This is a genomic window from Vagococcus luciliae (assembly GCF_024637875.1).
Lineage (GTDB): Bacteria > Bacillota > Bacilli > Lactobacillales > Vagococcaceae > Vagococcus > Vagococcus luciliae.
Window position 1 is genome coordinate 894044 of sequence record NZ_CP102451.1, and the last position, 115343, is coordinate 1009386.

Below are 115343 nucleotides of genomic sequence, written 5' to 3' on the forward strand. Positions count from 1 at the left end.
TTTATCATGAAAAGGATGGTTGAATTCTGTGGAATCGTTTGAAAGACAGTGGTACGTATTACATACATATTCAGGTTATGAAAACAAAGTAAAAACAAATATTGAATCTCGTGCGCAAAGCATGGGGATGGAAGATTTTATTTTCCGTGTAGTTGTTCCTGAAGAAGAAGAAAGAGAAATCAAAAATGGTCAAGAGAAAGTAACAGCTAGAAAGACTTTCCCAGGCTATGTGTTAGTTGAAATGATTATGACTGATGAATCATGGTATATTGTACGTAATACACCAGGTGTAACAGGCTTTGTGGGGTCACATGGCGCTGGTAGTAAGCCTGCTCCATTATTACCAGAAGAAGTGACTCATATTTTAGGTAAAATAGGAATGAGCAAACGTGTCACAGATTTAGATGTTGAGCTAGGTGAAACCGTGACAATTACAGAAGGAGCATTTTCTGGTTTAACTGGAGAGATTACTGAAATCGATTTAGAAAAACAAAAATTAAAAGTAAATATTGATATGTTTGGTCGCGAAACAAGTACAGAATTAGACTTTGATCAAGTAGATAAATTGTAAAACCGATATGTTTATCGGTTTTTCTTTTAATAGTTTTTCCTAATAAAGAGGGATTTTTATGCGATTGAAAAAATGTATTGTTCCTATGTTATGTTTTTTGATACTGATTTTATCAGCATGTCAAGAAACAAAACAAGAAAAAACAGCAACAACAACAAAGACTGACGAAAAAGTAGAAAATAGCATAAATTATACAACAACGCCTACTCTTTTTATTCATGGTGCTGGTGGTGGAAGAAGTTCTTTAGGTTATATGATTAAACGATTTAACAATCAAAAAGTAGCCAGTAAATCTCTTGTTGTTATTGTGTCAAGTGATGGAAGCATTTCGACAGAAAATAAACTGAACTCTGAGCAGTTTTCTAATGATAATCCGATGATTCAAGTGTTGTTTAAAGACAATCGAAACAATGAATGGGAACAAGCTAGATGGATAAAATTAGTGTTAGAATTTTTACAACGAGAATACAATGTTAAAGAGGTGAATATCGTTGGTCATTCGATGGGGGGCATTAGTGGATTAAGGTATCTGTTGCAAGATAGCCAAACGACTGATTTACCTAAAGTTAATAAGTTAGTGGCAATCGGTTCACCATTTAATGAGTTTATTGATACGTTGGCAAATCAAACTTTAGATGAGTTGTTAACTGAAGGACCAAGTGAAAAAAGTGATAGGTATATTCTTTATGAGAATGAATTAAATGGCTTAGCTACAGATGTGAATATGTTATTAATAGCAGGGAAAATATCTGATGAAGAATTGAGTGACAGCGTTGTTCCGCTAAGTAGTGCTTTTTCTGTCAATAAAATGTTATTGGATCATGGCAATCAGGTAGAATATGTGTTGGTAGAAGGACATGGTGCTAACCATAGTGATCTTCATGAAAATCAAATAGTTGATGAAGTGGTAAGCCAATTTTTATGGGATAAAAAATAAAGTGTTGACATTTATCCGATAAATAGATAATATGAATAAAAGTTTTACATTTTATGCGAGTAGGGAATAAGAACTGCGTCTAAGAAAATCGATGGTTGCTGAAAATCGATCCAGCTTATTTATCTGAATTACACATAAAATGAATATAATTAAATAATAACTAAAGAGATGAAGATAGATGGACTATCTTTAAATTAAGGTGGTACCGCGAAAAAGTCGCCCTTATGTTTAAGTACATAAGGGCGACTTTTTTATAATAAAGGAGAATGGTCATGAGTTGTGGTGGAATGATACGATATCGTTTTATTTAATAAATAAACAATTTATTAAATGAAAAGGGGAATTATCATGCAAAAGAAGATTAGTTTATTAGAAGCAAGTATTGTATTATTAATTATTTTATGTTGTATTTCAATGGGAGTTATTGTATTTAAACTCTCACCAAATGTTGTGATTTTATTCGCGATAGCGTTGACTATTGGATATATGGTTATTAGGAAAATGCCATTAGAGTGGGTAAATGAAGGGATTGTCAGTGGTTTAAGACCAGGTATTATTCCAATTTTTATTTTTTTATTAGTTGGAGCATTAATTGCTGTTTGGATACAGGCAGGGATTATTCCTACAATTATGGTGATAGGGTTTAAGTTACTTAGTGTCAAGTGGTTTATCCCGTCTATTTTTCTTGTATGTGCGATAGTAGGTAGTGCAGTAGGTAGTGCCTTTACTGTCATGTCAACAATTGGTATTGCTTTTTTTGGTATAGGAGTTACATTAGGATTGAATCCTCCTTTAATCGTTGGAGCAATTGCGTCAGGAGCGATTTTTGGCGATAAGATGTCTCCCTTATCAGAGTCAACTAATTTGGCATCAGCAGTTGTAGAGGCAGATTTATTTGATCACATAAAAAATATGATGTGGTCTACTATTCCAGCTTTTTTAGTTTCGCTAGTCTTATTTACCGTCATTGGAAAATCAGATGCTACTGCAGAATTAACAAATGTTAAAGAAGTGACTCAAGTACTTGAAAAAAATTTCCATATATCTATGTGGTCACTTATTCCTATTTTATTGATGTTAATATGTGCTTGGAAAAAGTTACCAGCGATTATCACTATTTTATTAAATATTATCGTCGCAGTGATGATGATTGTAATCCAACAAGGAAATATTGATTTAGCTAATTTAGCGAGTGTCGTTGAGAACGGATTTGTATCAAAAACGGGTAATGAACAAGTGGATATGCTGTTAACTCGCGGTGGGATAAATAGTATGACGTTTACCGTATTATTAATTATTTTAACGCTATCTCTTGGTGGAATTTTGATGAAAATAGGGTTAGTGACAACAGTCATTGACTCATTAGCTAAACGTCTAACCTCACCAAGTCAATTGATTATTGTGAGTTTACTTTCTAGTATAGGTGTTAATATCTTTATTGGTGAACAGTTATTATCCGTTATTTTACCAGGTAATGCCTTTAAAGAAGTATACAAAAAAATGAATTTAAATCCAGTTGTTTTAAGTAGGACGTTAGAAGACGGTGGAACGGTCATTAATTACTTAATTCCATGGGGGATAGCGGGGAGTTTTGTCGCCAATACATTTGGTGTTTCAACAATGAGTTATTTGCCATTTGTATTTTTTAGTTTGTTATCACCTGTTTTTTCTGTTTTAAGTGCGTTAACTGGAATCGGAGTTAAGCACACAAAAAAAGTTGCCAATTAAGGCAACTTTTTTATATCTTAGTAAAGCATCTTATTAGTTAAAGCTTTAACGGGTTTATATAGCAGCGACACAATGATAATAGCGGCAATAGCATTAATCACTGTAATATATAAAGTTGAAAAACTAGCAAATGCAGAAACACCAAATGCATTTCCCATCAATAGTTGAACCACTAAATTTTTAAGAAATGTCATAGTAATCTTTGCAATTGCTGCAATTACCATAATAACAGGGATAAACCATGCTTTATTTTCATATTTTTCAAAATGGTGATAAGCAAATGTTAAAGCAGCTCCTACAACAAAACTTTCTAAAATAAAATAAGGTGCTTCAGCGGCAAATCCATTTAAAATATCAAAAATGGCAAACCCGATACCACCGGCTAATGAACCTTTGAAAAACCCGAGTGTTAAAACGGCTAATGAAAGAATTGGTAAGCCAAAGTGAAAGAAAGGATTCCCAACAAGAGCAGGTAAAGGAACACGTATGCTTGTTCCTACTACTGTCAATGCTGCAAATAATCCCATTAAAGTTGTTTCTTTTATACTCCATTTAGTACTTGTCATCATTTAAAATCATCTCCTATAATCATTCGATTTGTTGCTTCTTGAAACGCACCATGCCACACATAACCTGTGAAATCATTTAAATAAACGCCATATTTGATGGCACTTGTCACATATTTTTTGGCAAGTTTAACGCTTGTTTCCATATCTAATCCTTTGGCTATACCTGCTGTGATTGCTGCTGCAAATGAGCAGCCTGCACCATGATTAGTATTGGTCTCTAATTTATCTTCATGAATAAATAAAAATTGTTTTCCATCATAAAATAAATCAGTTGCACTATTTCCTTTAAAACGATCGCCACCCTTGATGATGACTGATTTTGCTCCAAGATTAAATATTTTTTTGGCTGCAAGAGTCATGTCTTCTTCTGTCTCAATTATTGGCATATCTGCTAAAATACTTGTTTCAACCAAATTTGGTGTGATGATATCAGCTAAGGGAATGAGTTTTGATATCATCGCTTTTACTAATTCAGGTTGTAGGACTTCTTTGTTAGTTTTGACAGCCATGACAGGATCTAGGACAACGTGAGATTGATTAACTTTTTTGATAGAGGCTTCTAGTAAATCAATCACTGGTAAGCTTCCAAGTAATCCAATCTTTAAAGCGTCCAGTGGACCACCAGAAAAAGCTGTCTCCAATTGTTTTTCTACAATCTCAATCGGGATAGGATAAATAGAAGGTGTTTTTGTTTTAGGACTAACAGTTAAAATGCTAGTAATGGTACTTAAACCAAATGTGCCATACTCTTCAAACGTTTTTAAGTCAGCTTGGATTCCTGCTCCACCTCCAGCATCAGATCCTGCGACTGTTAATATTTTTTTTACCATAAAATTTTGCTCCTTAGTGATGTTGTTCTAAAGTTTACCATGTTCATTAAAAAAAACTACATCCAGTTTAAAAAAACTGGACCCATCCAATTTATGATATACTAAAATCAAGAGGTGATTTTATGGAAATAAAAATCAACAAATCATCCCACACCCCTTTATATCGACAAATTATGAATCAATTAATTAATCAAATTAGTGATGGGATTTTATATGAAGGTTATCGTTTACCATCAGAAAGAACATTAGCGAATCAGCTACTTATTAATCGAAGTACAGTAGTTCGAGCATATGATGAATTAGAAGCACAAGGATTCGTGGAAAAAAAGGCAAGTAGTGGAACGTATATTTTGAGTCAATCTGGAGAAAAACAGGAAAATCATTTAAGACGGATAATTCAATACAATGACCTTAAATATCAAAAAAGTGAGTACGAACAGCAATTAGAAAAATTATTGTTGAATGATAAATACAGTGTATTGGATGGTTATACTGGAGAATTACCTTATAGTTTAATTCCAAATATTAGTTTACCTAATGTTAATTGGCAATCTTTTTTATCGGAAGAAGTATCTAATTTAGGGTATCTCCCATTAAGAAATAAGATTGCCCAATTAGTGTATGATATGTATTCGCATTATCCCAAATCACAAGAACTTATGTTAACTGCTGGAGGTCAACAAAGTTTGGTTCTATTGATTCAAGCTTTATTAAAGTCTGGGGATACGGTTGCTGTTGAAGATCCATCTTTTTTTAATGGGATATCTGTATTAAATGCCATGTCAATTAAGGTGATTAAGATTCCCGTTGACCAAGATGGAATGTGCGTATCAGATTTAGAAAAAGCTGTAAAAAAACAAAATATTCAACTTATTTTAACCAATCCAAACTTTCAAAATCCTACTGGTACAACGATGAGCCTAACACGTCGTAAAAAATTGATAGAATTGTGTCATATGTATCGTATCCCGATTATTGAAGATGATGTATTTGGTCAACTATCCTTTCATTCTCCCAATCAATATCCATTGTTAAAAGAGATGGCGCCACAATCTGTGATCTATATAGGCTCTTTGTCAAAAATATTGGGAAGTCGTATGCAATTAGGATGGATTGAAGCACCAAGCTATGTATTAGATGAAGTAGTTAAATTACGAGATGAGTATGAAACGCAACTAAATATTTTTCCACAAGTTATGGCATCTTTTGCATTAACTAATCCAAATTTTTCAAAAAAATTATCTCTTCTACAAGAAACACTTAAAAATCGAATGATTTATTTTGTTAATTTACTTCAAATGACTTTATCCAAAGACATTGACTTTACGTTACCAAAGGGTGGGTATTATATTTGGTTAACTTATAATAGGAGAATATTGACAAAAGAAGATTGGCTATTATTAATAGATAGCCATTTGGCAGTATTACCCAGTTTTACGATTACCAAAAGCAGTCAAAGTTGTCGCGTGAATATAGCAAGATTGGATAAGAAAAAAATGGATTTATTTGTATTGAAACTGAAAGAGATTGTTCTACAATGGAATAAACAAATACCAGAATGATGCACTTATTTCATAATAAATGTGTAAGAAAGTATATCTTACAGAAATTTTTTGTTTTTTATGATAAAATGGTATCAACTTAAGACGTGTAAAATTTATTGATAAAAATAATTCGCACAATAATTATGTAGGCAATTATTTTGTGACATTATCAATAAATATAGATCGTGAACAAGAAAAATAATGAAAGTAGCTATATGAATGAATTGGTATAGCATAATTGAGGTGGAAATTTAGTGAGTCAAGTAAAAATAGTTCCTCTTGGTGGAGTCAGAGAGAATGGAAAAAGTATTTATGTAGCAGAAATTGAAGAAGAAATCTTTGTTTTGGATTGTGGATTAAAGTATCCAGAAAATGAACAATTAGGAATTGATATGGTTATTCCTGATTTTTCATACTTAATTGAAAAAAAAGATAATATTGCTGGTATCTTCTTAAGTCATGGACATGCAGATGCTATTGGAGCATTACCCTATTTATTAGAAGAAGTTTCAGTTCCAGTATTTGGGTCAGAATTAACTGTTGAATTAGCAAAAATTAATGTGAAAAATTATCCAAATACAAAAGATTTTAATGATTTTCATGTAATAGATGAAAATACTATTATAGAGTTTGCTCAATCTGAAGTGAGTTTCTTTAGGACAACACATACTGTTCCAGATTCAATGGGGATTGTTTTGACAACTTCTGAAGGACAAATTGTGTATACAGGTGATTTTAAATTTGATCAAAGTGCTAGCCCAATGTATCAAACGGATTTTGCAAGATTAGCAGAAATTGGTAAAAAAGGAGTTTTAGCCTTATTAAGTGATTCGACAAATGCTGAAAGTAATATGTTGTCAGCTTCTGAAAATGAAGTGGCTGATGAAGTTGTGGATACCTTTAGATATTGGGAAGGAAGAATCATTGTTGCTAGTGTGGCTAGTAACTTACAACGTATCCAACAAGTATTTGATGCAGCTTATTTAAGTGAACGTTTTGTTGTGTTAACAGGCAAAGACGTTGAACAAATTGTTCAGACAGCCATTCGTTTAGGAAAATTAACCTTACCAAATGACGAATTAATTATTACAGAAAAACAAATGAAAAATAAAGAGCCTCATGAGCTAGTTATTTTAGAAACTGGTCGTATGGGTGAGCCGTTAAACACATTACAAAAAATGGCTAGTGGTCGCCATCGTTTTATTCGCATTGCTGAAGGAGACTTAATCTACATCACAACAACACCATCAACTGCTGTTGAAACAATGGTAGCCAAAACAGAAGATATGGTTTATCGTGCCGGTGGAACAGTACAAACTATTTCTGATACAGTAAAAGTGTCAGGTCATGCGAATCAAAATGATTTGAAACTAATGATGAATTTAATGAAACCTAAATTCTTTATCCCAATTCAAGGGGAATATCGTGTATTAGCAAAACATGCAGAGTTAGCTAATGAAGTAGGTATCCCATTTAAAAACATCTTTATTTTAGGTCGAGGAGATATTTTAGAATTTGAAAAAGGTCGTTTACGAATGACAGGTTCAATAGAAGTTGAAAATGTGTTAATTGATGGATTAGGAGTAGGAGATATTGGAAATATTGTCTTGAGAGATCGAAAAATCTTGTCAGAAGATGGTATTATTATTGCTGCTATTACAATTAATCGTCGTGAGAAAAAAATCATCTCACCAGCTAGAATTACGTCACGTGGATTTGTTTACATGAAATCAAGTAATAACTTGATGAAAGAAAGTGGCGACATTGTTGAGACAGTAGTTTTAGAAAATCTTGAAAAGCAGGATTTTGACTGGGGAATTCTAAAACAAGAAATCAGAGATCAACTGAGTCGTTATCTTTATGAACAAACGAAACGTCGACCAGTTATTTTGCCAGTTATTATGGAGTCAAGTCAGAAAAGAAAATAAATTAAGTACAACACGTCAAAACGTGAATTTACGTTTTGACGTGTTGTTTTATATCAGTTATTTATTTTCTGTTATAGGATTAAAATGTATTTTTAACGTGTTCTATGATAGAATATAAACATTACAAAAGGATTTGTATTAATACAGATTTTTTAAATTAATTATAACAAGAAGAAAGCAATAAGGTGACACATATGAGCATGACAAAACATGATCAAATATTAGCGCATATTGAGTCCTTGCCTGTAGGAGATAAAATTTCTGTTCGAGGCATTGCCAAAATGTTAAGTGTTAGTGAAGGAACGGCTTATCGTGCCATTAAAGAAGCAGAAAATGTGGGATTGGTATCCACTATACAGCGAGTTGGAACGATAAGAATTGAAACGAAAGCAAAAGAAAACATAAAAAATTTAACCTTTAAAGAAATTGTTAAAATTATCGATGGAGATGTATTAGCTGGGAAAAAAGGGTTAAAAAAACCATTAGATAAATTTATTATTGGAGCGATGACAGAAAAAAGCATGTTACGTTATATTACGCCAGGAGCTTTAATGATTGTTGGAGATAGAGAAGGTGTTCAGCGGTTAGCACTAAATAATGGTGCGGCTGTTCTGTTAACTGGTGGATTTGAAGTCAGTCAAAATATTATAGATTTAGCAGATGAAGTGAAAATGCCTATTTTACGTACATCTCATGATACTTTTACTGTTGGAACACTTATTAACCGTGCTATTAGCGACCAGATGATTAAAAAGGATATCGTGTTGGTAGAAGATATTCAAACGCCTGAAAGTGAAACACGTTATATGACAACGAAAGATACGGTGGAAGATTATTTTAAATTGGTTGAGAAAACTGGATACACACGTTTTCCTGTAGTAAATAAATCTAATCGTTTAGTGGGGATGGTAACAGCAAAAGATGTGTCTGATAAATCACTGACACAATCTATTGAAAAAGTTATGACGAAAGATCCACGACACGCTAAATCACATATGAGTGTAGCAAGTATCGGACATCAAATGATTTGGGATGGTTTGGAGATTATTCCTGTGGTGGAAGATGATTTAACGCTTGTCGGAATTATATCACGACAAGATGTGATGAGGACTGTTCAATTGGCACAAAAGCAACCACAAGCTGCACATAAATTGACGGATCATATTACTAACCAGATTGTGGAAAAAGAAATGCCTGAAAAAGGAGATGCTGTTTTTACATTTGTTGTCACACCACAGATGATTAATAATTTAGGGACGCTCTCTTTTGGTGTATTAAATCAAATTATTTCAAGTGTTGTTCGTTCAACTATGTTATCACGATACAATTTTCATTCGGTTATTGAGCAAAGTAGCTTATATTATTTCAAATTAATACAGATGGACAGTGAAATAGAAATAAGAACCCAAGTGATAGAAGTTGGTAGACGTTCAGGAAAAGTTGAAGTAAGTGTATATAAAGATAATATCGTTTCTGCAAAAGCAATTGCAGTTTGCCAGTTAATGGACCCAGTTTAGGAGGAAAAATATGACTATTAGTCAAGAAATTTTAAAAGAAATAAAACAATATGATACGATTATGATTCATCGTCATCAAAGTCCAGACCCAGATGCACTAGGCTCACAAGGTGGGTTAGGAGAAATATTAAAAGCAAGTTTTCCTAAGAAATCCATTTATTTAGTAGGTGGCCCTGTGAATGATTTAGACTACCTTGTCACGATGGATGATGTTAGTGATGAGATGTATCAAGATGCTTTAGTTATTGTGACAGATACAGCAAATGCTCCACGAATAAGTGGAGAGCAGTATTACTTAGGAAAAAAATTAATTAAAATAGATCACCATCCGGATGATGAGCCTTATGGTGATTTATCATGGGTAAACACACAAGCAAGTAGTACAAGTGAATTGATTTATGATTTTTATGAAGAAAACAAAGAAAATCTTGTTATGACAGATAATGCTGCGAGATTACTTTATGCAGGTATTATTGGAGATACTGGACGATTTTTATACCCTGGAACAACGTCCCATACATTATGGGTAGCTAGTCAATTACTAACATATGATTTTGATGCTGCAAGATTAAGTCGATATATGGACGAAGTAGATGAAAAAATTTCGCGTTTGTCAGGATACATCTACGAAAATATGGTTTCGGATGAAAATGGTGCAGCGATGGTGTTATTAACACAGGATGCATTGAAAGAGTTTGATGTAGTTGATTCGGAAACACCAGCTATTATTCCTTTACCAGGAAAGATTCGCGGGATTTTATCGTGGGCGATTTTTGTTGAGCAGCCTGAAGGATTTTTTAGAGTTCGTTTGAGAAGTAAAGGTCCTGTGATCAATGGTATTGCAAAGCGACATCATGGTGGTGGTCACCCATTGGCTAGTGGAGCAAATGCTAAGGATATGGATGAAGTAGAAGAAATATTTGAAGAAATCAAAACAATTGTTAGTGAATATAAAATATCATAAGTAAAAAAGCGTAAAAATAAGTCAATCTTATTTTTACGCTTTTGTATTATCCAATTATTTTTTCAGCAACTAATTGTTTTCCATAGTTGCCATTATAAGTATCAATCTGTTGGTATCCTTGCTTTTCCCAGAAACGAGCAGCACGTTTATCGTCTTCAATAAACGTTAAATGCATGATTTTAGTTCCTGTATCTGATACTGTTTTTTCTAAGGCATTATACAGTTCTTCAGCGAGTTTTGTACCTCTATATTCTTCTTCTAATACAAAGTAACCAAGTGTACCAATTTCTTTTTGAGGATAATCTTCTACCCAGTCAATGAATCCCATTAATCTGTCACGGTCAAATATCCCGTAGACATATTTTTGAGAAGGTAATACTTTGGGAGGTAGAGAAGTGAAGAATTCTTTTACTTGTTCATCTGTTGGATCAACGTTTACATAATCAGTAAAGTAGTCTTTTGTTCTTAATAAAAATTCTTTAAAGATAAACAAATCTGCTTCATTATTCCCATCAAGTAACCGAATATGAATTGATGGAAAATCAATTGTATTAAAATGTTTCATAAAATATATACCTCTTTCTATCTGTATGGAACAGTTATTACTACCTAAGAATAGCTTATATTATTAGTAAATAAAAGACATTCATGTAAAATATTTTAAAAACGTGTCAAAATCATTCTTTTATTGTGAAGTTAAAAAAAATACTTTGCGAAACGACAATAAGCAAGTATAATAAAACAGAACGTTTTTGCGTTACAAAAGAAACAATTTATTAAGAAAGAGAAGTGAGACTATTGGGACGTAAATGGGCTAATATCGTAGCTAAGAAAACAGCTAAAGATGCAAACAACAGTAAAGTTTATGCCAAATTTGGAATTGAAATTTATGCAGCAGCAAAATCAGGTGATCCAGACCCGCACTCTAATCAAAAACTTCGTTTCGTTATTGATCGCGCAAAAACATACAATGTTCCAAAACATATTATTGATCGTGCTATCGAAAAAGCAAAAGGATCTGGTGATGAAAACTATTCAGAATTACGTTATGAAGGATTTGGACCGAGCGGTTCAATGGTTATTGTTGATACATTAACAAATAATGTTAACCGTACAGCAGCAGACGTTCGTGCAGCGTTTGGTAAAAATGGTGGGAACATGGGGGTTTCTGGAGCAGTAGCCTATATGTTTGATAACACCGCTATTTTTGGTTTTAAAGGTGACGATGTTGATGAAATATTTGAGTATTTATTAGAAAAAGATATTGAAGTCAAAGATGTGTTTGAAGAAGAAGATCAGATTATTGTTTACGGAGAATCAAGTGATTTTCATGCGATTCAAGAAGCATTAAAAGAAAATGGCATTACTGAATTTTCAGTAGCTGAAATCCAAATGCTTGCTCAAAACGAAGTAGAATTATCAGAAGATGATTTAGCTCAATTTGAAAAAATGATTGATGCGTTAGATGAATTAGAAGATGTTCAACAAATCTTCCACAATGTAGACATGGATTAATAAAAAAGTCAGAAGAATTAAATTATTTCGGCTCTCCGTCAAATGATGTGGATGAGTAAAATTTAGTGAATTTAAGCAACGAAAGACAACAGGTTTTCGTTGCTTATTTATTTACCTTGAAAACTAAGTAAAATTCTATATTTATAGTTTTGGAAATTTCTATAGCCATAGGCTATTCGTTTGATTAGCTTAATTTTATTGATGGTCCCTTCTAATGGTCCGTTAGAAAATGGAAACTTGAAAGTATTATTAATTCTTGGAAGATGTTTTTTTAGTGTTCTGATAGATGTTTTCATTGGTTCAGAGATTAACTCATGACTTAATAATAGTAGATCTGAGAAAGCCTCAAAATCATTGTTTTTACTACAATATAATAAGTTTTGATAGAGTCCGTATGTCTCAGATAGTTCTTTGCTTAAGCTTAGTAAATAATCCATAATATCTGTTTCAGGTAAGATATTTTTAAATAATCGTTGATAACGATAGTCTTTATAATTTAATTCGTTAGAGTCTTTTAAAAATAGCTTCCAATATCTCTTTAGTTTTCTATAATTCTTTAGATCATTAAGGTTTGATGTCTTAAACTTATTCATTGTTCTAATTCTTGTAATATTTAATGAACGACTAATTAATTGAACTAAGTGAAATCGGTCAATAACCACTGAAGCATTTGGAAAAAGTTTATTAGCTAGTTTAAAATAGCCAGCATTCATATCAACAACGATCGTTGCGACTTTATTTCTTACTTTCAAAGGGTATTTTGAAAAGTGTTTTTCTAACGTAATCCTTTTATTATCTGGTAAAATATCAATAATTTTATGTGATAAGGAGTCTGAGTAGATAAAACTGTACTTACCTTGATTGTTTTTTACAGATGTAAACTCATCAAAACATAGGTGTTGAGGCAAGTCCGTAAATTTATTTGACAGTTCTTTCCCAAATAAATTAAGAATTCTACTGATTGTAGTAGTTGATACAAAATGTCTTTTAGATAAGTCTTTCAATGAGATAGCATCGGATAACTCCATGCCAATAGACTGTTTCACTCTGTTAGCAATAAAGCAGTGCTTATCAATTTCTAAAGATTCAGCTATAAAAGAGGTGTGACATTTACGACAAAGGAACCGTTGTTTCTTTAGTGATAGATAGGTTGGATAATGGGCAACACTTAGCCATTTTATTCGAGAAGAAATAAAACCATTTTTTACAATAGAATAGTTTTCATTCTTAATTCCACAACAAGGACAAGCCAAAGGCTTATAAGTAAGTGTTCCGCTATAGATTTTACTTCTAACTCCTTTTATCATTTTTTCTTCACAAAAAATAGAATCAAAATAAATGTTTGTGTCTTTCAAATCCAGCGACACTCGGATACAATGGTTGTGAGACATATGAATCTTCCTTTCTAAAATTTGGTTTGGTCACTTTAATTTTACCTGGAAAATTCGTATGTTTCTTTTTTATGTAAAAAAATAGATGCAGATGAATTTCTTCATCCACATCAAAAATTATACAGCCATTATTTCTTCTGACTTTTTTTGCGTCGACTCATATGTGATACCTCTTTAGAAGACTTATTCTGACTAGATTTAGGGATGATGTGTTCATCATTGTCTTTAACCCGTAATTCCAAAGTATAAGGTTCTTTGTAAATAATACCATCTTTTTCATAAGAACCACCATTAACAAAAACACCAAGTGGGATTAAAGAATCAGCGTCATCATTAATTTTAATAGTGGCAACTTCGGTTAAGTCTTTATAGCTACTTCCAATAAATAATTTCCCTTTTGATATTTTATAAAATGGAATTAACGTATAATCTTCTAGCTCGTAAGCATAGTCATTTAATTTTTTTGCTTGAATGTAATTTTTATCAAGTAGATTATGAACGACAGTATCGATGACTTGATCACTATTATCAATTAATGTTAAAGTAAGCAACTTACCTTGTATTTTAGGAGTTGTTGATGAGGTTTGGACAGTCTCATCAAACGTTGCATCTTCGGGCACGATATTTTCTATCAAGTTAGTGACGTCCCATTTAACTTTTTGATTTTTAAAATAATAGATAAAGTTTAAAACTATAAAATAAGCTAATACAATAAATACTAGTAAATATAAACTCATTCTTAAGTAATTTCCATTTTGAAAATATCCTTTAACAATTCGCAAAATATAAAGTGTCGGAAAAACACTCACAACTGTTAATATTTTGTTTTGTAGTCTTGGATTAATATTTAAATAATTTAAAAATTTAGTAATATTGCTTAAAATTAAGGTTAGTATTGCATCCATCTAATTATTTCCCCCAGTGACTGTTTTATTTTCATTTGTTTTAGGAGAAACTTGTTTTGTTTGAACATCTGGTGTTACAGTTTCTTCTGTTTTTTCAATATCATTTTGATTGTGCACTGATTCCTGAACATCAGAAGAAGGAGTGGTATTTTCAACAGAAGATTGTTCATCTTGCGTTTGATTTTCCTTAGTTTCTTTGCTATTTTTCGTTTTATTTTGCTTTTCAGATGTTGAGCTATCTGTTTGTTGAATAGAGCTATTGCTCGTTGTATCTGAATAGTTACTTTCTTTTGTTGTGTCTGTTTGATTTTGAGTTGTATGTGTTGTAGTTTGTGTTGTAGAAGTGTCTGTTTTTTTTGTTTTATAGTTACTTCCATCTACAACAGCAGTTGTTGCACTAATTCCCAAGGCAATACTAAAAATAGCAATAGGCTTCAAAAAAGGGGCAACAATTTTTTTATCTTTTGCCATACATGACTCTCCTTTCGTACTAAGTCATCATCCACTATCCTATCATAACAGATTTTTTTGTTTTTAAAAAAGTAAGTGATGCTTTTCTAATATATTTAAACTATTTTTAATAAGAGTAGTCTTATTGATAACAGTCATATTTGACATTTTTTTACAAAATATGTTAGTATTTTTATACAGTGAAGATTACGTTAAGTGTAGGAACCATCTGAAAGGATGATTCCTACACTTTTTTTTGCTGATTTTTAAGTTGAGAAAAGAGGAAAAAAGATGAATGAAGAAAAAAGATTACCAATGAATAAAAAAGAAGGTATTCTATATGGCATAGTGATTTGTGGTATTACCGCAACGAGCATGTGCTTTTATAATCTATATTTAGCATTTGGAGCAATCAATCAAGACATGTTAGTGACTTTTGCTAAAAGTTTGCCACTATTTTTTGTAATTGCCATGTTACTAGAAAATTTTATTGTCCGTCATTTTGCAGATAGTCTGGTGAAAAAGTTTAGTGATCCGGCAGATAGTTTTAATGCCACACTATTGTTTACGATTTTATTTACAGTAGTAGGGATGTCTTTTTTGATGACGTTTATTGGGGATGTTATTGGACATGGTTTAGTAGTAAATAGCTCAACGTTTAGCCGTTTTGTTATGTCATGGCCAAGAAATTTTGGCGTGGTTTTGGCATTAGAATTATTAATTGCTCAACCAATTGCACGGAAAATTATGGTTGGCTTACATTCGAAAAAAGTAGAAGAGTGTGTTGAATACGATTAAATAGTAACTTTGGTGGAAACATCAAAGTTCTTTTTTTATGCTATAACTTTTAAAATTAGTGTCTAGCAATAGGAGGAAGTAAGATGAGTAAACCAAAACGATTAAAACGTGGAGATAAAGTTGCAATTATCAGTTTATCAAAAGGATTATTAGGAGAAAAGTTTGTTGAACACAATTTGATTTTTGGCAAAAAAAGATTAGAGGAATATGGATTAGAAGTTATCTTTATGCCTCACGCTTTAAAAGGAATAGAGTATGTTGCTAAACACCCTGAAAAACGAGCAGAGGATTTGATTCACGCTTTTGAAGATGACTCTATTAAAGGAATTATTTGTACAATTGGTGGTGACGATACTTACCGAACGATACCTTACTTGATGGAAAGCGAAAGATTTAAACAACTTGTCAAAGGAAAACCTAAATTATTTACTGGTTTTTCTGATAGTACTATTAATCATTTAATGTTTTATAGGCTTGGATTAACGACGTATTATGGGATGTCTTTTATTCCAGATTTAGGTGAAATTAGTGATAGCATGTTGGCTTGTACGGAAACTTATTTCACTTCTTATCTAGAAAGTAGTGAATCATACAAAGTAATTAAATCAAGTAATGTTTAGTATGAAGAACGAATGGACTTTTCTAAAAACGCACTAGGACAAGAACGAGTGAGCCATCTCGAGATAAAAGGGTATGAATTACTACAAGGCAAGTGGGTATTTGAAGGAGAGTTACTTGGTGGATGCATAGATAGCCTATACGATATGTTGACACCATTTACACATAGTGATGAGCCAGAAATAATTGAGAAATACCAAATCTTTCCAACTATAGAAGAGTGGCGAGATAAACTTTTATTTATCGAAACATCTGAAGTGAAACCATCACCAGAGATAGTTGAAAAAATGCTTGTTTGCCTAAAAGATAAAGGAATATTTGATGTGATTAGTGGAATAATTGTCGGAAAACCACAGGATGAAGTGTTTTATGAAGAATACAAACAGTCTTTAATAAAGGTAATTGATAATAAAGAGTTACTAATAGTTTACAATGTTAATTTTGGACATGCGACGCCACGATGTGTTTTGCCATATGGAATTCGTGTGCGAGTTGATAGTGAGAAACAAGAAATCAGATTGTTAGAATCAGCGTTTATGTAAGAGGAAGGTCGATGAAGAGATTCGCTCAAAAATAAAAGATTATTTAGACAAAAAAAGCAGTGATTTGTGATGTCGGTCAAACAAATATCACTTTACAAGCTGGTGCTATGCAGTGGACAGTTGGAGATGTCAGTGCAACAACTGGTGTAAAAGGTGTAGACGATTTTTTAGTAAAACTGTTCGAAGTGCTGTAACGAAATAATCTGCGATTAAGCCTGAATATACAGGTAAAGGGTAAAGGATTACTAGTGCTTGAACCAACATATAAATATATTATATTACTTGATGTATCACAGTGGGATAATTGATGATGGCTTATTCTTAGCCTGTGACTCAGGATTAAAACATAAAGCAATTATGCGTTCAAATATTTCGTCTGCTGTTGCAGGAAACGAAGGATTGTTTAATTTAAATATAAAAGGTAGTGGGGTTCTTTTTTTGGAATCTCCAACACCTTATGAAGAACTGATTGAAATTGAATTATAAGATGATGTATTAAAAGTAGATGGTAATATGGCGATTGCTTGGAGCGGCTCATTAGACTTTACGGTTGAGCGTTCTGGAAAAAGTTTGATGGGGTCAGCTGTTTCAGGTGAGGGACTTGTTAATGTTTACCAAGGCAGTGGCAAAGTACTACTCGCGCCAGTAGGGTAAAAGTAAAAGGAAAGCAGCTAATTCAAGCTTTCCTTTTTGATACACAATTGATTCCTATTTGAATAGTATAAAAACGTTATCTATTAAATATGTTATGATAAAAAGGTATGAATAATTATTTGGGGGATTACGTAATGAACAAATACATTGGATTATTTATTGTTGTTATTTTCGGTACTTTATTAGGTGGGTGTAATGATTCTAAAAAACAAGAAGACACGGATACTACTGAGCCTAAAGTAAGCGAGGTTAAAAAGCAACAAACAATCAATTCTACAAAAGAAATTAATGTAAAAAAAATAATTTGGGATAGTGAAAAAGAATCACAATTAAAATCATTTGTAAACGGTTGGGGAAAAGAGATGAATCAAGACTACACATTTTATGAGTCAAATGATGAATTAAAATGGAATAACCTAGTCATTTCAGCACGTAATTTAGAAAAAAATAAAACGATTGATTTAAATGGTAAAAAACAGTCCATATCTATTTTTTCTTCTAAAGATGAGGAAAACGTGCTAAATATTGTTGCGATTGCCTCAGACGAAGAGGACAACAATGTAGATAATCACCATCTTTATTTTTTCTCTTTGTTAAATGACAAACCACTTGTGTTGATTGTCTCTGAAAAATCAACATCTTCGAATATTATAGCTTCAGAGACTAAAAATAATGAGTTGAAAAGTGGATTTACTAATATTATAGAGCAAACAAATGAGGAATCCAATAAAACGGATACTTCAATATCAAAATTTGATACGTTATCTAATGATATAAAAGCATTACTATTAACGGAAGCTGTGGATGACAGATTGGAAACACGTTTTGATGAATTAAATCAACCAGATGCGATGTTTTTAAATTATTATATTGAGGATAATTATATCTATTTATTTTTTACTAGTGGAGTAGGTACTGGCCATCCTATATATTTATTAGAAGATGAGGGAAGTACTATAAAACCATTACAAACTGTGTCAAGGGTATCTTATGATGAATATAAAGAATTTCCACCAAAGTCTATAAATTTAGATAAAGAAATTTTATTTGAAAAATATAATGCTAATCCAGAAAAGTATGATTTGGCCGTGACAAATTTTAAAGTAGGATCAACAATTAATGAAAAAGCAGTCTTTGAAGATATGGTTAAAAGAATAGGTATAAAAAATAAAGTTGAAAAAGAAGAAGTCGTGACATCATCTACAAAGCCGTCAGCTGAGGAAATTTATCGTTACTATAAAGATTATATCGTGTATGATGCAGGAATTAATAGTGAAGTTTTACAGCAACGAATGGAAATGAAAGGAGTAGACGAAAATGGTTTTCCCATCATTGCTCATGTTGTTCACGGATCAGAAATCAATATTTCGATGGATGGTGATGTGATTAACTATAATGTTTATTCTATTGGTGGAGCAAATGATGATGGAACACCTGCCAAAAGTCATTTATTCGATGCTTTCTATAATTATAAAACAGGTGAACATGGTGTAAAATAAATAATTTTTATCATATTAACAAAATAAAAAAACACATGAAATAAAATATATATTTCGTGTGTTTTTATTCTACTAAAGTGCTGCATCACCTGTTTCTTTTGTTCGAATACGTATAGCATTTTCAACATGATAAATGAATATTTTTCCATCTCCAACTTCACCTGTTTGACAAATATCAATAATGAGGTTTGTCACTGTATCTAATAGTTCATCAGATACAACCATATTGATTTCTAACTTTGGAACTAAGGTCGTTAAAATCTCTTGGCCACGAACATATTCTTTCCATCCTAACTGATGCCCATAACCAAGTACTTGGGAAACGGTCATACCTTTGATTCCAACTTTTTTATATAGAGCCTCTTGTAAATCATTTAATTTTTCTTGTCTGATGATTGCTTCGATTTTTTTCATTTTTGCACCGTCTTTCCATTAATATTATTTTAGTTATCCATACCAAAGAAAGTAGGGTATGCCGTTTCATCATGTTCTGTCACATCTAAACCTTGAATTTCATCTCTTTCAGATACACGAATAGGCATGAATACGTTGATAATTTTGATAATAATAAAGCTAACAAGCCCAGCAAATAATAATGTGATTAAAATACTTATCAGTTGAGCGATAAATAAATTTAATCCACCATATAGCAAACCATTCACACCACCAATTGATTTTTCTGCAAAAATCCCTGTGGCGATTCCACCGACGCCATGACATCCAAATGCATCCAGAGCATCGTCAATTTCTAATTTACGCTTAATGATTCCAATAGAAATATAACAAACTGGACTAACTAAGAAGCCGATGATTAGGGCACTCCATAGTGGTACAAAACCAGCACCGGGAGTTATGGCAACAAGTCCTACGATAGCGCCCGTAGAAGCACCAACAATGGTTGGTTTACCAATCATTGTTTTTTCAATTAACATCCACGATAACATTGCAATTGCAGCAGCTGAATGGGTAACAAGTAATGCGTGAATAGCTAATTTATTTGCACCTAGTGCACTGCCAGAATTAAAACCAAACCATCCAAACCAAAGTAGTCCTGCTCCTAAAACAATAGCCAGTACCAGTCCTGTTATACCTGAACTAATATGAACGACATTTCCTCCACTAAAAGACAAACTATAACTCAGTATAATCCATAATATGGAAGATAGTCCTAGAGAAAAAATAACCATCATCATGGTGTTGATAATATTTTTTCTTCTAGAAAATCCGCCGTAAAAGAATGCTAAACCTGGAGTCATCAAGAAAACTAGTGAAGAACAAATTATTATAAATCCAGTATCTCCTTTATTTATATGATCATCCTTTCTTTTTTTATATAAAGATATAAAAAAGGGTTATGAATAAAGTGTTTTTGGGTGAAATAAAAGAAACCACATGAGACGTAATACCTCATGTGGTTTCTTTTATTTCAATATTCCTCTTTTAAAAAAACTTACATCATACCGCCCATCATTGATGGATCCATTCCACCAGGCATTCCTGGAGCTTCTGGTTCTGGTTTGTCAGCAATAACCCCTTCAGTAGTTAAGATTAATGCAGAAACACTTGCAGCATTTTGTAAAGCAGAACGAGATACTTTAGTTGGGTCTACGATACCAGCTTCAATCATGTTTACCCAAGTATCATCTTTTGCATTGTATCCAACGCCAGTATCAGCTTGTTTTAACTTATCAACAACAACTGAACCTTCCATACCAGCATTTTCAGCAATTTGGCGAACTGGTTCTTCTAAGGCACGAACAACGATGTTGACACCAGTTTTTTCATCACCAGTTACATCAAGTTCAGCTACTTTTGGTAATACATTAACAAATGCCGTACCACCACCAGCAACAATCCCTTCTTCAACAGCTGCACGAGTTGCGTTTAACGCATCTTCAATACGTAATTTCAATTCTTTTAATTCTGTTTCAGTCGCAGCACCAACTTTAATAACAGCAACACCACCAGCTAACTTAGCTAAGCGTTCTTGTAGTTTTTCACGATCAAAGTCTGATGTTGTTTCAGCGATTTGAGAACGAATTAATGATACTCGGTTTTCAATGTCTTTTTTATCGCCATTTCCTTCAACAATTGTTGTGTTATCTTTGTCGATAACCACTTTGCTTGCAGAACCTAATGCATCAATTGTTGTGTCTTTCAAGTCTAATCCTAAATCTTCTGTGATAACAGTTGCGCCAGTTAAAGCGGCAATGTCTTGTAACATTTCTTTACGTCGGTCACCAAAACCAGGAGCTTTAACAGCTGCTACGTTGAATGTACCACGGATTTTATTTAATACTAATGTTGGTAAAGCTTCACCATCAACATCATCAGCAATGATTAATAATGGTTTGCCTTGTTGTAAGATTTGTTCTAATAAAGGTAAAATATCTTGAATGTTAGAGATTTTTTTATCTGTAATTAAGATATATGGATTTTCTAAAACAGCTTCCATTTTATCATTGTCAGTTACCATGTATTGAGATAGGTAACCACGGTCAAATTGCATCCCTTCAACAACGTCTAATTCAGTTTCAATCCCTTTAGATTCTTCAATCGTGATAACGCCATCGTTACCAACTTTTTCCATTGCTTCAGAGATTAATTCACCAATTTTTTCACTACCAGAAGAAACAGCAGCTACTTGTGCGATTGATTCTTTAGAGTCAATTTTTTTAGAAATAGCATGTAATTCTTCTACAGCTTTTTTAGTCGCTAATTCAATCCCACGACGAATACCGATTGGGTTTGCACCAGCAGTTACATTTTTAAGTCCTTCACGAACGATTGCTTGGGTTAAAACAGTTGCAGTCGTTGTTCCATCACCTGCAATATCGTTTGTTTTAGAAGCTACTTCAGCTACTAATTGAGCACCCATATTTTCAAAACGATCTTCAAGTTCAACTTCTTTAGCGATCGTCACACCATCATTTGTAATTAATGGAGAACCAAATGATTTATCTAAAACAACGTTACGTCCTTTAGGTCCTAATGTTACTTTTACAATATTTGCTAATGTGTCCACACCACGTACCATTGAGCTACGTGCATCTTCAGAGAATTTAATATCTTTTGTCATTTATTGTTCACCTCATTATTTATTTTTTATTCTACGATTGCAATGATATCTTTGTCGTGTAGTACTAAGTAATCTTCACCAGAGTCTGTTACTTCTTGTCCGGCGTATTTTTCGAATAGGACAGTTTGTCCAACGCTTACAGATACGGATAATTTTGTCCCATTTTCTAAAGTACGACCATCACCAATAGCAACGACCTCACCTGTTTGAGATTTTTCTTTTGAAGCTGATGTTAAAACTAATCCACTGGCAGTTTTTTCTTCTGCTTCTTTCACTTTAATAACGACACGATCTCCTAATGGTTTTAACAATGTGTATCCCTCCATAATGTTTATAATTTTAGCACTCTTTATCTTTGAGTGCTAATCACATCTTTTATAATACAGATAAATGTTTTTTTTTGCAAGTATTTTGATACAATAAGTAAAGAGATAAAATGATAGTAGGTGATACATAACATGTCAATCAACAAAAATATGCTGTATACAAGTTTTCTTTACTTATTTTTATTAAATAGAACACTTCTTTTTTCATTAAATAATGTTGTAACTATTTTTTTATACACAATGATTCTAATGTTCATACTAATAATTTATGTGAAAACTAATAAAGAACAATCATTAAACCATTCAGGCACATCATTAAAAAAATTAGTTACTTTAATAGTGATTGGTTTAATATTGAGCTTTTTTACTCAAATATTTATTATTTTTTTGACAACTTATTTTTTTCCTAATTTAATATTAGTAAATAATAGGCCTGTAAATCTATCATGGAGTTTTATTATGATAACGATTTTCTTTAATCCTATCATAGAGGAGCTAGTATTTCGTTTTAGTTTTGTCAATTGGATTGGACAAAAATTACCGATTTGGGTGGGAATTGTGATAAGCTCACTGATTTTTATGTTAATGCATATAAATGGAAATCTATTTATTTATTTTTGTTTAGGAATAATTTTTTCTGGTTTATATAAGATTAGTGGTACGATTATGACACCTATCATGGTTCATATTTTACTAAATGGTATTATATTGTTTGCCACTTAAAAAAGCTTAACGAAAAATTTTCGTTAAGCTTTTTGATTAGTCTTCTTTATAATTAGATAAGAAGTAGATTAAAGTTTGCATTTCATTTGTTAAATCCACATTTTGGATTTGTACATCTTTTGGAACGTTGATTCTAATAGGAGTAAAATTCATAATTCCTTTAATTCCAGCTTCAACTAAACGGTCAGCATTTTCTTGTGCATGTGCTGGTGGGACAGTTAAAATAGCAACATCAATGTGTTGTGCACGAATTTGCTCAACCATATCATTAGCATCATAGACAGGAACACCATCAAGTATGCGACCAACAATATCAGGTTTAACATCAAATGCAGCACTAATGCGAATACTATCACTTTGATGGAAACGATAGTTTAGTAAAGCATGTCCTAAATTACCAACACCAACAAGAGCCACATTAGTTAAACGATCTTCATTCAGTGTTTTTGCAAAAAAGGTCATTAAACTTTCAACATCATAGCCATAACCACGTTTACCTAATTCTCCAAAATATGAAAAGTCGCGGCGAATCGTCGCGCTATCTACTTTAACGGCTTCGCTTAATTCAGTTGATGAAACCTTCTTCTTGCCTGAATCAAATAAAAATTTTAAATAACGATAATACAAAGGTAACCTTTTTGCTGTTGCCTTTGGAATAGTTGTGTCTTTCATAATAACTCCCTCACTTTTTTATCTTAAACCCTCATTGTTATAAAGTTCACGTTAATAGAATACCTTTACTACAGTATAAAAGCAATTTTTACGCCTGTATTTGAGTAACTATGAGCGATAAATATACCAAACTTTCTATTAAAATTATGATAAACTATTTTTAGAAGTTAAAAGATGGAGGAAGTTATGATTTTATTACAAGCTAACAACGTCTCTCGATTATTTGGAGATGATGTACTATTTGAAAATATACAATTAGATGTTCAAGATAAAAGTAGAATTGCTTTAGTTGGACGGAATGGAGCAGGAAAATCAACGTTACTAAAAATATTAGCAGGAATTGAAGAACCTGATACAGGGTTAATCACAAAATCAAAAGAGCTAACAATAGGTTACTTGGATCAACATACAGGTCTTGAATCAGATAAAACGATTTGGGAAGAAATGCTCATTGTTTTTGATTATGTACAAGAAATGGAAAAAAAATTGCGACGATTGGAAAAAGATATTGCCAATCCAAATATCCATGATAATGAAGAGTCTTATCAACAAGTGCTAAAAGATTACGATAAACTACAACATGAGTTTAATGAATTGAATGGTTATGGCTATAAGTCAGAAATTAAATCTGTCCTACATGGATTTCGTTTTGATGAAAGCTATTTTGATGTGCCAATTCAAAATCTATCAGGTGGTCAAAAAACTCGTTTAGCTTTAGCTCGTTTATTATTGGAAAAACCTAATCTACTTATTTTAGATGAGCCGACAAACCATTTAGACATTGATACATTAAATTGGTTAGAAGGGTATTTACAAGGCTATCGTGGAGCTATTTTGATGGTTTCTCATGACCGATATTTTTTAGATAAGATTGTGAATGAAGTTTATGATATTAGTAGACGGAAAATAACACACTATAAAGGAAATTATTCGACATTTTTAGAAAGAAAAGCAGAACGATTAGAGCAAGAAGAAAAAGAATACGAAAAACAACAAGACAAAATAGCAAAGTTAGAAGACTTTGTAGCAAGAAATATCGTTCGCGCTTCTACAACAAAGCGAGCCCAGAGTAGGCGAAAGCAACTAGAAAAAATGGAGAAATTAGAAAAACCTCTAGGTGATGAAAAATCAGCTCATTTTCTTTTTAAAACAAATCGTCCGTCTGGTAGAGACGTTTTAACTCTTAATAATGTTGCTGTGGGATATGAACCATTGATTTTAAGCGAACCAATTAATTTAGCACTACGTAAGCAAGAAGCAATCGCCTTAGTTGGTCCAAATGGAGTGGGAAAATCAACGCTATTAAAAAGTATCATTGGAGATATCCCATTTGTAAAAGGAGTAGCTGAAATTGGTTATAAAGTTGATATAGGATACTACGATCAAGAGCAAGGGAAATTAAGTGGTAATCAAAGTGTATTGGAAGAGTTGTGGAGAGAACACCCAACCGTACCAGAAAAAGATATCAGAACACTTTTAGGTAGTTTTTTATTTTCTGGGGAAGATGTGAAAAAGACAATTAATTTATTAAGTGGGGGAGAAAAAGCCCGTGTCGCATTAGCCAAATTAGCGATGCAAAAGGATAATTTCTTAATTCTCGATGAGCCAACTAATCATTTGGATATCGATAGTAAAGAAGTACTAGAAAATGCGTTAATTGAGTATGATGGAACTTTATTATTCGTTTCTCATGATCGCTATTTTATTAATCGTATCGCAACAGGAGTGTTGGAATTATCAGAAGATGGCAGTACTTATTATCATGGTAATTATGATTATTATGTAGAGAAAAAAGCAGAAGAAGAGGAACGACAAGCGTTATTAAATGACACGCAAAATGTTGAAGATAATAAAGTGACTAAAGATAAATTAAGCTACGAAGAATCAAAAGAGCGACAAAAAGAACAACGTAAATTGGAGCGATTAGTCGATTCATTGGAAGTTGAGTTGCAAGAAGCAGAAGAAAAAATAGAGTCTATCCAAAAAGAGATGGAACAACCAGAAATTTTAGAGGATCATGAAAAACTCTTAGAGTTAGATAAAGAATTACAAGAAGTATATGCTAAACAAGAAACACTATTAGAAACGTGGGAGAAGGCTTCATTGGAATTAGAGTCATTTTAAAAAAGCAACTAATCATTTTTTTGATTAGTTGCTTTTTAGTGACTATTTTTTTCGAAGTTGGTTTATTTGAGAATATAAATCTCCAGTTGTTTTAATATTTTTTAATTTTGTTTTATCAATGTTAGCTTTTTTACTTAGTTTTGTTATATCATCGTCGTTGGCAACTTCATCCACATTGATTGATTTTATATTGGTTACTGTTCCGTCTTCCATACTTGGAATTTCAATAATATCATCATTAATCAATTCAGCAACGTCTTGATGAGCTTTAGAGTCAGTATCAATACCAACGATTTTCCAATTATTCAGCAACTTACCTTCATAGACACCATTTTTTTCTTCTTTAATATATCGAGCAGATAATTCACGAATACGACCTTCAACTTCACCAAAAGCATCAGGAGAAAAGGTTGAGTATACTTGATTGAATTTTCTACCAGCTAAAGGACCTTCTTCTGAAGTTAAGAAATTCATTCGATATTGATTCATTCCAATTTTCAAAGGCTCATTTAAATCAATAAGGGTGTCATCAAGTCGTCTTAAATTAGTAATACGTTCACCAGCTGGTTGTGATAAATCAATGTCGTATTTCACATTGTAAAAACGATCGTTTGTATTGTATTTACTGATTCTTCTTTTTGGATTAAAACTAATGGTTACATCACCTGGTTGGCTTTGATTGTAGTAATTAGCTCCCCATTCCATGTAGTCTTTTAAGTCTTTTCCGGTAATATCAAAAACTGTCACTTCGCCATCAGTAAATTGATAGTTTCTAGCAATATCTTTTTTCTTAATGTCACCGATATCTAATGACGGTGTATCAGTATCGATTTGGAAAGCCACAACATCAGCATTTTTACTATAATGAAGCATTACTTCACCAAAGAAGTTAACTAAAGGTGTTTCTTCTATTTGAGCATTTGAAATCCCTTTAATATCGTTTTTAGGAACTAAGTCCATTCCAGTTAATTGACCAACAACAGTATTCGCGACTTTACGAGCTTTTTCATGAGATGATTTTAATAAATCATTGATTTCTTTATCTTCTTCATATTTAGCAACTTCAATCGCTGATCCTTTTTTATTTTTTACTTTGTAGCCATCTTTTGTTTTGTCTAATGTTAAATCAACGCGTGAGACAAATCGACCATATTTATCAGGTTCCACAATTAAGACATTATTAATGTATTCCTCTTCTACTAATTTATGCATATGTCCGGCAAAAACCACATCTAATTCAGGAATGGCTTCAGCCATATCCGCAACACCAGTGTTATGTACATCATTTTCATTATCTAATCCCATATGTACTACACCAACTAAAACATCGACTTTACTTTTTAACTCTTTTACAACGTTAATCGTTTCTTTGACTGGGTCTGTTAGTTTTTTTCCATCAAAAATTGTAGTATCTTTTTTAAATTCCGCAACCATTGGAGTGGTCATTCCAATAAAACCAACTTTAACCCCATCTTTTTCAATAACCTTGTAAGAATCAAAATAAGGTTGATCATTATCTAATTTGACATTACCTGCTAGGACTGCTCCATCAAATTGGTCAGTGATGTTGTCTAAAACATCAAAACCATAATCAAATTCATGATTTCCCATAGTCCAAACATCGTACTTAAGAGCTTTTAGTACGGTTGTTGCGGGGTGATTATCATCGTTTTTAAAAATTTCAGCTGAGTTGTCTTGAATTAAATCCCCGGCATCAACAAGTAGAGTATTCTTATTTTTATCTCTAACTTCTTTTACGATAGTTCCAATTTGAGAAAAACTACCGATTTTATTTTCGACATCTGTTGTATAATCCCAAGCCATGTACCGACCGTGAATATCAGATGTTCCTAAAATGGTTAATTCTTTTTGTTCTGACTCTTTTTTCTTAGAAGAGTTTTCATGTGTTTTAGTTGTACAACCAACTAACCCGACAATCCCTAATAATGTGATTGTTGCTAATTTAACTTTTTTCATAATCTGTTGTATATCACCTTTATTTGATATACTTCCCCTTTCGATTTTTGACGACATTTATGTATCCCCTTACAAAAACTAACATAGCTGTTTATAAATAACAATATCAAAAGATAAAGTGTTATATTTTTAGTATATTTGATATAACATAGTTGAATTATAAAAAAACCAAAGTGCGTATAAGCGTACTTTGGTTTTGGTGTTTAGTCTTTTTTACGTCTCTCATAGCGATTAAATAAAAGTAGGGCAATTAGTGAGAATAATACAGGTCCGGCAATTTGCCATAAAGTGTCTCCCCACACTGGGCCACCTTTTCTAAATAAAGGTTCAATAATGGTAAAAATATTAGCAAAACCAATAACAGACATCACGACAATTGTACTTACCATATATTGTGTTTTGGTTTTGAAAATATTGATTGAATGATTAATATCTGATTTTTGTTTAAATGCTGGAAAAGCACCCGTTAAAAATAGATAAGGAATCGTCATAGAGACGTTTACCATTAAGGTTAACACATTATAGAATGATTGAGCATCTTTTCCACCAAATGATACTAAAGCCAAGATAAGAACCACAATCACACATTGAATCCACATAGCAAAAGCTGGCATGCCTTTATCGTTTTCTCTGACCATTTTTTCAGGCCAAAGACCTTTTGGTGTTCCTTCAATAATGGTTTTTAGTGGCGAATAGATTAACGTAAAGAATGCGCCTAGGTAAGCTAAAAACATGGATAGACCAGTAAATCTTGCGAAAGCATGACCAATAGCTAAGGCAGTATCTGTGGATAAATTAATTGCTCGTCCTAATTCAAATCCTAGATTATTCATTAAGACATAAGTTATATTACCAAGATTCACATTATCTCCGCTTAAAACAGAATTCCAGTTTGTTGACACACCCCATAAAAGAATCGTTAATGCATACCCAATAGAGATGATAATCGCTGAAAGAATAACTCCTTTAGGAAAATTTTTCTCAGCATTTTCTGTTTTATCTACTAATCCACCAACAGCTTCCAATCCACCATAAGCAAAAATAGCAAATACTAAAAATGAAATAATGGCTAGTGGAGAATTAAATCCTGGATTAGGTGAATCAATAAAACTTTTCATACCTTCGATTGGTTGAGCAACTTGTCCTTTGTTAAAGACTAAAATAATCAAGCTGACAACAATCAATACAACGTTTAAAAATGTGACAGCAATCCCACCAACAGAGGTGATTTTAGTGATTTTATCCAAACCTCTTGCGGCAAAAAATGTTACGACAATGATAAATAAAATAGCTAACAACCCGATTGTTTGAGTTGAATCGAGACCAAATAAACTCCAATAATTGGTATGATCTGAACCTGAGTAAGTAGTTGATAGCGTAATGAATACTTTAGTCGATACATTAACCATCCAAATGATATAAGAGGTGTACCACATAAATGTCCCGATGAACGCATATTTTGGTCCAACAGATTTTTCCATCCAAGTGTACATTCCACCGCTTTCATGCTTGAAAGTAGACCCATATTCAGCCATCATGAGTGCATAGGGTATAAAGAAGAAGAGTGCAGCTAAAATATACCAAATGATTGCACCATATCCCATACGGTAAAAAGCGACCGGAGCATTACCAAACCCGAATACTGAGGTAAAAATCATTAAGATTAAACCAAATAGGGTTACCTTTTTTGTTGCTTTTGTCATAAAAATCCTCCTTAATTTAAAATACTTTATTATAACCCATAGTTATAGTATCAAACATTCTAAGAATAGATTAAAAGAACTAAGTAAAATGTTAGCAAATTTACTTAGTTCTTTTAATATGTTTATTAAATTCTTACTTTGTTGTTAGCCTATTCTTACTAAAAATAATCTATTATCTTATTTTTCTTTTAAATTCTCATTCTATCAATAGCTTTTCTCATTTCTTCTTTTGCTTCATCGTCAGTTTCTTTGTTAAAGTGTTCGATTAAAAAGTCAAGAATTGCTTGATTACTCGGGTCAATCATACTAAGTGACCAGGCAGCTGTTCCTCTTATGACAGGACGAGGGTCATTTTCTACACAGCTTAATAGATTAGGGATACTTGTTTTGTCTCTCACATTTGCTAAAGCAATAATCGCATTTCGTTGGATTGGTTTTTTCCCACGCCAAGATCCGGCAAGGTAACCAAAGCGTTCTTTAAATTCACGATTGGAGATTGTTAATATCGGTTTTAGTAAAGGTGTCACGACTTCAGGGTCTGGTTCCATTTCTTCATGAAAATGAAAATTTTTCCCTTTATTAAAAGGACAGACTTCTTGGCAAATATCACATCCATAAATAATTGACCGAATTTTTGGTCGGTATTCTTCAGGCATGAATCCTTTTGTTTGTGTTTGATAGGATAAACATTTTTGAGCATTCATCCTACCATCTCCTAGTAAAGCAGAAGTGGGACATTGATCGATGCATTTGGTACACTCGCCACATTGATTTTCAATTGGCATGTCTGGTTCAAATGGAATATTTGTAATGATTTCACCTAAATAAACATAGGACCCAAACTCTTCTGTGATTAATAATCCGTTTTTTCCAATAAAACCAAGTCCTGCTCTTTGTGCAACAACAACGTCTATTAATTCACCAGTATCGACCATTGGTTTAAATGTTACGTTTAAGTTTTGAGATGCTTCTTTTTTGATAAAGTCGATTAGTTTATTCAGTCTGTCTTTTAAAATATCGTGGTAATCAATCCCCCAAGATGCTCGAGCAAATTTTCCACGTTTTTCACCTCGGACAGATTTTAAGCGGTTATTCATTCGTGTTGGGTATGCTAGAGCAATCGAAATAATAGACTGTGGTTGATCAAAAATTAATTCTGGAAAAAGGCGCTCATCAATGTTTCCATGTTCAAAGCCTGTTGTATGATGGTTTTCTTTTTGTTCGATGAGACTATCTTTTAAATGATCAAATGGTTCAGCAGTAGTAAACCCAATCTTATCAATGCCAATTTCTTTGCTTGCTTCAATTATTTTTTGTTTTAATAAGTGAGTATCCAACACATTATCCCTCCAATTTGATTCTTTACTAAGTATCAAACAAACCTTTTTATATTTCAAGCTTTTTTCTGCTATTTGCGAATGTAGTTTATAAGAGGTGAGGATATGCTTATTGCAATCAATGAAAAAGAAGACATGATTATGAGTCATGATGCAAATAAAAAAGAAACGTATTATTGTCCAAGTTGTCATAGTGAAGTGATGTTAAAAAAAGGTGAGATTAAGTACCCACATTTTGCACATAAAAAAACAACTGTTTGTCAGACAGCTACTGAAAATGAGTCTTTTGAGCATGTAGTAGGAAAACTACTTATTGCTAAAAATTGTGAGATATTTGGTTCAGAGTACCAAATAGAAGCCTATTTACCAGAAATTAACCAACGAGCAGATGTATTGATTGATAAAACTCTGGCAATTGAATTTCAATGTAGTTCATTAAGTATTGAACGGTTAAAAGAAAGAACAACACATTATAAACAAAATGGTTACCAAGTTTTCTGGATTTTAGGTCAGAAGTTAGGACAGTTGACCAGTTTGACAGAATTGAAAAAACATTTTATTTATTTTGATAATGACAGAGGATATGTTGATTTTTGTTTGTTGATTGATAAAGAGATGTTAGTTATGACACATTATTTAGCCCATAATGGTAAAGATATGATTGTTCGAAAAAAAAGCTATTCGCTACAGGATTATAGCTTAAAAGAGTTGTTATTGAAACAGTGTGTGATCGCTAGTTACAGTGTTTTAAGTCCATTAAAAGAGGTGAGTCGAAGAAAAGATAGACTATCCAGGCGTTTATTGCAATCAGATAACTCATTAAGAGTGTTACAAGAATATCTATATCAACAATCGTATCATTTGTTGTATCTACCAGAAGTGGTGTATTTACCAAGTTTATATCATCCTTTCTTTAAAGAGACAGAGCTTGTAGTTCGTTTGATTATATTTAATGAATTAAAGCATCAAAAAAAGAGGTCTTATGTTGAATTAAAAGAAAGGATTATAAGTGAGATACCAAATGAAATGTTGGATGATTATGCTAATTTAGGAAAATATCAAGTCATAGATTATTGTTTATCTCTATATCTCCACTTTTTAAAAGAACTAACAGTCATTGAAGAAATATCTCAAAATGTATTTCATTTTAAAGAAGAGGAGGTATTGAATAACGCTCAATGGAAAAAATTCTTTAAAAAAAGAAGTGAAAGACTAACTCTTCCGTTAAAATATGATATGATTATTAAGTGATAATGAGAAAGGGGTTATTTAAAGATGAGTGAAACAAAACAATTACCAAATCGTTCGGAACTACCAGAGGAATTAACATGGGATTTAACACCTATTTTTGCATCAGATGATGCCTTTAACGATGCATTAGAGTCATTAACATTAGATTTAGAAAAAGCAAGCGAGTATCAAGGAACATTAAAAAATGGTGCAAAGGCTTTTCTATCAGCGATTGAATATGTCTTATCTATTCATCGTACGACAGAAAAAATTTATGTGTACTCACATTTAAAAAATGACCAAGATACAAGCAATGCGACTTACCAAGGAGTGTATGCCAAAGCTAGCACGATTGCAGCTAAAGCAGGGGAGGCTGTTTCATGGTTTGGTCCAGAAGTTTTAACATTATCAGATGAGACCATAGAGGCATATTTTAAAGAAGAATCTGGTTTAGAAATCTATCGTCATTTTATTAATCAAATTACAGCAGACAGAGCACATACTTTATCTGAAAAAGAAGAAGCGTTATTAGCTGGGGCAAGTGAGATATTCTCAGCATCAAGTCATACTTTTTCTATACTAAATAATGCTGATTTAGAATTTCCAATTGTGACAGATGAAGAAGGTGAAAAAGTTCAATTATCTTCAGGAATGTATGGTCAATTAATGGAAAGTACTAATCGCGAAGTCCGTAAAGAAGCGTTTGAAGGATTGTACAAAGTCTATAAACAATTTAGAAATACATTTGCCAGTACGTTATCTTCTCACGTGAAAAAACATAATTTCAATGCTCAAATTAGAAATTACAGTTCTGCCCGTGAAGCATCTTTAAGTGCTAATCATATTCCAGAATCAGTCTATGATACATTGTTAGATGTGGTACATAAAAATTTACCATTACTACATCGTTATGTTGCGTTACGTAAAAAATTATTAAATGTTAGTGAGTTGCATATGTATGATATGTATACACCAATATTAGGTGATGCCCCAATTCGTTACACTTATGATGAGGCAAAATTAAAATCACTTGAAGGATTGTCTCCATTAGGTGAAGAATACTTAGAAATCGTTCAAGAAGCGTATGGTGACCGTTGGATTGATGTGGTTGAAAACAAAGGTAAACGCAGTGGCGCTTATTCTTCAGGAAGTTATGACACAAAACCTTATATCTTATTAAACTGGCATGAAAGCTTAAATCATTTATTTACGCTAGTTCATGAAATGGGACACAGCGTGCATAGTTACTATACAAGAAAAAATCAGCCTTATGTGTATGGCGATTATTCAATCTTTTTAGCAGAAATTGCGTCAACAACTAATGAAAACTTACTAACAGATTATTTGTTAAAAACAGAAAAAGATCCGAAAGTTAAGGCCTTTATTTTAAATCATTATTTGGATGGTGTAAAAGGCACAATCTTTAGACAAACGCAATTTGCTGAATTTGAACATTTTATTCACACAGAAGATGCGAAAGGAACACCATTAACAAGTGATTATTTAAGTGAGTACTATGCTGATTTAAATGCGAAATACTATGGTGATTCGGTAGAACGCGATCCAGAAATCGCGTATGAATGGAGTCGTATTCCTCATTTCTACTATAATTATTATGTTTATCAATATGCAACAGGTTTTTCTGCTGCAACTGCTTTAGCGGATAAAATTATCCGTAAAGAAGATGGGGCTCTGGAAAATTACTTAACATTCTTGAAATCAGGAAGTAGTGATTATCCTATTGATGTCATGAAACGCGCGGGAGTAGACATGACGCAATCTGCCTATATTGAAGAAACAATGAAAGTCTTTGAAGCTCGTTTAGATGAGTTAGAAACGTTAATTGATTCATTTGAATAACATAAAAGGAATGCTCTAGCATGTAGGGCATTCCTTTTTTAGTATTCTAATAATTTTGCGCAATTTGTTTGTGTGTGTTCGACTTTTAATAATTGTTTAATTAAATCAGTTGAAGAAAAAGCATCAATTAACACACCAAAATTTCGTGTTGAGTCATAATTAAAGATGACAGCTTTGGCGAATCGATTGACCCCCATCTCATTTGCTATTTGTTGATCTATTTTAAAAAATTCTTTAATTATTTTAGATTGTCTATCTAATTTAAACGTCTCTTTATCAGCATTAATCTTAGTTAAAATCATATCAACTAATTCATCTGAATAGGCCATTTTTTCTTTTCCTACTAAATTTTGTAAATGAAATAAGAATTTTCTTCCCATCTTTTTTCCTTGTAGTTGTGCTGCTTTAACGTCCAAACAAGCAGAATAAACTGTTTCAATTAAGTGATTTCTAAAAACTAAATCGTTTGTAGGATAGTTATTATCAATCAAGTAATGGTGGATAATTAAAGGATTTAATATAGGAATTAATTTCAAATAGACTTTAGTCTCTTCGTTTTCGATGGCTTCTAAAAAGCGTTGCTCAGACAAAAGACAAAGTTCATCTAACGGATTAACAAATAAATAAATCTCTACCATTATGCCCCCCCTTATATAAGAAAACTGTTTTACTACTCACGTATAATGTAACAAAGATTCACAAAAAACAAAAGGGAAAAGTCTTTCATATCAATGTTTTAAAATCAACTTTGATATTCTATCATGCGTGCTATTTTTTTGCTAGCCGGACGCCTTTTTATCTCTTCTTTTATTAAAAAATCATTAAAAAATTGTTCTCCTTGTGAAGAATTAGTTACCTCCATTTCAAGTTCAAAATCAATCATCTTATCAAAATAGCTCTCATCAACGACTAGTAGAGTATTATTATTTAATTTCTTCTCACGTCTATTAGTTGTTAATGATCCAATCATATTTAACTCGTTTATAGGGATGTTAATTGATTCTAAATAACGAGCGACTTCTCCTTGTGCATAAATCCGCTTTTCTTTTATTAAATGAGTGATTTGCTCCTCAGTTAAATTATCGGTAATTTCTTGATAAGCATGTGTATTTTCAGTTGGGACTTTTAAGGTACATTCATGTTTTCCAGAACGTTTTCTAAGTCTTAAACCCATTGATAACTTTTTTAATTGTGTATTGGGTGTATCAAAATAACAATTTGTTTGAGAAAAAGCTGGCGTTGTTGGAAAATATTTCGTTATCAGTTGTTCAAATTCTATTTTAGTTAACATATTTTTAAATTCGATTTCTAGTTCTTTAGACACAATCTTCACCTCGTTGGTAGTGTAATGAATCCTTTATAAAAAAACAACTATAATGACTTATTTGTGAGCTAACTTTTTAAGAGCAATTATGTTAAAATATAGCATGTATGTTGATAATAAAGGTGGCGAATAGGATGGAAGAAAGAAATTGGCAATTATTTTTGGCACCATATGAGCAAGCAGTTTCAGAATTAAAAGTTAAACTTCGAAATATTCGAACACAGTATAAAGAAAATAATTTGCATACTCCAATTGAATTTGTAACAGGTCGTGTAAAGCCTAAAGATAGTATTTTAACGAAAGCAACATTACGTGGTATTGAGTTGGATAGATTAGAGGAAGATATGCAAGATATTGCGGGGCTCCGTGTAATGTGTCAGTTCGTTGAAGATATTTATGAAGTGGTGGCACTTCTTCGGAAACGAACAGACTTTAAAATTATTCAGGAAAGAGACTATATTACCAACAAAAAAGCAAGTGGATACAGATCTTATCATGTGGTAGTAGAATACCCTGTTCAACTTATTATGGGTGAAAAAAATATTTATGTTGAAATACAAATACGTACCTTAGCAATGAATTTTTGGGCAACGATTGAACATTCGCTTAATTACAAATATGATGGCGAATTTCCAGAAGAAATTAATAAGCGGTTAGAGCTAACAGCAGAAGCTGCCTACTTGTTAGATGAAGAAATGTCAAAAATACGTGATGAAATTCAAGAAGCCCAACATCTCTTTTCATATCGAGACTTGGATCGCTTGGAAAGATACGTCAATGAAAAGAGGGCAGATGATGATGAGAATTAGAGTCTATTCTAATCGTAAACCAATCTCAAGAAAAGTTACGCAAGAACTTTTGTCAAAGCTCCGAAATGCAGGGTTTATTTTAGATAAAAAAAATCCAGATGTTGTTATAACAATTGGAGGAGATGGCACGTTATTAAGTGCGTTTCATGCTTATGAAAGTCAATTAGATACTGTTAGGTTTATTGGTGTTCACACGGGACATCTAGGATTTTATACCGATTGGCGAGATTATGAGATAGATGAATTAGTTCGAAGTTTGAAAGAAGAAAAGCAAAATAGTGTGAGTTATCCATTGTTAGATGTTTGTTTAACTTATACGAATAATATGGCAAATCGACATTTTTTAGCACTTAATGAAGCGACGATTAAAAATGTGGAGCGAACCATGGTAGCAAATGTCTATATCAAAGATGAGTTGTTTGAATGCTACAGAGGAGATGGTTTATCTGTTTCAACGCCAACTGGTTCAACAGCGTATAGTAAAAGTTTGGGAGGCGCAGTTGTTCATCCACGAGTAAATACACTTCAATTAAATGAAATTGCCTCACTAAATAATCGAGTTTATCGTTCATTAGGTTCTCCGATGATTATTGCACCGGATGAATGGATTAAATTGGATATGAAAAAACGAGAAACATACAGTTTACACGTGGACAACTTGTCGTTAACTAATTCTAATATTAAACAAGTGACGTTTCGTTTGTCAGAAAAAAGAATTCATTTTGCCTTGTATCGGCATACCCATTTTTGGCGCCGTGTGAATAACGCCTTTATAGGGACTTCAAAAGAAAGTAGCGAGAGAATATGAGATTTAGTTGGACAGTAGATGAAGAAAAAACTACTTTAAAACGTTTTTTAAATAATAAAGGAGTATCAAGGCGACTTTTAGCTAAAATAAAGTTTCAAGGTGGGACACTTTTAGTTAATAAGCAAGTTAGAAATACAAAGTTTGAAGTCAAACTAGATGATGTCGTGACGATTATCATTCCAGATGAAGGGGAGCATGAAACGATGCTTCCTTTTGAATCTAAACTAGATATTGTGTATGAAGATGAGCATTTGCTAATAGTTAATAAACCAACAGAAGTGGCCTCTATTCCATCGCAATATCATAAAAATGGTACGATGGCTAATTACGTCAAATATTATTACAATCAACAACAATATGTTAATCGTATCATTCATGTCGTGACGCGCTTAGATAGAGATACAACAGGTTTGATGATGTTTGCAAAACATGGATTTGCCCATGCGATGATGGATAAGCAACTTCAATCAGGTGAATTGAAAAAATATTATCATGCATTAGTTGGTGGAGATTTGTCTCGTTTAAAAAAACATGAGACCATTGATTTACCAATTGGAAGAGACGAGACATCTATTATTAAACGTTGTATCATCGAAAATGGTCAACGTGCAGTTACGGAATATAAATTAGTTGAAATAAATCGCGATATTGCACACGTTGCTGTACAGTTGCATACAGGAAGGACACATCAAATTCGTGTCCATTTTTCAGCAATTGGTTGTCCTTTAATCGGTGATGAGTTATATGGTGGGGACTTAACAAAAGGATTGAATAGGCAAGCACTTCACTGTCAGAAGTTGGTTTTCCTACATCCATTCACAAGAGAGGAGTTAACATTTGAGTTGCCATTACCAAATGATATGGAAGAGTTGATAGAGTAAGGGGAGTCGTTGGTATGACAGAAATGTTAAACAAAGAAGAACAAGAAAAAGAATTATTGTCTCTTTTACAACGTCAAGATATGGAATTATTTAGGGAAAAATTCTTAGATTGGCATTTATATGAACAAGGACAATTTTATTTATCACTTGATAAAAAAGAACGACATTTAATGTATGCTTATCTTTCACCAAAAGAGATGGCAGATATGCTGGATGTGATTGAAGAAGACCATGAAGGATTGACTGACTATATTACAGAAATGTCACCGAATTATGTCGTGGCTATTTTAGAAAGTATGTACACCGATAATGCGGTGGATATTTTAAGTCAGCTAGAAGAAGAAACAGCGCGAAAATACCTAGACAGAATGAAACCTGAAACTTCTGTTAATATGAAAAAACTACTTCATTATGAGGATAAAACAGCTGGTTCAATCATGGCGACAGAATACGTATCCATCGTTGCTAATCAAACGGTACGTTCTGCTCTAACACTATTAAAGAAGAAAGCACAAGAAGCAGAAATTATTTATTATGTCTATGTGGTTAGTCTCAGTAATCAATTGGTGGGAGTTATTTCTTTAAGAGATTTAATTGTCAGTGACGATGATATGATGATTGAAGACATGATGGGTGAACGTGTAATTAGTGTGAGTGTAAATGAAGATCAAGAAGAAGTGGCAAAAATGATTCGTGATTATGACTTTCTTGCAATCCCAGTTGTTGATGATAACAATCACTTATTAGGGATTATTACCGTTGATGATATCATTGACGTTATTGATGATGAGGCAGCTAGTGATTATTCTGGACTAGCTGGTGTTGATGTTGAAGCGACCACTGAAAGCTCATTTCAAGCAGCTCTGAAGCGCTTGCCATGGCTTGTGACGTTGCTCTTTTTAGGAATGTCTACTGCCTCCTTAATCAGTCACTATGAAGTCTTGATTAGTGAAGCTAGCATTTTGGCCGTTTTTATATCTCTTATTACAGGAACAGCGGGGAATGCCGGAACACAATCTTTAGCTGTGGCAGTTAGAAAATTAGCAGTATCTGATGATAAAGAACTAAATTTTTTCTCGCTTGTGATGAGTGAAATTTTGACAGGGATTATTACTGGAGCTGTGACAGGGGTAGTTATTTTTTTAGTAGTTGGATTTTGGAAGCAAAATTTTCCACTTGGACTTGTTATCGGAATAGCCATGCTTTGTGCGATTACGATTGCTAACTTAGCAGGAAGCTTGATTCCTATTTTAATGGAGAAACTTGGTTTTGACCCTGCAGTTGCTAGTGGTCCGTTTATAACGACGTTGAGTGATTTGACTAGTGTGTTGATTTATTTTAATATTGCAGGTTTATTTATGCCTTTAATTATAGGTAGTGTATAATGAAAATAGAAATTTTAAGAAGTCATCATAAAATGGCTTCTTTTTTATCAGGATAATTAAAAAAAGGGGAAACGTCTATGTTGGTTGAACATCAAATAAATTCAAGGTTTGAATGGATTGAGACACATCATTTGTCATCAAGTGAAAAAAACATATTGAGAGAACAGTATCATCTACCAGAAGAAACGCTAGAATATGTAATGGATATCTACGAAAGAAGTAACTATATTACCGATACAGTTAATGATTTGGAATTAATCGTTATTCATGTTCCAACAAAACAACCAAAAGAGATTCGTTATGTATCTCGCCCAGTTAGTTTTTTAGTAAAGGGAAATAAGTTATTTTCTTTTAATGAGGGTGAGAGCATAGTAAGTTATGATGGGGTTAAAAATACGATTAACCAAGATATTAATTCAACACCAATGATATTTCTTTTCGAATTAATTCGAGAATTGATAGATCGATATTTGCCAATTTTAAGAGAAATATCAAAAGAGCGTCACCAAATGGATGATTTGTTGACTGAAAAGGTAAAAAATAAAGATTTAGTCCGTTTATCCTATTTACAACAAACATTAACATTTTTACTTAGTGCTTCAGAAAATAATTTAGAAATACTTGAACAAATAAAGCGTTCTAGATTGGGACAACGTTTTGACGAGCAAACCTTGGAACGTTTAGACGATGCGCTTATTGAAGCAAATCAAGTAGCCCATATGACAGAATTAGAATCAGATATTGTGGATCGTATTGCTCGTATTTTTGATAGTATTATGAATAATAATTTAAATGATACTATGAAATTTTTAACTGTTTGGTCTTTAGCGTTAGCTATTCCGACATTAATTACAGGTTTTTATGGAATGAACATTGACTTGCCACGTTTTCCTTCTGATTATGAATGGATATATGTGGTGATACTTTCTATTATTTTAATTATGTGGTTAATTATGTTTATTAATCATAAAAGAAAATAAAAAGAAAATAGTTTATCATGGTATTTTGACTCTTTGTTAAATAGGACGGATGAGTTAAATCCATAAGATGATGAATTTGAGAGTAATCTCAGATTTATCATCTTTTTTAGTTATTTAATTTTTATAAGACCGTTTATCAAGAAAATTCTTATTCTCATGTTGCTGAATGATTTGAATCCGTACGATACTCTTTTAAGGGTTTTTATATGAGTATTCTTAGCTTCAATTTTTCCATTGGAAAAATCATAAAGAAGGACATTGCGAATACCAGTTTCATATGCAAGTAAGTTTTCTAATTTACCTTTAAATAGCCTATCTAAGCTATTAGGTAAGTTTTTCAACAGTTCAAAAAATGAATCAGCATCTTTATTTCTAAAATGATACGTTAGTAATTGGAAGCTATCGCAGGCTTTTTTTAGATTTGGAGAGAATGAAAGTAGTCGATCAATCATCATTAATTCTGTTAAAAGTGGATATTTAGGAGAAGGAAAACTTCTCCATGTTTTGAATTCAGAAATAGAAATAGTTAGTTGATTTATTAAAAGAAATTTCCAATTTGTTTTTAGTTTATTAACCTCTGATTTTTTCTTTTGGCAAATCAATACCTTCATTTCTCGTACTCTAGATTCATTAAAAGCAGTGTTTAGATGCTTTATAACATGGAATCGATCAATGATAACATCAGCAGTAGGAAACACTTTTTTAGTTAATTGAAAATAGGCAGCGTTCATATCAGTGACAGTGACTAATAATTTTCCTTTCTTCCAGTGATGTACGATTAAAACAAACGGTTAGTTTATCTAATTTTTGACTTGGTAGCATGCGATCTAAATTCATCTACCATTAAAACGTCAAGAAAACTACGTAGTTTAAGTTGATGAGGTAGTTGGGTTTCAACAGACTTAAGCACTTTTAAAACAGTCGTTAATGAGACTTGACATAGCTTGGCAATCAATGTCACAGAGATTTTTTCGGTTAACAGTTCTAAGATTTTTAAGGTAGTGAACTTACTAAGATGACAATTTTTTTCAACAATTTAACATTGTGTTATCCAATGATGGAAACATTTTCTATAATCAAAACGTTGTTTCTTGAGCTTTAAAATAGTAGGTAGGTTTTGATAGGACAATAGGGGAATAAGTCCTTTCAATAATTAGAGTGTTCATTCCATTGATGTTAGCTTCCTATGTACTAATTAAATTTAAATTGTCATCTGTTATTCTTAGCATTTTTTTGATATGATTATCCATGACATGTCGTCTTTTCTATCTAATATTTTTGTTTGATACTTAAATTTCACTAGATAGACGACATGTTTTTAAATAAAATAAACTAAAAAGGACTGATGAATCAGATTTTGATTCATCAGTCCTTTAAATTATAGATTCACGTTTTTTAGTTTTTGTATGTATTTAAACCCACCTGCTATATGGGTAGTTTTAAAGAGCTTCTAGCGTGGTATTAAAAAAGCCTCCTAAGATGATAAGATAGATTTGGTTTCCTGACTACAAACTATCTTATTATCTTAGGAGGTAGGAGATTTCTTATGAAAATGGACAATCAAAGTTTATCACACACAATATGGAAATGTAATAATCACACAGTTTTTGAATCAAAATATAGAAGTCAAGTAATTTATCGAAAATCTAAACAAAGTATAGGAGAAATATTATGATATTTGTGTGAAAGAAAAGGCGTTGAAATCATTATATGTTCCTTGGCAACTAAATCTTTTAGAGAATAAAAAATAATTTGATTATTTTTACTCATATTTTGTTTTTTTAACATTGAAATCTGATATTTTCTCTATATTATTTTCTTTTTCAATTTAGTAATCTAAAGAATATGTTTAAAAAATTATCATACTTTTTTTGTAATAAATTAACACGATATACTTTACAAAAAAATAAAATTACATGAAATTTTTCAAATAAAAAAAATCTGATTTTATTGATTTAATAATGTTTTTTTAAAATCAATATATATTTTAAAAAAAAAAAGTTAATTAAAAATCCTTTTATTATAAAAAAAGTTATTAAGTATGAAAATAACTACTATATAAATTCAGACATATATTTTGTTTTTATTTTAATCGTTATTGTATTATATAATAGCGCTGACAATAAAATATTAGGAGGAAAAAGATTTGAATCACAAAGAGGGTTATAAAAAAAGGTACAAAATGTACAAATCAGGAAAATTTTGGGTAGTTGCAGGTCTTTTCTTTTTAGGTAGTGTAGTAATCAGTGATGTACATGTATATGCACAAGAATCAGAAATAACAACAGCGGAAGTAGTTACGGAAGTGATGGAAATTGGAGACCCTGTCACTGAAGAAGCGACATCAGCTAAAGAGCAATCTAGTGTATTAACTTTTGGAAAACAGGTTAGTACAGTTCAAAAAGTAGCACCTTTAACTAATGTTGAAGAGGAACACAAAAATGAAGTCAATGAGAATGTAGAATCAGTAGAGGCAGAGGATTTTATTTTAGTAGTAAATCCAATCAAAGATACTGATACAGTGATTACTGGAATTGCGAATAAAAATGCTTTAGTAACTGTAATGGATGAACAAGGAAATATTTTATGTGAAGGACGAGCGGATGAAGAAGGTAATTTCTTAATGTCTATGAATAGTTTATCCAAGCATTTTCAAATTAAAGTTAAATCCAACTCTAATGGTAACGAATCAATACAAGATGTCGTAGTAAATAAGGTTGAGGAAGTTACTGCTACAGAAAAAAGAATTGTCAAACAATCTAGAAGTGAGTCTTATAAAGAAAATATTACCTCTAAAAATAAATTGAATCCTAATCTTTTTGGAAGTAGAGTGTGAACCACAGAGCTTTGAAGATGTTAAATCGGTTTCTCTAAATACTAATAAAAATGCTGGGGTTTCTGTGCTACCTAATACCGATTTTGAAACGTTAGAAAATTGGATACACCGTAATCGAAATGGTTCGGGTCCTTACAGTGATGTTAGAAAATTTAAAGAAGCAGATCAAGATGGGTTTTATAGAGGAATTGATGAAAAAAATAAAGAAATGAATGTTGGTTATAGACCTAATAAGGATGGAAGTATTAGTATAAAGCATTATAATACGAGTAATATTTATACGTATAGTTTAATGTCTTTGAGTTCTCCTTTAGTAGAAGGAAACAGATATAAAATGATTTTTAGTACAAATTATCCTACTTCAAATAAAAATGTTAAAGTCAAATTTAGAATTGCAGAAGAAAGTAAAGTTTTAGATACCAAATATGGTGGTTTTAAGATAAAAGTAGATGGAAAAGGTGTATCATATACAGATGATTGGATTACGCCCAAAAATGGATTACATGAACTTGAATTTACTAGCAAAACTAATGAGAGTGTTTATATTGAAATTAGAACTAATGCTGCTTCAAGTGGTACAATAGACTTTTCAAATATAAGTTTTGTAGATATCACTCCACCAGGAAATCCTATTCTTAATCCTATAGAGGTTAATGATACAAAGATTACAGGAAAAGTATCTCAAAGTGATATGGAGCAAGGTGGGAGAACTGTTCTAGCGGGTGACATAGTAAATATTCTGAAAATAGAATCTGATGGCACAGAAACGCTTTTAGGAACAACTACAGTTAATGAAAATAGCGAGTGGAGTTATTCTCTAGAAAATCCAGCTAAATCTAATCAAGTATATAAAGTATATATTACTAATCCTAATTCTAAGATTGATAGTGAGAGTGTAACAAAACAAGTACCTTTTTCAGCGGACTCACACAAACCAGAGCTTAACCAACCTACTGAAGGTGACGAGTCAATCACAGGTAAAGGTCAACCAGGTGATAAGATTGTCATTACTGACAAAGATGGTAATGTGATCGGTGAAGGTAACGTGGGAGAAGACGGTAAGTTTGAAATTACTCCAACTCGCCCATTAGTACCAGGTGAGACAATCACAGCGACACCAAATACAGATGGCAAAGAAGGCACACCAAGTGACACAACAGTAGCTGAAAAACCATTTGACAAAGACTCACACAAACCAGAGCTTAACCAACCTACTGAAGGCGATCAAGTGGTAACCGGTACAGGGACACCAGGAGACGATATTAAGTTAACGGATAAAGATGGTAATGTGATCGGTGAAGGTAACGTGGGAGAAGACGGTAAGTTTGAAATTACCCCAACTCGCCCATTAGTACCAGGTGAGACAATCACAGCGACACCAAATACAGATGGCAAAGAAGGCACACCAAGTGACACAACAGTGGCTGAAAAACCATTTGACCAAGATGCACATAAATCAGAGGTTAACCAACCAACAGAAGGCGACGAGTCAATCACAGGTAAAGGTCAACCAGGTGACAAGATTGTCATCACAGATAAAGATGGTAACGTGATTGGTGAAGGAGAAGTGGGAGAAGATGGTAACTTCAATATCAAACCCGAACGTCCATTAGTACCAGGAGAAACAATCACAGCGACACCAAATACAGATGGCAAAGAAGGCACACCAAGTGACACAACAGTGGCTGAAAAACCATTTGACCAAGATGCACATAAACCAGAGGTTAACCAACCAACAGAAGGCGACGAGTCAATCACAGGTAAAGGTCAACCAGGTGACAAGATTGTCATCACAGACAAAGATGGTAACGTGATTGGTGAAGGAGAAGTGGGAGAAGATGGTAACTTCAATATCAAACCCGAACGTCCATTAGTACCAGGAGAAACAATCACTGCGACACCAAGTACAGATGGCAAAGAAGGCACACCAAGTGACACAAGAGTGGCTGAAAAACCATTTGACCAAGATGCACATAAACCAGAAATTAACCAACCAACAGAAGGCGACGAGTCAATCACAGGTAAAGGTCAACCAGGTGACAAGATTGTCATCACAGACAAAGATGGTAACGTGATTGGTGAAGGAGAAGTGGGAGAAGATGGTAAGTTTGAAATTACACCAACTCGCCCATTAGTACCAAACGAAGTAATCACTGCGACACCAAGTACAGATGGCAAAGAAGGCACACCAAGTGACACAAGAGTGGCTGAAAAACCATTTGACCAAGATGCACATAAACCAGAGGTTAACCAACCAACAGAAGGCGACGAGTCAATCACAGGTAAAGGTCAACCAGGTGACAAGATTGTCATCACAGACAAAGATGGTAACGTGATTGGTGAAGGAACAGTTGATAAAGATGGTAACTTCAATATCAAACCCGAACGTCCATTAGTACCAAACGAAGTAATCACTGCGACACCAAGTACAGATGGCAAAGAAGGCACACCAAGTGACACAAGAGTGGCTGAAAAACCATTTGACCAAGATGCACATAAACCAGAGGTTAACCAACCAACAGAAGGCGACGAGTCAATCACAGGTAAAGGTCAACCAGGTGACAAGATTGTCATCACAGACAAAGATGGTAACGTGATTGGTGAAGGAGAAGTGGGAGAAGATGGTAACTTCAATATCAAACCCGAACGTCCATTAGTACCAAACGAAGTAATCACTGCGACACCAAGTACAGATGGCAAAGAAGGCACACCAAGTGACACAAGAGTGGCTGAAAAACCATTTGACCAAGATGCACATAAACCAGAGGTTAACCAACCAACAGAAGGCGACGAGTCAATCACAGGTAAAGGTCAACCAGGTGACAAGATTGTCATCACAGACAAAGATGGTAACGTGATTGGTGAAGGAGAAGTGGGAGAAGATGGTAACTTCAATATCAAACCCGAACGTCCATTAGTACCAAACGAAGTAATCACTGCGACACCAAGTACAGATGGCAAAGAAGGCACACCAAGTGACACAACAGTGGCTGAAAAACCATTTGACCAAGATGCACATAAACCAGAGGTTAACCAACCAACAGAAGGCGACGAGTCAATCACAGGTAAAGGTCAACCAGGTGACAAGATTGTCATTACAGACAAAGATGGTAACGTGATTGGTGAAGGAGAAGTGGGAGAAGATGGTAACTTCAATATCAAACCCGAACGTCCATTAGTACCAAACGAAGTAATCACTGCGACACCAAGTACAGATGGCAAAGAAGGCACACCAAGTGACACAACAGTGGCTGAAAAACCATTTGATCAAGATGCACATAAACCAGAGGTTAACCAACCAACAGAAGGCGACGAGTCAATCACAGGTAAAGGTCAACCAGGTGACAAGATTGTCATCACAGACAAAGATGGTAACGTGATTGGTGAAGGAGAAGTGGGAGAAGATGGTAACTTCAATATCAAACCCGAACGTCCATTAGTACCAAACGAAGTAATCACTGCGACACCAAGTACAGATGGCAAAGAAGGCACACCAAGTGACACAACAGTGGCTGAAAAACCATTTGACCAAGATGCACATAAACCAGAGGTTAACCAACCAACAGAAGGCGACGAGTCAATCACAGGTAAAGGTCAACCAGGTGACAAGATTGTCATCACAGACAAAGATGGTAACGTGATTGGTGAAGGAGAAGTGGGAGAAGATGGTAACTTCAATATCAAACCCGAACGTCCATTAGTACCAAACGAAGTAATCACTGCGACACCAAGTACAGATGGCAAAGAAGGCACACCAAGTGACACAACAGTGGCTGAAAAACCATTTGACCAAGATGCACATAAACCAGAGGTTAACCAACCAACAGAAGGCGACGAGTCAATCACAGGTAAAGGTCAACCAGGTGACAAGATTGTCATTACAGACAAAGATGGTAACGTGATTGGTGAAGGAGAAGTGGGAGAAGATGGTAACTTCAATATCAAACCCGAACGTCCATTAGTACCAAACGAAGTAATCACTGCGACACCAAGTACAGATGGCAAAGAAGGCACACCAAGTGACACAACAGTGGCTGAAAAACCATTTGATCAAGATGCACATAAACCAGAGGTTAACCAACCAACAGAAGGCGACGAGTCAATCACAGGTAAAGGTCAACCAGGTGACAAGATTGTCATCACAGACAAAGATGGTAACGTGATTGGTGAAGGAGAAGTGGGAGAAGATGGTAAGTTTGAAATTACGCCAACTCGCCCATTAGTACCAAACGAAGTAATCACTGCGACACCAAGTACAGATGGCAAAGAAGGCACACCAAGTGACACAAGAGTGGCTGAAAAACCATTTGACCAAGATGCACATAAACCAGAGGTTAACCAACCAACAGAAGGCGACGAGTCAATCACAGGTAAAGGTCAACCAGGTGACAAGATTGTCATCACAGACAAAGATGGTAACGTGATTGGTGAAGGAGAAGTGGGAGAAGATGGTAACTTCAATATCAAACCCGAACGTCCATTAGTACCAAACGAAGTAATCACCGCGACACCAAGTACAGATGGCAAAGAAGGCACACCAAGTGACACAACAGTGGCTGAAAAACCATTTGACCAAGATGCACATAAACCAGAGGTTAACCAACCAACAGAAGGCGACGAGTCAATCACAGGTAAAGGTCAACCAGGTGACAAGATTGTCATTACAGACAAAGATGGTAACGTGATTGGTGAAGGAGAAGTGGGAGAAGATGGTAACTTCAATATCAAACCCGAACGTCCATTAGTACCAAACGAAGTAATCACTGCGACACCAAGTACAGATGGCAAAGAAGGCACACTAAGTGACACAACAGTGGCTGAAAAACCATTTGATCAAGATGCACATAAACCAGAGGTTAACCAACCAACAGAAGGCGACGAGTCAATCACAGGTAAAGGTCAACCAGGTGACAAGATTGTCATCACAGACAAAGATGGTAACGTGATTGGTGAAGGAGAAGTGGGAGAAGATGGTAAGTTTGAAATTACGCCAACTCGCCCATTAGTACCAAACGAAGTAATCACTGCGACACCAAGTACAGATGGCAAAGAAGGCACACCAAGTGACACAACAGTGGCTGAAAAACCATTTGATCAAGATGCACATAAACCAGAGGTTAACCAACCAACAGAAGGCGACGAGTCAATCACAGGTAAAGGTCAACCAGGTGACAAGATTGTCATCACAGACAAAGATGGTAACGTGATTGGTGAAGGAGAAGTGGGAGAAGATGGTAAGTTTGAAATTACACCAACTCGCCCATTAGTACCAAACGAAGTAATCACTGCGACACCAAGTACAGATGGCAAAGAAGGCACACCAAGTGACACAAGAGTGGCTGAAAAACCATTTGACCAAGATGCACATAAACCAGAGGTTAACCAACCAACAGAAGGCGACGAGTCAATCACAGGTAAAGGTCAACCAGGTGACAAGATTGTCATTACAGATAAAGATGGCAATGTGATTGGTGAAGGTAAAGTGGGAGAAGACGGAAAGTTTGAAATTACGCCAACTCGCCCATTAGTACCAGGTGAGCTGTTGATTGTTACACCATATACAAATGGTAAGGGTGGAACATCAACGAGTACAGTAGTGAAAAAATTCGATAAAGTTACACCAACTCAACGAGGAAATGGAAATAGTAATATAAATAAGGATACTTTTATTAGGAAAGATATTATACCAAGTATAAAGAATACGAGTAAGAAACAGACATTACCTCAGACAGGTAGTGGGACTTCTTCAGGCTTAATGTCATTAGGAACTATACTTTCAAGCTTATCTGGATTATTTATCTTCAGAAGAAATAGAAAATAAAAAAATATATAGCAAAAAGGAGGAGAAACTTGTTGTAGAAGGAAGTAGCTAAAATTATCAAACATGAGTTAAAAGGTTAATTTAGATATAAATATTTTTATGCTTGACAATTATTTTGTATCGTATTGATAGATTAAAGTGGCTCTTTGCCAAATAGGACGGATGAGTTAAATCCATAAGATGATGAATTTGAGAGTAATCTCAGATTTATCATCTTTTTTAGTTATTTAATTTTTATAAGACCGTTTATCAAGAAAATTCTTATTCTCATGTTGCTGAATGATTTGAATCCATTAGCGGAACTAGATTTTTTATCCTGTCTGTCTAAAAGATGGTGGTCAATACACTAGAAATATATTCTGAAAAGTTAGGATTTGATTATAAAATAGATGTGAATAATATTTATAACATTATGTTTAATCAGTGGATAGTCTTCTTTTTTTAAAAAAAAAGATAGTCAGTACCAGGATACATTAGAAATTACAGATAAAGAAGCAGCCTTTTTACTCTCGCGGATGGAACACTTCCAAATATTTTGCTTATAAGCTAATCCATTCATTAAACACGAGTAATACAAAAAAACGTTGAACCGTTTGTATGATCGTGTTAATCGTTGTAATTCTGTAAAACAATTAAGTCATATTTTGATGATTAGAACTAAGTATGAGCAGATGAGTTATTTAAACATATTAGATGGTAATAAATATCAAGAAGCAGCCCATGGAATTTATGATTTATATTTAAACCATTCATTAGATAGAAAAGTGCGGATGAAGAAAATGGAAAAACTATCTTTTTCAGTTGTGATTCTATTAATCCTTTTTTATAGACGAGATAATCAGATAGAGTGTAACTCTTGGAATGATATAGCGAACGATAATATAGAAGATGAGTTTCTAGAAGTATTGAAAAGTAAGTTTAAAGGATATTCTTTAGAAGAAATGAATCAGATGAACGATGTTTTCCATCAGATAAAACTACCAATGATTGATTTTTATTAATAAATGACAAACAAAAAAAGAGATGGTTTCCATCTCTTTTTTGTATAAAGATAATTGAAAATCTTATAGTAATTTGTTGTAGAATTCAACTACGTAAGATTCGTCAACTTCTTGTGGTAATTCATCACGTTCTGGTAAACGAGTAATGCTTCCTTCTAATTTTTCAGCATCAAAGCTTACAAATGAAGGGCGACCTAAAGTTGATTCAACAGCATCTTTAACGATTGTTAATTCTTTAGATTTTTCACGAATAGAAATAACTTGTCCAACAGACACTTCGTATGAAGGAATGTCAACACGTTTGCCATCTACTAAAACGTGACCGTGGTTAACTAATTGACGTGCTTGACGACGAGTTGTAGCTAAACCTAGACGGTATACAACGTTATCTAAACGTTGTTCTAAAAGGATCATGAAGTTAACACCGTGTTTACCTTCTTTGATTTTTCCAGCTCTCATGAAAAGGTTACGGAATTGACGTTCATTTAAACCATACATATGGCGTAATTTTTGTTTTTCAGTTAATTGCATACCATATTCTGATTTGTTTCTTCTTTGGTTTGGTCCGTGTTGTCCTGGTGCATATGGACGACGAGCCAATTCTTTACCAGTTCCTGATAAAGATACGCCTAAACGACGAGATAATTTCCAACTTGGTCCTGTATAACGAGACATTAAAAAATCCTCCAATATAATTTTATTTGGAGTAAAATAATTTCTTGAAAATATTAATAGACGCTTAGTTTATTCTTCAATCTTCACCTTTGCAGCCGCGGTTACACAATTGAACCCATACAGGCAAACAAACTAATTAACGTGCTACTTATTTTCTAGCTGCATTATTTTACACAAAATCCATTATACTTGATGGCTTTAGAAAAGACAAGAATAAATTAATAGTTTATAAAATTGTTTTTCATTAGAAATTTGACGTATTTTATCCATATTTTTATTAAACTTTTAGTAGATTTGAATGAAATTTTGATATATAGTATCTACTGTAAATAAAAGTTTGTTCAAAAAATAACAATGTTGTTACAGGAAGGAATAAGACAAATGGCACAACAATCGGAATTAATGACAAAATTAGATGCATCCATCGAAAAAAAAGAGGAATTAATTCAAAAACATTTTGGAAAATATGCGATGCGTTCTGTATTAGCGGCGTTATATTTAAGTTTGGGATCGGCTATTGCAATAGGATTAGGATTAAAATTTACTGACCCTGCTATGGGGAAAGTTTTATATGCCATGGCATTTGGTTTGGGGTTAGCATTAATTATATTTTTAAACGCAGAGTTAGGAACATCAAACATGATGTATATGACTGTTGCAACCTATCGAAAAAAATTAGCGCCTAGTAGAGCATTGAAAATATTGCTCGTTTGTGTACTCTTTAATTTGATTGGTGCGTTTGTTATAGCATATCTATTATCTCTTACAGGAGCCTTTAGAGGACTTCCATCAGATAATTTTTTAACTCATTTAGTTGAAGGAAAATTCCAAAAAGGAATAATGCAGACATTAGTTGAAGGTATTTTTGCTAATGTTATTGTCAATTTAGCAGTTCTAATGTCAATGAAGTTAAAAGATGATGTGGGTAGATTGTTTGGTATTATCTTAGTTATTTTTATTTTTACCTTCTTAGGATTTGAACACGTTATCGCCAATTTCATTTATTTTCCATTAGCTTATTTTTCATCAAGTGGAATGATTGCTGGGATGACAGTTGGCGCGGTGGCAACCAATATTATCTTCACTTTTATTGGGAATTTTATTGGTGGAGGGTTAGTCATAGGATTAACTTATGCGTGGTTAAATAAAGATGAGAGCGTTCATTATTTAGATTAAAAATAAAAAAGTTTGTCATACAATTTGTATGACAAACTTTTTTATTGAATAAAGATAACATCCTCAGGTGCATAGTTTGGATGATCTTCATTAATGTGATCATAGAACATAATACCATTTATATGATCAATTTCATGTTGCACAACAATCGCCATATAATTTTTCAAACGAATTTTATGTTGTTCACCAGTCATATCGTAATATGACACAGTAATACGAGCATTTCTGACAACATATCCTGGAACAGGACGATCAACAGATAAACAGCCTTCGCCTTCTTCAAGGGCAGCTTGTTGGACAGAATGACTTAAGATTTTTGGATTATACATGACAGTGCTTAATAGTGGTTCTGGATTTTCCTCTGATTGACCAGGAATTTCTATCGCAATAATGCGTTTTGAAATATTAAGTTGAGGAGCAGCAAGACCAACACCACCACGTAGTTGATACTTTTCGGCAAGTTCTGGATCTTGACTATTTTTAAGAAATTCTTGCATACGTTTTCCTAACTCGATATCCTCCTCAGACAAAGGTAAATCAACCTCTTTAGCCACTTCACGAAGGGTAGGATGCCCTTCACGGATAATATCATCCATTGTAATCATCAATATCCCTTCCTTTCTATCTAATTATAGTACTTTTCATTCTACCATAAAACAAAAATGATTAGAAATAAATTGCTAAAATCTATAATAAATGTTATTTATACTTATTTTATTTTGGTAATAGAATGATGAAAACTTTCATATTTTTCTAATAAAGTAAAACAGATATGTTATTATTCTAAAGGATTTATGTCTAATGAACAAATTAACGGGAGGCTATTTATTAAATGAGTAAGCAGCAGTTTGGCATGGTTGGATTAGGTGTTATGGGAAGAAATTTAGCATTAAATAGTGAAGGAAAAGGATATAGTGTATCAGTCTACAGTCACTTTTATAATGAAACGAAAGAATTCCTTGAGGCTTATCCTGAAAGAAATATTAAAGGGTTTGAATTAATTGAGTCATTTGTTCAATCAATTGAAAAACCTAGAAAAATTATGTTAATGGTAACTGCTGGAGAGATTACAGATAAAATGATAGAACAGTTGTTACCTCATTTAGAAAAAGAGGATATGTTGATTGATGGCGGTAACACACATTATGAAGACACACTTAGACGGAGTCGTTATTTAGAAACATATGGGATTAATTTTATTGGATCAGGTGTGTCTGGTGGAGAAGAAGGAGCACTTAATGGACCGTCACTGATGCCAGGAGGACAACGTGAAGCATATGAGTTAATTAAACCATTATTTGAAGATATTGCAGCAAAAGCACATGATGGCAAATCGTGTGTATCCTATATTGGGCCAGATGGTGCTGGGCATTTTGTTAAAATGGTTCATAATGGGATTGAGTATGGTGATATGCAATTAATTGCCGAAGTGTTTGATATTTTGACAAGAGGGCTTCATCTAAGTATTGAAGAAGTATCAGATATTTTTAGTATGTGGAATGAAGGCGAATTAAATAGCTATTTAATGAGTATTACTTCAGAATTATTGAAACGAAAAGATGACTTAGACACAGAAGATTATATTATCTCTAATATTTTAGATAAAGCAGGAAATAAAGGGACTGGGAAATGGACCAGTCAAAATGCACTAGATTTAGGAGTGCCATTACCATTAGTAACAGAAGCAGTATTTGCTAGATTTATGTCTGCTTTAAAAGAAGAAAGATGTGTCGCAAGTAAGTTGCTGAGTGGACCAACTACAACAATATCGTGTGATAAAAAAGAAATAATTGAAAAAATTAGACAGGCTCTTTATTTTAGTAAAATTATGAGTTATGCTCAAGGATTTTCTCAAATGATGACGGCAAGCAATGACTCTAATTGGCAATTGAACTATGGAGAAATTGCTCAAATTTTTAGAGAAGGATGCATTATCCGTGCACAATTCTTACAAAAAATTACGGATGCTTACACAAAGAATCCAACACTTAAAAATTTAATGTTAGATGATTACTTCTTAGATATTGTGACAAATTATCAAGAGGCAATTCGTGAGGTTGTGTCGTTAGCGATAAAACTTGGTATTCCTGCCCCAACTCTTTCATCAGCTATTGCGTATTATGATTCATATCGCTCAAAAGACTTACCAGCAAACATTATTCAAGCGCAAAGAGATTATTTTGGTGCACATACTTATGAGCGAAAAGATCGAGACGGAATATTTCATTATGATTGGTACAAAAAAGATAAATAAAACGAGAATTAAGTGTATGAAACAGTTGCTTTTATGCTAAAAATCATGTAAAGTACCATTGTGTGATAAATCGTCACATACCTATTACTTGGTACATCGAATCACCAACGATATACTCAGTTTTGGGAAAATAATATAGAAGAGGTGAAAGACATGGCAATTTCAAAAGAACGCAAGAACGAAATCATTAAAGAATACGCACGTCACGAAGGAGATACTGGTTCTCCAGAAGTACAAATCGCTGTTTTAACTGCAGAAATCAATGCATTAAACGAGCATGCACACGTGCATAAAAAAGACCACCATTCATACCGTGGATTAATGAAAAAAGTTGGTCACCGTCGTAACTTATTAGCTTACTTACGTAAAAATGATGTTCAACGTTACCGTGAATTAATCAAACGTTTAGGCTTACGTCGTTAATTAATTTAGCTAAGAATAAGAGGACAAGTGAGGTCGTTTTGATCTCGCTTTTCTTTTAATAAAAAACCGAGGATGAGCTGATTGTCTACTATGCAAATATGAGTTTTCTTAAATTTTTGAGATGATTGATATTTGTTTAGTAGTCTGTTCACCTCGAGTATGTAAAGGAGAAAAACAATGCATAGTGAAAAACGTGTATTTAAAACAACTTGGGGAGGCCGTCCATTATCAGTTGAAATTGGTCAATTAGCCAAACAAGCAAATGGAGCAGTTTTAGTAAGATATGGAGATACAGTTGTATTAAGTGTTGCAGTGGCTTCAAAACAAGCCAAAGATGTTGATTTTTTCCCATTAACAGTTAACTACGAAGAAAAAATGTATGCTGTTGGGAAAGTACCAGGAGGTTTCATTAAACGTGAAGGTCGTCCAAGTGAAGCGGCGACATTGACAGCTCGTTTGATTGATCGTCCAATTCGTCCAATGTTTGCTGAAGGATTTCGTAATGAAGTTCAAATAACTAACACAGTCATGAGTGTGGAACAAGATTGTTCACCTGAAATGGCAGCCATGTTAGGCTCATCTTTAGCTTTATGTGTATCTGATATTCCATTTAATGGTCCAATCGCTGGTGTTGAAGTTGGTTTTGTTGATGGGGAGTATGTGATTAACCCAACTGTTGAACAAGCTGAACAAACAACGATTGAATTATCAGTAGCAGGAACAAAAGATGCGATTAACATGGTTGAAAGTGGTGCAAGAGAAGTGTCTGAAGAAGATATGTTAGGTGCCCTTTTATTTGGTCATGACGAAATCAAACGCTTAGTTGCCTTCCAAGAAGAAATTGCCAAGGAAATTGGCAAAGAAAAAATGGAAATCGACTTATTACAAGTTGATGCTGAGTTAGAAAAAGAAATCAATGATACATATATGCCTCGTATGACACAAGCCATTCAAACAGAAGAAAAATTAGCTCGTGAAGACAACATTTCAGCTTTAAAAGATGAAGTAATCGCTGTTTATGAAGAAAAATTCGCTGAAGACGAAGAATCTGCTAAATGGATGAAAGAAGTACGTCAAATTTTAGAAGACATGGAAAAAAATGAAGTTCGTCGTCTGATTACAGTTGAAAAAGTTCGTCCTGATGGTCGTAAAATTGATGAAATTCGTCCGTTATCATCAGAAGTTGGTATTCTACCACGTGTTCATGGTTCTGGATTATTTACTCGTGGACAAACGCAAGCTTTATCAGTTTGTACATTAGCACCACTTGGCGAACATCAAATTATTGATGGTTTAGGTGTGGAAGAAAGCAAACGATTCATACATCATTATAACTTCCCACAATACTCAGTTGGTTCAACTGGACCAATGAGATCACCAGGTCGTCGTGAAATTGGACATGGTGCATTAGGTGAACGTGCGATGGCACAAGTTATTCCAAATGAACAAGATTTTCCATACATGATTCGTGTCGTTTCAGAAGTATTAGAATCAAATGGTTCTTCTTCTCAAGCAAGTATTTGTGCTGGAATCTTAGCTTTAATGGACGCTGGTGTACCGATTAAAGCACCTGTTGCTGGTATTGCAATGGGACTTGTAATGGATGGAGATAACTACACTATTTTAACAGATATTCAAGGTATGGAAGACCACTTAGGTGACATGGATTTTAAAGTTGCCGGAACAAAAGATGGTATTACAGCCTTACAAATGGATATTAAAATTGAAGGTATTACAGAAGCTATCTTAACAGAAGCTCTAGCTCAAGCGAAAAAAGCACGTATGGAAATTCTAGCTGAATTAACATCAACGATTGCTGAACCTCGTAAAGAGTTAAGTAAATATGCTCCTAAGATTGAAATGATTCAAATCAAACCTGAAAAAATTAAAGATGTTATCGGTAAAGGTGGCGAAACCATCAACAAAATTATCGAAGAAACTGACGTTAAAATTGATATTGATCAAGAAGGTAATGTAAGTATTGCTCATCAAGATCAAGAAAAAATTAATCGTGCGATTGAAATCATTAAAGACTTAGTTCGTGAAGTTGAAGTGGGACAAGTATACTTAGCTAAAGTTGTAAGAATTGAAAAATTCGGTGCTTTTGTTAACTTATTCAAAGGGAAAGATGCCTTAGTGCATATTTCTCAATTCTCGCATGAACGTGTGAATAAAGTAGAAGATGTGGTTAAATTAGGCGATGAAATTCTTGTGAAAGTGACAGAAATTGACCGTCAAGGACGCGTTAATGCTTCACGTAAAGCAATGATTGAAAAACCTAAAGAAGAGAAAAAAGAAGAAACAAAAGAAAAATCTGAATAAAATAAAAAATCACCCATTAGAGTTATCTAGTGGGTGATTTTTTATTCGTTAGATAGTTGAGGGATTTCTTCTAGCAAAGTCATAAAATAAAAATTTGTCCACACGATGTCTGCTGTCTGTATATTGAAATTGTTCTGCATTGGCTAAAAAGACGCGACTTTGAATGGAAACAATATTGGTATCTTGAGGATTTAAATCAAGGTATTGTTTTTCTTCTTGATTTAATTTCACTACGCGAATTTCTTTTTCCGCGAATGAAATTTGTAAATTTAAGTCTTTCTCAATGTATTTATAAATAGAGTCTTCACCGATTTCTTTTGTGAGAGTAGGAATAAATCGACATAAAAGATAGTCCGTATCTAAAATAATTTTTTGTTTATCAATCTCACGAGTTCGAATCATTTTCCATGCTTGCTCTCCTACAGAAAATCCAGTGAGTGATTCAAGTTCTTTGTCAATAATGATTTTTTCTAAGAAAATAACGTTTGTAATACTTTGATAACCATAAGCATTTTGCAATTCTTTATAGCTCGTTAATCCAGATATAGGAAATCTTAACTGTTCTCGTTTTAAAACAAGTGACCCTTTTCCATGTATTTTTTGAATATAACCGTTAGTCATAAGAAGATTTAATGCTTTTCTTATAGTGTCCCTGGATACTTTAAATTGCTTAACGTATTGATTTTCACTAGGTAAATAATCTCCAGGTAAAAATTCTCCTCTTAAAATGCTATTTTCTATTGATTGATAAATGATTTCGTATGCTTTCATTTCATTACCACCTCCCAATTAACTTGTATGAACAACTTTATTAAACAGTATAGAACAAAAAAATAAAAACGTTTTAAAAATGATAAAACTCTAATTAATTGTTATTTATTTTAATAACTTGTTAGTATTAATCTATACAAGTGTCTGTTTTTAATGTGTATATTATATATTATTAGATTTTTTATGACAAAATGATGTGAATTAGAATGATGGAAAATAAATAAAATGTGTTAGCGCTTTACAAAGTGGTGAGGAGGGTGTATATTTTATTTAGGATAACTTGTATGTACAAGCGAAAGGAGAAAGAAGATGGGAAAATTTAATCAAGATGCATTATTATTACTAGACTATGTTGGTGGTAAAGAAAATATTGCCGCAGTTACACATTGTGCCACACGTATGAGGTTTGTTTTAAACGATCCATCAAAAGCACAGGAAGATAAGATTGAAGATATTTCTTGTGTGAGAGGGATTTTTACAAATGCTGGACAATTCCAAGTCATTATTGGGAATGAAGTGCCAACATTTTATCAAGAATTTATGTCAGTATCAGGGATTCAAGGTGGAACAAAAGAAGAAATTAAATCAGCAGCAAAACAAAATCAAAACATGCTACAACGTGCAGTAACCGTTTTAGCAGAAATTTTTACGCCATTATTGCCAGCAATTATTGTTGGGGGATTAATTTTAGGTTTTAGAAATATTTTAGAAGCAGTACCAATGGGATTTTTGGATGGCAAAACGATTACTGAGTCATCTACTTTTTGGAATGGGGTGAATGGTTTCTTATGGTTACCAGGTGAAGCGATTTTCCATTTCTTACCAGTAGGAATTACATGGAGTATTGCTAAAAAAATGAAAGGAACTGAAATATTAGGGATTGTTTTAGGTATTACTTTAGTATCACCACAACTTTTAAATGCCTATGCAGTTAATTCAACAAGTGCAGCAGATATTGCAGCTAATTGGAGTTGGGATTTTGGTTTCTTTACAATGGATAAAATTGGGTATCAAGCACAAGTTATTCCAGCGATGTTAGCAGGTTTTATGTTAGTTTACTTAGAAAGATTTTTAAGAAAACACATACCAGAAGCTATTTCAATGATTTTTGTTCCATTCTTTGCACTATTACCGACTATTTTAGCAGCACATTTAATTTTAGGACCAATTGGTTGGAAAATAGGTTCAGCCATTTCAACAGTCGTTAATACAGGATTAACTTCTTCATTAAATTGGTTATTTGCAGCTGTGTTTGGTACATTTTATGCACCACTTGTTATTACGGGATTACATCATACAACCTTAGCAATTGATCAACAACTAGTAGCAGATTTTGGGTCAACTAATCTTTGGCCAATGATTTGTTTATCAAATATTGCTCAAGGAGCAGCTGTTTTAGCTGTTGTTTATGCTCATAGAGGAAATAAAAAAGAAGAACAAGTATCTGTTCCATCAGTTATTTCAGCTTGGTTAGGTGTAACAGAACCTGCGATGTTTGGGATTAATTTAAAATATATGTACCCATTTGTTGCGGCAATGATTGGTAGTGGAATTGCTGGTTTATTCGTGACATTATTTGGTGTTAGAGCCCTATCAATTGGAGTGGGGGGATTACCAGGTATTTTAGCGATTGTGCCAAAATATTACGGTGTATTCTTTATCGGAATGATCATCGCTGTTGCAGTCCCATTCGTCTTAACGTTGTTCTTTAGAAGAGCAGGAATATTCAACCAACTTGATAGAGTAGGAGAAGCGATTTCGCCAATAGATGAAAGTTTAAGTGGGCCGATTGCTTCTGAAGAAGTAATTAGTGAAGTCGTAACAGTTTATGCGCCATTGGTGGGAGATATGGCACCAATTACTGAATCAAAAGATCCAGTATTCTCACAAGGTACGATGGGACAAGGAGTTGTGATTGAACCAAGTGAAGGTCATGTTTATGCGCCAATGAACGGAACGATTAGTTTAGTCTTTCCAAGTAAACATGCCATTGGGATTACAGATGATCATGGAATTGACATGTTAATTCATGTGGGATTAGATACTGTCAATTTAAACGGTCAATATTTTGAAACACATGTCAAACAAGGTGATAGAGTGACTGTCGGTGATTTATTATTAGATTTTGATATTGAGGGAATTAAAGAATCAGGATTCTTAACCCAAACACAAATTGTGATTACAAATTCTGATAGTTATCAAGTAGATCCAATTATAAAAGATGGTTACGTAAATAAAGACACTAGTATTTTACAAGTAAAACCGATTTAGTAAAGGAAGTGGCATCATTGAGTTTTAAGGATAAAGTAATTTATCAAATTTATCCAAAATCATTTTATGATAAAAATGGTGATGGAGTGGGTGATTTACAAGGAATTATTGAAAAATTACCCTATCTAGAAACGTTAGGAATAGATATGATTTGGTTAAATCCTATTTATCCAAGTCCACAAAAGGATAATGGCTATGACATTTCCAATTATATTGCGATTGATCCTGTTTTTGGAACAGAAGATGATTTTAAAGAATTAGTAAAAAAAGCACGTGAACGAAATATAGAAATCATGCTTGATATGGTACTAAATCATGTTTCAATTGAGCATGAGTGGTTTAAAAAAGCAGTGAATGGAGATGCTTATTATCAAGATTTCTTTATATTAAGAAGTGAACCGACAAATTGGGAGTCAAAATTTGGTGGAAATGCGTGGTCGCGATTTGGTCAGACCGATGATTACTTTTTACACTTATATGATAAAACACAAGCTGATTTAAATTGGCGAAATCCAAATGTTAGAAAAGAATTATATAAAGTCGTTGATTTTTGGACAAATCTGGGTGTAAAAGGGTTACGATTTGATGTTATTAATGTTATTGGAAAAGATGATGTATTAAAAGATGCGACTGATATGATTGGAAAAGCTGAGTACACGGACAAACCAATTGCCCACACGTTTATTCATGAAATGAATCGTGAGACATTTGGAAAAGATCCATCAATCATTACAGTGGGCGAGATGAGTTCAACTACCATTGAAAATGGTATTTTATATACTGCCCCTGAAAGAGAAGAGTTAAGTATGATTTTTAATTTTCACCATTTGAAAGTTGATTATAAGGATGGAAAAAAATGGACTATCATGCCATATAATTTTAACGAACTAAAATCAACGCTTCATGAATGGGGAACAGGAATGAGTAAAGGCAATGGCTGGAATGCCCTGTTTTGGAATAATCATGATCAACCACGCGCTATTAATCGTTTTGTTGATTGGGAACATTATCGTGTACGTGGATCAAAAATGTTAGCGGCAGCGATTCATTTAAACCGGGGGACACCTTATGTTTATATGGGAGAAGAAATTGGTATGTTAGATCCTCAATTTGATAATTTGACTTCTTATCAAGATGTTGAAACCCATAATGCGTATACTCAGTTATTAGAAGATGGATTAAGTCATGATGAAGCCATCGAGGTTATTCAACATAAGTCTAGAGATAACTCTAGAACACCTATGCAGTGGGATAATACGGACTATGCTGGATTTAGCAAACAAGAGCCCTGGTTATCTATAGGTAAATATGATGATATTACAGTTGAAAATGAATTGAAAAATGGCAGTATCTTTTCCTTTTACCAACAACTGATTCAATTAAGGAAAGAATATCAGGTTATCTCAATGGGGAATTATGAACCATTTGAGGTTGAAAATAGTCGTATTTATGGATACATTCGTCGTTACGAAACGGATTCATTGCTTGTGCTAAATAATTTTTCTGATGCCCCAATTAACGTGACTATCCCAGATGAATTTCTTTCTGGAAATATTTTAATTAGTAATGTGGCATGTGAAACAATAGAAAAAGAGTTAGATATTCAGCCTTATCAATCTTTAGCGATATATGTACAAAAATAATAAAAACCAGTTACTTATAATAAAAGTAGCTGGTTTTTTGATTAAAAAAAGATAGATACTAACTTCATTAAGATAGGAAATGCTAAAAGATAAGCAAATAATGAATATGTTAATGAGGCATCTGTAAAACTGACATCTATTTGTTTTTCACCAGCTAGTATTGCCACAGTATTTGATACAGGAATACTAAATTGAATCAAATAAACTGCTCCCGCTATTTGGGGAAGATGAAAGAAAGTTGCTAGTAGTATGACTACTAATGGGGAAACGACAAAACGTCCTATTAAAATTCCAACAGTTTCTTTTGAAAAAGTTAAATTTTTTATTCCGGTTTCATAGATGGTTGTCCCAATATATAGCATTGCCAAGGTAGAAGTTGTTTCTCCAATATAGCCAAATAAAGAGGTAGCGATTGAAGGAATTGGAATATTAAAGTAAATAAACATACTGGCGATTAAAAAGGCGATTATTGGAGGACTGCATAATTCTTTTACTGTTCGTTTGATATCAAAAGCATTATGTTTACTCGAGGTAAGATTACTATCGTGGTTAAGTAACATCACGCCAATTGTCCAAGTAGACACGCTAGTCACAATATAAGCTAATAAAGCATAAGGTAGACCTTTATCACCATATAAGCCTAAAATAATTGGTAAACCAATAAATGCTGCACTAGGAGATGAAAAGCACAGAGTAAAGGCTCCAATTTGATGTTTAGCAATTTTTAATAGGTGAGCAATCAAATATCCGATAACAAATACTAAACTAATCGTTAATACTGGAAAAAAGGAGTCTTTGAATAATAAAAGGAGTCTTTGTTTGGTAAAATCACGAGTGATACGAAGAAATATTTCTAAAGGTAAGGCAAAATTAATAACAAAAAATGATAAGGCTGTTCCAACTTGTTTGGTAAAAATTCCCTTTTTTGATAGAAAATAACCTAATGAGATAATGATGAATAGAACGAGAATGCTTGAATAACTTGTTAACATTGCGTCACTTCCTTTTTATAGTCAGTCGTTATTGTATAAGAAAATTATCACTCAATCACTAAAAAAATAAGAAGATTCTATGGCTTTTCAACATTTAAATGATTACTTTTCTCATTTAAGTATTATTTTTATTTGATTAAAGACATTAGTGATAAAATATGATAAAAGACTAATGATAGGAGAATTAATATGACAAATTTGAGGAAGTTTTTATTAACCATTTTTGCAGGTGTCATAGCGTTGATTGCTGAATTTGTATTTCATCAGTCTATGGTATCATATTGGATTGTTATAGTTATTGGTGGTATGACAACTATTTCTATGTTTATTGGCATGATTAAAACTCTAAAATCAGGAAAATATGGTGTGGATATTTTAGCTATTACTGCTATTGTTGCTACTCTGGCCGTTGGGCAATATTGGGCAAGTTTAATGGTTTTAGTGATGTTAACTGGTGGGGATAGTTTGGAAGATTATGCAGCAGGTCAAGCTGGAAAAGAACTAAAAACACTACTTGATAATACCCCTCAAATTGCTCATAAAGTAGAAAATAATAAGTTGGTAGATTACCGTGTGGAAGAAGTTAAGGTAGGGGATGTGATTTTAGTAAAACCTGGAGAAATTGTTCCAGTAGATGGAACAATTATTGAGGGAATCTCCTCTTTTGATGAATCCTCATTGACAGGTGAGTCAAGACCCATTGAAAAAAAAGTGAATGATAGTGTAATGTCGGGTTCTGTTAATGGGGATGTGGCAATTAAATTTAAAGTGACAAAGATTGCTGCTGATAGTCAGTATCAAACGATTGTAAAATTAGTCAAAGAATCTGAAGCGAAACCAGCAAATTTTGTTCGTTTGGCTGATAGATATGCTGTTCCTTTTACAATTATTTCTTATTTAATTGGTGGTGTAGCATGGTTTATTTCAAAAGATCCTGTAAGATTTGCTCAAGTATTGGTTGTTGCGTCACCTTGTCCATTGATTTTAGCAGCACCTATAGCACTTGTAGCAGGTATGAGTCGATCAAGTCGACATGGCGTTGTAGTTAAAACAGGAACAACAATTGAAAAATTATCTGATGCGCAAAGTATTGCTTTTGATAAAACTGGAACGTTAACCGAAGGAAGTTTAGATGTTTATAGGATTACAAGTATTAAAGATACTTTATCAGATAAAGCACTTATCCAATTGGCAGCGAGTATTGAACAAGAATCAACTCATATCTTAGCACGTTCTTTAGTATTATATGCTCTATCACAAGGAATTGATTTATTGGATGTGATAGAATTAAAAGAAGTGACGGGTGAAGGTGTACAAGGGAAGATAAAGGATCAATTAGTTAAAGTGGGAAAAGCTAACTATGTAGCTGACACTATACACTCTACAACCGAGAATACGGCAGTTTATGTATCTATTGATGATAAATACGTTGGAAACATCGAATTTGAAGATATTGTTCGGTCTGAATCACAAAAAACAATTAAACGATTAAGACAATTAGGCATCAATCGTATTTTAATGATTACAGGAGATAATCTACAAACAGCAAAAAAAATTGGGGATAACGTGGGTATCACAGAAATTCATGCAAAATGTTTACCACAAGAAAAAATAGACATCGTTAAAGAATTAACGCAAACCAATTCTCCAGCTATTATGGTAGGAGATGGGATGAATGATGCACCAGCTCTTGCAATGGCAGATGTTGGAATAGCAATGGGGGCTCATGGTTCAAGTGCTGCTAGTGAAAGTGCAGATGCTGTTATTTTAAAAGATGATTTATCCAAAGTGACAGATGCGATAGACATATCCAAAAACACAATGAAAATAGCAAAGCAATCAGTGTTGATTGGTATTTTTATTTGTGTTATCTTAATGCTTATTGCTAGTTTAGGAATTATTCCGACACTAATCGGCGCCATGTTGCAAGAAGTAGTGGATACTGTGTCTATTTTATCCGCATTAAGAGCAAGAAAAGATAAATAGAAAAAACGGCAAACATTCATATGGTTCTTGAATGCTTGCCTTTTTTTATATGTTTACCATAATTAATTGTTGCTTTTGATAGACAGCTAATTCAAAGATGCCGTTTTTAATTAATAAGTTTTTCATTTCTTTAAATCCTAATTCATAATCTTCTGCAACATGGGCGTCAGATCCTAAAGTGAATAATTTTCCTCCTAAAGAGATGTATAAAGGAATCGCATATTCATAAAGCTCTTTGTTACCATACTTGATAAAACTTTTAGCATTTAGTTCAAAGGCAATATTTTTTTCTATGATGTTTTTAAAAATATTAACTAAATAAGGTTCAGCTATTAGTCTAAACGCATTAACGGATAAATTAAGTCGCCTCACACCATAATCAAAGTGTGTCAAGATATTACAAAATTTAGCTGATTTAACAGCATCTAACATTCTAGAATAGTAATCATTGCTTAAAACATCGTCATCCATATAATCAAATACTCCATTTTGGTGAATACTAAGTAAAATAACGCCGTATTCTTTGCCTTTTAGAAAATCGTTAAGTAATGTAGCTTGAGTATTGACATAACCTATTTCTATTCCTTTGAGAAGGTTGGTATGAGTGTTAAGAGACAGGCGGTTAATTTCTTCACTGTATAGGTGGTAATCAGGAATACTGTCTTTGCCATTGACACAGGGGTTCTTTAAATCTAGGTGTTCAGTTGTAACGAAAAAGTCAGGTGAGTAAGTGTTTAAATAATTTTCAAATGATTCCTCCGAGTCAAATGAATGATGAGTATGTAAATGTTGGTCCTAATAATTCATACAAAGTCCCTCTTTTAAGTTAATATAAAAGCTTTAAAATTGGAGTACCCATTTTTAAAGCTTTTTAAATATTTCGATAAGTTGTAACGAGTTGATTTTTTCCAATTTTTTTTGCTTTATAAAGCATGCTATCAGCTAATTTGAACATATCTTCAGTACTAAAATTTTTATTTTTAATACTTGTTTTTTTTATAATAGCTAAACCGCAAGATATTTCTATTGGAATCGTTAAGTTTTCATAAATACAAGGAGTTTGGTTTATTTGTATTAATTTTTTTTCGATAAACTCTTCAGGCTGAATTATAGGTGATTTAAAAATCATCGCGAATTCATCTCCTCCGATTCGACAAATTCTAGGAGATTCTAGAGATGGCTTATCTAGTGTTAATAGATTAGCAATATGAATTAAAACCTGGTCTCCAGCTAAGTGACCATGGTGATCGTTGATCTTTTTAAAATTATCAATATCTAATATGGCAACTCCACAAGTTGCTTGGTTCATAATTAAATCATGGTAAACATGATCTAAGAAAAAATAGAATGATTCTTTATTGTATAACTTTGTAAGATGGTCATAAATTGATGACGTTCGATAAACATGAATTGTTTTGGAAATTGAAATAGATGAATCAATTAACCATGCTGTAAATAAAAAGACTAATGAAAAAATCATAATGTATGATAAAACATTAATTAATACTTTAATCGACGTAGGTGGAGAAAAAAGGATACAAAATGTCCCTAATCGAATTGACAAGGCTACGACAAGAAAAATTAAAACTGATTTTTTTTGTGAAAAATGTTGTTTCTTTATGATAGTAGCTAAAATAACGAGTGAAATAGTCAGAAAAATATTATTAAAAATTTCATACATATGTGCACTTCTAAGGCTGTATTGGATTAGTTTTAAAATAATCAGTGTGCCACCGTTAAATACTCCTATTAATGTTGAACCATAATAAATAGAAAAAAAGATGGGCAAATATCTAACATCAACGCTGATTCCACCATATAAAGGAACGGGTATTTTATTTAATGAAATAAAAAAACAGAGTATGCCTACAATGATTCCTAAAAAAATTTGATGGTTTTTAGATAGCAAAAGACGACCGGTTTGATTCATAAAATCTGAGTCAACTTGATTATCCGTCAAAGATTGTCTAACGGATAGAAAATAAAGAGTCAATGCAGTACTAACGATGATAGACAAGTTGATTAAAATAGCATTAACAAAATCTAACATGTGTAAAACTCCTAGTAATAATTATTATTTAAGTAAGTAACTACTTTTTCATCTAGTTGATGAGTATTGTTAATTGCTCGTCTGATTGTCCCCCAATCTGAATTTGATGGAATATCATCAATAACAACTAGTTTATCTTGCGGTAATATTTCAGAGTCAAATGTACTAACAATAATATCGTAAGATTGAAAATATTCTTTTGGAATATCATCAATAAAAATAACAGATTGAGTATATGGTTCAATGATGGCTTTATTATCAAAGTTTTTTTGAATCATTTTAGATAAGAAGTCTGAGTGATCATGCCCTAGACTACTCATAACAAGAATTTTAGCTTTTTGTTTTTTATTTTCTAATAATGTTGGTAAATCCGTCCATTGAATCATGATTGTACAAAGCACCTCATAAAAATAATCAGTATGCCAGGGGAAGTTAGTTGATTTTTCTAATTTGATTAATTCTTGTTCAATCACGAGTGCCATGGTAGGAAATAATTTTTTGATTGCTATAGCGTTATAAAATTTTTTATTAAAAATAACATAATTTGGATAGGGATAGATTGTATGTTTTAAATAAGTATGTTTCATTGAATTCTCAATTTTATCAGATAACTGATTGGTTAGAGTGAAATCAAACACATTTCGAATATTTTTCATTAAGTGCTTAATTTCTTTTGTAACGTGTAGATATTCTTCTTCAGAATGCCAATTAATTAAATGATAATATAGTGAAAACATCAAATCGTAGATTAGTTGATCATTAATTAATAAGCCATAGTCTCTAGCAATATCAGCTAAGTCATCTGCATTGCGATTAAGTGAATGATACATCTCTTTTGTAAAGATATTTTTGTCGTATCCTTCGATAAAAAATTCTTGGCTTTGACGAGTTAGTGATATACAAAGGAGATAACTAATGAGTAGCATATCTTTCTCAGAAACATCTTCATTAAAATATTCTACAATATCTTTCACAAATTGAATGGTTTTTTTCTTATTAGAAGGAAAAGGCCACTCATTAATTTGATATGCTTCGAAAAAATAGTTTGTATAGAAAAATCGAACAAAAAACTCATCTTTTCCAATCACACGGCACGGTTTCTTTTCAAGAGTAAGTCCATATTTTTTTAATGATTTTGAAATATCCCCTGTGATCCTATATAAGGAAGACTCGCTGATAAATAGCTTTTCTCCCCATTTTTCTATACTAAGTGTGGTGTCAAAAAAAACAGATTCAATTAAACGAAAAGCTTCTGAATTTTTTAGGACATATCGATAAACGACCTCAATATGACTACTGGGTTGTGTTTGTAAACGTACCCCATTTTTTTTAGATGTTTCAATGAGTAGATGTGGGTACCAATTTTCTTTTAAATAACTCACATCATTATTTATTGTTCTTAACGAGGCATTATTACTTTTTGCCAATTCATTAGAGCTGATCCAATCAGAGACTTCATTGAGTTGTTCAAGTATGTGAAGTCGTCTCTGAGTGGGAGTATCTAGAAGTTCGCGCATAGATGTATTCCTTTCATATGAAGTTTATTTATAATAGTCACGTGGTTATTAGGATTAAAGATAACCTTACCTTATAAAGATACCTTATTTTGTATAAAAAATCTACTTAACGAAAATGCCCATGTAGAATATTAAGAATTTATTAAAACACTATTAAGTAGAGGATTTCTACTACTAAATTTCATTTAATTTATAAACGTTTTTTATAAAATCTGTTACAATGTTATTGAGACAATAATAAGGGGGTATAGAAATATGTTTTATCCATTTTTTGATAGCACCTATATATTGGTGATTATTGGTATGTTGTTATCAATGGTAGCATCTAGTTATGTTAATAGCACTTACCGAAAATTTGACAAAGTGATGAATAGAAAAGGGTACACAGCAACAGATGTTGCTCGTTTGATTTTACAAGACTCTGGTATCCATAATGTTGGTGTACAACAAATATCAGGAGACTTGACGGATAATTACAATTCAAGTACGAAAATACTTAGTTTATCACAAACTGTAGCAGATTCAAGATCAGTTGCAGCGATTGGTGTCGCCGCCCATGAATGTGGACACGCTGTTCAAGATCAAAAACATTATGCTCCATTAAAATTAAGGATTGCGATGGTTCCAGTCGTTAACTTTGGCGCTAAAATATCTATTCCATTAATTTTAATTGGTGCCATATTTTTTAGTGCCACACCAGCATTAGTGACGATAGGGTTGTGGTGTTTTGCGTTAACTTTTCTTTTTCAAGTTGTGACCTTACCAGTAGAGTTCAATGCTTCACGACGAGCATTAGCTATATTAAGTGAGAATCATATTTTAGAAGATGATGAATTAGTTATGGCTAAAAAAGTATTAACAGCTGCAGCTTTAACTTATGTCGCAGCAGCTGTAGCATCACTTTTACAAGTGTTACGTCTATTTTTATTATTTGGAAACAATAATAGAAACTAGAGCGACAGTACCCATAAGTAACACAGAGTTAGTTCAGTCATATTTTTGAGAGAAATACCTGTTTGTTCCGAAAACTTATCAAGTTTATATTGTAAAGTATTTCGATGAGTATAGAGCTTCTTGGCGCTGGAGGTAATATTACCTTTTTCATTCCATAATGTTTTAATCATTAGAATAGTATCTTTATCAAAAATAGTCGATGGGTATAATTTAGTCATTAAGGGACTTTCCTTAATGGCTTTTTTTGTTAGGTATTCTAATGCGACATCTTCAAAAATGAAAACATCATTTGGATGATAATTATAAACAAATTTATTAAAAATTATTTTTTCTTCTTTAAAACAGGTAATGAATTCTGGAGAAATCTGATAAAATTGACCAATAAAAGCTGTTGTTTGTATCAAAAATTCACTTTCCAAAGTTAGAAGCATAGCTTTAATATCTTGAACAGAATAGGAAACAGAGGTTCGTTTTTCAATTAAAATAGCGGACGTTTCATCAATAAAAAATGAATCAACGATAGAATCAAACAGTTTTGAAAAATGAGTAAGCCAAGATTTTTTATTAACTGAATCTTTTCTTATTTTAATCTGAATGATACGATAATAGTCAGGTGAAGTAGGTATTTCAGCTTGATTAAATAAATAATCATACCAAAGATGACCGCCAATTTTTTTTGTTAAAGGTTGTTTGATTAATAGTTCAGTTAGTAGGGTTTCTTCCCTAGGTGAGATGTCTTGTTTTGAAATGTAAAAGAATTCATTATTAATAGGAATTATCAACTCAGTTGATTCATTGTGATACGCTGAGTTGAAATAACCATTAGGAAAAAGAGTTTGAAGTAGTTGTTTATTCAAATTAAATCATCCTTTATTTTATGTTAAAGTTATTCTAACATAAAACCAAAGCTTAAAATCATCTTTTCATAGAGGGGTTAAAAAATGTTAGAGAAGTTAAATAAATTATCAGAACAAGAAAAAAAATATTATATGAATGAAGCATTATTAGAGGCTCAAAAAGCTAATATGATGGGGGAAGTTCCTATTGGGGCAGTAGTTATTTTAGATGGAAAAATCATAGGGCGTGGACATAATGTACGTGAATTTTCACAAGATGCTACAACACATGCCGAAATGATTGCCATAAGAGAAGCAAACAGACAAGTGGAGAGCTGGCGATTAGAAAAAGCTCACTTGTTTGTCACTCTTGAACCTTGCCCAATGTGTAGCGGAGCAATTCTTTTATCAAGGATAGAAAACGTTTATTTTGGAGCGATGGATCCAAAAGGTGGCACAGTAGGTTCTTTGATGAATTTATTGCAAGATAGTCGCTTTAATCATGAGTGTTACGTCGAACAAGGGATTTTAGAAGAGGAATGTAGTGCAATATTAACCCATTTTTTTAAAGAAATAAGAAAAAGAAAGAAAGAAGCAAAAAAGACTAGTAATCTATTAAAAAATGTTGTACAATAATACATGCCGTTATGGCTAGGACAATGGTGGACCGATGAAGCGTGTCAGATCTGGAAGGAAGCAGCACTAAGTTGGTGCCACCATGTGTCTGATTTTATATAGGTGCTAAGCCTATTTTTTTTGCCTAAAATTAATATAAAAAAATTGCCACAACGAGTTAATCGCTGTGGCATTTGTTATATTATTTAGTCTTCATTAGGGTCATCAATAGCATCTTGATGAGTTGGATGAATGGTTCCAGGTAAATGATCTGGACCAGCGTATAAAGTATAAAGTTTTAATGGTTTATCACCAATGTTTTCAACATTATGCCACATATCTGCCGGAACAAAAATGGCATCATCATCAGAAACTTTTTTAACAAATGTTAAATTATCTTCAGCATCTCCCATTTTACATAACCCTTTTCCTTCTTCAATACGTAAAAATTGATCAATACCATGGTGGACTTCTAAACCAATATCATCCCCAGGTTGAATGGACATTAAAGTCATTTGCATTTTTTTGCCTGTCCATACAGTTGTACGGTAATTGTCATTTGCTAAGGTCCATTCTTCAACGTTTTCTACTACTGGTTTTTGTCCTCTGTCTGTAAAATCAAAACTCATGATCTATTCCTCCAATGCTATTTTATATGTCTATCATAACATAAAATAATTCGTTTACAAGTAATTATTGTTATTTGATAATTATTATAATCTAAAAAAAAGCAACTTTTATCATATAATAAAGAGAAAAAAACCAAATAATGTAAGGGTTTTATAAAAGTATTAATAAAACTAATAGTTTACATAATTTTTGTTAAGTAGCAATGTTCGTGAAAACGGATTATTATTTGGTTGTAAGCAGGAAATAACAAAAAATAAATTTTTGGAGGAACACAACATGTCATATTTAGAAGAATTGAAAGAGTTTTATCCGTTAGATTTGTATGCCTTTTCAAGAGGGCTAACTGAAGGTGAATTCACTGTTCTTAAAAATTTACGAAAAGTTCTAGAAGAAAAAGTAAAACCAGTTGTTAATGAGCACTGGGAAAAAGCTGAATTCCCATTTGAAGCATTTGGTGAAATTGCTAAAGTTGGTGTAATGAACAGTCCATTATTATTTGAAGGACGCGAAGGAAAACGTAAACCAAGTGAATTATATAATGCCTTTTTATATTTAGAACTTGCTAAATTAGACGCTTCAATCGCAACATTCTATACAGTTCATGGTGGATTATGCTACAACACAATCTTAATGGGTGGTAGTGAAGAACAAATTGCTCATTACGCACCAAAAGTGGCGTCATTTGAATGGCAAGGATGTTTTGGTTTAACTGAACCAGATCATGGATCAGATATTGCTGGTGGACTTGCAACAACTGCTGAGAAAAAAGGCGACAAATGGGTTATCAACGGAGAAAAACGTTGGATTGGTGGAGCAAACACTGCTGATATCTTACCAATTTTTGCTCGTGATACAGCTGATAATAAAATTAAGTGTTTCATCGTACCTGGTGGTTCAAAAGGACTTAGAGTTGATGTTATCCAAAATAAAGTAGCGTTAAGAGAAGTTCAAAACGGACATATCTACTTAGATAACGTTGAAGTTGATGACAGCACTCGTTTAGAAAATGTTAATGGATTTAAAGATGTTGCTCGTATTTTACGTGCAACACGTGCGGACATCGCTCATTTAGCAATGGGTATGACTTATGGTTCATTAGAAGCTGCACTTAAATATGTTAAAGAGCGTGACCAATTTGGTAAAAAAGTTTCTTCATTCCAATTAGTTCAAGAAAAATTAGCTCGTATGGAAGCAAACGTTGTCGCAACATTAGCTTACTCTGCACAATTAGCTAACTTACAAGAACAAGGTGAATTCTTAGAAGAAAACTCTGCATTAGCTAAAATGCATAATGCTTTAAGAATGAGAGAAACAGTTGCTTTAGGTCGTGAAGTATGTGGTGGTAACGGAATTACATTAGAAACTGACGTAGCTCGTTTCTTCGCTGATGGTGAAGCAATTTACTCTTACGAAGGAACTCACGAAATCAACGCCCTAATCGTTGGCCGTTACTTAACAGGACAAGGTGCTTTCGTTTAATTTTTAATTATCAATTTTCCAATTATCAATAAACTTTTGAATTAAATAAGAGTATAAGCTGCTAAATTAGTCATGGATTTAGCAGCTTTTTTTGTTGAATAAACGCTTTTATGTTGATATTTTTAAAGCGTGTGAGTATTCTTAAAGTAAAGAAAATAAAAGGGGTTAACAGAATGGATATTCAACAGTTGTATTATTTTATGAATATTGTCGAGTGTGGTTGTAATTTATCTTTAGCAGCAAAAAAAATTCATATTACACAATCTGCGTTGAGTCAGTTGATTATAAATTTTGAAGCCAATGAGGAATTGGTTTTGTTTTATCGAAAAAACGGTCGTTTAGATTCTCTTACACCAAGTGGAGAGAAATTATATGCTTACGCTCAACAAATTACTAAGTTACATGAGCAAATGAATGATATGGTAAGAAAAGAAGCAGCAAAACAAAAAGGCACCATCCGAATAGGATTACCTTCATTAATATTACGAATCTTTTTTTCATCGTTTTTCCCAAAATTTACTTTGGCCAACCCGGACATTCAAATTGAAATCATTGAAGGTGGGAGTAATCAATTAAGAAAAATGCTATTTCAAAATGATTTAGATTATGCAATATTAATTGAACCGACTAGTTTAGATCCTAAAGCATTTGAAGAACATGTCATTCAAATTGATGAAATGACGGCGTTTGTGTATCATGATCATCCGCTTGCTTATAAAAAAATGTTGAATTGGGAAGATTTAGAACCTTATCCGATAGGGACTTTCAATGAGAGTTTTACCACAAATGAATTGGTTAGAAATAAATTAGCAGAAATAAAAAGTAAAGCAAAAATTATGTTTCAATCCTCTTCATGGGACTATTTAGTTGAAGCAACTCAAGAATCTAAAATTGTTACAATTCTACCTTCTCCAATTGAGAGAACAATGGATAAAACGTTGTTTAAAGAGATTCCATTTAAGGACCCAATTCCGTTTAATGTATTACTTTGTAGACCAATAAAAGCGACTTATTCTGAAGTTGAAAGTAAAGTATATGAATCCATTCTTAGTTACTTTTATCAACCAATGATTTAATTTTGTAGAAACATGACTCTTTTTGATTCATGTTTTTTTTATTAAAATAAAAAATTATCAAATGTTAAAAGAAAATTATACTTATTATGCTAATATTTAGTGAAAGATCCCATAAAAACCATGTTTAATAAGGTTTTTAAAGTCTATTAGTTTAACTAATAGTATAAATTATATTTACTTGTTAGATTTTTGTTATGTTTCGATATAAAATAATAAGTGTAAATGAAGCGCTTTATTAATTGGCGCTATAGGAGGAAATATAAGTGAAAGAAGTAGTAATCGTATCAGCAAGAAGAAGTCCAATTGGAAGTTTTGGTGGAAGCCTAAAAAACATGAACGCAGTTGAATTAGGTAAAAAAGTTCTAGAAGCATCACTTAAAGATATTAACCTGGATCCATCATTAGTTGATGAAGTTATTTTAGGAAATGTTTTATCTGGTGGGTTAGGTCAAAACGTTTCTCGTCAAGTAGCGATTAATGCTGGCATTCCTCAAGAAAAATCGGCTTTTACAATTAATAAAGTTTGTGGATCTGGACTAAAAACAGTGGTTCTTGCAGCACAATCTATTATGTTAGGTGATAACGAGATTGTTGTTGCTGGTGGGACTGAAAGTATGAGTCAAGCACCTTACGTTTTAGAAAGTGAACGTTGGGGTAAACGTATGGGAGATGCTAAAGTAATCGATACAATGTTATCAGATGGTTTAGTCGATGCTTTCCACGGAATCCACATGGGAATCACAGCAGAAAACATTGCAGAAAAATTTGGTTTCACAAGAGAACAACAAGATGAATTTGCTGCAAAAAGCCAAAACAAAGCTGAAGCAGCCGTAACATCAGGTCGTTTCAAAGAAGAAATCGTTGAAATCGAAATTCCACAACGTAAAGGTGAACCAGTCATCTTTAAAGATGATGAATTCCCACGTTTTGGTTCAACAGCAGAAAAATTATCAAAATTACGTCCAGCATTCAAAAAAGATGGCACTGTTACAGCAGGAAACGCATCTGGCGTGAATGATGGTGCAGCAATTTTAGTTTTAATGTCTCGTGAAAAAGCGGATGAATTAGGATTAGAAGTATTAGCATCAATTGAATCATACGCTTCAGCTGGTGTAGACCCAACTATCATGGGAACAGGTCCAATTCCTGCAACTAAAAAAGCATTAGAAAAAGCTGGTTTAACAGTGGAAGATTTAGATTTAGTGGAATCAAATGAAGCATTCGCCTCTCAAGCTATGAGCGTTATGCAAGAATTAGGATTAAATGAAGACATTACAAACGTTAATGGTGGCGCAATTGCTCTAGGACATCCAATCGGAGCAAGTGGTGCACGTATCTTAGTATCATTACTACATGAAATGAAAAAACGTGATGCGAAAAATGGATTAGCAACCCTATGTATCGGTGGCGGACAAGGTATCGCTTTAGTTGTTAAGCGTGGTTAATTAAGTGAAGTAAAGGGGTAAGCACAATGGAAAAAAGACATGAGCTAGTGCAACAAGTGATGAATTACTCTCATAAAGAATTAGCAAAAGCAGCAAGATATTATGATACTGTAGATAAATTTCCAGAAGAACAGATGAAACATTTATTTCAAATGAATATTTTGCCAAGTTTATATAAACAGTTAAATAATCTTACCTATCATGATTACTTAAGCGTTATTCGGCTAGTATCTAAAAATTTTCCAGCACTTGGTAGTATTCTGCTCACACAAGAAAGTCATTGTGCTTGGCCTATTTCACAATTTGGAACAGAAGAACAAAAGAAATCTTACCTAGAAAAGGCCTTAACTGGTGAATTATATGGCTGCTTTGCTTTGAATGAACCAATTACAGGTAGCGAAATTGAAGAAATGAAAACAGTTGCCCAACAAACTGAAACAGGTTGGGTATTATCTGGAAATAAGGATTATATTTCAAATTCACCTATAGCCAGTGTGTTATTTATTGCAGCTAAAACAGTAAAGATTGATGGTGAAGAGGGCTACGCCGTGTTTGTTGTTGATAAAAAGACAAAGGGAATTAAAGTTGGCGAACTTGAAGAAAAGATGGGGATTAAAGCGCTCCCTGTTGCCAGTATTACCTTACAAAATGTTGAACTATCAGATAAACAGTTGTTAGGTGGCGTGACAGAGGGATTAGTTCAAATCCAATCTATTTTAAATCGTAATCGATTAGCCGTTGCAGCACAATCTCTAGGAATTGCTGGAGGAGCTTTAGATAGAGGCTTGAAATATGTATCTTATGATAGAAATTTAGGAAAACGCTTAATTGATATGGCCTCTACACAATTTAAGTTAGCTGATATTGAAACAGGAATTTATTCTGCTAGGTCTTTGTTAATGCAGGTGATTAACTCTGGGCAAGAGCAAGATGAGCGTATGGTCGCGATGACAAAATTAACTGCTTCCAATTTAGCAATTGATGCAACAGAAAGCATTATAAATATGAGTGGTGGTTATGGTTATATGCGAAACAATGATATCGAGAGATTTGTACGAGATGCAAAAATTACAGCGATATACGGATCATCATCTGATCGATTAAGACGTATCATAGCAAAACCATGGGTAGATAATAAAATGTAAAGTAAAGGAAGTATAAAAATGGAAATTAAAAAGGTAATGGTTGTAGGCGCAGGACAAATGGGAAATGGTATTGTTCAAGTCTTAGCAACAGTTGGGTACGATGTTTACATGAATGACATCACAGAAGAAGCAACACAAAATGGTTTGGAAAAAATCAAAGGATTTTTAGGAAAATCAGTTAAACGTGGATCTAAAACAGAAGATGAAGTAACAAAAATTTTAGATAGAATTACATTATCAACATCTTATGAAGATGCAAAACACGTTGATTTGATTATTGAAGCAGCAACAGAAAATAAAAGAATTAAGTTAGATATCTTTAAACAACTAGATGCGATTGCTTCAGAACATACTATTTTAGCTACAAACACGTCTTCTTTATCAATCACTGAAATCGCTTCAGTAACAAGTCGACCAGAAAAAGTAGTGGGAATGCATTTCTTTAATCCAGTTCCATTAATGAAATTAGTTGAAATTAATCATGGATTAGCGACAAGTGATGAGACAGCGAAAGCTATTTTAGATGTAGCAAGTAAAATGAGAAAAGTATCAATTGATATTAAAGACTCACCAGGATTTGCAGTAAACCGTATTTTAATTCCAATGATTAATGAAGCAATATTTGTTTTAGGTGAAGGCGTTGCTACAGCTGAAGAAATTGATGAGTCAATGACACTTGGCGCAAACCATCCGATGGGACCTTTAGCATTAGCAGATTATATTGGATTAGATACATGTTTAGCTATTATGAACGTGTTATATGACGGATTTAATGATTCTAAATATCGTCCAGCACCACTACTTAAAAAATATGTAGAAGCAGGCTGGTTAGGAAATAAAACAGGAAAAGGTTTTTATAACTACAAAAAATAATGGAGGAATCATGAATGAAAACATATAAATACTTAAGTTTATCTGCTGAAAATGGTGTTGGGACATTAAAAATCGAACGACCTAAAATGTTGAATGCTCTAAGCACAGGAGTTTTAGAAGAAATAGATAAAGCCATTGATGAAGTGAGTTCTAGACAAGACATCGATGTGTTATTAGTAACAGGAACAGGCGAAAGAGCTTTTGTTGCTGGAGCAGATATTTCAGAGATGAAAGATAAAACAGTTTTTGAAGGACGCACGTTTTCAGAAATTGGGAACAATGTCTTTTTAAAACTAAGCACATTAAGACAACCAACGATTGCTTGTGTGAATGGATTTGCTTTAGGTGGCGGTTGTGAATTAGCTTTAGCGTGTGATATGAGAATTGCTTCAGACAATGCAAAATTTGGTCAACCAGAAGTTGGCTTAGGGATTATACCAGGATTTGGTGGCACGCAACGACTAACAAGACTTGTGGGAACAGGTATTGCTAAAGAATTAATCTTCACAGGTAAAATTGTTTCAGCTGATGATGCTTTAAGAATGGGATTAGTAAATAAAGTGGTTAGCTTTGATGATTTACAAACAGAAGCAATGGATTTAGCTAATCAAATTAGAAAAAATGCTCCACTTGCTGTAGAACTAAGTAAAGAAGTAATTGATTCGGGTATTGAAATGAGTTTAGCAAATGGGTTAAGACTTGAAGCAGAAGTATTTGGCTCACTATTTTCAACAAGTGATCAAACAGAAGGCATGGATGCTTTCATTAATAAACGTAAACCTAAATTTGAAAAAAACTGAAAATTCAGAAAATACTGACAATAATAAGGAGAGTTTAACTATGAATTACGATAACTTATATAATGAAAAAATTAAGTCAGCAAAAGATGCAGTCAGCGTGATTGAACCAGGAGATGCTATTGTTTTTCCAATTATGCCAGGTGAACCACCAGCATTATTAGATGCCATTCGCGAAATGGATACATTAGATGGTAACTCTTTATATCGTATGCTACCTAGTTTTCCAACAGTTGATGTAGAAAAATCAAAATTACGCCAAATTTCAATCTTTTTATCTGGTATGGATAGAAAAGGAATGAATGCTGGAAACATTGATTTACTACCAAACCATTTTTCTGACATTCCTTCTATTTTGAAAAAACGTGAAGGTGACAAATTAGTCATCATGGCAACAGTATCTCCAATGGATGAAGATGGAAACTTTTCATTAGGAACTAGTCCATCTTACGTTGCATCATTAATCGAAGGAGCTAAACGAATTGTTTTAGAAGTGAATGAAAATATGCCAAGAACATTTGGTGAAAAAAATACGATTCATATTAGCCAAGTGGATGCTTTAATTGAAAATAATGTTGAGTTACCAGAACTTGTTAGTCCAACACCAAATGAAAAAGATTTAGCAGTTGGTCGTGAAATCGCGAAAAAAGTAAAAGATGGTGACACACTACAAATTGGATTTGGTGCAATGCCTAATGCTGTAATGGAATATTTGACAGAGAAAAAACATTTAGGGTTGCATACAGAAATGCTTCCTGAAAAATTAGTTGACTTAACTGAAAAAGGTGTTATTGACAATAGTGCAAAAGAAATTCATAATGGTAAGTCAGTTGCGACTTTTGCCATCGGAAGTAAGCGACTTTATGAATTCATGGATAATAACCCAGACATTTTAATGTTACCGTGTGATTACACAAATAGTTTTGATACAATAAGCAAGATGAAAAACTTATTTGCGATTAACTCTGCGATTGAAGTTGATTTTCTTGGTCAATGTAATTCAGAAAGAGTGAAAGGGTTTTATTATTCATCAACAGGTGGACAATCAGACTTTATGAAGGGGGTACGTTTAACAGAAAGTGGTACTGGGATCATTTGTTTGTACTCTACAGCTAAAAATGATGAAATTTCGACAATCGTACCTACTTTATTCGAAGGTGCTCCTGTTGCAACATCAAAAAATGATATTGATACAGTTGTAACTGAATATGGTAGTGCAGAATTAAAGGGTAGTACAATCTTTGAGAGAACGGAAAGATTAATCAATATTGCGCATCCTAAATTTAGAGATGAATTAAGAGAAAAAGCAAAAGAAATGAACTACATGTAATCACAACTAGGAGGAAAAAAGATGGATACATTAACGTTTCATGATATGACATTAACCTGGTTAGAAGGTGGGATGACTTGTTTAGATGGTGGTGCAATGTTTGGTGTTGTACCAAAACCTGTTTGGACAAGAAAATATCCAGTGAACGAAAAAAATCAGATTGAATTACCAACAGATCCTATTCTTATCCAGTATCAAGGAAAGAATTATTTGATTGATACAGGTGTAGGAAATGGCAAATTCACAGAGAAACAAAAAAAGATTTTTGGCGTGGCATGGGAATCAGAAATTGATGCCTCTTTAAACAAGTTAGGTTTAACAACTGAGGATATTGATGTTATTTTGATGACTCATATGCACTTTGATCACGCAACTGGACTAACCAAACCAACTCATGATGGTCGTTATGTATCCGTTTTCCCTAATGCTAAAATATACGTTCAAGCAATTGAATGGGATGAAATGCAACATCCTAATATACGCTCGAAGAGTACTTATTGGGCCTATAATTGGGAACCAATCGTTGATCAAGTGGTTACTTATGACAAATCAGTTGAAGTAGCAGAAGGTTTGACAATGATTCATACAGGTGGGCATAGTAATGGACATGCTGTGATAAAATTTGAACAAAACGGTGAGACGATGATTCATATGGCAGATATCATGCCAACTCACGCTCATCAAAATCCTTTATGGGTTCTAGCTTATGATGACTACCCAATGACATCGATAGCAAATAAAGAAAAATTATTAAAAGAAGCTTATGAAAACAACTATAAATTTATTTTCTATCATGATGCATTTTATCGAATGATTCAGTGGGACAATGAAGGAAAAGAAAAGATTGACACTTTGGAGAGGTCCAGAGAGAGAATTATAAGGTAAGTGTAAAATATAGGGGGAAGTATTTTGGTAAAAAAAGGTTTAGCAGAAGTAATAGGGACATTCTTTTTAGTCTTTATTGGTACAGGTACTGCAGTATTAAGTGGTAATGTTGTTGGAACGTTGGGGATTGGTCTAGGGTTTGGTTTAGCGATTATGGTTGCTGCTAATACAATCGGCCAAATTTCTGGGGCACATTTGAATCCAGCTGTAACACTAGCTTTTTTAGTAAATAAACGTCTTGATGTCCAAGAATTTATTGTTTATGTTGCTGGACAAATTATTGGAGCGATACTTGGTACTGGGTTACTAAGATTGATTTTAGGAATGACTGATTTAGGTGTAGATAACCTAGCTCAAACAACTTATCAAGGTATTTCAACAACAGGCGCATTTATCATTGAAATGACGCTAACAGCAATTTTAGTATTTGTTATTATGTCTGTGACAAGTAAAAAAGGTGAAACATCTTATAATGGTTTAGCAATTGGTTTAACTTTAACAATGTTACATTTTATTGGGGTTCCTTTAACAGGAATGTCAGTAAACCCTGTGAGAAGTTTATCGCCAGCAATATTTGTTGGAGGTGACGCGATGAGTCAACTATGGTTATACATTTTAGCACCATTAGTAGGTGGCTTAATCGCTGCAGTGATTGCAAAAACGTTACTACAAACAGAAGAATAAATAATATCAACAACCACGGTCAATTGATTGTGGTTGTTTTTTTATCCAACAAATAAACAACGATTTAATAACGAGGTATATGACATGATAAAAATACTAAGAACGCTACAATATGAAGGGGAAGATAGATTAAAACGTTATATTATAAGGAGTGTTTGTACAATAAATTGTTTATTATGAAGTTTTTTTGTTGTTATTTTATAAATAATGTACACTTTATTTATAAAAACTCAGATTAAATGAAAAGAATTCTTATGCATGTTATGATAAAGGAGAGACTTTAGTTGTAGGAGGAATGCACATGGCAAAAGAAGAATCGGTAAATAAAAAGAATGACGAGTTAAAAAAGTTATCTAACTTAAGTGCTAGGGAATTAATGATGGAGTTCCGCACTTCACCTGATGGACTTAGCTCTGAAGATGCTGAAAAACGGCTAGATGAATTTGGCGAGAATAAGGTAAATGTACAAAAGCCTAAACCTTGGTATCGTGTATTACTGGAGTCTTTTATGGATCCGTTTATTTATGTTTTAGCAGCTTTGTTGGTTGTCTCTGCTTTGACAAAAGATTTTGAAGCAGTTCTTGTGATGAGTACGATGATTTTAATCAGTGCTTTTATTCGATTTGCTCAAGATTTCAAAGCACAACAGGAGTCATTATCATTACAAAATCTAGTAAAACATACAAGTGCTGTTAAAAGAGATGGTGAAATAAAAGAAAGACCAATGGAGGATGTTGTTCCTGGAGACATTGTGTATTTATCAGCAGGAGATATGATACCAGCTGATGGGGTACTTATTTGGACAAAAGATTTATTTGTCAATCAATCTTCATTGACAGGTGAATCCATGCCTGTTGAAAAATTTGAATCAGATAAAGTAGATTTTGAAGTAGATAAAGACACATCTGCCATTGATTTAAATAATTTAGTTTTTATGGGGACCGATATTTTAAGTGGTCAAGGTGAAGTGATTATCTTAAGAACAGGTCAAGATACATTTTTTGGCGATATTGCGAAATCTGCTAGTACAGCTCGTGCGTTAACAAGTTTTGACCGTGATTTAAATCGTATCAGTAAATTATTACTAAAAATGGTGACAGTATTGTTCCCAGTCGTATTTTTGATAAATGGTTTATCAAAAGGAGACTGGACCCAAGCTTTCTTCTTTGCTATTGCTGTAGCAGTTGGATTGACACCAGAAATGTTGCCAATGATTGTAACAAGTAACTTGGCTAAGGGATCGCAAACACTGGCGAAGAAAAAAGTCATTGTTAAAGAGTTAAATGCCATTCAAAATTTAGGTTCAATGACTGTTCTTTGTACGGATAAAACAGGAACGATTACAGAAGATCGTGTTGTATTAGTGGAACATGTTAGTCCTCTGGGTGATTCAAACCAAAAAGTGTTAGATATGGCTTATCTAAATTCAAATTATCAAACAGGTTGGAAAAACTTAATGGATCATGCCATTATTAATCATTATGAAATGAATCCAGATAAAATGATGACAGATAACATTGAAAAAATTGATGAGATTCCATTTGATTTTTCTAGACGTCGTTTGACAGTTGCGCTAAAAAGAGACGGCCATCAACTAATGATAACAAAAGGAGCCGTTGAAGAGATGGCGGCAATCTGTTCATATGTTGAAATAGATGATGAGATAGTTCCTTTAACAGAGGACTTGATTCAACAAATGTCAGATGTTAATAGACGAATGAATGAACAAGGGATGCGTGTGATTACGGTCGCTTATAAACGAGATGTCCATGACACACCGACTTATGCTGTTAGTGATGAGTCAGATATGATACTGGTTGGGTTTGTAGGATTTTTAGATCCAGCAAAACAATCAGCAGTAACAGCGATTTCTTCCTTGCATCAACATGGAGTCAATGTAAAAGTGTTAACAGGAGACAATGAAATAGTCTCTAGAAAAGTATGTAGTGATGTTGGGATTGAAGTAGATAAATCTTATATTGGAACAGACATTGATACAATGGATGATGAAGAATTAAAACAAGCAGTGAATGAAGTGCAACTATTTGCTAAGCTTAATCCTATGCAAAAAGCTCGTATTATCAATACATTAAAAGAGCAAGGCGAAACAGTTGGATTTATGGGAGATGGGATTAATGATGCTCCAGCGTTAAGAGCAGCTGATGTTGGAATTTCGGTTGATACTGCAGCTGATATTACAAAAGAAGCAAGCTCAATCATTCTTCTGGAAAAGAGTTTAGTCGTGTTAGAAGATGGGGTGCTCGAAGGACGTAAAGTATTTAAAAATATGATGAAGTATATCATGATTACGATTAGTTCAAACTTTGGGAATGTCTTTTCAGTTTTAGTAGCGAGTGCTTTTTTACCTTTCTTACCAATGCTATCAATTCAGTTATTAATACAGAATTTAGTCTATGATATTTCACAACTTGCTATGCCATGGGATAATGTTGATGAGGAACAAATTATGAGACCTGTTAAATTTGATATAAAAAATCTGTTACATTTTACATTATTCATTGGCCCTGTAAGTAGTATTTTTGATATTATAACGTTTGCTGTTATGTGGTTTGTGATAGGAGCTAATACAGTTGCTCAACAAAGTGTGTTTCAATCTGGTTGGTTTTTAGTTGGATTATTTACCCAAACACTGGTTGTTCATGTCATTCGTACGGAAAAAATCCCATTTATTCAAAGTATTGCAAGTCCTCCAATGTTAGTCATGAGTGCTTTAGCAGTTGGTTCAGGTTTATTTATTATTTTATTTGAGCCACTAAGACAAGCTTTTGATTTTGGAGAGTTACCAAGTGAATATTGGATTTGGTTAATAGTTATTAGTTTCTCTTATTTGGTACTGCAACAGTTAATTAAAAAACTTTATATAAAAAAATATAAAGAATGGGTTTAAAGTGAAAAAACTCACTTTCTTTATAAAAAAACAATAATGTTTTCGTAAAAAAAGAACTCTTTATTAATAAGAGTTCTTTTTTTATTAGATAGCGAAAAGAATTGGAAAGCAAATAAAGAGAGTTAGAATGTATATAAGATAGCGTTCTTAATCAAGTTGATATATAACAGTTTTTTGGTAAGACTAATACAGTTTACTGTTTTTTTACATAGAATAAAAAAAAATAGAATATAATTTGATTTAAAGTGATATTTTTCACTATGTTTTCACAACGTTATTCAATAAGGTTTTTAAGATAAAAAAATCGAGCGGATTGCTTGCAATGTGAATAAAGTCATGTTAAATTGAATTTGTCAAATTGAAAAAAAGTAATACAGTTTTTTTTCCTGTTTGAGAAACCAATATGATTACGTAAAAAAGAGAGGAATGTGTAACAATATGGCTAAGAAAAAAGTAAACCCACTTGATTTTGCAGCATTGATGGAAGACATTAACGCAGATTTTCCAACGATTCAAGTGTTAGATAAAGATGGTAAGGTTGTTGATAAAGATTTATTACCTGATTTATCAGATGACGAATTAGTAGAATTAATGACAAGAATGGTATGGGCAAGAGTTTTAGACCAACGTTCAACTGCATTAAACCGTCAAGGACGTTTAGGATTCTACGCTCCAACAGCTGGTCAAGAAGCAAGTCAATTAGCAAGTCAATTTGCTATGGATAAAGAAGATGTGTTATTACCAGGATATCGTGATGTTCCACAATTAATTCAACATGGTTTACCACTTAGAGACGCATTTTTATGGTCAAGAGGACATGCAGCAGGTAGTGAATACGCTGAAAGCTTAAAAGCTTTACCACCACAAATCATTATCGGTGCACAATATGTACAAGCAGCTGGTGTGGCTTTAGGTCTTAAAAAACGCAATAAACCAAATGTTGCATTTACTTATACAGGTGATGGCGGTTCTTCACAAGGGGACTTCTATGAAGGAATTAACTTTGCAGGAGCTTATAAAGCAAATGCTGTATTCTTTATTCAAAACAATGGCTATGCCATCTCAACACCACGTGAATTACAAACAGCAGCAAATACATTAGCTCAAAAAGGTATTGCAGCAGGTATCCCAAGTATTCAAGTAGATGGTATGGATGCATTAGCAGTATATAAAGTAACAAAAGCAGCTCGTGAATGGGCAGCAGCAGGAAATGGACCAGTTTTAATTGAGACATTAACATTCCGTTATGGACCACATACATTATCAGGGGACGATCCAACAAGATATCGTACTCAAGAAGTTGAAGATGAGTGGCATGCAAAAGATCCATTAACTCGTTTCAGAATTTACTTAACAGAAAAAGGTTTATGGTCTGAAGAAAAAGAAGAACAAATTATTGAACAAACTAAAGAAGAAATCAAAACAGCGATTAAAGCAGCTGATGCAGCACCAAAACAAAAAGTTTCAGATTTCTTGAAAAACATGTTTGAAGTAACACCTAAATTAATCCAAGAACAAATTGACACATTTGAAGCAAAGGAGTCGAACTAAATCATGGCACAAAAAACAATGATTCAAGCAATCACAGATGCTTTAGCAGTAGAACTTGAAGCAAATCAAGATGTATTAGTATTTGGTGAAGATGTTGGTAATAACGGTGGGGTATTCCGTGCTACTGAAGGATTACAAGAAAAATTTGGTGTGGATCGTGTATTCGATACACCATTAGCTGAGTCAGGTATCGGTGGTTTAGCATTCGGTTTAGCTTTAGAAAACTTCCGTCCAGTTGCAGAAATCCAATTCTTTGGTTTCGTATTTGAAGTAATGGATGAAATTATCGGACAAATGGCTCGTACTCGTTACCGTATGAGTGGTACTCGTAATATTCCAGTTACAATCCGCGCCCCATTTGGTGGTGGTGTTCATACACCTGAAATGCATGCGGATAACTTAGAAGGGTTAATCGCTCAATCACCAGGTGTACGTGTGGTTATTCCAAGTAATCCATATGATGCAAAAGGATTATTAATTTCAGCTATTCGTGACAACGATCCAGTTGTTTTCTTAGAACACATGAAATTATACCGTTCATTCCGTGAAGAAGTTCCAGAAGGTGCTTATACAGTTCCTTTAGATAAAGCAGCTGTAACACGAGAAGGAACTGATGTTTCAGTTATTACTTATGGCGCAATGGTTCGTGAAGCAATCAAAGCAGCAGAAGCATTAGAAAAAGATGGTATCTCTGTTGAAATCATTGACTTAAGAACAGTTGCCCCATTAGATGTAGATACAATTATTGCCTCTGTTGAAAAAACAGGACGTGTTGTAGTTGTTCAAGAAGCACAAAGACAAGCCGGAGTTGGCGCTCAAGTTGTTTCAGAAATTTCAGAAAGAGCGGTTCTTTCTTTAGAAGCACCAATCGGACGTGTGTCAGCACCTGATACAGTTTATCCATTTGGTCAAGCAGAAGGTGCATGGTTACCAAATGCATCAGATATCGAAGCAAAAGTAAGAGAAATTCATTCATTCTAATTTAATTGAAATTAACTGAATGCACAACAGAAGGAGAGAAAATAACAGATGGCTTTTAAATTTAAATTACCAGACATTGGTGAAGGTATCGCAGAAGGCGAAATCGTTAAATTGTTTGTTAAAGAAGGCGACACAATCAACGAAGATGATACGTTATTAGAAGTACAAAACGATAAATCAGTAGAAGAAATTCCTTCTCCTGTAACAGGTAAAGTATTAAAAGTTCTTGTTTCAGAAGGAACAGTAGCAAACGTTGGTGACGTGTTAGTTGAAATCGACGCACCAGGACATGAAGACGAAGAAGAAACAGTAGCTCCTGCTGAAGAAGCAGCTGCACCAGCAGCAAGTGCTCCTGCAGCTAGCACAGGTGGCGTGTTCCAATTCAAATTACCAGATATCGGTGAAGGTATTGCTGAAGGCGAAATCGTAAAATGGTTTGTTTCTGCTGGAGATACAATCAACGAAGACGATACATTGTTAGAAGTACAAAATGATAAATCAGTAGAAGAAATTCCTTCTCCTGTAACAGGTAAAGTAGTTAACGTATTAGTACCTGAAGGAACAGTAGCAAACGTTGGTGATGTATTAGTAGAAATTGATGCACCAGGACATAATGATGCTCCTGCAACAAGTGCACCAGCTACTGAAACACCAGCAGCTGCAGCTCCAACTGCAAGTACACCAGAAACACCAAGTGCACCAACAGGTAAACCAAGTGCTCGTGTATTAGCAATGCCATCAGTACGTCAATATGCTCGTGCTAAAGGTGTTGATATTACGTTAGTAACACCAACAGGTAAAGGTGGACGTGTGGTTAAATCTGATATTGATAACTTTGGTTCAGCACCAGCAGCTCAATCAACTGAAAAAGTTGCTGTATCTGAAGAAAAAGTTGCTGTTGCACCAGCTAAAGAAACTGCTAAACCAGCAGCACCATTTGTTGGTATGCCTGAAGTTGAAGTTCGTGAAAAAATGACTCCAACACGTAAAGCAATTGCTAAAGCAATGGTAAACAGCAAACATACAGCTCCTCATGTAACATTACATGATGATGTTGAAGTATCTAAATTATGGGATCACCGTAAGAAATTTAAAGATGTTGCAGCAACAAGAAATACTAAATTAACTTTCTTGCCATATGTTGTTAAAGCATTAACTGCAACTATGCAAAAATTCCCAACATTAAACGCATCAATTGATGACGCAACAAACGAAATTGTTTACAAACATTACTATAACATTGGTATTGCAACTGATACTGATCATGGTTTATATGTACCAAACGTTAAACAAGCAAACACTAAGAGCATGTTTGATATTGCAGATGAAATTAACGAAAAAGCTGCTTTAGCTATTGAAGGTAAATTAACTGCAGCTGATATGCGTGATGGTACTGTAACAATTAGTAATATTGGTTCTGTTGGTGGTGGCTGGTTTACACCGGTTATTAACTACCCAGAAGTTGCTATCTTAGGTGTTGGTACTATTACACAACAACCTGTTGTAAATGCAGATGGAGAAATTGTTGTTGGAAGAATGATGAAATTATCATTAAGCTTTGACCACCGTATCGTTGATGGAGCAACAGCACAAAAAGCAATGAACAATATTAAACGTTTATTAGCTGATCCAGAATTATTATTAATGGAAGGATAAGGTGAATAGTTAATGGTTGTAGGAGATTTCGCATTAGAATTAGATACAGTAGTAATTGGTGCAGGACCTGGTGGATATGTTGCCGCAATTCGTGCAGCACAAATGGGCCAAAAAGTAGCCATTATTGAAAAAGAATACATCGGCGGCGTTTGTTTAAACGTCGGATGTATTCCATCAAAAGCACTAATTAGTGCAGGACACAAATATCAAGAAGCAATGCATTCAGCTATCTTTGGTGTAACTGCTGATAATGTATCACTTGATTTTTCTAAAACTCAAGAATGGAAAAACAACCAAGTAGTTGCAAAATTAACTGGTGGTGTTGAATTCTTACTTAAGAAAAATAAAGTTGAAATTATCCGTGGTGAAGCATTCTTCGTTGATGAAAATACATTACGTGTTATCGATGGTGACCATGCGCAAACTTATTCATTTAATCATGCTATTGTTGCAACTGGTAGTCGTCCAATCGAAATTAAAGGATTTAAATTTGGTGGACGTATTATTGATTCAACTGGTGGATTAAGCTTAACTGAAGTTCCTAAAAAATTAGTTATCGTCGGTGGTGGCGTTATCGGTGCTGAATTAGGTGGAGCGTACGCTAACCTAGGTGCTGAAGTAACAATTTTAGAAGGTTCTCCACAAATTTTACCAACATTTGAAAAAGATATGGTTAAACTTGTTGAAAAAGAATTTGACAACAAAGGTATCAAAGTTGTAACAAAAGCAATGGCTAAAGAAGCTGTTGACAATGGCGATAACGTGACTGTAACTTATGAAGTTGACGGTAAAGAAGAAAAAGTTGAAGCAGATTACGTTATGGTAACTGTAGGTCGTCGTCCAAATACTGATGATTTAGGTTTAGAAATCTTAGGTGTTGAGATGACTGATCGCGGATTAGTAAAAGTTGATAACCAAGGACGCACTAACGTGAAAAGTATTTTTGCAATTGGTGACATCGTTCCTGGAGCTGCACTTGCTCATAAAGCAAGTTATGAAGCTAAAATTGCTGCAGAAGCCATTGCTGGTGAACCAGTAGCAGTTGATTATCGTGCAATGCCAGCTGTAGCCTTTACAGATCCTGAATTGGCAACTGTTGGTATGACAGAAAAAGAAGCAAAAGAAGCTGGATTAAACGTGAAAGCATCTAAATTCTCATTAGGTGGAAATGGTCGTGCGTTATCATTAAACCAAACTGAAGGATTTGTACGTTTAGTTACAACAAAAGAAGACAACGTGATTGTTGGTGGACAAGTTGCTGGTATTAGTGCTAGTGATATTATTGCAGAAATTGGTTTAGCTGTTGAAGCTGGAATGAATGCTGAAGATATCGCTTTAACTATCCATTCACATCCATCATTATCTGAAGCTGTTATGGACACAGCAGAATTAGCATTAGGTATGCCAATTCACATGTAATTTTAAATAAAGCATTGTTTGTTCGGACGTATAAAGCATCTCTTTTAGAGATGCTTTTTTTTTATTCTAAACATGTATTATTTAAAAAGCTGTGATAAGATAATTTGTTATGGGAAAGAATTAAGAGGAGGGAAAAAGGTGTTACTTAGTATAAAAAAAGATGAGTGGACTGACAATCCACGTGAAAATATTTTTGCTGGACTAGTGTCATCAGTGGCAATCTTACCCGAAGTGATAGGGTTTGCCATTATTGCAGGCGTTCAACCAGTGTCAGCGTTATTTGCCTCTGCGACAACTCTTTTAGTCATTACATTAACTGGTGGTAGACCAGCAATGGTGTCTGCAGCTGCTGGATCAATGGCACTTGTGATTGCAGGTTTGGTACAATCACATGGACTAAATTATATGATTGCTGCAACAATTTTAACTGGTATATTTCAATTTGTTTTAGGCTATTTAAATGTACACAGATTAATGAAATATATTCCTAAAAGTGTCATGATAGGATTTGTTAATGGATTAGCGATTTCTATTTTTTTAGCGCAAGTTCAACAATTACCTGAGCAAAATATGATAGGTTATGTGATGGTTATCGTTAGTATTTTAGCCATTTATTTACTACCTAGAGTGATTAAAGTTGTACCACCAGCACTTATTATTATTATAGCTATGACTATTTTATCATTTGTTTTTAAAGGAAGTTTCTTTACGGTAGGGGACTTAGGTGATATGTCTTCACTTGATGTATCGTTTGGATTACCTCTTGTACCAATGAATGTAGAAACATTGTGGATAATCTTACCAACAGCCATTTCATTAACGTTTATTGGATTAATGGAAACATTATTAACAGTTCCTATTGTGGATGAGATGACAAATTCAACAAGTGATAGTAAACGTGAAGTGAAGGCACAAGGATTGGCTAATTTTATCACTGGATTGTTTGGTGGACAAGGCGGATGTGCCATGATTGGTCAAGCTGTGATAAACGTTAAATCAGGTGGTCGAACTCGTTTATCGACGTTTGTATCAGGTACGACACTATTACTGTTTATTTTTGTTTTAAACTCACTCATGATGGTGATTCCCACAGCAGCTTTGATCGGGATTATGATAACAGTGGCAGGGGATACGTTTAATTGGGAAAGCTTACAGTTAGTTAAATCATGGGAGATGATTGAGAGTACTGTGATGATAGTGACTGTCGTGATTATCGTCTACACAGGGAATTTAGCGATTGGAATTTTGTGTGGTGTCGTATTGAATGGGTTATCTATATTATTTACAAAACTTTATAAAAAAATAGTAAAAAGACAATGATAACTCATCATAATTTTTATATCACAGATAGAAGAACTAAAAAAACTAAAGAGTTTGTTTGGTTATTACCCATTGATTTTTTAAGAGTATTATGTGAAATCCGTTGTATTTGTGACTATCATATTATAATTAATATGTTAGAAATAGAACAACACCTATTCATAGAAAGAAGGTATTAATTTAGATAGTGATTGTTATGAAAAAGTTGGGAAAGATATGAAAATTATATGAATTTCACAATTAAATTCTTGACGAAACACCAAAACCCTTGTATCATACTTTTTGGGCACTCTTGAAAGATAGAGGCAGATAGACTTAAATTAAAGCTCCCTTATTCATGCGAATAGGGGGCTTTTCTTTGTTTTTTATAAAAGTATCTTCCCCAAGAAATATATGAAAAGAGGCGAATGTTATGACAAAGTACATTTTTGTAACAGGTGGAGTGGTATCTTCAATTGGAAAAGGAATTGTAGCAGCATCGTTAGGTCGATTATTGAAAAATCGCGGATTGAATGTCACAATTCAAAAATTTGATCCTTATATTAACATTGATCCTGGAACAATGAGTCCTTACCAACATGGTGAAGTATTCGTCACTGAAGATGGGGCAGAAACAGACTTAGATTTAGGTCATTATGAGCGATTTATAGATATTAATTTAAATCAACACTCAAATGTGACTACAGGTAAAGTTTATTCTGAGGTAATCAGAAAAGAAAGAAAAGGAGAATACCTTGGTGCAACAGTCCAAGTGATTCCACATATTACCAACGAAATCAAAGAAAAAATGATGGCAGCAGCGGATACAAATGAAGCAGATGTGATTATCACTGAAGTCGGTGGAACAGTTGGGGATATTGAGTCTTTACCATTTTTAGAAGCATTGAGACAAATGAAAGCAGATGTTGGAAAAGATAATGTGTTGTATATACATACAACATTGATCCCTTATTTAAAAGCTGCAGGGGAAATGAAAACTAAACCAACGCAACATAGTGTGAAAGAACTACGTAGTTTAGGTATACAACCAGATATTTTGGTTGTTAGAACAGAAGAAGAAGTGCCACAAGAAATGAAACAAAAATTAGCTCAATTTTGTGATGTGCCAGAAGAAGCAGTCATTGAATCAAGAGATGTGAATACATTATATGAAATTCCGTTGAATTTAGAAGCTCAAGGATTAGATGAGATTGTATGTACCCATTTAGGATTGGAAACACCTCAAGCTGAGTTAACTGAATGGAAAAAAATGGCTACACATGTATTAAATTTAAAACACAAAACGCGTATTGCATTAGTTGGTAAATATGTTGAGTTACCTGATGCTTATTTATCAGTTGTGGAAGCACTAAAACACGCAGGATATAAATATGATACAAACATTGAAATAGAGTGGATTCAATCAGAAAATGTTACAGCAGAAAATGTTTCTGATTATTTATCAACAGTAGACGGCGTTCTTGTACCTGGAGGTTTTGGTGATAGAGGGATTGAAGGGAAAATTGAAGCGATTCGCTATGCCAGAGAACATAATATTCCCTTCTTAGGTATTTGTTTGGGAATGCAAATGGCCTGCGTTGAGTTTGCTAGAAATGTTTTAATGCTTGAAGGAGCAGACTCAAAAGAAACAGCACCAGGAACACCGTATAACATTATTGATTTAATGTTAGATCAAGAAGGAATAGAAGATATGGGTGGCACACTACGATTAGGGGCCTATCCATGTGAATTGAAACCAGATACTAAAACGCGTGAATTGTATAATGGGGAAGAGTTAATCAGTGAACGTCATCGTCATCGTTATGAATTTAATAACGCATTTCGTGAATCATTTGAAGAAGCAGGAATGGTTTTCTCAGGCGTTTCACCAGACAATCGTTTAGTTGAAATTGTTGAAATTCCAGAAAATGATTTCTTTGTTGCAAGTCAATTTCATCCCGAATTCAAATCACGTCCAAATAGAAGTCATCCGCTATTTAACGGATTTATCAGAGCTAGTTTAAATAACTAAATTGTCAACAAAAAATACACAGTATCATGATATACTTAGATTATAAAAAATGAGTATGATAATGTATGTGTTATATTAATGATTAGTTTAGGGATAAATTATTAAAAGAGCAGTAGGATTAACATTGTACTAAAGAATAGTAAAAATTTATTCTTTGTTATGATTTAGATAAACGGCACAAGATATGCTAAGAAAACAGGAGAAAAGTTATGCTAGATGTTAAACATTGTTGGTCACAGTTTTTACCATTTATCCTAACTTTTAAGGAGGAAAACCATGAAAAAGCTAGGATTTGATTCTCAGAAATACATTGAAGAGCAATCAAAATTTATTTTAGAACGTGTAAATAATTATGATAAATTATATTTAGAGTTTGGTGGAAAATTAATTGGAGATAAACACGCAAAACGTGTGTTACCAGGTTTTGATGAAGACTCTAAAATCAAAATTTTACAAAAATTAAAAGACAAAGCTGAAGTGATTATTTGCGTATACGCAGGAGATATTGAACGTAATAAAATTCGTGGCGATTATAATATTACATATGATATGGATATTTTAAAATCAATTGATGAATTTAATGAATATGGTCTATCCGTCAATAGTGTGCTAATCACACGTTACAGTGGTCAACCCTCTACGAAAATTTTTATTAACAAATTAGAAAAACGAAATATCAAAGTGTATACACATGAAGCAATTGAAGGCTATCCTTATAACATTGACCAAATTGTGAGTGATGAAGGGTTTGGTAAAAATCCTTATATTCCAACAACTAAACCAATTGTTGTTATTACGGCACCAGGAGCTGGTAGTGGTAAATTAGCAACTAGTCTTAGCCAAATTTATCATGAAAACCGTTTAGGACGTGTGGCTGGTTATTCAAAATTTGAAACATTCCCTGTATGGAATATTCCATTAAAACACCCACTAAACATTGCTTATGAGGCAGCAACAGTGGATTTAAAAGATGTCAATATGATGGACTCTTTCCATTTTGAAGCATACGGAGAAGTGGCAGTTAATTATAATCGTGATTTAGAAACATTCCCAGTGATTAAGCGAATTATTGAACGAATCACTAATCAGGAATCTGTCTTTAAATCACCAACTGATATGGGAGTTAATCGTGTTGGTTTTGGTATCATTGATGATGAGATTGTAAAAGAAGCTTCAAAAGAAGAAATTATTCGTCGTTGTTTTGATACAGAATGTTTTTATAAACGTGGTATGGTTGATGAAGATGTCGTGAATCGTATTCAATTGATTATGGAAGAGATGGAGCTTAAAAAAGAAGATCGTCTTCCAGTGCTATCTGCTAGAGAATATGCAGATAAACTGAAAGAATTATCTGTAGAGGAAGAAACAGTTAATCCTATTTCTGTGATGGCATTTGAATTGCCGACTGGAGAAATTGTCACAGGACGTACATCGGATTTAATGGATGCATCAGCTGCCGCGATTTTAAATTCAATTAAACGTTTAGCTAATATTTCTGATGATATTTTGTTACTATCACCTGTTATTTTAGAAACCATTCAAAAGATGAAGGTAGAAGAGTTAGGCAATAAGATGACTGGTTTAAATGCGAATGAAGTTCTGATAGCTTTATCAATCAGTGCTGTTACTAACCCAACAGCTCAACTTGCTTATGAACAATTAGCTAATTTGGATAGCGTGGAAGCTCACTCAACAGTTATGTTAAACAAAGATGATGAACAAGTGCTTAAAAAATTGGGTATGAATGTGACGAGTGACCCAGTCTTTTCATCAGAGAATCTATTTTATATCTAATAGTAATTGATTGAAATAATAAGTAAGCCTAGTTACACTATATTCATTAGGTTTACTTGTTGTTTTTTTGAAAGGAGAAATGAAAGATGAGAGAGAACACAATGAAAAAATCATTGGTATCTGTTTCTTTAATTTTTATTGGAACATTATTAATTCTAACAGTCTCAAGAATGATTGCTGGAACAAATGGGTATGTATACTTTTTATTTCCTTTAATTTGGTTTATGGGATTATTTTTTAGAGAGATTAAAACAAAAAAAGTGATGTTATCAAATCAATGGACAGAATTTAAACAAACTAAATGGCGGAATATTTTATTTATTATTTTGACGTTAGTGATTGTGTCAGTCGTCATTCAAGTGACTAGACCTTTTTTTAATCAGTTTATCCCTAAAAATCCAGCTCATGGATATGATTATAGTATTGATACAGCTTTGGGACTTTTATTTTCATTGCTAGCAGGTCTACTAGATTTAGTTGTGGCATTTGTTGAAGAAGTGACTTACCGTTATGAAGGAATGTATGTCTACAAATCAAATAAAGGTTTATTAGCTGTTATGTTGATTGTTTCGAGTTTGTTATTTGGTTTTTCTCATTACTATAATTTTGGTGGAAGTTTTATCGCAACAATTCCTTATGCGTGTGCTGGTTTAGTTTTTGGTGTGTTTTATTTACTAACTAAAAATATTTGGGTACCAATTATTGCCCATTTACTATTTAATAGTACAGCAGTATTATCTAGTTTATTTCTAATTATTGTTAAAATGATTAGTTAAGAAAGGAGTGAACTCTATGCAAGATACATATCGTTTAATAGGTTTTGTTGCAGTGATGATTGGACTAGTTTTTGCAGTATTAGCTCAATCTTGGGTGAAAACTCGTTTATTTCTTTTTAGAGATACAAGTATGATAAAACAATATATCATTGGATTTATTTTTTTAATGATTGGTGCTTTCTTCTTCTTTTTAAGTGGTACGTTCAATTAAATACTTAGAGTAGACGACTATATTTTATGGTCGTCTCTTTTTTTTATCTTTTTTTCTAAACAATTGAGTTGTGAAAATGATTCTCATTTGCTATAATGATTTTAAGTTTAGGTTTACCTAAAAAAATATTAAATTATTCCAAAAATAGAAAAGGTGAAAGAAATGCAAGAAGAAGTATTAACCATGTCTTATGAGGGATTAGTGCAAGAACCTATAGACGTTAAACATATATCTGTATCTTATCAATCTAAAATAGCACTGGAAGATATTAGTTTATCCATTGAACCAGGAAAAATCACTGGAATTATTGGTCCTAATGGGGCCGGAAAATCAACTTTTTTAAAAAGCGTGATTGGGTTGATTAAAACAGATAGCGGAAGTGTATCTATCGCAGGAGAATCCATTGATGTGATTAGAAAACAGATTGCTTATGTTGAACAACGAAGTGCCATTGATTTGACGTTTCCAATTAAAGTGGAAGAAACAGTGATGTTAGGAACTTATCCGAAATTAGGGTTGTTTCGTCGACCAAAAAAAGAAGATAAACAAAAGGTTCAAGAGTCTCTTGAAAAAGTCAAAATGGAAAATTTTTCTAAACGACAAATCGGTAATTTATCTGGGGGACAATTACAACGAGTATTTATTGCGAGAGCTTTAGCACAAGATGCGGATATTATCTTTTTAGATGAACCATTTGTAGGGATTGACATGGTAAGTGAAAAATTAATTGTTGAACTATTGCAAGAATTGAGAGATGAAGGGAAAACCATTGTTATCGTTCATCATGATTTACATAAAACTAAAGAATACTTTGATAATTTAATTATTCTAAATAAAAAACTTATTGCAAGTGGACCAGTATCCACAACATTTACGACATCTACTATTCAAAAAGCATACGGAGAAACAATGGGAGAAATCGTGATTAAGGGAGTGAATGATTAATGATACAACATTTTATTGAAGGATTAATTAAATATGATTTTCTACAAAATGCATTAATAACCTCAGTCATAGTGGGGATTGTGTCTGGAGTGATTGGTAGTTTTATTATTTTAAGAGGGATGTCATTAATGGGAGATGCCATTTCTCATGCGGTATTACCTGGTGTAGCAGTTTCTTACATGCTTGGTGGTAGCTACATGATAGGAGCATCCATATTTGGGATAATGGCAGCAGGATTGATTGGTTTTGTGACACAAAAAAGTAAATTAAAAAACGATACAGCTATCGGGATTGTCTTTAGTTCATTTTTTGCTTTAGGGATTATTTTAATCTCATTTGCCGAAAGCTCGACCGATTTATATCATATTTTATTTGGAAATGTTTTAGCAGTTAGACCAAGTGATATGTATACAACGTTAGCTGTTGCAGTTGCGGTCATTTTATTTGTGGTTTTATTTTATAAAGAATTACTAGTCAGCTCATTTGATCCAGTGATGGCACAAGCCTATGGATTAAAAGTCCAAGTGATTCATTATGCACTCATGTTTTTCCTAACACTTGTCGCTGTATCATCGCTTCAAACAGTCGGCACTATTTTAGTAGTTGCCATGCTTGTGACACCTGCTGCTACAGCTTATCTGTTAACGGATAAACTATCAACTATGATTGTTATTGCAAGTAGTTTAGGAGCAGTTAGTGCAGTGATTGGATTATTCTTTAGCTATTCCTATAACTTAGCTTCAGGAGCAACTATTGTTCTAACGACTGTTGTATTTTTTATCATTGCGTTTATATTTTCACCAAAACAAGGATTTATTATTAAAAGAAAAGAGGAAGTTGTCATTGAAGAAGTCTAGTCTTATTTTATCAAGTCTTATAGCAGGGTTAATGGTGTTCTTTTTAGCCGGCTGTTCAACAGGAAGTGCCTCTACAGAAAAAAATGTAGATAACAATAAATTAAAAGTTGTTGCAACCAATTCGATTATTGCAGATATGGTTGAAAATGTTGGTGGGGAACATGTTGATGTTCACAGTATTGTGTCTCGGGGAACAGACCCTCATGAGTATGAACCACTTCCAGAAGATATTTCCAAATCAACTGATGCTGATGTGATTTTTTATAATGGGTTGAATCTTGAGACTGGTGGCAATGGTTGGTTCTTAAAATTAATGCAAACAAGTAAGAAAAAAGAAAATGAAGATTACTTTGTTGTAAGTAAAAATGTTGAGCCAATGTATTTAACAAGTGAAGGCCAAGAAAGTGAGCAAGATCCTCATGCTTGGTTATCATTAAAAAATGGGATTATGTATGTTAACAATATTAAAGATGTTCTAGTTGAGAAAGATGCAAAACATAAAGAAGATTATGAAAAAAATGCCAAAGCTTATACAGAAAAACTAGAAGCCTTACATAATGAAAATACCAGTCGATTTGCCGATATTCCAAAAGATAAAAATCTACTTGTAACCAGTGAGGGCGCATTTAAATATTTCTCAAAAGCTTACGGGGTAAATGCAGCATATATTTGGGAAATCAACACAGAAAATCAAGGGACACCTGATCAAATGAGTCAAATCATTGATAAAATTAAACAAACAAAAGTACCCAATCTATTCGTTGAACAAAGTGTAGATGCTCGCAGTATGGAGACTGTCTCACGAGAAACTGGGATTCCAATTTACGATACAATATTTACTGATTCATTAGCGAAAAAAGGTGAAACAGGAGATACTTATTATGATATGTTGAAATGGAATTTAGATACCATTCATGAAGGATTAATGAAATAACGAAAAACACTCTATTTAATCATCTGACTAAATAGAGTGTTATTTTTTATTTCTTTTTCCAACGTAATGTTTGGATTTTAGCTGGCTCAATGGTAGTAGATACCGATGTGTTTTCTTTAAATTCTTCAATCATATTGGCTTCAAACGGCGTGTACTCATTTATTTCTAGGTTAAGAGTAGAAGAGGTTTGATTGGATAAGTTAAATCCTCTTGTAATAATATCTTCTCCAAACTCTTGTCTTTTAAGAGCAGTCAATGCAAATTGTTTACCATCAATGGATAAGAATTGATAATTAGTAGCTAACACGCCTGTGTGATGTGTTGTTTGTTTGACTGTTGTTGGGATTTGGAAACTTTGAGCACGTTTGTAAGAATCAAATAATGTGTTTTCAGTTGTTACTTCTATGGCAAAATCAACCGATTGTTTGCCAATACACTGAGCTTCTGGCGTTGGGAAATACCCCCAATCACCTAATTCACCAACAGCACGTAGCAATGTCACAGCAATAGTATTGTTAGTTAGAATTTCATACTCATTTAAACCGTAATTTGATATGGTGATACCATTTTTTCCATCTCTTAACGCTACAAACGAGTGTTGATGTTGTGGATTTGTTGGGTTCTCCCAATGTTTATTTTGCACAGTATTTGGTCTTTCAACTACTTCAAAAATACTTTCGGCAACATGAGTTTCTGTTGCTAAACCAGTTGGGAAAAGAACACGTAAACGATGATCTCGCATTTGATTATCAAATTCAGTGTGACATTTAATTTGGCGATTATTTTTTTCTACCCTTAAAGTTGTTTTAAGAGTAAGTGTGCCTAAATCTTTGCTGCGTTGTGCTTGTCTATCCCGCATTTCAATGACAGCTTTCATTTCCTCTTGTAATAAGTCTTCCGCTGAAAGTGGAATCATCATTTGCTGTTCAATCAACACTTCACATACTAATGGTGTATCTGTTATGACGTTAATTGTCGTAGGAAAATCATGTGCGTATAGAGGAATATCATTTTCCGGTTGTTTAAAAATATATTCATTTCCAACATCTCCTACATTTTCAAATATTAATCCACTTGGGTAAGTGATATTGGTTTCTTTATTGGTTATATCAATCAGTCCATTATTTTGTATAGCCACTTTAACATAATCATTTTCAATTGTTTGAGTGTTTTTATCAAACAAAGTCTTATCGCTAGTTTGAGATTTACCTTCGACTAAGCCAAACGATTGCCAACTGATTTCATTGAATGACTCAAGAGATAATCTGATTGTTACAAAAATTGCCATATAAGGGATTCTAAAACGATCAGTTGGTAAATCATAGTCAAAAGCGACATCCACAGTTACTAATTCACTTGGAATAATAGTTCCATCACTATCTACTACATGAAATTCATTTAATGTTTCGGCTATTTGTTTTAATTCATCATATAATTCATTCGGCTTCCCTTCAGAAAATGGGCGACGCATCCATTCAATTGTTGTTTCAATGACTTCATTTTTTTCGACACCAGCTGTATTAAAAACAACAAACGGTTTACTATTTGTTGGTAAGTTACTTGTGTCAATATTGCTTGTTAAAGCCAAAGTAGCTTCATCTACTAAGTATTTGCCAACTTCTAATGCTTTATCAAAACGTGCCATCATTTCACGATGAACCTCATCCACACTGCATCCACAAATACTATCGTGTGGGTGATTTTGCATTAAGGTTTTCCAAGCATAACGAAGCTCATCATGTGGATAAGATTTTGTCATGTCATAGGCCATAGTTGCCAATGGCTCTGTGACATTTTCTAATTGTCGTTGGACTTCAGTATTTTTTTGTTTGATATAAATTCTAGCAGAAGCTGTGTTGGCTAATGTGTACCAGCCATCTGTTTCTTGAGACGTTAATTCCCCAGTAACGGTACTCAAGTTATCAGGTAAATCAGACATGACAGCAGCTAAATAATCATCAAAATTACTATGAATAAACTCAATATCTGGATAGAGTTCATTAGCTAAAGCGATGGCTTGTGTAACATCTTTTTGAACGGGTTGATGATCCACACCATTCATCATTAAAAGATGATCCGTCGAAGCATATTGGTTAGCGTCTGCCAATTTTTTCTCCCAAAATTCAATTGCTTCTTTTTTCGTTGTTGGAATTTCATTGCCGTTACTGTACCAGTTGGCAAATAATAAGCCAAATATTTTAGTGCTGTCTGGTCCTTCCCACCACATTTCAGAAAATTGAGAAGCATATTTTTCGTCATTGATAACAGCATTATTAAATCCAGTTGGTTTGACACCACGTCCAAAGGCTGCTGCTTTAATCCCTGCTTCTTTCATCATTTGAGGGGTTTGTCCCATGTTTCCAAAGGTATCAGGGAAGTAACCCAACATGACAGGATTGCCCCATTTCTTACTTTCTTCTAGACCAATCAGTGTATTGCGAGTGTTGGCTTCACTACTAATAAGGAAATCATCTTGTAAAATATAAAATGGTCCAATGCGTAATTTGCCGTTTTTAATGGCGCGTTCAACGGCTTCTTTTTTTTCAGGTCGAACTTGTAGGTAGTCGTCTAAAATAATTGTTTGGCCATCCAAGTGAAAACTATTGAAATCTGGATTGGTTTCAAAAATCTCTAATAAATCATCCATCAAACGAATCAATCTCATATGATGTTGCTCATAAGGTAAGTACCATTCTCTATCCCAGTGACTATGAGATATGATATAAACTTTTTTATTTTTCATGTCAGAATCTCCCTTGTTTAGTTATAATGTGCATCAATGGTGATATCAAAGTAATCCATAACAAGCTCGCAAAACATCATATTAGCCCAAGAAAACCATTCACGAGTAAAATGATTTGGGTTGTTGACGTCAAATCCTTCGTGCATTAAGTGTGTTCCGCCATCGCATTCAACGAGTAAGTTTAAAATTCGTTCTTTTTCTTGTTTATCATCCGTTGTTAGACCTTCTATAGCTAAAGCAATCGGCCAAACATAATTTTCAGGTGTGTGTGAGCTACCAATCCCTTTAGCAAATTCCCCCTCATAAAAATAAGGATTTTCTTTACTTAGCAATGTTTTTCTTGTTGAAAGATAAAGTGGATCGTTTTTATCTAGATACCCAAGATAAGGAGCGGCCATTAAGCTCGGTACATTGGAGTCATCCATAATAGAATAATGTCCTTTTCCATCTACTTCATAAGCAAAGATATTTTCTCCATCATTATTTTTAACAATGGCATGTTCTTTAATACCAGAATCAATGTCTTTTTGAAGTGTCTTTGCTTGTTCTAACACAGTCTTATCTGTAAATAGAGTGGAATAAAGGTCAATAATATAACCTAGAACCACAACAGCAAACATATTCGAAGGAACAAGGTAACCGTATTGACAGGCATCATCACTTGGTCTAAATCCAGACCATGTCATCCCTGTATCGTCAACAGGTGTGCCTTTTCCATCATTAGTTAAAGTATCTTCTAGTCGTGTTGTGTCTCTTTCAAAACGATAAGGAGAGTGATTATGATGTTGTTCCGTTTTCCATACAGTGAGTATTTTTTTTACCCCTTCATGAAAATCTTCGTTAAAGTGAGATGTTTCTCCCGTTTGTTTATATAGAAGATAGGCTAATTGGATTGGGTAACATAATGAGTCAATTTCATATTTTCTTTCCCAAATCCAGGGTGTCATCTCAGTATGATCAGTTTGATGTCCTTTATTGTTAGGGGTTTCATTAAAAGCATTAGCATAAGGATCCATATTGATGTATTTGAATTGTCGTTTCACTAGACCAGTAATCAGTGCGCGAATATCCTCGTCTTTTTTGGCAATAACTAGGTAGGGACGAAATTGAGCGGTTGAATCTCTTAACCACATGGCAGGAATATCACCTGTCAAAAGGAAAGTTGATCCATCATCATAGCGACGAACAGTAGTTAGCAATGTATTAGCAAATCCAGCATTAAAGTTTTCTGCCCATTTTGGTTGATTTGCTTCATGACATTTTTGAGTCATTTGTTTCATAAAATGTTGAACAGATTGTGGTATTTCAGTATAAGCCATAATAGCCCTCCTAATGATATATCTTTTATTTACAATTCTTATTATATGATATATCATTATGAGTGTCTAGTGCTTCATCATATTTTTTATTTTGATATATATGGTATGATGTACAATGAAAATAAGGAGTAGGGAGTGGGAAAAGATGTCAAAACAGCCATTATACAAAAAAATATATCAAGAACTGAAAAAAGATATACTAACTGGTGTGTATCTTGAAGAAACACAAGTACCAACTGAGTTAGAGTTATCTGAAAAATATGAAGTTAGTCGTATTACGTCTAAACGAGCATTAATGGAACTTGAAGCAGAAGGACTAATTTACCGCGTACGTGGAAAAGGAAGCTTTGTAAAACAACGTCAAGAAACAATGCCACAAGAAAAAAAGAATACTTTACTATTTATCATGCCTTTTGCGCAAAATGAAGGATTAGGAAATTACGCAGAAGGAATACTTGCCTCACTAAATACATCAGATTATCGTTTACACATGCAATCTCATGATTGGTTGCAGACTGAGGATGCTCTGTATTTATCAAGTGATTATGCGGGAGTGATTTATTACCCAATTAATATGCAAGAAAGCATTGATTTTTTATATCAATGTCATATGCAAAATATACCAGTCGTTTTATTAGATAAACAAATCGAAAAAATTCATTACCCTTGCGTTGTGGCAGATAATGAATCTGGTGGTTCTCTTGCATCAAAAGAGTTAATCAGTAAAGGCTATGATGAGGTTATTTTTGTTAGTGGGACAGGTCTAACAGAAAGTTCGTCTGTTCGTGATCGTTACATGGGCTATTTATCAGCAGTTTATGAGGCTTCTTTGACACCTCAACATATTGTGAAAACCCCTTTACAAACTATGGACCAGCTCTTTGAGTCAGTCTACGACGTTATTTGTCATAACAAAAAAGAATCTGTTGGTTTAGTCTGTGAAAATGATATTGTTGCTATTAGATTAATGACGTATTTAAAACAACAAGGCATGGATATTGGAGACGAAATTGGTATTATTGGGTTTGATAATATTCAAGCCACACAATTAGTTGATCCACCTTTGACAACTATTGCACAAGATTTCTATCGTATGGGGGAAGTCGCTGGAGAGCTATTACTTAAACAGTTAAATAAAGAACCAGTTGACTCATTAGTTAATGTGATTCCTGTTTCCATTATTCCAAGACAAAGTACATAAAAGAATAGTAGAAAAGAGATGACCATATGATGATAGACCAAACGTTGAAAGTATTTGCTGAATATGATGATGTGGTGTTTACAAAACAATATCATGTAGTAGAAGATAAAAATATATCAATGACTTTTTCGGGAACGTTTTTTCGATTTGAAAGTTTAGATAATTGTTTTGACCAGTTCAATTTAGCTCATCCATTTATTTTATGGGAGAAAGAACACGGAGAATTTCAAGTCAAGCATCGATTTAACAGAAACCTATCAAATGATGGCTTTATGTTATCTATCAAGGAAGATAAGATGATTTTGATTGACAGTCGCACGATGAATGGCTGCCGTTTTGCTATCGAATTATTACAAAGATTGATTGTTAAAAATAAAAGCCAGTTATTTCTACCGATAGTAAAAGTGACACATACTCCGTCATTTGAAGTGAGAGGAATAATCGAAGGGTTTTATGGTGTTCCATGGACGCATGAGATGAGAAAAGATTGTCTTGTTTTTTTATCTTCAAAGAGAATGAACACTTATATGTATGCCCCCAAAGATGATGAGTATCAGCGAAAACTTTGGCGAGAGTTATATCCCAAAGAGAAACTAGATGAGTTTAGAGAGTTATTAAATCTATCAACAGCTCATCACATTGACTTTTGGTATATGATAAGCCCAGGAAATGACTTGAATTATTTAGATAACACAGATTTATCCGTGTTAAAACATAAATTGAAACAAATGGTGCAATTAGGTGTGACACATTTTGGGTTATTAATGGATGATATTGCTTATGAATTAAGTGATGATGTGAAGAAAAAATTTAAAACAAGTGCTCAAGCGCATGCGTATTTGATGAACGTTGTTTATGATTACTTAGTAGAAGAGATCCCTTATGTTAAATTTGTTGCGTGTCCAACAGAATATGATAATCACTATGATTCTCCTTATTTAGAAGAATTGACAAGATTGTTACATCAAGATATTCCACTATTTTGGACAGGACCAACAACACTATCTCGACATATTACGACTGAAGATATAAAAAAAATGTCTGATATTTATCAACGTCAGATGATTATTTGGGATAATGTACCGGTTAATGATTTTGAACAAGACAATGAATTAATTTTTTTAAGTCAGTATAGTAATCGAAGTAAACAGTTATCAGGTAATCAGTATAATGTATTAGGAATTGTACTCAATCCAATGGCCCAGTGGGAACTCTCTAAAATAACAGTTGGACATAGTGCAAAATATATGTGGCAAACAGATCGAGCAAATGATTTAGCGATGTGGCATCAAGTATTACAGGAGTATGGTCAAACAAAAGAGAATGGTCGAGCATTAGATATTTTATCAAAACATTTTACCAATAGACATCTTGAACCAAGCATATCAGTAGAGTGGCAGCAGTTAGTAAAGCAACAAGATATTGATTCCTTGACAGATATTTTGAAAGAATTAAGTCAAGCGGTTGAAACACTGAAAAAAATGAATAATCATAACTTTTTGACAGAGATTACGCCTTGGTTTGAAAGAGTGATGTTAGAAGACCAGTTATGGCAAGCCATGATATCAAAAAATGATAAAAAAGCACATACTCTGTATCAGGAGTTAATGACTAAAAAACATCGTGTGGGAAGTCAGATACCGATTATTTATTATGAAACTTATCTAAAAAAATCTAGCGGAGAATAGTTCCGCTAGATTTTTTATGTTAATGAGAAAGGTAAATCAGTTTCTGTGTAGTGTTTGATTGGTGGAACTAAGCATAAGTCAAATTCTATGTTTCCACCTGTCATTAAATCATCATGGGTAAAGAAGAGCTGGTTGTAGTGTTGATTATTTCTCAAAATATTTTTGGAATAGTGATATTGTGGGACGTTATTGTTTGACTGAATGGTTAAGTCATTGCCATTTGATAAATGAATCACTGCTTTATCAACAAAAGGAATACCTATGACATATTCGCCACTGCCTGGAGTCACAGGATAAAACCCTAAACTATTCAAGACAAACCAAGCACTCATGCTACCGTTATCTTCATCACCTGGATAGCCATCAAATCCTAATTTAAAGGCTTTTGATAGTAATTCTTTTACAATGTGTTGGGTAGTTGATAGTTCTCCAATATAGTTAAATAAAAATGGCAGATGGAAACTAGGTTGGTTAGAAATGGCAATTTGTCCAAAGTCAATGGCTGCCATCTCACTCATTTCATGAATTTCAAACCCGTAGCCATCAACATCAAAAATAGGGTAAGTATTGCACAAATCCGTGATGATTTCTTTGAAACGTTCCTTTCCACCAAGAGATTGAATCAGACCGCTAAAATCATGAAATGCAGCAAAACTATTTTGGTAGGCACTTCCTTCAGCATAGTCACGTCCCCAAGCGTAAGGGTTAAAAGGTGTTCTTGGCTGTCCATTTTTATCTTTTGAACGTAAGACACCATAGTCAAAGTCAATTAAGTTTCGATAATTAAGTGATTGCGTAGCATATTTTTTTGCCAAGTCTTTATCATCTAACAACTCAGCCACTTGTGAAATACAAAAATCACTATAAGCATAATCTTGAGTGTGGTTGACACTTTCGTGATAGTGATTTGGTACATAACCATAAGTTAGATAATCAAGTGTGCCAGATCGACCATAATTATCCTTTCCACTAACGGTTGTGGCACTTTTTAACATGGCTTTAAGGAAATCAGGCATCTTATCTGTCGCAATATGTTTTACTGCAGCGTCAGCGATGACAGCATCAATCAATGTGCCAGGCATTAAACCTCTTTCATCAGGAGAGAGCCATTTGGGTAAATAGCCACTATTTTTATACGCGTTATAGAAACCTGCCAGCATTTTTTCATATTCTTCTGTTGCGATAAGTGAATACAGAGGGAAAAGCGAACGACAAGTATCCCAAAAACCATTATTAGTATAATAATAACCTGATTTAATGGTTTTACTTAACGTGTCATAGTGAATTGGTTGGTTGTCTTTGTCTAATTCGTACCACGTTTGTGGGAATAAAAAACAACGGTACATCATTTGATAAAATAGTGAAATTTTCTCCTTACTTTTGTCGCTCACTTCAATTCGATTGAGATAATTTAGCCATTTATCTGCAGCTAGATTTTTATGTTCCTCAAAAGTATGAGGTAATTCACGTTCTAGATTGAGTGTCGCTTGTTCTTGACTAATAAATGATGTCGCAAGTTGTAAATCAAGCGTTCCATCAGAAGCTAATTTGTCAAATGACAGATAAAGTGTTTCTTCCTCTCCTTTGTAGTGAGGCCCTAAATCAATCATGTGATTATTTTCTTGGTATTTTAAAGACTCAATGTTTGTAGAAAAAGAAAGGTCGATATACATTTTTAACTTTTTATCTTCACAACCAGCCATATTACAAATATAGCCAGTTAAATGATTGTTTTTAATGGTGAGTGATTTAATACCAGGAGCGGTAAAAAGAATGCCGGCTGTCATGTCTTTTCGGTTAAAGGTAAATCTTATATGTGCACCATAAGTATGCGCTGTCAATTCTGTTAAGATACGATGCCTTTCAGAATAAATCGATAAGTAATGTGGTTGAAAAGTTGCCTCTTCAGGTCGATAAGATCCTTGGTTAAAAAATAAATCAGTGGAATTTATTGCTCCTGACACAGGTGAAAGTAATAAATGAGAAAAGTCCCCCATCCACGGACTTGGTTGATGGGTTAAACGAATGCCTTGAAAAGTATGATCTCTTGGATGAAACCACCAACTCCCTTTTTGATGTGTGGTTTGCGGGCAGAAGTAATTCATTGCAAATGGCACACCGGTATAAGGTAAGGTATTCCCATTAGAGTAGCTATGTTGATTAGCTGTCCCATGACGTGTATCGATGTTTGAAAGTAACATTTAAACTCTCCTTTGATATATCATTTTTATTTTATTTTTATATGATATATCATAACATTTTGATTGAGAAATAAAAAGAGGGTATAAAAAAAGAAACGAAAAAAATCGTTTCTTTTTTACTGTTTTATCATATTATTGGATTGATTTTTTCTAAAGGTGATATAACCAAATAAACAAAATAAAAAGCAAATTCCAAAAGAGATAAATTCAAAGACTGGATTGTCATAAAATCCACCAAATAAAATAATTAATCCCCCAAGTATTGCTAAAATAGGTGAAATAAGTCCTGTAAAGGTTTCTTTAATGTTTTTGTCTAAATAAAGTTGAATGACTTTAAAATAAAGCGCGATGTACCACATATAACCAAATACAATCGCAATTTCACCAATATCACCTAATCCCATTAACTGGAAGTATTGTGTGAGATAGTGAATAATAAACCAACCGCAAGAGGTCAATAAGGCAATAATAGCAGATTGACTACCTAATTTTTTTTGATGATAATTATCTACTATTTTTTGACTATTTGGTAACATATTTTTTGTTGCTAAAGCATAAGGCATGCGGATATGTCCCAAAGTAACCCCATTTATTACCCCAAATAATGCTACAAGGATGAATAATAAAATAATTTTTTGACCAATATTTCCAAATAGCATGTCACCAATTTTCATAACAGCCCCTTCACCCATAGATAAGATGTATTCGGGACCTAGAATATGTGTGAGACCTAGAAAATAGGATAGATAAACAACTAGGACGATGATTGGACCAAAACATAAGGCTTTTTTCATCGTTTGACTACCACCTTTGACTTCATGTGAAATGGATAAAGCAATAGGCCATCCATCATACGAAAAAGCCATAGGAGCAAGTGCTGCTAACCACCCAAGACCAACGTTTGTTGGTTCAACTAATGGAACAGTTGGTGGAACGACAGGTGTTTCTTTTGACCAAAATAATGCGATAAGCCCAATACCAAGTAAAGGAATTAATTTAGTAATCGTGGAAATAATTTGAAACCACCCAGCAAATTGACTTGATAAGATATTCAAGCAATAAAAAAATAACATATATCCAAAACCAATCCCCATTTGATAAGTCATCGTTTGAGGTAAATTTAGTAGCATAGTAGTGTAAGTTCCAGCTGCCCATGATACCACGACACCAATGGTAGGAAAATATAGAAATGTCTGATACCAACCAAAGGCACTTGCTGTAGACTCTGAAAAAAATTCTTCAAAATAGGCAACCATTCCACCATTTTTAGTAGTACGCTGTGCTAGGTTTGTGAGTGATAAACTTCCAAAAATAATACAAAGAGCTCCAATAATAAATACCAATACACCTAAAAATATGTTTCCACCAGTAAAAGCTAAAATATTTCCAACTTTGAAAAATATTCCAGACCCTACACAAATACCGATAATCATAGCAATTGCTGTACCAAGACCATATTGTTTTTTCTCGTCGATAATAAAACCTCCATTTCAATATTAGCAATATATCATAAATAGCAAAAAAGTGAATGAAAATTTTATGAAATTTAAAAAAGTCATGAGAGAGTTTTAATGTGTGAGATATGTTAAAATAAGGAAGATAAATAAAGGGATTGAGGTGGTATGTTTGAGTCTTCAATTTATATTAAATACAGCAGACAAAGAAGTTTTAGAAGATTTATTAGGTATGTCGACAGACTGGTTAGAAAAGTCGATGCATCATGAGGTGTTTTACCTTGTGCCTAATCACGTTAAATTTGAAACGGAAATAAATGTATTGAAAAAAATGCATACGTTACCTAAATTTAGCAAACAGAAGTATATGGCAAGTATGAGATTACAAGTCTTTAGTTTTTCTAGGTTGGCTTGGTATTACATGCAACAAACTAAAAGTTATCAAGCAACGAGACTAAGTGATTCTGGAAAGTTTATGCTGATAAGAAAAAGTTTAATAAGCTGTAAAGATAACTTGGTGTTATTTAAGCGTGAAGTCGATAGACCAGGTTTTATTCAACAATTACTTGATTTATTTGATGAGTTAAAACAAGGAAATGTTTCACCATTTGATTTACAAGAAGTTGTGGAAAATATTGCAACAACTGAAAAGACCAGTCAAGAAGATTATGTCACAAAATTAATCGATATACAGTTAATTTATCAAACGTATCAAGAGATGTTAATCACTCATCATATTGCCGATAAAGAATTATTAACAGAATTAGCTGAGTATTTGAGTGAGAAAGATTTATCTCATGTTCAATTTATTGTGTCAGGATTTACTAATTTTACAGCAGTAGAAAAACAATTAATAGAAGTACTAATGAAAGTGTCTGGTGAAATAAAAATAAATTTAGTTCTTGACGAGGCACCAAAAGAAACTTCTTTAGATAGTTATCAATTGTTTTTTAATACGTCAAAAATGTACCAAGAATTATATGATGTCGCTAGAGACAATCAAGTGAAAGTATTATTTGATATTAAATGTCACTCAAAAAATAAGACATCAATGAGTGAATTAGCACATGGGTGGCAAAATTTACAAGAGTTAGTGCCGAATAAGATAGAAAAATCGACTGTTTCAAATGTGTTATCACTTTGGACTTGTACAGATACGTATCAAGAAGTAAAAGCTATTGGGACAAAAATTAGAGAATTAGTGGCAACAGAAGGTTATCGTTATGAAGAGATTGCCTTAATTAGTCGAGATATTGAAACATATGCTTCAGAAATTATGGCAGTATTTGATGATATGGACATACCTTACTATGTTAATGAAGAAGAAGACATGGCAAATCATCCTTTAGTCGAATGGTTGCGTTCATTATTTAAAATAGATGAATCATTTTATCAATACCGAGATGTGATGCGCTTTTTAAGAACAGAATTATGTTTTCCAAATACTAATTTGACTGACGATTTAAAAACATGGTATGAAAAAATGAGTGCATTTAGACAAGCAACAGACTATACAGAAAATGTGGTACTTGCTTATGGATATAGTGGGAGTGACTGGATTAAAAAAGAAGATTGGGAGTATGTGACCTATCAGTACAACACAGATGATGATACTTTGGATAATCAACAAGTTATTCAAGAACAATCTAATGATATCAGACGGTTAATTGCGACCCATTTACCTAAGTTTTTTGAGAAATTAAAACAATCTATTACTAATAAAGAAGCTATTGTGACGTTCTATCAATTTTTACTAGAAATTGGTGTAGATAAACAGCTTCAAGCGATGCAACAACAAGAAATCGAAAGAGGGCATTTAACTGAAGCGAAAAATCATGAGCAAACATGGCAAGCATTGATGGATTTATTAGATGAATATTATGATGTATTAGGTGAAGATACTTTTGAGTTTGAGATTTTTAAGGAGATTTTACTTAGTGGATTAGAAGGCGTTAGCTATAGTAAAGTCCCAGCTTCAATTGATGAAGTAGTGGTAACATCATTAGATAGGGTTCGAGCAAAAAAATATCGGGCGACGTTTATTTTTGGGGCAACAGATCAAGTGTTACCTAAAAAAATTGATAATAAAACACTATTAAGTAACGAAGAACGAGATGTGTTTTCTCAATTATTAAGGTCAGACAGTTTCTTAAATAATAGTTTAACTGAATCAATGGCTAATGAACCATTTATCTTTTATTTGGCGTTACTGTCAGCCACAGACAAAATTATTCTTAGCGCACCTAAAAATCGTGACCAAGTCAAAGATGTTAAACTATCACCATACATCGAACAGTTAAGTCGATATTTTGCTATTCCTATTATTCATCATGATGCTGTCCTAACAGCTGATGAACAGGTATTAAACTCAATTTCGACAGACAAACTATTGCTTAGTGATTTAGTGAGTGCTTATAGAGAATATGACGAAAAGAAAGAAAGTGTTCCTTGGCTATTTTTACAACTAGAAAAACGTGTTCGTAAACAATTACCGGTTGAAACAAATCGTTTGTTTATGAGTTTATCGCATAAAAATATTCCCGAAACCTTAAACAATCAATCCGTTGATACATTATATGGTGAAACAATTTATGCGTCTGTTTCAAAAATTGAAAATTTCTATCAATGTCAGTATAAGTACTTTTTACGTTATGGACTTGGTATTCAAGAAAGAGAGCAGTTTGAGTTATCCCCAGCAGCAGCAGGAGAATTTTATCATGAAGCCTTGGATTTATTCTTTAAGGAACTAATTAAACAGAAAATCCAACTAACAGATATGTCAGATGATGAAGTGAAACAACTTGCTCAAACGGTGTTACAGGAAATATTAGGAGATAAACGATTTACTATTTTGTCCACAACCAATCGGATGAAATATGTGTCGTATCAGTTAGAAAAAACCATTCAAAGAGTGTGCTTATCGCTAAAAAATCAAGCTAAACGAAGTGATATGACCCCTATCCAAACAGAAATATTGTTTGGTGAGTCGTTAAAACAAGCTGGATTAAATAGTTTGGAAATTGTTTTAAACAATAATAAAAAAGTAAAAGTGCGAGGTAAAATTGATCGCTTGGATAAATTAGTTATTGAAGATGATGTGTATTTAAGCGTGATTGACTACAAATCGAGTAAGCATAATTTTGATTTTGTTGATGCTTATTATGGATTAGCTATGCAAATGATTACGTACTTAGATGTTGCCTTAAGTAATGCAGTAGAGTTAGTTGGTCAAACAGCTAAACCAGCTGGAGCACTATACATGCATATTAAAAATCCAGTTATCAATGTTAACGAAAAATTCTCATTAGATACGCTAGATGAACAACTACTAAAAGAGTATCAATATGATGGGTTGTTAGTAGAAGATGATGTGATTTTAGGAAAATTAGATAAAACCATTGACTCTCAGGTAAAATCGCTAGTTTACCCATACGAGCAGTTAAAAAGTGGGAAAATGAAATCATCACGATTTATCACATCAGATGAATTATCTCATTTAGTTGCTCATAATCGTGATAATTTCAAACAAGCTGGAGAAAAAATCTATGAAGGTAGCACGGAGTTAAATCCAGTCTATAAAGAACAAAAACGGTTAGCTTGTGGTTTTTGTCCATATAAAAGTGTGTGTCAATTTGACGTGATGTTACCAGAAAATAATTATCACCGAATTGAGTCCTTGAAAAAAGAAACGATTATGGAAAAACTGCAGCCTGAATCAAAGGAGGAGACACATGAGTAACCTAGATATTCCAGTAAAACCAGAAAACAGCCATTTTACAGATAAACAATGGCAAGCGGTATATGATTCTGGTGATAATTTGTTGATTTCTGCCTCTGCCGGTTCTGGTAAAACAACGGTATTAGTTGAGCGAGTGATTCAAAAAATTAAGTCGGGTGTTAATGTCGATGAATTATTGATTGTGACCTATACGGAAGCCGCTGCAAAAGAGATGAAACAACGAATTAAGGTAGCCATTCAAACGGCTCTTACAGAAGAAGTTGATACCGCACAAAAAGAGCATTTGGTAAAACAACTGGGGATACTTCCAACAGCTACCATCAGTACACTTCATGCTTTTTGTTTACGTGTCATTCAAAGATACTATTATCTTATTCATATCGATCCTGTTTTTCGTTTATTGACTGATGAAACAGAAAATCTACTATTAAAGGAAGATGTCTGGGATGAGCTAAGGGAAGAACTATACGGTGAAGAAAGAGAAGCGTTTTATCAATTAACTGAAAATTTTTCCAATGATCGTAATGATAATGGGTTGATGGAACTCATTTTTTCGATACACTTATTTGCTCAAGCAAATTCTGAACCGGAAAATTGGTTAGATAGTTTGCTTGAAAATTATCAAATAACAGACAGCTTAGTCAACTCGTCACTCTATCAACAATACATGAAACCAGATGTATTAAATCAATTATTGTTAGCTCAAGTAACCACAGATGAGTTAGTGAATCGTTGTCAAAGTGATGAAGAGCTAAAGAAAACACTAGAAACAGTCAGTGACGACAAACAATTAATTGATACATTATTATTTTTAATTAACGAAGATAGACTAGAGGACTTTTATGATTATTTGATAAGCACACCATTTAATCGTATTAAAGCGCCGTCTAAAAAAACAGCATCAGAAGAAGTTCAAGAGGAATATCAGGAAATAAAATTGGTACGAGATAGTGTAAAAGAAAATATTGGAAAGTTAAGAAGTCAGTATTTTAAACAAAGCCCTAAAGAGATGTTAGAGATATTAGAAAAATCACAGTCAGTGGTTGAAGAGCTAATTAGTGTGACCAAGCGATTTATTCAACGATTTTCTAAGGAAAAAGAATCTCGTCATGTACTTGATTTTAACGATTTAGAGCATTTGACATTGGCAATTTTAAGAAAACAAGTTGAGGGTCAATGGGTAGAATCTGAAGCATCAACGTATTATCGTCATAAATTCAATGAAATTTTGGTAGATGAGTATCAAGATATTAATAGATTACAAGAAACGATTTTGTATTGGTTGCGTCGCCCTGAAAAACATAATGGTAATCTATTTATGGTAGGGGACGTTAAACAATCAATTTATGGGTTCCGTTTAGCTGATCCTACTTTGTTTATTGAAAAATATGAACAATTTGCGACAGAAGAAGATGGCCGTCGTATTATCCTAGCAGAAAATTTTCGTTCAAGAAGTAATGTCTTAGATTTTACGAACCTTGTCTTTACACAATTAATGGATAAAGAATTAGGGCAATTAGATTATGATACGAGTGCTGAATTAATTGTTGGAAATAAGTCATTTCCTGAAAGTAAGGATTATGATACGGAATTATTAATTTATCAAACCACATCAGAAGAAAAAGATCAGGAGTCATTAGAATTTAGACTAGATGGAAAAACAGAAGGTGAGTTACGGCTTGTTGCGTTAAAAATTCGAGAATTAATTGATAAGAAATTTGAGTTGTTTGATAAAAAAGAAGAAAAAATGCGTTCAATCGCCTATAAAGATATTGTGTTGTTAACACCAACGAAAAAAAACAACTTAGATATTTTAGATATTTTTAAAGAGTACGATATCCCATTAATGGTGAACGATACACAGAATTATTTTCAAGCCACTGAGATTAGAATCATGATTTCTTTACTACAACTAATCGACAACCCTTACCAAGATATTCCGTTAGCGGCTATTTTACGCTCGCCGATTGTTGGAATTGGTGAAAATGATATGGTTCTATTAAAAAGCTATGACATGACAGGCTACTATTATGATGCCTTACAGAAATTTTTAATAGACGGAGATAAATCCAGTCAGTTATATCAAATAATCGAGACGTTTAATCAACAGTTTAATCATTGGCGTGAGTTGGCTAGAAGAAAACGATTGGTTGAATTAATTTGGCAAATTTATAAAGATACTGACTTACTTGATTATGTAGCAGGGTTGCCTTCAGGTATGCAACGAAAAGCCAATCTTCATGCTTTGTATCACCGTGCATCGAGTTATGAAGAGATGAGTTTTAAAGGTCTATTTCAATTTATTCGGTTTATCGAAAAAATGCAGCAAAAAAATAAAGATTTAGCCGAAGCATCTAACATTAATGAAGAAGCAGATGCTGTTAGAGTGATGACCATTCATGCTAGTAAAGGCTTAGAATTTCCTGTTGTGTTCTTACTAGACATGTCAAAACAATTCAATCTAATGGATGTTAGACAACGAAAATTTGTTTTTGATGAAGAGCTTGGTATGGGGATTAAATACAAAGACATTGAAAAACGTTTAGAATATGATACATTTCCTTTTAGTGTGATTAGAGAACATAAAAAACAGAAATTGTTAGCAGAAGAGATGCGTAAATTATACGTTGCACTAACTCGTGCAGAAGAAAAGCTTTACTTAGTCGGTTCCTATAAAAGCAAAGATGATGCTTATAAGAAATGGGCAACTTTAACTAGTACTGAGCATATGGTTTTACCAACAGCAAGCAGACAATCAACATCAAGTTTGATGGACTGGGTAGGAATGTCTTTAGTTAGACATCCGGACTTTGAAACGTATTTTCCAACTAGCGAAGCGACTGTCCTATCAGGATTAAAGAAACATCCAGGACAATTTTCTATTCACTTTTATCAAGAAGAGGATATTTTAGCTAGACATATGGCTCAAGGAGAGCAAGAAGAAGAATTAAAAGTATCTGATGTGAAACC

At 33.4% G+C, this 115343-nt stretch carries 90 protein-coding genes, 1 other RNA gene and 3 pseudogenes (1 of these 94 cut by a window edge); 63 read left to right on the forward strand and 31 right to left on the reverse strand.

What is annotated here, in order from left to right; genetic code table 11:
• Positions 1–28 precede the first annotated feature (28 nt).
• The 3 genes from nusG (at position 29) to nhaC (ending at position 3236) form a co-directional block, all read left to right on the forward strand.
• On the forward strand, positions 29–571 hold the full coding sequence (gene nusG / locus G314FT_RS04630; RefSeq protein WP_117973268.1) for a transcription termination/antitermination protein NusG: 543 nt from the start codon (positions 29–31) through the stop codon (positions 569–571).
• Between the two features lie 58 nt (positions 572–629).
• The gene (locus G314FT_RS04635; RefSeq protein WP_257702280.1) at positions 630–1508 is read left to right on the forward strand and encodes an alpha/beta fold hydrolase; all 879 of its coding nucleotides are present in this window, start codon (positions 630–632) and stop codon (positions 1506–1508) included.
• A 348-nt stretch (positions 1509–1856) separates the two neighbouring features.
• A complete protein-coding gene (gene nhaC / locus G314FT_RS04640; RefSeq protein WP_257702281.1) occupies positions 1857–3236 on the forward strand; it encodes a Na+/H+ antiporter NhaC in 1380 nt (459 codons plus the stop codon).
• Between the two features lie 17 nt (positions 3237–3253).
• On the opposite strand, the gene G314FT_RS04645 is transcribed toward nhaC, so the two are convergent.
• Complete coding sequence (locus G314FT_RS04645) at positions 3254–3805, reverse strand: ECF transporter S component (RefSeq protein ID WP_341481167.1); 552 nt, start codon at positions 3803–3805, stop codon at positions 3254–3256.
• Entirely contained in the window at positions 3802–4635 is an 834-nt protein-coding gene (gene thiD, locus G314FT_RS04650) for a bifunctional hydroxymethylpyrimidine kinase/phosphomethylpyrimidine kinase (RefSeq protein WP_257702282.1), read from the reverse strand. The genes G314FT_RS04645 and thiD overlap by 4 nt, the downstream gene beginning before the upstream one ends.
• Before the next feature lie 122 nt (positions 4636–4757).
• Between thiD and G314FT_RS04655 the strand changes: the two genes are divergently transcribed.
• The 4 genes from G314FT_RS04655 to G314FT_RS04670 all read left to right on the forward strand — a co-directional run bounded on the left by G314FT_RS04655 (position 4758) and on the right by G314FT_RS04670 (position 10588).
• Complete coding sequence (locus tag G314FT_RS04655) at positions 4758–6197, forward strand: aminotransferase-like domain-containing protein (RefSeq protein ID WP_257702283.1); 1440 nt, start codon at positions 4758–4760, stop codon at positions 6195–6197.
• A 236-nt stretch (positions 6198–6433) separates the two neighbouring features.
• Positions 6434–8107: a ribonuclease J gene (locus G314FT_RS04660; RefSeq protein WP_257702284.1), complete on the forward strand. Its 1674-nt coding sequence runs from the start codon at positions 6434–6436 to the stop codon at positions 8105–8107.
• Between the two features lie 200 nt (positions 8108–8307).
• Entirely contained in the window at positions 8308–9624 is a 1317-nt protein-coding gene (locus G314FT_RS04665) for a DRTGG domain-containing protein (RefSeq protein WP_257702285.1), read from the forward strand.
• 10 nt (positions 9625–9634) lie between these two features.
• Complete coding sequence (locus G314FT_RS04670; protein ID WP_257702286.1) at positions 9635–10588, forward strand: DHH family phosphoesterase; 954 nt, start codon at positions 9635–9637, stop codon at positions 10586–10588.
• A 46-nt stretch (positions 10589–10634) separates the two neighbouring features.
• On the opposite strand, the gene G314FT_RS04675 is transcribed toward G314FT_RS04670, so the two are convergent.
• Positions 10635–11153, reverse strand: coding sequence for a GNAT family N-acetyltransferase (locus G314FT_RS04675; protein WP_257702287.1), 519 nt, complete (start codon positions 11151–11153; stop codon positions 10635–10637).
• A gap of 233 nt (positions 11154–11386) precedes the next feature.
• Here G314FT_RS04675 and G314FT_RS04680 point away from each other — a divergent pair, with 233 nt between their 5' ends.
• On the forward strand, positions 11387–12103 hold the full coding sequence (locus G314FT_RS04680) for a YebC/PmpR family DNA-binding transcriptional regulator (RefSeq protein ID WP_257702288.1): 717 nt from the start codon (positions 11387–11389) through the stop codon (positions 12101–12103).
• A 107-nt stretch (positions 12104–12210) separates the two neighbouring features.
• On the opposite strand, the gene G314FT_RS04685 is transcribed toward G314FT_RS04680, so the two are convergent.
• From G314FT_RS04685 to G314FT_RS04695, 3 genes are all read right to left on the reverse strand, one after another.
• Entirely contained in the window at positions 12211–13494 is a 1284-nt protein-coding gene (locus G314FT_RS04685) for an ISL3 family transposase (RefSeq protein WP_257700363.1), read from the reverse strand.
• Positions 13495–13622: 128 nt separating this feature from the next.
• Positions 13623–14399 carry a DUF6681 family protein gene (locus G314FT_RS04690; protein WP_257702290.1) on the reverse strand — a complete coding sequence of 259 codons (777 nt, stop codon included), beginning with the start codon at positions 14397–14399 and terminating at the stop codon, positions 13623–13625.
• Complete coding sequence (locus G314FT_RS04695; RefSeq protein WP_257702291.1) at positions 14400–14870, reverse strand: hypothetical protein; 471 nt, start codon at positions 14868–14870, stop codon at positions 14400–14402.
• Between the two features lie 270 nt (positions 14871–15140).
• Between G314FT_RS04695 and G314FT_RS04700 the strand changes: the two genes are divergently transcribed.
• From G314FT_RS04700 to G314FT_RS04720, 6 genes and pseudogenes are all read left to right on the forward strand, one after another.
• Positions 15141–15647, forward strand: a complete 507-nt coding sequence (locus G314FT_RS04700) for a DUF2798 domain-containing protein (RefSeq protein ID WP_257702293.1) — start codon at positions 15141–15143, stop codon at positions 15645–15647.
• Positions 15648–15730: 83 nt separating this feature from the next.
• A complete protein-coding gene (locus G314FT_RS10510; protein WP_341481168.1) occupies positions 15731–16267 on the forward strand; it encodes an LD-carboxypeptidase in 537 nt (178 codons plus the stop codon).
• 12 nt (positions 16268–16279) lie between these two features.
• Positions 16280–16807, forward strand: a complete 528-nt coding sequence (locus tag G314FT_RS10515) for a S66 peptidase family protein (RefSeq protein WP_341481169.1) — start codon at positions 16280–16282, stop codon at positions 16805–16807.
• Positions 16808–16866: 59 nt separating this feature from the next.
• Positions 16867–17001, forward strand: coding sequence for a hypothetical protein (locus G314FT_RS04710; RefSeq protein WP_257702295.1), 135 nt, complete (start codon positions 16867–16869; stop codon positions 16999–17001).
• 163 nt (positions 17002–17164) lie between these two features.
• Positions 17165–17461, forward strand: a pseudogene (locus G314FT_RS04715) (AIM24 family protein).
• Between the two features lie 134 nt (positions 17462–17595).
• Positions 17596–18960 (forward strand): DUF4767 domain-containing protein, encoded by a 1365-nt coding sequence (locus G314FT_RS04720; protein ID WP_257702297.1) that lies wholly within the window; start codon positions 17596–17598, stop codon positions 18958–18960.
• Positions 18961–19032: 72 nt separating this feature from the next.
• Here the strand turns inward: G314FT_RS04720 and G314FT_RS04725 are convergent, their stop codons facing one another.
• The 4 genes from G314FT_RS04725 to groES form a co-directional block, all read right to left on the reverse strand.
• Positions 19033–19374, reverse strand: coding sequence for a P-II family nitrogen regulator (locus G314FT_RS04725; RefSeq protein WP_257702299.1), 342 nt, complete (start codon positions 19372–19374; stop codon positions 19033–19035).
• A 29-nt stretch (positions 19375–19403) separates the two neighbouring features.
• Positions 19404–20270, reverse strand: a complete 867-nt coding sequence (locus G314FT_RS04730) for an ammonium transporter (RefSeq protein ID WP_257702511.1) — start codon at positions 20268–20270, stop codon at positions 19404–19406.
• Between the two features lie 140 nt (positions 20271–20410).
• Positions 20411–22039 (reverse strand): chaperonin GroEL, encoded by a 1629-nt coding sequence (gene groL / locus G314FT_RS04735; RefSeq protein WP_257702300.1) that lies wholly within the window; start codon positions 22037–22039, stop codon positions 20411–20413.
• A 26-nt stretch (positions 22040–22065) separates the two neighbouring features.
• Positions 22066–22365, reverse strand: coding sequence for a co-chaperone GroES (gene groES / locus G314FT_RS04740; protein ID WP_279348165.1), 300 nt, complete (start codon positions 22363–22365; stop codon positions 22066–22068).
• Between the two features lie 459 nt (positions 22366–22824).
• Here groES and G314FT_RS04745 point away from each other — a divergent pair, with 459 nt between their 5' ends.
• On the forward strand, positions 22825–23088 hold the full coding sequence (locus tag G314FT_RS04745) for a CPBP family intramembrane glutamic endopeptidase (protein ID WP_257702303.1): 264 nt from the start codon (positions 22825–22827) through the stop codon (positions 23086–23088).
• A 36-nt stretch (positions 23089–23124) separates the two neighbouring features.
• Here the strand turns inward: G314FT_RS04745 and G314FT_RS04750 are convergent, their stop codons facing one another.
• Complete coding sequence (locus G314FT_RS04750) at positions 23125–23760, reverse strand: redox-sensing transcriptional repressor Rex (RefSeq protein WP_079345747.1); 636 nt, start codon at positions 23758–23760, stop codon at positions 23125–23127.
• Between the two features lie 186 nt (positions 23761–23946).
• On the opposite strand from G314FT_RS04750, the gene G314FT_RS04755 reads away from it, so the two are divergent.
• A complete protein-coding gene (locus tag G314FT_RS04755; protein ID WP_257702306.1) occupies positions 23947–25884 on the forward strand; it encodes an ABC-F family ATP-binding cassette domain-containing protein in 1938 nt (645 codons plus the stop codon).
• Between the two features lie 42 nt (positions 25885–25926).
• Here G314FT_RS04755 and G314FT_RS04760 read toward each other — a convergent pair whose 3' ends face one another.
• The 3 genes from G314FT_RS04760 to queG form a co-directional block, all read right to left on the reverse strand.
• Positions 25927–27918 carry a bifunctional metallophosphatase/5'-nucleotidase gene (locus G314FT_RS04760; RefSeq protein WP_257702307.1) on the reverse strand — a complete coding sequence of 664 codons (1992 nt, stop codon included), beginning with the start codon at positions 27916–27918 and terminating at the stop codon, positions 25927–25929.
• Positions 27919–28064: 146 nt separating this feature from the next.
• Positions 28065–29564, reverse strand: coding sequence for a glutamate/gamma-aminobutyrate family transporter YjeM (gene yjeM / locus G314FT_RS04765; RefSeq protein WP_257702309.1), 1500 nt, complete (start codon positions 29562–29564; stop codon positions 28065–28067).
• Positions 29565–29752: 188 nt separating this feature from the next.
• Positions 29753–30904: a tRNA epoxyqueuosine(34) reductase QueG gene (queG, locus tag G314FT_RS04770; protein ID WP_257702310.1), complete on the reverse strand. Its 1152-nt coding sequence runs from the start codon at positions 30902–30904 to the stop codon at positions 29753–29755.
• Between the two features lie 102 nt (positions 30905–31006).
• On the opposite strand from queG, the gene G314FT_RS04775 reads away from it, so the two are divergent.
• Both G314FT_RS04775 and pepF read left to right on the forward strand, forming a co-directional pair.
• The gene (locus tag G314FT_RS04775; protein ID WP_257702311.1) at positions 31007–32152 is read left to right on the forward strand and encodes a competence protein CoiA; all 1146 of its coding nucleotides are present in this window, start codon (positions 31007–31009) and stop codon (positions 32150–32152) included.
• A gap of 24 nt (positions 32153–32176) precedes the next feature.
• Positions 32177–33991 (forward strand): oligoendopeptidase F, encoded by a 1815-nt coding sequence (pepF, locus tag G314FT_RS04780; RefSeq protein ID WP_257702313.1) that lies wholly within the window; start codon positions 32177–32179, stop codon positions 33989–33991.
• Positions 33992–34029: 38 nt separating this feature from the next.
• Here the strand turns inward: pepF and G314FT_RS04785 are convergent, their stop codons facing one another.
• Positions 34030–34629, reverse strand: coding sequence for a DsbA family protein (locus G314FT_RS04785; protein ID WP_257702314.1), 600 nt, complete (start codon positions 34627–34629; stop codon positions 34030–34032).
• Between the two features lie 104 nt (positions 34630–34733).
• Positions 34734–35315, reverse strand: coding sequence for a CYTH domain-containing protein (locus tag G314FT_RS04790; protein ID WP_257702315.1), 582 nt, complete (start codon positions 35313–35315; stop codon positions 34734–34736).
• A gap of 134 nt (positions 35316–35449) precedes the next feature.
• On the opposite strand from G314FT_RS04790, the gene yjbM reads away from it, so the two are divergent.
• The 5 genes from yjbM (at position 35450) to G314FT_RS04815 (ending at position 40178) form a co-directional block, all read left to right on the forward strand.
• Positions 35450–36124 (forward strand): GTP diphosphokinase, encoded by a 675-nt coding sequence (gene yjbM, locus G314FT_RS04795; RefSeq protein WP_257702316.1) that lies wholly within the window; start codon positions 35450–35452, stop codon positions 36122–36124.
• Entirely contained in the window at positions 36114–36932 is an 819-nt protein-coding gene (locus G314FT_RS04800) for an NAD kinase (RefSeq protein ID WP_257702513.1), read from the forward strand. The genes yjbM and G314FT_RS04800 overlap by 11 nt, the downstream gene beginning before the upstream one ends.
• The gene (locus tag G314FT_RS04805; protein ID WP_257702317.1) at positions 36929–37813 is read left to right on the forward strand and encodes an RluA family pseudouridine synthase; all 885 of its coding nucleotides are present in this window, start codon (positions 36929–36931) and stop codon (positions 37811–37813) included. Before G314FT_RS04800 ends, G314FT_RS04805 begins: the two co-directional genes overlap by 4 nt.
• Before the next feature lie 14 nt (positions 37814–37827).
• Positions 37828–39198 (forward strand): magnesium transporter, encoded by a 1371-nt coding sequence (mgtE, locus tag G314FT_RS04810; RefSeq protein ID WP_257702319.1) that lies wholly within the window; start codon positions 37828–37830, stop codon positions 39196–39198.
• A 77-nt stretch (positions 39199–39275) separates the two neighbouring features.
• Positions 39276–40178 carry a magnesium transporter CorA family protein gene (locus G314FT_RS04815; RefSeq protein WP_257702321.1) on the forward strand — a complete coding sequence of 301 codons (903 nt, stop codon included), beginning with the start codon at positions 39276–39278 and terminating at the stop codon, positions 40176–40178.
• A 110-nt stretch (positions 40179–40288) separates the two neighbouring features.
• Here the strand turns inward: G314FT_RS04815 and G314FT_RS04820 are convergent, their stop codons facing one another.
• Both G314FT_RS04820 and G314FT_RS10520 read right to left on the reverse strand, forming a co-directional pair.
• Positions 40289–40909, reverse strand: coding sequence for a transposase (locus G314FT_RS04820; RefSeq protein ID WP_257702322.1), 621 nt, complete (start codon positions 40907–40909; stop codon positions 40289–40291).
• Positions 40910–40974: 65 nt separating this feature from the next.
• The gene (locus G314FT_RS10520) at positions 40975–41139 is read right to left on the reverse strand and encodes a hypothetical protein (RefSeq protein WP_341481170.1); all 165 of its coding nucleotides are present in this window, start codon (positions 41137–41139) and stop codon (positions 40975–40977) included.
• A 591-nt stretch (positions 41140–41730) separates the two neighbouring features.
• On the opposite strand from G314FT_RS10520, the pseudogene G314FT_RS04825 reads away from it, so the two are divergent.
• The 4 genes and pseudogenes from G314FT_RS04825 to G314FT_RS04840 all read left to right on the forward strand — a co-directional run.
• Positions 41731–41850, forward strand: a pseudogene (locus G314FT_RS04825) (IS200/IS605 family transposase); the annotation flags it as partial.
• Positions 41851–42324: 474 nt separating this feature from the next.
• Positions 42325–43014: an Ig-like domain-containing protein gene (locus G314FT_RS04830; RefSeq protein ID WP_257702323.1), complete on the forward strand. Its 690-nt coding sequence runs from the start codon at positions 42325–42327 to the stop codon at positions 43012–43014.
• A gap of 64 nt (positions 43015–43078) precedes the next feature.
• Entirely contained in the window at positions 43079–48835 is a 5757-nt protein-coding gene (locus G314FT_RS04835) for an Ig-like domain-containing protein (protein WP_257702324.1), read from the forward strand.
• A gap of 671 nt (positions 48836–49506) precedes the next feature.
• Positions 49507–49836 (forward strand): hypothetical protein, encoded by a 330-nt coding sequence (locus G314FT_RS04840; protein ID WP_257702325.1) that lies wholly within the window; start codon positions 49507–49509, stop codon positions 49834–49836.
• Between the two features lie 63 nt (positions 49837–49899).
• Here G314FT_RS04840 and rpsD read toward each other — a convergent pair whose 3' ends face one another.
• A complete protein-coding gene (gene rpsD / locus G314FT_RS04845) occupies positions 49900–50511 on the reverse strand; it encodes a 30S ribosomal protein S4 (protein ID WP_257702326.1) in 612 nt (203 codons plus the stop codon).
• Between the two features lie 381 nt (positions 50512–50892).
• Here rpsD and G314FT_RS04850 point away from each other — a divergent pair, with 381 nt between their 5' ends.
• Positions 50893–51687 carry a formate/nitrite transporter family protein gene (locus G314FT_RS04850; RefSeq protein WP_257702327.1) on the forward strand — a complete coding sequence of 265 codons (795 nt, stop codon included), beginning with the start codon at positions 50893–50895 and terminating at the stop codon, positions 51685–51687.
• A gap of 41 nt (positions 51688–51728) precedes the next feature.
• Here the strand turns inward: G314FT_RS04850 and def are convergent, their stop codons facing one another.
• The gene (gene def, locus G314FT_RS04855) at positions 51729–52292 is read right to left on the reverse strand and encodes a peptide deformylase (RefSeq protein ID WP_257702328.1); all 564 of its coding nucleotides are present in this window, start codon (positions 52290–52292) and stop codon (positions 51729–51731) included.
• Between the two features lie 227 nt (positions 52293–52519).
• Here def and gndA point away from each other — a divergent pair, with 227 nt between their 5' ends.
• The 3 genes from gndA to pnp all read left to right on the forward strand — a co-directional run bounded on the left by gndA (position 52520) and on the right by pnp (position 56686).
• The gene (gndA, locus tag G314FT_RS04860) at positions 52520–53941 is read left to right on the forward strand and encodes an NADP-dependent phosphogluconate dehydrogenase (RefSeq protein ID WP_257702329.1); all 1422 of its coding nucleotides are present in this window, start codon (positions 52520–52522) and stop codon (positions 53939–53941) included.
• A 153-nt stretch (positions 53942–54094) separates the two neighbouring features.
• The gene (gene rpsO, locus G314FT_RS04865; protein ID WP_071457431.1) at positions 54095–54364 is read left to right on the forward strand and encodes a 30S ribosomal protein S15; all 270 of its coding nucleotides are present in this window, start codon (positions 54095–54097) and stop codon (positions 54362–54364) included.
• Positions 54365–54541: 177 nt separating this feature from the next.
• Positions 54542–56686, forward strand: a complete 2145-nt coding sequence (gene pnp / locus G314FT_RS04870; protein WP_257702330.1) for a polyribonucleotide nucleotidyltransferase — start codon at positions 54542–54544, stop codon at positions 56684–56686.
• Positions 56687–56734: 48 nt separating this feature from the next.
• Here pnp and treR read toward each other — a convergent pair whose 3' ends face one another.
• Positions 56735–57457, reverse strand: a complete 723-nt coding sequence (gene treR / locus G314FT_RS04875; RefSeq protein WP_257702331.1) for a trehalose operon repressor — start codon at positions 57455–57457, stop codon at positions 56735–56737.
• Positions 57458–57766: 309 nt separating this feature from the next.
• Here treR and treP point away from each other — a divergent pair, with 309 nt between their 5' ends.
• The gene (treP, locus tag G314FT_RS04880; RefSeq protein ID WP_257702333.1) at positions 57767–59728 is read left to right on the forward strand and encodes a PTS system trehalose-specific EIIBC component; all 1962 of its coding nucleotides are present in this window, start codon (positions 57767–57769) and stop codon (positions 59726–59728) included.
• Between the two features lie 17 nt (positions 59729–59745).
• Entirely contained in the window at positions 59746–61371 is a 1626-nt protein-coding gene (gene treC / locus G314FT_RS04885) for an alpha,alpha-phosphotrehalase (protein ID WP_257702335.1), read from the forward strand.
• A 41-nt stretch (positions 61372–61412) separates the two neighbouring features.
• Here treC and G314FT_RS04890 read toward each other — a convergent pair whose 3' ends face one another.
• Complete coding sequence (locus tag G314FT_RS04890; protein WP_257702336.1) at positions 61413–62363, reverse strand: AEC family transporter; 951 nt, start codon at positions 62361–62363, stop codon at positions 61413–61415.
• 189 nt (positions 62364–62552) lie between these two features.
• On the opposite strand from G314FT_RS04890, the gene G314FT_RS04895 reads away from it, so the two are divergent.
• Complete coding sequence (locus G314FT_RS04895; protein WP_257702338.1) at positions 62553–64349, forward strand: heavy metal translocating P-type ATPase; 1797 nt, start codon at positions 62553–62555, stop codon at positions 64347–64349.
• Between the two features lie 45 nt (positions 64350–64394).
• Here the strand turns inward: G314FT_RS04895 and G314FT_RS04900 are convergent.
• The 3 genes and pseudogenes from G314FT_RS04900 to G314FT_RS04910 all read right to left on the reverse strand — a co-directional run.
• Positions 64395–65144: pseudogene (locus G314FT_RS04900) on the reverse strand (PHP domain-containing protein); the annotation flags it as partial.
• A gap of 76 nt (positions 65145–65220) precedes the next feature.
• The gene (locus G314FT_RS04905; protein ID WP_257702340.1) at positions 65221–66399 is read right to left on the reverse strand and encodes a GGDEF domain-containing protein; all 1179 of its coding nucleotides are present in this window, start codon (positions 66397–66399) and stop codon (positions 65221–65223) included.
• A gap of 11 nt (positions 66400–66410) precedes the next feature.
• Positions 66411–67916: an AcpB/EbpR/MafR family transcriptional regulator gene (locus G314FT_RS04910; RefSeq protein ID WP_257702341.1), complete on the reverse strand. Its 1506-nt coding sequence runs from the start codon at positions 67914–67916 to the stop codon at positions 66411–66413.
• 255 nt (positions 67917–68171) lie between these two features.
• On the opposite strand from G314FT_RS04910, the gene G314FT_RS04915 reads away from it, so the two are divergent.
• On the forward strand, positions 68172–68870 hold the full coding sequence (locus G314FT_RS04915; RefSeq protein WP_257702342.1) for a zinc metallopeptidase: 699 nt from the start codon (positions 68172–68174) through the stop codon (positions 68868–68870).
• Here the strand turns inward: G314FT_RS04915 and G314FT_RS04920 are convergent.
• On the reverse strand, positions 68867–69727 hold the full coding sequence (locus G314FT_RS04920) for a helix-turn-helix domain-containing protein (RefSeq protein ID WP_257702343.1): 861 nt from the start codon (positions 69725–69727) through the stop codon (positions 68867–68869). The two genes, G314FT_RS04915 and G314FT_RS04920, sit on opposite strands and share 4 nt — an antisense overlap.
• 84 nt (positions 69728–69811) lie before the next feature.
• Between G314FT_RS04920 and tadA the strand changes: the two genes are divergently transcribed.
• Together tadA and ffs are read left to right on the forward strand one after the other, a co-directional pair.
• Positions 69812–70342 carry a tRNA adenosine(34) deaminase TadA gene (gene tadA / locus G314FT_RS04925; protein WP_257702345.1) on the forward strand — a complete coding sequence of 177 codons (531 nt, stop codon included), beginning with the start codon at positions 69812–69814 and terminating at the stop codon, positions 70340–70342.
• Between the two features lie 7 nt (positions 70343–70349).
• Positions 70350–70447: signal recognition particle sRNA small type (gene ffs, locus G314FT_RS04930), an RNA gene on the forward strand.
• 80 nt (positions 70448–70527) lie between these two features.
• Here ffs and G314FT_RS04935 read toward each other — a convergent pair.
• Positions 70528–70950, reverse strand: a complete 423-nt coding sequence (locus tag G314FT_RS04935) for a cupin domain-containing protein (RefSeq protein WP_257702347.1) — start codon at positions 70948–70950, stop codon at positions 70528–70530.
• Positions 70951–71227: 277 nt separating this feature from the next.
• Here G314FT_RS04935 and fadE point away from each other — a divergent pair, with 277 nt between their 5' ends.
• The 22 genes from fadE (at position 71228) to efaA (ending at position 98028) form a co-directional block, all read left to right on the forward strand.
• On the forward strand, positions 71228–72430 hold the full coding sequence (fadE, locus tag G314FT_RS04940) for an acyl-CoA dehydrogenase FadE (protein ID WP_079345691.1): 1203 nt from the start codon (positions 71228–71230) through the stop codon (positions 72428–72430).
• 173 nt (positions 72431–72603) lie between these two features.
• Positions 72604–73506 carry a LysR family transcriptional regulator gene (locus tag G314FT_RS04945; protein WP_257702348.1) on the forward strand — a complete coding sequence of 301 codons (903 nt, stop codon included), beginning with the start codon at positions 72604–72606 and terminating at the stop codon, positions 73504–73506.
• Between the two features lie 263 nt (positions 73507–73769).
• Positions 73770–74951, forward strand: a complete 1182-nt coding sequence (locus tag G314FT_RS04950) for an acetyl-CoA C-acetyltransferase (RefSeq protein WP_257702350.1) — start codon at positions 73770–73772, stop codon at positions 74949–74951.
• 26 nt (positions 74952–74977) lie between these two features.
• A complete protein-coding gene (locus G314FT_RS04955) occupies positions 74978–76096 on the forward strand; it encodes an acyl-CoA dehydrogenase family protein (protein WP_257702351.1) in 1119 nt (372 codons plus the stop codon).
• A gap of 18 nt (positions 76097–76114) precedes the next feature.
• The gene (locus G314FT_RS04960) at positions 76115–76969 is read left to right on the forward strand and encodes a 3-hydroxybutyryl-CoA dehydrogenase (protein ID WP_257702352.1); all 855 of its coding nucleotides are present in this window, start codon (positions 76115–76117) and stop codon (positions 76967–76969) included.
• Between the two features lie 14 nt (positions 76970–76983).
• Complete coding sequence (locus G314FT_RS04965; protein ID WP_257702354.1) at positions 76984–77769, forward strand: enoyl-CoA hydratase-related protein; 786 nt, start codon at positions 76984–76986, stop codon at positions 77767–77769.
• 40 nt (positions 77770–77809) lie between these two features.
• Positions 77810–79096, forward strand: coding sequence for an acetyl-CoA hydrolase/transferase family protein (locus G314FT_RS04970; RefSeq protein WP_257702356.1), 1287 nt, complete (start codon positions 77810–77812; stop codon positions 79094–79096).
• A 21-nt stretch (positions 79097–79117) separates the two neighbouring features.
• Positions 79118–79981: a YtnP family quorum-quenching lactonase gene (locus G314FT_RS04975; protein WP_257702357.1), complete on the forward strand. Its 864-nt coding sequence runs from the start codon at positions 79118–79120 to the stop codon at positions 79979–79981.
• 24 nt (positions 79982–80005) lie between these two features.
• Positions 80006–80665 carry an MIP/aquaporin family protein gene (locus G314FT_RS04980; protein ID WP_257702359.1) on the forward strand — a complete coding sequence of 220 codons (660 nt, stop codon included), beginning with the start codon at positions 80006–80008 and terminating at the stop codon, positions 80663–80665.
• Between the two features lie 301 nt (positions 80666–80966).
• A complete protein-coding gene (mgtA, locus tag G314FT_RS04985; RefSeq protein WP_257702361.1) occupies positions 80967–83573 on the forward strand; it encodes a magnesium-translocating P-type ATPase in 2607 nt (868 codons plus the stop codon).
• Between the two features lie 438 nt (positions 83574–84011).
• Positions 84012–85124: a pyruvate dehydrogenase (acetyl-transferring) E1 component subunit alpha gene (gene pdhA, locus G314FT_RS04990; RefSeq protein ID WP_257702364.1), complete on the forward strand. Its 1113-nt coding sequence runs from the start codon at positions 84012–84014 to the stop codon at positions 85122–85124.
• A 3-nt stretch (positions 85125–85127) separates the two neighbouring features.
• Positions 85128–86105, forward strand: a complete 978-nt coding sequence (locus tag G314FT_RS04995; protein WP_125957333.1) for an alpha-ketoacid dehydrogenase subunit beta — start codon at positions 85128–85130, stop codon at positions 86103–86105.
• Positions 86106–86153: 48 nt separating this feature from the next.
• On the forward strand, positions 86154–87761 hold the full coding sequence (locus tag G314FT_RS05000) for a dihydrolipoyllysine-residue acetyltransferase (protein ID WP_257702366.1): 1608 nt from the start codon (positions 86154–86156) through the stop codon (positions 87759–87761).
• Positions 87762–87773: 12 nt separating this feature from the next.
• Positions 87774–89180, forward strand: a complete 1407-nt coding sequence (lpdA, locus tag G314FT_RS05005) for a dihydrolipoyl dehydrogenase (RefSeq protein WP_257702367.1) — start codon at positions 87774–87776, stop codon at positions 89178–89180.
• Between the two features lie 138 nt (positions 89181–89318).
• Positions 89319–90500: a SulP family inorganic anion transporter gene (locus tag G314FT_RS05010; RefSeq protein ID WP_257702369.1), complete on the forward strand. Its 1182-nt coding sequence runs from the start codon at positions 89319–89321 to the stop codon at positions 90498–90500.
• Between the two features lie 412 nt (positions 90501–90912).
• The gene (locus G314FT_RS05015; protein WP_257702370.1) at positions 90913–92511 is read left to right on the forward strand and encodes a CTP synthase; all 1599 of its coding nucleotides are present in this window, start codon (positions 90913–90915) and stop codon (positions 92509–92511) included.
• Positions 92512–92787: 276 nt separating this feature from the next.
• Positions 92788–94305: a DUF1846 domain-containing protein gene (locus G314FT_RS05020; RefSeq protein WP_257702371.1), complete on the forward strand. Its 1518-nt coding sequence runs from the start codon at positions 92788–92790 to the stop codon at positions 94303–94305.
• 86 nt (positions 94306–94391) lie between these two features.
• On the forward strand, positions 94392–95081 hold the full coding sequence (locus G314FT_RS05025) for a CPBP family intramembrane glutamic endopeptidase (protein WP_257702373.1): 690 nt from the start codon (positions 94392–94394) through the stop codon (positions 95079–95081).
• Between the two features lie 16 nt (positions 95082–95097).
• The gene (locus tag G314FT_RS05030) at positions 95098–95292 is read left to right on the forward strand and encodes a hypothetical protein (protein ID WP_257702374.1); all 195 of its coding nucleotides are present in this window, start codon (positions 95098–95100) and stop codon (positions 95290–95292) included.
• A 162-nt stretch (positions 95293–95454) separates the two neighbouring features.
• On the forward strand, positions 95455–96237 hold the full coding sequence (locus tag G314FT_RS05035; RefSeq protein ID WP_257702376.1) for a metal ABC transporter ATP-binding protein: 783 nt from the start codon (positions 95455–95457) through the stop codon (positions 96235–96237).
• Entirely contained in the window at positions 96237–97094 is an 858-nt protein-coding gene (locus tag G314FT_RS05040; RefSeq protein WP_125957348.1) for a metal ABC transporter permease, read from the forward strand. Before G314FT_RS05035 ends, G314FT_RS05040 begins: the two co-directional genes overlap by 1 nt.
• Positions 97081–98028: an Mn/Fe ABC transporter substrate-binding lipoprotein EfaA gene (gene efaA, locus G314FT_RS05045; protein WP_279348166.1), complete on the forward strand. Its 948-nt coding sequence runs from the start codon at positions 97081–97083 to the stop codon at positions 98026–98028. The genes G314FT_RS05040 and efaA overlap by 14 nt, the downstream gene beginning before the upstream one ends.
• Before the next feature lie 46 nt (positions 98029–98074).
• On the opposite strand, the gene G314FT_RS05050 is transcribed toward efaA, so the two are convergent.
• Together G314FT_RS05050 and G314FT_RS05055 are read right to left on the reverse strand one after the other, a co-directional pair.
• A complete protein-coding gene (locus G314FT_RS05050) occupies positions 98075–100771 on the reverse strand; it encodes an alpha-mannosidase (protein WP_257702377.1) in 2697 nt (898 codons plus the stop codon).
• A gap of 17 nt (positions 100772–100788) precedes the next feature.
• Positions 100789–102090, reverse strand: a complete 1302-nt coding sequence (locus G314FT_RS05055; protein WP_257702379.1) for a glycoside hydrolase family 125 protein — start codon at positions 102088–102090, stop codon at positions 100789–100791.
• A 145-nt stretch (positions 102091–102235) separates the two neighbouring features.
• Here G314FT_RS05055 and G314FT_RS05060 point away from each other — a divergent pair, with 145 nt between their 5' ends.
• Both G314FT_RS05060 and G314FT_RS05065 read left to right on the forward strand, forming a co-directional pair.
• Positions 102236–103291, forward strand: a complete 1056-nt coding sequence (locus G314FT_RS05060) for a GntR family transcriptional regulator (protein ID WP_257702381.1) — start codon at positions 102236–102238, stop codon at positions 103289–103291.
• Between the two features lie 26 nt (positions 103292–103317).
• A complete protein-coding gene (locus G314FT_RS05065; protein ID WP_257702383.1) occupies positions 103318–104979 on the forward strand; it encodes a protein O-GlcNAcase in 1662 nt (553 codons plus the stop codon).
• Positions 104980–104993: 14 nt separating this feature from the next.
• Here G314FT_RS05065 and G314FT_RS05070 read toward each other — a convergent pair whose 3' ends face one another.
• A complete protein-coding gene (locus G314FT_RS05070) occupies positions 104994–107180 on the reverse strand; it encodes a GH92 family glycosyl hydrolase (protein WP_257702384.1) in 2187 nt (728 codons plus the stop codon).
• Positions 107181–107296: 116 nt separating this feature from the next.
• The gene (locus G314FT_RS05075; RefSeq protein ID WP_257702385.1) at positions 107297–108613 is read right to left on the reverse strand and encodes an APC family permease; all 1317 of its coding nucleotides are present in this window, start codon (positions 108611–108613) and stop codon (positions 107297–107299) included.
• A gap of 193 nt (positions 108614–108806) precedes the next feature.
• Here G314FT_RS05075 and G314FT_RS05080 point away from each other — a divergent pair, with 193 nt between their 5' ends.
• Complete coding sequence (locus tag G314FT_RS05080) at positions 108807–112373, forward strand: PD-(D/E)XK nuclease family protein (protein WP_257702387.1); 3567 nt, start codon at positions 108807–108809, stop codon at positions 112371–112373.
• Positions 112366–115343, forward strand: partial view of a helicase-exonuclease AddAB subunit AddA gene (gene addA, locus G314FT_RS05085; protein WP_257702389.1) — the 5' portion only. 769 nt of this gene lie beyond the right edge of the window; only the first 2978 of its 3747 coding nucleotides appear in the window; its start codon is at positions 112366–112368; its stop codon lies off the right edge, out of view. Before G314FT_RS05080 ends, addA begins: the two co-directional genes overlap by 8 nt.

Coding starts and splice junctions, on each gene's coding strand:
- G314FT_RS04635 (WP_257702280.1), top strand. CDS start 630: ATGCGATTGAAAAAATGTATTGTTCCTATGTTATGTTTTTTGATACTG.
- nhaC (WP_257702281.1), top strand. CDS start 1,857: ATGCAAAAGAAGATTAGTTTATTAGAAGCAAGTATTGTATTATTAATT.
- G314FT_RS04645 (WP_341481167.1), bottom strand. CDS start 3,805: ATGATGACAAGTACTAAATGGAGTATAAAAGAAACAACTTTAATGGGA.
- thiD (WP_257702282.1), bottom strand. CDS start 4,635: ATGGTAAAAAAAATATTAACAGTCGCAGGATCTGATGCTGGAGGTGGA.
- G314FT_RS04655 (WP_257702283.1), top strand. CDS start 4,758: ATGGAAATAAAAATCAACAAATCATCCCACACCCCTTTATATCGACAA.
- G314FT_RS04665 (WP_257702285.1), top strand. CDS start 8,308: ATGACAAAACATGATCAAATATTAGCGCATATTGAGTCCTTGCCTGTA.
- G314FT_RS04670 (WP_257702286.1), top strand. CDS start 9,635: ATGACTATTAGTCAAGAAATTTTAAAAGAAATAAAACAATATGATACG.
- G314FT_RS04675 (WP_257702287.1), bottom strand. CDS start 11,153: ATGAAACATTTTAATACAATTGATTTTCCATCAATTCATATTCGGTTA.
- G314FT_RS04685 (WP_257700363.1), bottom strand. CDS start 13,494: ATGTCTCACAACCATTGTATCCGAGTGTCGCTGGATTTGAAAGACACA.
- G314FT_RS04690 (WP_257702290.1), bottom strand. CDS start 14,399: ATGGATGCAATACTAACCTTAATTTTAAGCAATATTACTAAATTTTTA.
- G314FT_RS04695 (WP_257702291.1), bottom strand. CDS start 14,870: ATGGCAAAAGATAAAAAAATTGTTGCCCCTTTTTTGAAGCCTATTGCT.
- G314FT_RS04700 (WP_257702293.1), top strand. CDS start 15,141: ATGAATGAAGAAAAAAGATTACCAATGAATAAAAAAGAAGGTATTCTA.
- G314FT_RS10510 (WP_341481168.1), top strand. CDS start 15,731: ATGAGTAAACCAAAACGATTAAAACGTGGAGATAAAGTTGCAATTATC.
- G314FT_RS10515 (WP_341481169.1), top strand. CDS start 16,280: ATGGACTTTTCTAAAAACGCACTAGGACAAGAACGAGTGAGCCATCTC.
- G314FT_RS04720 (WP_257702297.1), top strand. CDS start 17,596: ATGAACAAATACATTGGATTATTTATTGTTGTTATTTTCGGTACTTTA.
- G314FT_RS04725 (WP_257702299.1), bottom strand. CDS start 19,374: ATGAAAAAAATCGAAGCAATCATCAGACAAGAAAAATTAAATGATTTA.
- groL (WP_257702300.1), bottom strand. CDS start 22,039: ATGACAAAAGATATTAAATTCTCTGAAGATGCACGTAGCTCAATGGTA.
- groES (WP_279348165.1), bottom strand. CDS start 22,365: ATGGAGGGATACACATTGTTAAAACCATTAGGAGATCGTGTCGTTATT.
- G314FT_RS04745 (WP_257702303.1), top strand. CDS start 22,825: ATGATAACGATTTTCTTTAATCCTATCATAGAGGAGCTAGTATTTCGT.
- G314FT_RS04750 (WP_079345747.1), bottom strand. CDS start 23,760: ATGAAAGACACAACTATTCCAAAGGCAACAGCAAAAAGGTTACCTTTG.
- G314FT_RS04755 (WP_257702306.1), top strand. CDS start 23,947: ATGATTTTATTACAAGCTAACAACGTCTCTCGATTATTTGGAGATGAT.
- G314FT_RS04760 (WP_257702307.1), bottom strand. CDS start 27,918: ATGTCGTCAAAAATCGAAAGGGGAAGTATATCAAATAAAGGTGATATA.
- yjeM (WP_257702309.1), bottom strand. CDS start 29,564: ATGACAAAAGCAACAAAAAAGGTAACCCTATTTGGTTTAATCTTAATG.
- G314FT_RS04775 (WP_257702311.1), top strand. CDS start 31,007: ATGCTTATTGCAATCAATGAAAAAGAAGACATGATTATGAGTCATGAT.
- pepF (WP_257702313.1), top strand. CDS start 32,177: ATGAGTGAAACAAAACAATTACCAAATCGTTCGGAACTACCAGAGGAA.
- G314FT_RS04785 (WP_257702314.1), bottom strand. CDS start 34,629: ATGGTAGAGATTTATTTATTTGTTAATCCGTTAGATGAACTTTGTCTT.
- yjbM (WP_257702316.1), top strand. CDS start 35,450: ATGGAAGAAAGAAATTGGCAATTATTTTTGGCACCATATGAGCAAGCA.
- G314FT_RS04800 (WP_257702513.1), top strand. CDS start 36,114: ATGAGAATTAGAGTCTATTCTAATCGTAAACCAATCTCAAGAAAAGTT.
- G314FT_RS04805 (WP_257702317.1), top strand. CDS start 36,929: ATGAGATTTAGTTGGACAGTAGATGAAGAAAAAACTACTTTAAAACGT.
- mgtE (WP_257702319.1), top strand. CDS start 37,828: ATGACAGAAATGTTAAACAAAGAAGAACAAGAAAAAGAATTATTGTCT.
- G314FT_RS04815 (WP_257702321.1), top strand. CDS start 39,276: ATGTTGGTTGAACATCAAATAAATTCAAGGTTTGAATGGATTGAGACA.
- G314FT_RS04820 (WP_257702322.1), bottom strand. CDS start 40,909: ATGAACGCTGCCTATTTTCAATTAACTAAAAAAGTGTTTCCTACTGCT.
- G314FT_RS04840 (WP_257702325.1), top strand. CDS start 49,507: ATGAGTTATTTAAACATATTAGATGGTAATAAATATCAAGAAGCAGCC.
- rpsD (WP_257702326.1), bottom strand. CDS start 50,511: ATGTCTCGTTATACAGGACCAAGTTGGAAATTATCTCGTCGTTTAGGC.
- G314FT_RS04850 (WP_257702327.1), top strand. CDS start 50,893: ATGGCACAACAATCGGAATTAATGACAAAATTAGATGCATCCATCGAA.
- def (WP_257702328.1), bottom strand. CDS start 52,292: ATGATTACAATGGATGATATTATCCGTGAAGGGCATCCTACCCTTCGT.
- gndA (WP_257702329.1), top strand. CDS start 52,520: ATGAGTAAGCAGCAGTTTGGCATGGTTGGATTAGGTGTTATGGGAAGA.
- rpsO (WP_071457431.1), top strand. CDS start 54,095: ATGGCAATTTCAAAAGAACGCAAGAACGAAATCATTAAAGAATACGCA.
- pnp (WP_257702330.1), top strand. CDS start 54,542: ATGCATAGTGAAAAACGTGTATTTAAAACAACTTGGGGAGGCCGTCCA.
- treR (WP_257702331.1), bottom strand. CDS start 57,457: ATGAAAGCATACGAAATCATTTATCAATCAATAGAAAATAGCATTTTA.
- treP (WP_257702333.1), top strand. CDS start 57,767: ATGGGAAAATTTAATCAAGATGCATTATTATTACTAGACTATGTTGGT.
- G314FT_RS04890 (WP_257702336.1), bottom strand. CDS start 62,363: ATGTTAACAAGTTATTCAAGCATTCTCGTTCTATTCATCATTATCTCA.
- G314FT_RS04895 (WP_257702338.1), top strand. CDS start 62,553: ATGACAAATTTGAGGAAGTTTTTATTAACCATTTTTGCAGGTGTCATA.
- G314FT_RS04905 (WP_257702340.1), bottom strand. CDS start 66,399: ATGTTAGATTTTGTTAATGCTATTTTAATCAACTTGTCTATCATCGTT.
- G314FT_RS04910 (WP_257702341.1), bottom strand. CDS start 67,916: ATGCGCGAACTTCTAGATACTCCCACTCAGAGACGACTTCACATACTT.
- G314FT_RS04915 (WP_257702342.1), top strand. CDS start 68,172: ATGTTTTATCCATTTTTTGATAGCACCTATATATTGGTGATTATTGGT.
- tadA (WP_257702345.1), top strand. CDS start 69,812: ATGTTAGAGAAGTTAAATAAATTATCAGAACAAGAAAAAAAATATTAT.
- G314FT_RS04935 (WP_257702347.1), bottom strand. CDS start 70,950: ATGAGTTTTGATTTTACAGACAGAGGACAAAAACCAGTAGTAGAAAAC.
- fadE (WP_079345691.1), top strand. CDS start 71,228: ATGTCATATTTAGAAGAATTGAAAGAGTTTTATCCGTTAGATTTGTAT.
- G314FT_RS04945 (WP_257702348.1), top strand. CDS start 72,604: ATGGATATTCAACAGTTGTATTATTTTATGAATATTGTCGAGTGTGGT.
- G314FT_RS04955 (WP_257702351.1), top strand. CDS start 74,978: ATGGAAAAAAGACATGAGCTAGTGCAACAAGTGATGAATTACTCTCAT.
- G314FT_RS04960 (WP_257702352.1), top strand. CDS start 76,115: ATGGAAATTAAAAAGGTAATGGTTGTAGGCGCAGGACAAATGGGAAAT.
- G314FT_RS04965 (WP_257702354.1), top strand. CDS start 76,984: ATGAAAACATATAAATACTTAAGTTTATCTGCTGAAAATGGTGTTGGG.
- G314FT_RS04970 (WP_257702356.1), top strand. CDS start 77,810: ATGAATTACGATAACTTATATAATGAAAAAATTAAGTCAGCAAAAGAT.
- G314FT_RS04975 (WP_257702357.1), top strand. CDS start 79,118: ATGGATACATTAACGTTTCATGATATGACATTAACCTGGTTAGAAGGT.
- mgtA (WP_257702361.1), top strand. CDS start 80,967: ATGGCAAAAGAAGAATCGGTAAATAAAAAGAATGACGAGTTAAAAAAG.
- pdhA (WP_257702364.1), top strand. CDS start 84,012: ATGGCTAAGAAAAAAGTAAACCCACTTGATTTTGCAGCATTGATGGAA.
- G314FT_RS04995 (WP_125957333.1), top strand. CDS start 85,128: ATGGCACAAAAAACAATGATTCAAGCAATCACAGATGCTTTAGCAGTA.
- G314FT_RS05000 (WP_257702366.1), top strand. CDS start 86,154: ATGGCTTTTAAATTTAAATTACCAGACATTGGTGAAGGTATCGCAGAA.
- lpdA (WP_257702367.1), top strand. CDS start 87,774: ATGGTTGTAGGAGATTTCGCATTAGAATTAGATACAGTAGTAATTGGT.
- G314FT_RS05015 (WP_257702370.1), top strand. CDS start 90,913: ATGACAAAGTACATTTTTGTAACAGGTGGAGTGGTATCTTCAATTGGA.
- G314FT_RS05020 (WP_257702371.1), top strand. CDS start 92,788: ATGAAAAAGCTAGGATTTGATTCTCAGAAATACATTGAAGAGCAATCA.
- G314FT_RS05025 (WP_257702373.1), top strand. CDS start 94,392: ATGAGAGAGAACACAATGAAAAAATCATTGGTATCTGTTTCTTTAATT.
- G314FT_RS05030 (WP_257702374.1), top strand. CDS start 95,098: ATGCAAGATACATATCGTTTAATAGGTTTTGTTGCAGTGATGATTGGA.
- G314FT_RS05035 (WP_257702376.1), top strand. CDS start 95,455: ATGCAAGAAGAAGTATTAACCATGTCTTATGAGGGATTAGTGCAAGAA.
- G314FT_RS05040 (WP_125957348.1), top strand. CDS start 96,237: ATGATACAACATTTTATTGAAGGATTAATTAAATATGATTTTCTACAA.
- G314FT_RS05050 (WP_257702377.1), bottom strand. CDS start 100,771: ATGAAAAATAAAAAAGTTTATATCATATCTCATAGTCACTGGGATAGA.
- G314FT_RS05055 (WP_257702379.1), bottom strand. CDS start 102,090: ATGGCTTATACTGAAATACCACAATCTGTTCAACATTTTATGAAACAA.
- G314FT_RS05060 (WP_257702381.1), top strand. CDS start 102,236: ATGTCAAAACAGCCATTATACAAAAAAATATATCAAGAACTGAAAAAA.
- G314FT_RS05065 (WP_257702383.1), top strand. CDS start 103,318: ATGATGATAGACCAAACGTTGAAAGTATTTGCTGAATATGATGATGTG.
- G314FT_RS05070 (WP_257702384.1), bottom strand. CDS start 107,180: ATGTTACTTTCAAACATCGATACACGTCATGGGACAGCTAATCAACAT.
- G314FT_RS05075 (WP_257702385.1), bottom strand. CDS start 108,613: ATGATTATCGGTATTTGTGTAGGGTCTGGAATATTTTTCAAAGTTGGA.